The organism is Vibrio sp. 2134-1 (assembly GCF_033339495.1).
The window spans coordinates 1-115,343 of the sequence record NZ_JAWOUS010000016.1 but is presented as its reverse complement, the minus strand read 5'-3'; the positions used below and the strand labels follow the sequence as shown (position 1 = coordinate 115,343).

Here is a 115,343-nt window from a genome sequence, read left to right as displayed (position 1 = left end):
AATTTGCTTGCGAACTTCTGGGTTGCTGCAGTAGGTATAGATACTGGTATTCAGTACTTGATTTAACGGCTTTGCACCGAGTGCGCCATCGTTATAAATCATCATCATCTCTACAACATTTTTGTTGGATGAGACACGCATTATTTGCAGTGGACCGTACTCTAAAGGGAGGCCCGCTGACAAGACTCCTGCTCGGTTTGATGCCATAAGCTCAAGTTGGCGCTGATTATCATCGGTTGATGAACAGCCAGCCAGAGCACCAAATACCAAGAAAAGACACAGTAATTTTTTCATAAATTAAAACACTTTTTTGAACGGTTTCACGATTACATGATCGTAAACACCAGCCGCTACATAAGGATCGGCTTCTGCCCACGCTTTAGCATCCTCTAGAGAGGCGAATTCAGCGATGACAGTTGAGCCCGTAAATCCAGCTTCACCAGGATTGTCAGAATCTATCGCAGGCATCGGACCAGCTGTAAGAAGGCGACCTTCGTCTTGTAGCTTTTGTAAGCGATCCAAGTGTTGTGGGCGAACGCTCATGCGTTTTTCCAACGAGTTCTCAACGTCCTGTGAAAAGATGACATACCACATAGCATAGTTCCTTAATTGGTAGGGTAAAGTGTTAATTTAACGCCTTTTTTGTGTCTCTCACAAGTGAACAACAGAAAATGTGAGATCCTTTCTAACTGTTAGCGTTGTAGGTTGACTAATTCTGAACCGGACGTGGTTTACCTTCACTGTCAATGGCTACGTAGTTGAAGGTCGCATCACAAACCATGAAGCGTTCGCCAACACCGTGAGCTTTGACGGGTTTGACCCATACTTCCAAATCGACACTCATGGATGTGCGGCCGATCTTAGTGCATTCGCCGTAGCAGCATACGACATCGCCCACACCAACAGGTTTTTTGAACGTAATGCTTGATACCGAAACGGTGACAACGCGACCACAAGAGATCTCTTTTGCCAGAATCGCGCCCGCTAAGTCGAGCTGAGACATTATCCAACCGCCAAAAATATCGCCATTGGCGTTTGTATCTGCAGGCATTGCAAGGGTACGAAGCAGCATTTGACCTTTCGGAGAGCTAATTTCTTGACTCATTGTGACATCCTAAATCTTAAAGGCGCTCAAACTAAGCGCCAACATAGTAAATACCTAGAACCAAAGGTCCTTAAAAAACCGCAGATACCGGACCAGAGAAAGTTGGTTTACAGCAGCAAGAATGGTCTGAAAACGGTACGTTGTTTGAGCGGTTTACTGATACATGGAGCAAGACAGCGACCCTAAGGTCGCTGTGAAGTCGCGGATTATAGCAAAACTGAGTTTTTAATCATCAGTGGACACATCGGATGAGTTATTTTTTTGTTCTTTTGGCATGTGTTTATAAATGTAAAAGCCAGTCGCAATCATGTAGGCAAATGTCGCGATCAACATTCCAAATACTTTGAAGTTAACCCAAACATCCAACGGCAATTCGTAAGCAATATAAATATTTAGGCCAGCGAAGAATGAGAAGAAGCCAACCCAAGCCCAGTTAATCTTTGCCCAAACAGCGTCAGGTAACGTAATTTCCTTGCCTAGCATACCTTTGATGGCTGATTTTCCCAATGCGTGGCTCACTGCTAAGCCAATCGCCAGAATCGCGTAAATGATGGTGACTTTCCACTTTATAAAATTGTCGTCGTGGAAGAAAAGGGTCATGCCGCCGAAGATAGTGACGATAACAAATGTTATTAGCTGCATCTTTTCGACTTTCTTATACAGCGCGTAGGTGACGACAAGTTGAATGGCTGTTGCTACGATCAGTGCACCTGTCGCCACGTAGATGTCGTACAGCTTGTATAAAGCGAAGAAAACGATGAGTGGTATAAAGTCTAGGATCTGCTTCATGATGGCAAAATCTACCTAATTATTGAATTGAAGACAGTCTAACGGAATCTGACAAGATGTGAATACTGAGGAAGTTAAGGTAAGAATAGTAACGCTTAGTATATCGTATAGACCGCAAGATTCTTCCATGTCGAAACAGCATATGGAAGGAATAAAAATTGCCGCGATGAGGCGGCAATAAAGTTGAGAGTTTTAAACCTTAAGCAACACGTTGATATTGGGAAATAAGCGTTTTTACATCTTCTAAATAGCCTTCCCGTAGTAAGTTATCGACCGTTGCTTCTAGCTCTTCAAGAGACATCGTGAAGCAAGTGGATTTACCAGTCATCAGGCTCAGATAGTGATGATACTCTTCTTCTGTATAGTGGCCTAAGCGATCAAGTAACAGTGTTTTGATTCCATGATGAATCAGGCCGTAGTATGTATGTCGATGAAGTAACATGGCGATCTCCTTATCAAGCTCATACGCTACTCTTTTGTAGCCTGCTTGACCTTCTGGATAATTCGATTTACTCCAATAATGCACATCTAGTGCCAATTCTATATTTGCAGATTAAAAAGTGTTGGAAGGTGCAAAATTCTCGTTCTGTAACCATCTTTGGATGACGACTTGAAGTGCATTTAACGTGGTGGGCTTTTCGAGTCTGTCATCCATGAGTTTCGAAATTAGCTCCAACTCTCTAGCTCCAGACTCACCAGATAAGGCAATGATTGGAACGGAGGATGTGATTTGCTTAATCCGTTGGCTTGCGTCAAATCCATTCATTACCGGCATTTGGACATCCATAAGAACGAGATCAATCTTGTGAGAGTGGAATAGTTCTACCGCAGAGGCTCCATTATTTGCTTGTAAGCTGTTGACTCCCAGCCTTTTTAAATACATCTGTACCAAGGTGCGTTGCACCTCTTTGTCATCAACAATGAGCACTGTTGGTGCATCTTTAGATACTTGTACGTGTTGAGCTGAATGATTTTCAAAATGTGATGCAGTTGCTTTCCAGCTATCAAAGTCCGGTGCTCTTAATGTCTCTGGTTTTGGTGCGTTTGGTACGACTGGGAAATACAAGTAGAATTCTGTGAACTCGTTCAATTCAGACTGGCACTCTATTCGTCCTCCGAAGGAGCGCATAACACGTTGGCAATAGCCCAAACCTAAGCCACTGCCTCCGCTTTTTTGATACGAGAAAAAGTCATCAAATATCTTGTGTAAGATACTGCTATCTATACCTGGCCCACTATCTCGGAAGATCAGAATGTTTTCGTAAGCCCCCGTCTGGGTACGAATCTCAATTTGACTGTCGGGATAAGAATCAAAATAGTAGATAGCGTTACGAATCAAATTGAAAATGACAAAGTTAAACAGGGTCTCATTTAACTTCGCGACAAAATCGTGTGCCTGTGGCAGGTTAATTCTCTCTATTATTTGATCGTTTTCAAAACCATAACGGCTTACTGCTTGGTCGATGGCTTTATGTATGGAAGTGAGAGCTAAAGGCTCATGCTCTGGTGAACTGTCGCTAACTTCTCGTAAAATAATATCGATAAGTTGTCTACCGCGTTGTATAGCGGCTTCACCTTTATCAATTTCTCTTTTTAGCGTATCCAGTGAGGCGTTTGACTCTATATGCTGTTTTAAAGCTTCAAATTGTAATTGTACTTGAGCGAGAGGGTTACGCATTTCATGTGCAATGGAGTTAGCCAGCGCACGGCTTTGGCGTACCTTTCTATCGGCTTCAATGGTGCTCTGGATGCGAACTAATAACGTTTGCAGAGCTGAGATTTCTTCATTAGAAAACAGCTTATTATCTATTTTATGTGAAGAAATTAGTAAGTGAGTAACTGACTTTCCACGACCGAAGAGAGGCATAACGAGCGCAGTATTGCTTGAGCGCATGCGCTCGTAGAGCTTTCTCATCGACCCTTTAGAAGAGGAGGCATAATCAATTTCTTCAGACAACTCATCTAGCACGAGAACTGACTTGCTTGACGGCAGGTACTCTTCGTAAAACGTTTCTGTGTAATTGCTAGTGACTAGCTGCAGCTTGTTGTTTGGTATGTTAAGTAACGATGCCAACTGATGCATAGCATCATCTATTGAGCGTTTAAACTCTTCCTCTAACCCAAGGATTTGCTGAACGGGAGTGTGTCGTTTCCCATAAATAAAATACGAAGCGTAACGACTGACTCGCTTAAAAAGCAAGTGCCAAGTGATACCGATAAGCGCGCATAAAGGTACCGCAACAAGCCATTGGTTATCTTCAGAGATAGGAATAAATATCGCCCCTAGCGGCAGAACAAAAATGGCGCAGACTAAGAGCGCGCTTACCGTTAAGTACGTGAGATATTTAGCGCTGTAGAAGCGAGAGGTAAGTAGGGCATAGCCCACAAACAACATTTCGCTGATTGAAAGTGCTGGTGGTAACCAAGTTAGGGAGAAGTCGCCAAGGAAATACGTCATTCCAAGGTGTATCACTGCCGTAGATAACATGAATACCAAAATGCCAGCGATCATATAGTTGCTTTTTGCTAGCGTGAGCTTGCTGCTGTTCGCGCGCATGGCAATCAAGTTAAGCAGCGTTAGTACCACGAAAGCTAGCAAACTAATGAAAAAATATGAGGTATGTGGGCCAAATTCAATGACGAACTGGCTTGGACCACTAATGGTGACATTTTCGACAGTAAGATTCGGCACTAAGTTGATGTACAGTGAATACGTTGCTAGTGCGACAAAGACGACTTTTTGCCAGACTTTGACCGCTGTTTTTTTAACATCTGCGGTTAACTGGCAAGAAAAATAGAATGCAAACGCAAAGGCGAAAAAAGACGCTAAGTTCGCTAACTTAGCCATAAAAATGCCACCAACAGAGCCTAATTCTGGCAATAAATCGGTATGGAAATAGGCGTTGCTGCTTATCCAAACAATGATACAGCTGGAATAAGCGATGTAAGGCGCGTGATGCGAGCCTAAGATTGATTCACTCTTCTGTTTTAGGCGATAGCAGTAATACAGTAGCCAAGCGAATACTATTAGTACAGTCGCGTACAATGCCATTGCTTTTGGGTAAAAGAGACCGTGCAAATGAACATCAAGCATGCTCATTCACCTTTTTATCCATTCTTTTTGTTCGTACGCAATGTTTGTAGTCGCGAAATTGTATGTCTTGAAATGCTTCAACCATCATACCTAAATTCCAGAAACCGCGGTATGTTTTGGTACCGTCACCGTTAATGTCGCGGTATCCTGAGTGAAAGTAGGCACTTAAATCAATAGATTGATAGAAATTTAACATAAATACTTGCTCAATAATGGTAAAGCCGAGCTTATAGCCTGCTTTATAGAGCTCGCTCATCATAGTTTTTTGCGCCAGATACAAAAAATACAGCTTTTGTTGGATGTTGCCTCCCACCGTAAGGCGCAGCACTTCGCAAACCGCTTCAGTGTTCTTTACACGAGATTGAAACTGAGCATCAAACTCAATAAGAGTGTGCTCATGAGTTAGAGCACGACACTCCAAAATACCCAGTTGATTGAGAACACTGTACCCATGATTAGGAAAGCAAAACTGCCATTGTTCGTTACTAAACTGTGGTGAGTAACTGAGCCAGTTATTTCGTTGATGCCAGCTTTGCACTAAAGCGGAGGAGACCATGATTGGTGAAGATGACGATTTGAACAAGAGCGCAAAGTGCTGCCCTTTTTGCGAGAGTGATAAAAGAGGCAAGATTTCAAACCATTGTTCAGTTTGGACGAAAAGCTCAAGATTACTCAGTGTGACCGCTTCGGAAATCGGCATTAACGCTGCATGATTTGGCAGCATTACCTCAAGATCGCAATCTGCGATATCTTCAATTAACACGCTAGTATAGCTGTGGTCGTCAAACGGAAGCGGAGTAGGAATCGCAGCTTCGTTTGAAGGATATTTTTGCTTGATTGCTTCGATCTCGCATTGACACCAGAAAACCATCCAATGCGGGTAACAATCTGCGGCAAGTTGTTCAAGTAAACGAATCTCTTCGGAGAAACCTGTCGGATACTGTTGCACTAAATCTCGATAATCCATTAACTCAAATAGTGCAGAAAGACTTTTTGATGCGTGTTTAGGAAAGAGAGATTTAAGCAGTTTTATTCGATACAGAGCAACCTGTTGAAAAAGAGCATCTCGTTTTTGTTTCGTTAGGGTAAGAATAACTGAGTCAACCAGTGCCTGCTGCTTTGATTCGATCGGCAAATTTGTTTTGGTGAGATATTCCAAAGATTGCTCAAGACTCATGATATAACCTAGCTCTAACGTTTTGTTATATTTTGTAATGGTTTATATCATTTTGAAAAATTTATGCCATCGGTTTCTATTTGTATAGTTACGTAATGCAAGAAAAGACAAAAAAACCGCTCATTATGAGCGGTTTTTGGTCTATTCAAGAAAGAGTTAGGCTTCTTGCTTTTTAAGCTCAGCTTCTGCCGTTTCTTCTTCAATTAGCGCATCAACGATAACTGCACATGCAGCATCACCTGTGATGTTCAGTGCTGTACGAATCATATCGAAAATACGGTCAAGAGCGAATAGGAGCGGTAGACCTTCAATTGGAATACCAGCGGCAAGAAGCACGGCAACCACTAGGAAAGAAGGCCCAGGAACACCCGCTTGACCAACCGCACCCAATGTAGACGTTACGATAATTGCAATGTAAGCGCCCATGCCTAGATCGATATTGAACAGTTGAGCAAAGAAGATAGCAACCAAACCATAGTAAATCGCATTACCTGACATGTTGATCGTTGCGCCTAGAGGCAGAACAAATGATGCAGTTGAATTTTTTACGCCCAGCTCTTTTTCACAGGTGTCCATTGTGACAGGCAGTGTTGCCATAGAAGACGCTGTTGAAAGCGCAACTGCTTGCGGTTTTTTCATTGAAGACAGGAATTTCTTCGCAGATGTCTTCGTGAAAACATGCACCATTGCTGGGTAAACAACGAAACCGAAGATTAGGATGGCGGCAACGTAAACAACGAATAGTTTGAATACCACCATTAGCGCACCAAAACCAAACGTACCGACTGCTTCTGCCATCAGACCAAATACACCGATAGGTGCAATGATCATTACTTTGTTGATCATCCAAACCATTGCGTCAACGATACAGTTAACACCATTGATGATTGGTTCACGACGCTCTTTTGCTTGCTTAGAAATCGCAATACCAAAGAACATACAGAAAACGAGGATCTGTAGGATGTTTGCTTCATTTAGTGATTGGAAAACGTTGGTTGGGATCATACCAGTGATGGTTGCCCAGAAAGTAGGTAGTTCACCTTTTGAAGCGTATTCTGCTGAGAACATGCCTTCAACGCCAGAGACGTCGATACCCATGCCTGGTTGGAATACTTCACCCATAAATAGTGCAAGCGCAACGGCTAGGGCGGATGTTAAACCAAAATAACCTAGAGTGACGATGCCAACTTTACCTGCTGACTGGCTGTTCCCAAGACCAGCGGCGCCAGAAATCAAGGCTACAGCGACCAAAGGAATAACCAACATTTTGATTAAGTTGATAAAGATAGCACCTAAAGGAGCGAACACTGTCGCATCATGACCCATCATGGCACCAACGGCTGTGCCCACGATCATGGCGATTACGACTTGTACGCCAATGTTGTTTAGCAAACTCTTTTCTTTTAACACTTCCATAACCTCTGTGCTAATAAAATGTAAAATCCTAAAATTACCCACTAACCATAAATGGATTTACGGATAATTATCTCGCCTTGCTTTTTACACTTATCGTTTACAATTGGCAATATGCAGCAAGGTATTATTGATGGATTAATCGATATTTTATTGACGAACGATAAAGTTTTGTTCAATAGCAAACGTTTGCTATTGATTTTTCTTATAAGGGTCGCGCTTAGGATTGTTCAAGTTTATTTTTCTTTATTTGTTTTCTTTTTGTTAATTTTAACCGCTTTTGTATTTGCTATTGCAGTCAGAGTTTTTAGTGACTTGGGTTGATATTTATAACAATTCATCTCTTTCAAGCTCACACTTTTATTAATTTGCCTTCTGAAATGTTAATTGCTTTACATTCTTGGCTCTAATTGCGTTGTAAACATAATGTTAAATGGTAATGACTGGTGAGAATCAAATGCTGACGATCCAGTGTTAGAGATAACTTGCTTAGTTAATGCTCCTGAGCTGATTAGACGAGAAAGACAGGTAAGAGGTGAAGAGACTATGATGAATCTTGCTGCTGCGTTACAAAGAAATGCTGCGAGTAAACCAGATAAAACGGCGTTGATATGTGGCACTGAAAAGATAAATTATGCGCAGTTTGATGCGATCGCCGGCAAGATCGCAGCGTCTTTAATCAATAAAGGCGTAAAGCCAGGTGACCGCGTTGCGATTTCATGCCCAAACATTCCTTTTTTCGCGTTTGTTTATTATGCAATACAAAAAGCTGGCGCGGTTGCAGTCCCATTAAATGTGCTTTTGAAAGCGCGAGAAATTAAGTATCACTTAGAAGATTCAAAAGCGAAGTTTTATTTCTGCTTTGAAGGGACGAAAGAACTGCCAATGGCAAAAGAGGGTGTCAAAGCCTTTGAACAAGTCGATACATGCGAAGGCATAGTCGTATTGACTCAATCTCAAGATGAAAGCTATTGGAATGGTGTAATAACTCTCAATGCGTTTATAGCCGATGTCCAACCGTTGCCGGATTATATACCGCGTAATGCGGATGATACATGTGTGATTTTGTATACATCAGGGACGACAGGCTTACCAAAAGGCGCTGAACTGACTCAGCAGAACATCATAATGAACGCTCTGGTGGCACAAAACATTATGGGCAGCCAGGCCGATGATATTCACTTAGTAACTTTGCCTTTATTTCATACATTTGGTCAAACCGTCCACTTAAATGCTAGTGTTTTGGGCGGGGCAACATTGGTGTTAGTGCCTAGGTTTGAGCCTAAACATGTTCTTGAGCTGGTGGAAAAACATAGGGTGACGATATTTGCTGGTGTGCCAACGATGTACATCGGTCTGCTTCATATGCAGCATCAATTTGATACCTCGTCATTGCGTGTTGCAGTAAGCGGTGGTGCGCCATTACCAACCGAAATCTTTCGAACCTTTGAAGAAACATTTAATGTGCCGATCTTAGAAGGATACGGGTTGTCGGAGACAAGTCCTATTGCATGTTTTAATCATTTAGATCAGGAGCGAATACCAGGCTCGGTAGGTCAACCGGTTCAAGGCGTCGAAGTAAGAGTTATCGACATTGAAGGCAATGCACTACCGATAGGCGAAGAAGGTGAGATTGTTGTGCGTGGTCATAATGTTATGAAGGGATATCTTGACCGCCCAGAAGTTACTGAATCTGCGCTACAAAATGGTTGGTTCCATACTGGTGATGTGGGCCGCTTTGACAGTTCAGGTAATTTATTTATTGTCGATAGAATGAAAGATCTGATCATTCGAGGTGGATTTAATGTTTATCCCAGAGAAATTGAAGAAGTTTTCATGACTCATCCTGCCGTTTCAATGGTCGCGGTGATAGGGATTCCAAATGAAGAGTATGGCGAAGAGATAAAAGCCTACGTTGTACTTAAACCAAAAGAATACATTGACGCCGATTCATTACAAAAGTGGGGTAAAGAGCAATTAGCCTCGTTTAAATATCCTCGTTATGTCGAAATTCGTGAACACCTCCCGATGAGTGCGACAGGAAAGATTTTGAAACGTGAGTTGAAATCTGAATTGAATATAGCTTAGTCAATTCAATGGTTTTTGTGTCACAGCGCCACTTGCCTAAGTGCAAATGGTGTTGTGCTCTTGACCAATTAGATGCATAAGGTTTTTAGCTATCGTTAGACAATACTTACCGTTTGTTGAATGGATCTATTGCTCGAGTTCTTTAAAGTATTCTTCTAAGCGTTTCGGATTGGTAATGGTTACTGAGCCATAGTTTAGCTCTAGCATCCCAATACTTTCTAATCGTTTTAGTATCTTGTGTACGCTCTGACGAGTTAGCCCCATCATGTTAGCGATATGTTCTCTTGTTACCCTGACAACGCATGGTCGAGTATCGATCGCTTGATTAAGTTGGTATTCAGCAAGTAGCAGCAACCTTTTGGCGACTCGTTCTTCAATTCCTCTAATCGCGTCATCTTCGATAACAGAAATAGCAGACCACAAGCGGCGGCTAAGTAAGTCGAGTATAGTGGGGTAACTTTGAGGGTATTTGGCGAGTAATTGGCGAAATTTATCTCCAGGAAGCTCCATTACAGTCACGTCAGAATGCGCGGTCGCACCAAAAATACGAGGCATGCCGGGAGAAAAAACATTGTCTCCAAACCAGCCACCAGCTTCGAAAATCATCAGTGTGACTTCTTTGCCTTTTGAACTAATTGAGTTCACTCTTACTGCACCTTGAGCTATGACCATAAGAGAAGATTGAAGCGCACCTTTATTGCAAATCAGTGCTTTTTCGTCGAAGCAGCGAACCTTAGTCATTTGCGCTGCTTCACTAAGCCCTTTATCTGGCAGCCCTGATAGTACAGGACATTTGGCTAGCAGTGTTTTGACTTCTTCCATGTAGCAACCTTACTGCACATTGCTTTATTGAGTTAGTTAAGTTACCCAAGCTTAACACTCTTTGAGTGCTCTGCTTGAGATAGATTTGGAAAGTGCGGGCGTTGAACAAAAAATGACGTGGCATAAACGCGATAGTAAGAAAACGCCCACTAAACATAATGTTAAGCGGGCGTTGTTGTGTCATATCAAACTGAAATTATTTTTGAGTGGCGGCTTTCATTGCAGAAACGAATTCACCTAGCTTGTCGAGCATAATTTGTGGCTGATCAGCGTTCGCTTCAATGATTTTGACCACGGCTGAACCAGAAATTGCACCAGCGGCGCCAGATTCTAGTGCTTGTTTCACCTGTGCAGGCTCTGAGATGCCAAAACCAAGTAGTGCTGGTGGCGCATCAAATTGGTTCAGTCTATCCAGCATATGACCTACAGGCATGTTTGCTTTGGTTTCTGCGCCAGTAACGCCAGCACGAGATAGTAGGTAAGTGTAGCCGCCACCTAACTCTGATACTTGCTTCAGTGTTTCATCACTTGCCGTTGGTGGTGCGATGAATATTGGGTGAATACCAAACTTCTCTGCAGCAGCAACAAATTCAGCACTTTCATTAGTTGGTACGTCTGCAATCAAAACAGAATCGATGCCTGCTTTTGCACAACGCTCATAGAAGTTCTCGATACCACGAGAGTAAACAAGGTTCGCGTACATCAGAAGACCAATAGGCAACTCTGGGTATTTAGCTCGGATCTTACCGATTTGCTCGAAGCAGATATCTGGTGTTGCACCTGAATCTAACGCGCGAATGTTAGCGCCTTGGATGGTTGGGCCATCGGCTAGCGGATCTGAGAATGGAATACCAAGTTCAAGGGCATCTGCGCCAGACTCAACCAGTGTTTCCATGATTTTGTAAGACTGCTCTGCGTTTGGATCGCAAACCGTTACGAACGGTACAAATGCGCCTTGGTTCTTTTCGTTTAGGCGCGCAAACATCTTCTCATAACGGCTCATTAGATCGCTCCTTTTTCTTCTAGGATGGCATGTACAGTGAAGATATCTTTATCACCACGACCAGATAGGTTAACAACCAGCAATTGCTCTTTTTCTGGATTCTCACGTGCCATACGCAGTGCGTGTGCCACGGCGTGAGAAGATTCAAGTGCAGGGATGATGCCTTCATGGCGTGCAATCTCTTGGAATGCTTCTAGCGCTTCATCGTCTGTCACGTTGTCGTATTCAGCACGGCCAATTGCGTTTAGGTGTGCGTGCTGTGGACCAACTGAAGGGAAATCAAGACCAGCAGAGACAGAGTATGACTCTTCAACCTGACCGTTTGGATCTTGCATCAATGGCGCTTTCATACCAAAGAAAATACCCGTTTTACCATGTTTAAGTGGTGCACCGTGCTGGTCAGTATCGATACCTTTACCTGCTGGCTCAACACCAATTAGGCGAACGCTTTCTTCTTCGATGAAGTCAGCAAACATACCAATCGCGTTTGAACCACCGCCCACACATGCGATAACCGCATCAGGAAGACGACCTTCACGTGCCAAAATCTGATTCTTCGTTTCTTCACCAATCATGCGTTGGAAGTCACGCACGATCGTTGGGAATGGGTGAGGGCCTGCCGCTGTACCTAGTAGGTAGTGCGCGTCTTCATAAGTTGCAGACCAGTCGCGTAGCGCTTCGTTACATGCATCTTTAAGTGTCGCAGAGCCCGAGTGGACAGGAATAACTTCTGCGCCCATTAGCTTCATACGGAATACGTTCGGGCTTTGACGCTCAACGTCTTTTGCACCCATGTACACGCGACACTTAAGGCCAAGCAGTGCACATGCTAGTGCGGTTGCAACACCGTGTTGACCTGCGCCAGTTTCAGCGATGATTTCGTTTTTGCCCATGCGTTTCGCAAGTAGCGCTTGACCCAACACTTGGTTAGTCTTGTGGGCACCACCGTGAAGTAGGTCTTCACGTTTTAGGTACAGTTTGGTTTTCGTACCTTTGGTTAGGTTACGAGTTAGAGTTAAAGCCGTTGGGCGGCCCGCATACTCTTGAAGAAGCGTCATGAATTCGCTGCGGAATTCTGGATCTTCTTGCGCGTCGATAAACGCTTGCTCTAGTTGCTCCAGTGCTGGAACTAGAATTTGCGGAACGTACTGACCGCCGTATTCGCCAAAGTAGGCATTCAGTTTTGCCATCGTTATATTCCTTCTCGTATTTTTCGCTACGAATAGCTTTAAATTTTTTAGCTGATATCCAGCTTTAGTAGCTGCGAATAGCGGTGAATGCCGCGAGCAACTTCTGTGAATCTTTTTTGCCTGGTGCGCTTTCTACACCAGAGTTTAAGTCTAATCCCAAGCAACCTAGTGTCGCTGCTTGTTGAGCATTTTCTGGCGACAGTCCGCCCGCTAGCATAATTTGACTTGGGTCGCCGATCAGTGACCAGTCGAACACTTGACCAGTTCCGCCAGTTTGAGTGCCAACTTGCGCATCTAATAAATGGCGATCAATGTTGTCTGCTAGCAGTTCTGGCTTGGCATCAGTCACGCCGTAAGCTTTCCAAATTTCTACCGTTGCTGGCAGTTCGGCTTTGAGTTGGTTTACGTAAGCTTGGTCTTCTTGACCGTGCAGTTGCACCGCTTTTAAACCCAAAGAGGTGACGACAGAAGCAACAAAATCGATATCGTGATTTTGGAAAACGCCTACATAGTTCAGTGGAGCACCGCTCATGGTTAAGCGAGCACCTTCAAGGTCAACCGCACGCTTCGACTTCTCGACAAAAATCAGGCCACCAAATACCGCGCCAGCTTGATATGCTTTTGCTGCGTCATCTGGATGCGTTAAGCCACACACTTTGTTTTCGCCTAACGTCACTTTACGTACAGCAAGTTCTAGGTTGTCTTCCGCCATCAGTGAACTACCAATCAAGAAGCCGTCTGCGTATTCCGCTAAATCACGAACTTGTTTATGTGTATAAATGCCAGATTCTGAGATTACTGTTGCGTTAGGAGCCAGTTCGCGAATTGTCGGTGCCAGTTCTTTAGTACGATTCAAATCAGTACTTAGGTCGCGAAGGTTACGGTTATTGATGCCGATAACGCGTGCGCCAAGCTTAACGGCACGATGAAGCTCTTCTTCGTTGCTGACTTCGGTCAAGATACCCATGTTCAGGCTGTGTGCTGCTTCTTCTAGCGCTTTGTACTCTTCGTCATTCAGGACAGAAAGCATCAATAGCACAGCATCAGCACTGTAATGACGTGCTAGGTAAACTTGGTAGGTGTCTATCATGAAGTCTTTGCACAGAACGGGTTGTTTAACTTGACCACGCACTTGAGGAAGAAAGTCAAAGTTACCTTGGAAGTACTTCTCGTCTGTTAGGACTGAAATCGCATCAGCATGGTTGTTGTAAACCGATGCAATGTAATCCAAGTCGAAGTGATCACGAATCAAACCTTTAGAAGGAGATGCCTTCTTACATTCGGTGATGAATGCCGTCTTTTCGCCACTCAGAGCATTGTAGAAGCTGCGGTCCGATGGCAGCAAATCAGACTGAAATGTGCTTAGCGGTTGAGACACCTTACGGTCTGCTACCCATTGATATTTGTCGCGGACAATTTTCGCCAGTACTTCTGCCATTTCTGCTTCTTTCTTAGAAACGTGTTCAGACAGGTTGCCAGCTTGCTGAGTGTTGAAGTCAGTCATCTTCTTCAATTCCTTAAGCGTGTGCGGCAAGTTGTTGTACCAATTGGTACGCCTTGCCTGAATTCATTGCCTCAATCGCTTGTTGCGTGTTGGCTTTCAAATCTTCGTGGCCGAATAGACGCATTAGCAGAGCAACGTTCACTGCCACTGCGCCCAATTGTGCGTCTGTACCTTTACCCGTCAGAATATTGGTAATGATTGCTTTGTTTTCTTCAGGATCGCCACCTTTGATCGCTTCTAATGGGTGCGCTTCTAGACCGAAGTCTACTGGTGTTAGCGTGTACTCAGTGATCTTGCCGTCTTTGATTTCTGCAACCGTTGTTTCACCGTGAATTGCTACTTCGTCCAAACCACTACCGTGTACTACAGCGGCGCGCTTCATACCCATTTGTAGCATGGTTTCTGCGATAGGACGAACCAGTTCTTCACTGTAAACGCCCATCAATTCGATGTTAGGACGTGCAGGGTTAATCAGTGGACCAAGAATGTTAAAGATGGTGCGTGTTTTCATGGTTTGACGCACTGGCATCGCATGTCGCACACCACCGTGGTATTGAGGTGCAAATAGGAAAGCGACACCAATATCGTCTACCGCTTTGCGCGTATCTTCTGCGCTCATAGCTAGGTTGATACCAAATGAATCAAGAAGATCAGAAGAACCAGATTTGCTTGAAACGCTGCGGTTACCGTGTTTCGCTACTTTTAGACCACATGCTGCAGCAACAAACGCCGCAGTGGTTGAAATGTTGATGGTGTTGTGACCGTCACCACCAGTACCTACGATATCTGCGAAATCGTAATCTGGGCGAGGGAATGGATTTGCGTTTGCCAGCAGTGCTTTCGCCGCGCCTGCAATTTCGTCTGGCGTTTCGCCTTTGAGTTTTAGTGCAGTCAGTGCTGATGCCATTAAAATTGGGTCTAGTTCACCACGGATAATGATGTCGAATAGCTGTTGGCTCTCTTCCTGAGTAAGCGATTCTTGCTCGTACAGTTTGGTAATAATAGGGTTGATGATTGCTTCCATATTTCCTCTCCTAAATTTCTTATGTGCCAAGTGCTTTTTAAGCAGTGAGTGGGGTCGCTGAAGTTTGTTCTTCAAGTGCCCATTCAATGGCATTGGCCAACAGTGTTGCTCCGTAGGTCGTCATAATAGATTCCGGGTGGAACTGGAACCCGCAAACTTTATCTTCTTCATGTACAACAGACATTACCAAGTCATCCACTTCTGCTGTGATGGTTAGGCTCTCAGGAACCTTGGTCGCAACTAGCGAGTGGTAACGTGCAATTGCAAGTGGTGATGGTAGGTTTTGGTAAATCGCATGGTTTTGGTGCTCCATCATAGAGACCTTACCGTGAATGATTTCGCCCGCGCCAGCAACGGTGCCACCGTACGCTTCAACAATCGCTTGGTGACCAAGACAAATGCCGATCATCGGCACTTTGCCTTTCATGCGTTGGATAAGCTCAGGCATTGAGCCTGCTTCTGAAGGAGCACCAGGGCCTGGCGATAGCAGAACCACTGGGTTTTCAAGCTCGTTTACCGCTTGTTCGATGGTTTCTGCTGGGATGTTGTTTCGGTAAATCTTGACCGAGTGACCTAACGAGCGGAACTGATCCACAAGGTTGTAGGTGAACGAGTCAAAGTTATCGATAAAAATGATATTAGCCATCTCTGAACCCTATTCCTTATTGTGACTTATGCGCTGCTTGGATAGCAGAGATTACCGCTTGTGCTTTGCCGCGCGTTTCGTCTGCTTCCGCTTGCGGATCAGAGTCGAACACCACGCCAGCACCAGCTTGAACTTGAGCAATGCCGTTCTCAACGTACGCTGAGCGGATCACGATACAGGTGTCGAGTGTGCCTTCACCAGTGAGGTAGCCAACAGCGCCGCCGTAGCTACCGCGTCGTGCGCCTTCTACATCGCGAATCAACTGCATGGCACGAATCTTAGGTGCGCCGGTGAGCGTACCCATGTTCATACATGCTTGATATGCGTGCAGCGCGTCTAGGTCTTCACGCAGTTGACCAACCACACGAGACACCAAGTGCATTACGTGGCTGTAGCGGTCGACTTTTAGAAGGTCTGCTACGTGGCGAGTACCAGCTTGAGCAATACGAGCGACGTCGTTACGTGCCAAGTCAACCAACATCATGTGTTCTGCGTTTTCTTTCATGTCGGTGCGCAGTTCAAGTTCGATGCGGCTATCTAGGTCGAAATCGATCTCTCCATTCGGGCGTTTACCACGGCGACGTGTGCCTGCAATTGGGTAGATTTCAATTTGGTTGGTATCGGTTTCATACTTAAGCGCGCTTTCTGGTGATGCGCCAAACAGAGTGAACAGCTCATCTTGCATGTAGAACATGTAAGGGCTTGGGTTACTTTGTTTCAGTTCTTTGTAAGCCGCCAGTGGAGAAGGACAAGGTAGAGTGAATCTACGAGACGGTACAACTTGGAATACATCGCCTTTCACTACGAACTCTTTTAAGTTGCGAACGGTTTGGCAGAAGTCTGTATCAGATACGCTAGGTTCTATCGTTATGTCAGCGATTTGTTTTGCGCTTGGCAGTAGTTTTGGCGCTGCACACTGAGCGCTGATTTCTGCAATGCGAGTCTCTAACGCTGTTTTCTCTGAACCATCAACAAACAACGTCGCTTGAAGCTGGCAAGATTCCGTTTGATGGTCGACAACAAGTAGTGTTTCCGCGACGTAGAAAACGTAATCTGGACACTGATTTGTTACTTCGGCATTACCAAGCGGCTCAAAGTTTGCGACTAAGTCGTAGGCAAACAGACCACCAAGGAAAATTGCGTGTTTGTCTTGCTGTGAAATATCAAAACTATGCTGAACCAAACGTAGCGCATCGAAAGAAGAGGCTTCACGTAGGCGAGAGTCTTCATCTAACGTGTCGCATGGCTGGTTAAACTGCAAAGTTAGCGTTTCGCCATCGAACTTGCTCTCAACGTCACCACGGATGTTCTGGTTTAGGTGAGACAGTAGGTTTTTACCGTTATTGGTCAAGGCGTGCATGCTAACGGTATGGCCGAAGCAAACAATGCGAACCGCTGAATCTACGATCAGCAGGGATTTTAAATTTTGCTTTGAATCGATCTCAGCAGATTCCAGCAATAGGCTGTCAGTTTTGTTCTCACATAGTGTGTGGAACAAGCGAGTCGGGTCTTGAGTATAAGGGACGGAAGCCGTTAGCACTTCAAGCTGTCCAAGTTTCTTAATTTCAATGGCCTTGTTCACAAGACCTCCTTGTAGCTGTTTAAATCTTCCTACCGTACATAGTCGCATAAAGCAAACGTTCTCCCAATCTAGAGTTGGCTATATTCGATTAATGTTTAGGCAGTTGAATGTGAAATGAGCAACAAAACAAAAAAGCCCGCTTAAGTAGCGGGCTTTACAACGTTTGGTTCTATAAACTAGAAGTATACGTTTGCCCACCAAGAACTAGTCCAAGTGCGCCACCAAGCAAGATCTGATGAGTTTGCCTTATTAAGACAAACCGCAACTTTCGCTTTTTGGTTTTGGTTAAATTCTTGTAACATGGTGAACCTTAAATTACGTACTTTGTATTTGTGTACTAGTTAACTAGTGCGAGAGTAAAAAGTCAACCCCAAAACGGCATTAAAACGATAAAAATATGAGAATTGATTTACATAGTCACACCACTGCATCGGACGGTCGGTTAGAACCTAAAGATTTAGTGGAAAGGGCGCTGAGTTTTGATATCGAGGTTTTGGCGATCACTGATCACGATACGGTTGACGGTTTGGCGTTAGCTAAGCAATACGTTCAAGATAATAATTTGCCGATAAAAATCATCAATGGCATTGAGATATCGACCGTCTGGCAAAACAAAGACATTCATATTGTCGGCCTGAATATTGATCCGGAAAATGAACAATTATCTGCCCTCATAGAACAGCAGAAGCAGCATCGCATAACACGATCTGAGTTAATTGCAGAGCGACTACAAAAAGCAACTCGAGTAGGTGTGCTTGAAGAGGTAAGGCAAATCGCCGGTGATGCTCCAGTGACAAGAGCGCATTTCGCGAAATGGTTGGTAGATAATGGTTACGCAAAAACCATGCAAATGGTGTTTAAAAAATACCTAACGCGTAATAACCCAGGTTATGTACCACCGAATTGGTGTTCGATGAAGGATGCGGTTGATGCTATCCATGCGGCTGGTGGAATGGCGGTATTAGCGCATCCTGGCAGATATAAGTTGACAGCGAAGTGGATTAAGCGTCTTCTAGCAGCGTTTGTCGAAGCAGGTGGTGATGCGATGGAAGTTGCACAGCCACAGCAAGCGCAACAAGAAAGGCGCAACTTGGCTGATTATGCTATACAATACAAACTATTAGCCTCTCAAGGCAGTGATTTTCACTACCCATCACCGTGGATGGAGCTAGGAAGGAACCTATGGTTGCCTGCTGGCGTCGAACCAGTTTGGAAAGATTGGGGAATAGATCCTTCGTTGAATAATACTCAGTAATACGAAGTCGAGAACCCATAAAAATATAGAGCCGAGAGGCTCGATAATGAGGAATTACAATGAGCCAGTTTTTTTACGTTCACCCAGAAAACCCACAGGCTCGCTTGATTAATCAAGCAGTAGCAATCATTCGTAACGGCGGCGTTGTGGTTTACCCTACTGATTCAGGGTACGCACTTGGCTGTCAGTTGGAGAACAAACAAGCACTGGAACGAATCTGTCAGATTCGTCGTCTGGATGATAAGCATAACTTTACTTTACTGTGTCGTGATTTGTCGGAGCTTTCTCTCTATGCGCGAGTGGATAACTCTGCATTCCGACTGCTGAAAAATAACACACCAGGTCCTTACACCTTCATCTTCAAAGGCACAAAAGAAGTGCCGCGTCGTTTGATGAATGCAAAACGTAAGACCATCGGTATCCGTGTCCCAGACAATCAAATTGCCTTGGACTTGTTGGAAGCATTAGGTGAACCGATGATGTCTACGTCGTTGATTCTACCTGGCAGTGACGTAACAGAATCTGATCCAGAGGATATTCGCGATAAACTAGAACATGCGGTTGATGTGATTCTTAATGGCGGTTACCTAGGTGAACAACCTACGACTGTAATTGACTTTAGCGAAGGTGAACCTGTTGTAGTTCGTTTGGGAGCAGGTGACCCTGCACCATTCGAATAGTAGACGCACCACCGCCAAACAAAATAGGAGGCATCGCGCCTCCTATTTTAGTTGTCATATCGAATATCTCATTGAACTTAACTGATTGAGGTTAAGCAAAATCGAAAATGTCGATACCATTTTGTTCTGCATAGTTGATGTATGCAGAGCTCACACCGTTTAGTGTCACTTCAACATTGTATTCATCACTTGAGAATACTGCCCAGCCACATTCATTGTAAGATAAAGTCAGATCATCCGCTGAATCCAAGAACGTATCTCGAATGCCATCGTTATCAGTGTCTCGGCCCATATCAAAGACAAGTTTGTCATGGAAAATATTAAAATCGACAATGTCGGCTTTGACATCAATATCGTTGGAAGATACTGGCTGATCAGGTACACCAATAGCCAGGCGGTTTGTAAGCACGAAGGTGTCGTCTCCACAGCCACCGCTCAGTACTGATTCACCATCACCAACAACGAGGGTGTCGTTACCCCAGCCACCACTCAAGTAGTTGTTGCCTGAATAATCAAAAATTGTGTCGTCGCCACAGCCACCAAAGAGTTTGTCGTTTCCTAATCCTCCGGATAGGAAATCGTTTCCAAAGCCGCCAGAAACAAAGTCGTTACCTCGGCCACCAAGCAAGGTATCATCTCCCCAGCCACCGAAGACAATATCATTACCTCCGTATCCTACAAACTTATCATCACCACAGAAGCCGAAGAAAATATCGGTTGTTTCAGAGCCTTTTGTGCCTGTCATATCGTCATCTTGAGATGTCCCAAAAATCCAATTTAGGTCGAGATTTAGCATAGACATTGTTCTATTCCTTTTTGTCTGATTTATGCCAATCGCCGAGAGTGCAGAGCGAACCTAGAGAGTCAGAGTACACGATAGCATTAGTGTTATTTTTTGATGTGAACTAATGACTTAAAGACAATTTTTGTCTTGCTACCCACGACCTTGTTTTGCTATGAGCGCTCATTGTCTGCGGTGATTGGTATTACTTAGCAGCAAACAGGGACGGCTTATTCTTCGTTGCTTTCTAGCAATATGAACAGTAAACACACCCCAAGTGGTTATTGTTGTAACCCTGACAATTTTATCAGGTACAGCGTGGTTAAAGTGGTTCAGGAAGACCGATATTAGTGGGATTCTCGTTGAGCAATGCCTGCATTAAGTAGTAAAAAAGTTGCAGAATAGGACAAATATTTCGGTCATTTTTGAAGTGAATTTTGGTGTGGAGAATGGCGCCGATTTAGCTTACATTAACTAAGAAAGTTACGTATAATGTCCGACCGAAAAATCCCACTGAAATGGGTAAATAGCAAAATGCAGACCAATCCTGGTCTAGACGTCTGTGAAGACGACACATAGGTAGATAAATGAGCGAAAAGTTACAAAAAGTATTAGCACGTGCTGGTCACGGTTCTCGTCGTGAGATTGAATCGTTAATTAAATCTGGTCGCGTTAGCGTGAACGGTGTAGTCGCTAAGCTTGGTGAAAGACTTGAAGACGAGAGCAGCGTAGTTCGTATCGATGGTCACATTGTCTCTGCAAAGATTCAAGAAGAAGTGATTTGTCGTGTACTTGCGTACTACAAACCTGAGGGTGAACTGTGTACTCGTCACGATCCAGAAGGTCGTCGTACTGTTTTTGATCGTCTGCCAAAAATTCGTGGCTCTCGTTGGATTTCAGTTGGTCGTCTGGATGCGAACACTTCTGGTCTTCTACTTTTCACAACGGATGGTGAACTGGCGAACCGCTTAATGCACCCAAGCCGCCAAGTTGAACGTGAATACTTAGTACGTGTGTTCGGTGAAGTAACTGAACAGAAAGTTCGTAATCTAGTAAAAGGTGTTGAACTGGAAGACGGTTTAGCTCGCTTTGAAGATGTTGTTTACGCGGGTGGTGAAGGCATGAACCACACGTTTTACGTTGTTATCAATGAAGGTCGTAACCGCGAAGTTCGTCGACTATGGGAATCGCAAGAGTGTACCGTTAGCCGTCTGAAACGTGTTCGTTACGGCGACATCTTCTTAGACAAGAAACTGCCTCGTGGCGGTTGGATGGAGCTTGACCTGAAAGAAGTAAACTACTTGCGTGAGCTTGTAGAGCTTCGTCCAGAGAAAGAAACCATGCTTGATCTGAACAAAGACAACACGTCACGCAAACGTGAGCGTGCACGCAGCCAAAAAATTCGTCGCGCAGTTAAGCGCCATGAAGAGCGTGTTAACACGCCAAAAGGTCGCAGCAACAACCCTTCTCGTCGTAAGCCGAAGAAGACTGCTGGTGACCAAGGCGCACGCAACAAGCATCGTTAATCGATAGCAAAACATCAGAAAGGCTTGCCAATTCGGCAAGCCTTTTTCTTATCTGTTACATAACAAAAGGATCTAAAGCCTATATAGAGCAGGGTGCTTTGTATAAACATATATCTCAGCTAGACGAAAACAACAGATAAAAAAATACCAGCACTAGGCTGGTATCTTTGTTCATGATGAAGAAACGTTAATCGCGTTTCCAAAGCATATGGCAGAACTTATGTTCAGGGTCTCGGCTGATTAGCATACGAGCAAATACGTCATCAAGAACGTCATTTTCCTCATTTACTAGGCCGATACGAACCTCTGCATATACTTCTTTGTCGATCTCGAAGCCAACATGTTCAACCCAGTCATCACCGGTTTCAACAAGTTCTGCGGCACCACGATCTTCAAATTGCGCAGTAAACAGAATCACGTCAGCAGGCTCTAGGTTATCTGGAGCCATCTCAAGGAAAATGTCGTACGCTGCGTCGATGACGTCGTCGTAAGAAATCAAATCAGACATGCTTATGCTCGGCTCATGTATTTACGTTCAGCTGTGTTAATGATAACACGGTCACCAGTTGCAATGTACTCAGGAACCTGGATGACAAGACCTGAAGCGAAGCGTGCTGGTTTAGTACGAGCAGATGCAGAAGCACCTTTGATTGAAGGGTCAGTTTCTTCAATCACTAGCTCAACAGAAGATGGCAGTTCAATACCCACTGCAGCACCGTTAACAAGGATAATGTGGATACCTTGTGTATCTTCGTTGATGAACAGCATGTCGTCTTCAACTTCATTGTGCTTGAATGTGTATTGTGAGTAGTCTTCGTTATCCATGAAGATGTGCTCATCGCCGTCAGCGTATGAGTACACAACTGCACGTTTGTTCATTTCTACCGTTTCAACAACGTCATCAGACTTGTAACGCTCATCTACACGTGCGCCCGTGTTTAGATCTGTACAACGCATTTTGTAGATTTTAGCGCCGCCACGACCGCCAGGAGTCGTTACTTCGATGTCTTTAACGAGAAGAGTTTTACCATTAGACTCGATTGCGAAGCCTTTTTTGATTTCACTTGCCTTTGGCATTGTATATTCCTATTCATACTTATTAAGCAAAACTCGGTGATTATAGCGCTAAGTTAGCCGCCTAGCATTAAAATTCATTGCAGAAATTTGTTGTTACTCCCATGACTAAACACCTGAATGGACTTGATTCGGTGAGTCGGCTAAGAGAACATATAGCCCAACTTCTTGAACCATCTGAGAACACGTTTTAAGTCATGTCTCTGCCTGTTATCGATCCTAAACAACCATTTCAACCAGAGTTTGCGCCTTTAATTAGGGAAGTCACCGCTTGTCTCAAAGGTGGATTGGGGCAAAACTTACACAGCGTTTATGTATACGGTAGTGTTGCTCGTAAAACAGCGATCGTTGGGAGGTCGAACTTAGACCTGGTTGTCGTTACTCAATCATCCTTTGATCACAATCGCGCGACTTTGCTCAACACAATTAAGTGGCGTGCGCAGCAGAGTTACCCTCACGTTAATGGTGTATCGGTCCGTACAGCCTTAGTGAGCGAAGTAGCTAATTTAGATAGTATTTTCACTTGGGGCTTTATGCTTAAGCATTGCTGTGTCTGTGTTTATGGTGATGATCTAGCAGACTGTTTTGGTGATTACGTCCCAAGTTGGGAAATTGCTAAGCACTGGAATATGGATGTGGAAGATTGGATTACGGCTTATCGCAAAAAAATCGTACAAGCGAAGACGATAGAAGAGCAGGTGGCCGCCCAGCGCGTGATTGCTAAAAAGTTACTAAGAGCGTCATACTCTTTGGTGATGTATCGAGATAAACGTTGGTTTGATGACCCCGTAGAGTGTGGCAAGGTATTCTTAACTTATCATCCTGAAAAGCAGCTTGAGATCGAGCGGCTAGAAATTTTACTTTCTGGCCGGGGGATTCCCAAGCGTTCTGTTATCGGGCTAATTGATGCGTTTGGTGATTGGTTAGTCAAACAGTACCAGAAAACAGAGTTTCGTATCGGCTAAAACAACCCCATTTGTGGCGCTGAAAGCCTGTCAAAGTCCGTCCCAATGAAAGGGAGAATCGCATCTGCAACGGGTTTGAGTTGTTTATCAATGTAATGTTGATAATCAATCGGGCTATTGAGGTACTCATAAGGTTCAGGGCCGTTCACGGTAATAATGTATTCAATTCGTCCTTTGTTTTGATACTGTAATGGGCGGCCAAGCTTGGCATTTATCTCATCCGCTAAACGAGCTGCGCGCACTTGTGGCGGGACGTTCTTCTGATACTCATGCAGTTTTCTGCGCAGTCGCTTTTGATACACCAACTGTTCATCAAATTCACCGTTGTTAGTTTTCTCAACCATCTCTCGGACATAGTCGCTTGGATCTTCACCATGGAAAATCATGCTATAGAGTGTATTTTGAAATTTCTGAGCTAACGAGGTCCAGTCAGTACGGGCACTTTCTAACCCTTTAAATACAATCCGTTCTTGCTCTCCTTCACCGATTAAACCCGCATAGCGCTTTTTCGAGCCAGTTTCTGCGCCACGAATCGTTGGCATAAGGAATCTGCGATAATGGGTTTCATACTCGATTTCCAACATAGATGTTAGGTTGTACTCAGAACGCAGGTGTTCTTGCCACCAAGAGTTGATGTAATCAACTAATTGATTTCCAACAGCGTCAGCTTCTACTTGACTGTATGGTCGATTCAACGACACGAATGTGGAATCCGTATCGCCGTAAATCACTTGATATCCTTGCTCCTCAATCAGCACCTTAGTTTGCTTCATGATTTCATGTCCGCGCATGGTAATACTAGAAGCTAACCGAGTATCAAAGAAACGACATCCCGATGAGCCCAGTACGCCATAAAAGGAGTTCATGATGATTTTGATTGCCTGAGAAAAAGCTTTTTCATTGTTCTTCTTTGCAACATCACGTGCTGCCCAAAGCTTTTCAATCATTTCTGGTAAAAAGTGTTTCGTACGATGGAACTGCCCACCGCGAAAGCCAGGTACAGCCTGATTTTCTTCTTTTCCAATATCGAGCAATAACCCTTCAACTAAACCCATAGGATCAATCAAGAAAGAGCGAATAATCGATGGATATAGACTCTTAAAATCCAATACTAAAACAGAATCATATAGGTTAGGGATGGAGTCCATCACGTAACCGCCTGGGCTAGCAATCCAATTTTCAGGGTGTAGGTTCGGAGCAACGTAGCCTGCTCGGTGTATCTGAGGCATGTATAGGTTTGTGAATGCTGCAACCGAACCGCCGACACGATCCAGTTCGACACCAGTGAGACGAGAGCGCTCTATTGCAAAGTCAAGCAGGTGAGTGTGATTGAAAATCTTATTCACTAACACGCAGTCTTGTAAATTATATTTAGCCAGCGATGGTTTGTCGGAGCGGTACATACGATTGATCTCATCCATGCGGTCATGCACGTTGTGGATTTCTTTACCTTCCCCCAAGAGTTCTTGAGATACAGACTCTAATGACCAAGATCGAAAGTGGTAAGTAGCCGTTTTTAGCGTATCGATACCATCCATCACAACTCGCCCGGGAATGGAGATAAACCCTTGTTGGCTTTGAGATGAACTTCTAAAAAAGCTGGCTTGGTCTGCTCTGCCAAGCATTAGCTTCATGTTGTGCCATTCTGCTCGTTTGTGTAGCAGACGAAAGTCAAAATCAATGACATTCCAACCGACAATGACATCGGGGTCGAATTTTTTAAACCAATCGATGAGTGCTTCTAGAAGCGCTTTTTCATCCTTAGCCCATTGTATCGGTGTCTCCGAAGGTTCTGGTTCTCCGATCATGATAACGCGGGAATCCATGACGCTGTCTAATCCGATTGAGTAAAGAATGCCTTTCTCAGAGCATTCTAGATCTAACGAGACAACGTTTAACTTCGGCTCATATTGCCCCGCACGGCATTTTGCGCTCTGGACGCGTTGGTAGCCATTGGTGCGAGTCACATTGCCTGTAAACTCGATACTGCCTTTGATAAAACGCTCCATTAGGTAGCGATCGGCGAGGCGAATATCACTTTCATACGTAGTGATATCTTTTTGAGCGAATGTGTCTTTGAGTGCGAGAGCGTCTCTGGTTACATTGGTATAGCAGGCAGCAAGAGGCGTATGTTCAAACGTTTTGAGATCCAAAAGGCGGATGTCGACGAATATGTTTTTTTCTCGTGCGAGTGTCTTTGCTTGCTCTGAGTGTTTCTGAGCGATGAAAAATACTGGCTTCTCACCATTAATAAGTAACTGAGTAGGACCTGCTTCTGTCGAAAGCCACAGCTCGATTTGAGTTTGACCTTTGATGTCTCGTGCCTGTCGAGTTAGCAGGAAGCCTTGTTGAATATTCAAATGTGAGAAACCTTAGAAAACTTGAAGAACGTTAGTTTAACACTAAGAACTGTAAAAATAACCAGTAAAGAAAGCGTCTCAAATTTTTGCTGGAATTAGTGATTACAAGTTAGTCTTTGGTGCAAGAGGGACAGTGTCATTTTAAGTTATAGCGTGTTTCTCTGGGCAATATGAAACCTAGTTACTTGATTTATTGTACTTAATGTTGTTAATTGTCTTCTCTTAGATTTCGGTTCTGCTCATCACGCTCTAAAATAATAGAGTGGTTTATGAATAAGTTCTTGCTAAAGTTTGCGTTTCAGCACATATTCATAGAAAGCAATTTTTTGTCGATTACGTTAGTATATAGGCAGTCATACTGATATCCACATTTAACAAATAATGGTTATGTGGGTGCAGAACCAATACAAAGTGTGGAGATACAAGTTTGATAAATGTTTTCCTTGTAGATGATCACGAGCTGGTTCGCACAGGGATACGACGTATTATTGAAGACGTCCGTGGAATGAACGTAGCAGGAGAAGCTGACAGCGGTGAAGATGCAGTAAAATGGTGTCGCAGTAATCATGCTGACGTCGTTTTAATGGACATGAACATGCCAGGAATTGGCGGCTTGGAAGCCACTAAAAAAATTCTTCGCGTGAATCCTGATGTGAAAATCATCGTACTTACCGTTCATACAGAAAACCCGTTTCCAACCAAGGTGATGCAGGCAGGTGCGTCTGGTTATTTAACCAAAGGTGCTGGCCCTGACGAAATGGTGAATGCGATTCGTGTAGTTAATAGTGGGCAGCGTTACATCTCGCCAGAGATTGCGCAGCAGATGGCATTGAGTCAATTTTCTCCAGCCTCTGAGAACCCTTTTAAAGACTTATCCGAACGTGAATTGCAGATCATGCTTATGATCACCAAAGGCCAAAAGGTAACGGATATTTCTGAGCAACTTAATTTAAGTCCAAAGACAGTCAACAGCTATCGCTACCGACTCTTTAGTAAATTGGACATTAATGGTGACGTTGAGTTAACTCACTTAGCGATTCGCCACGGAATGCTGGACACCGAGACCCTTTAGCGTGAATCCTCCTTTCGATTCGGCTTCCTTTCTCAAGACAGTAACTCATCAGCCCGGCGTTTACAGAATGTACAACGCCGAAGCTGTTGTAATCTACGTAGGTAAAGCCAAAGACCTTAAAAAGCGCCTTTCAAGCTACTTTCGAAAAAAAGTAGACAGTGAGAAAACTCGCGCGCTTGTCAGTAATATCGCCAAAATAGACGTCACGGTGACTCATACTGAGACAGAAGCGCTGATCTTAGAGCATAACTACATCAAGCAGTATTTACCGAAATACAATGTGTTGCTGCGAGATGATAAGTCTTACCCTTATATCTTTATTAGCGGTCATAAGCACCCACGGCTTTCTATCCACCGTGGCGCCAAGAAGCGCAAAGGTGAATATTTTGGCCCCTACCCAGATTCTGGTGCAGTAAGAGAAACATTGCATTTGCTGCAAAAGATATTTCCTGTGCGCCAGTGTGAAGACACTGTCTATTCCAACCGAACGCGCCCATGTTTGATGTACCAAATTGGTCGTTGTGCAGGACCATGCGTTAATACCATCATTTCTGATGAAGAATATGCAGAGTTGGTTGGCTTTGTGCGCATGTTTTTGCAAGGCAAAGATCAGCAAGTACTCAAACAACTGATCGAGAAAATGGAAGTTGCCAGTCAGCAATTGCGCTTTGAAGATGCCGCTAAATTTCGCGATCAAATCCAAGCGATTAGGCGTGTTCAAGAGCAGCAGTACGTCTCAGAAGACAGCATGGATGATATGGATGTACTCGGGTTTGCTCAGGAGAATGGTATCGCGTGTATCCATACCCTGATGATACGTCAAGGCAAAGTGCTTGGTAGCCGTAGTCATTTTCCGAAAATCCCACAAAATACAAGCCAGCAGGAAGTGTTCGATAGTTTTCTGACTCAATACTATTTGAGCCATAACGAAGCACGTACAATTCCTTCTCGTATTATTTTGAATCAAGAGTTGGCAGAAGATATTGCGCCAATACAGAAAGCGTTAAGTGAAGTGGCAGGCCGTAAGGTTCATTTTCATACGTCGCCAACTGGCTCTCGAGCAAGGTATCTCAAGCTTTCGAACACGAATGCACTAACGGCGATTACCACCAAAATCAATCACAAAATGACGATTAATCAGCGTTTTCATGCGCTTCGCGAAACATTGAATTTGGAGTCTATAGCTCGAATGGAATGTTTTGATATCTCCCATACGATGGGGGAAAGCACGATTGCGTCATGTGTGGTGTTCAACAATGAAGGCCCCGTTAAGCAAGAGTATCGTCGCTACAACATTACTGGGATTACCGGTGGTGATGATTACGCAGCAATGGGACAAGCGTTGGAGCGCCGTTATTCGAAGCAATTGGACGTAGAGAAAATTCCCGACATCATCTTTATCGATGGCGGTAAAGGTCAGTTAAATCGTGCGCATGACATCATTTCGCAGTACTGGGGGGATTGGCCAAAGTGTCCTATCATGATTGGTATTGCAAAAGGCGTTACTCGCAAACCAGGTTTAGAAACGCTGATTACAGTCGATGGGGACGAGTTTCATTTACCAAGCGATGCTCCTGCGCTGCATCTTATTCAACATATTCGTGATGAAAGCCATAACCATGCTATAGCGGGGCACCGTGCTAAGCGAGGTAAAACCAGACGTACGAGTGCACTCGAAGGGATTGAGGGAATCGGCCCTAAACGACGTCAGGCGTTACTCAAGTACATGGGTGGGTTACAAGAACTTAAACGTGCAAGTGTCGAAGAAATCGCCAAAGTACCGGGAATAAGTCACTCTTTAGCAGAAATTATTTTCCAAGCATTGAAACAATAAGGAAAATCGCGCAACATTAAGCCGCAATGTGTAAGAGAATAATAAAATGCGTTTGAATATCCCGAACATTCTGTCTCTTCTTAGACTGTTCCTAATCCCTGTTTTTGTGGTTGTCTTTTATCTACCTTATTCATGGGCACCGTTTGCAGCAGCAATGGTGTTTTGGGTAGCGGGTTTTACTGACTGGCTTGACGGCATGTTGGCCCGTAAACTTGGCCAAACTTCTCGTTTTGGCGCGTTTATTGATCCTGTCGCTGATAAAGTGCTAGTGGCAACGGCATTGATTCTAATCACGGAACATTATCATTCAATTTGGGTGACCATTCCTGCGGTAACGATGATTGCGCGAGAAATCATTATCTCAGCATTGCGAGAATGGATGGCTGAAATCGGTAAGCGAGCGAGTGTTGCGGTATCTTGGGTTGGCAAAGTAAAAACTGTTTCGCAAATGTTCGCCTTATGGGTGTTGATATGGCGTTACGATGAATGGATGGTTTGGCTAGGCTTTGCGGCCTTGTATGTGGCAACTTTCTTGACATATTGGTCAATGATTCAATATTTGGCTGCTGCGAAAGACGATCTGTTGAATGAAGAGCACCATTAAATTCTGATGTTAGAAAGCAGGCTTAATAGCCTGCTTTTTTGTATCTAAGGCAATCTACAGCATTTTTTGGCTTCTCTCGCTTTTCAATGCTTGCTAACGGCCATGTTTGCAATTTTTATCTGGGGCTTTTGCTTCGATAGGGTTCTATTTGTGATCTAAGTCTTGTTTTTGTCCTTAGAGAGTCTTAGAGAGGCGAGTCTTCTGATTATTAATGCTTCAATGCACGCAACGCACGGCCAGCAGTGTAAGGCGTAGCCAAAGTTTTATGATAAACAAGTGTATTTAAGCGATTTTTAGTATTAAAACTAAGCAATCCATCGTCTTTCGCACAAATTCTAGTCAAACGATTTAAAAAAATAAAAATAGTGTTGACTCGATCGCTCGAATCCGTAGAATGCATCCCGTACCCAAGAGAGCACGGCTCGAAAGGGTGGTGAAAAAGCTTAGCTTTATTCACAAATGAGGCGCCTTGGCAGAGTGGCTATGCAGCGGATTGCAAATCCGTGGACCTCGGTTCGACTCCGGGAGGCGCCTCCATTATTCTTTTGAGAGCAAATGGCTTTCGAGAAAAATGCGACACTAGCTCAGTTGGTAGAGCGCAACCTTGCCAAGGTTGAGGTCACGAGTTCGAACCTCGTGTGTCGCTCCAAATTTTATTGATATGGCATTGGCGATATCAGATGGTGTTTTACTTTTCTGTAAAGGCATCACAAAGAATATTTGTGTGCCCTGGTGGTGGAATTGGTAGACACAAGGGATTTAAAATCCCTCGACGTTCGCGTTGTGCCGGTTCAAGTCCGGCCCGGGGCACCATCTCATATTAAATGCGACACTAGCTCAGTTGGTAGAGCGCAACCTTGCCAAGGTTGAGGTCACGAGTTCGAACCTCGTGTGTCGCTCCAGATTTAAGGCCTAACATGAAAATGTTAGGCCTTTTTCGTATTTTTTGAAAATCTCAAACTTCTTTTCTGTCACAGACTTCGTTAAGTAGCGAACCCTTTGTCTCATTGACTCAAGTGATTGTTAATTCTGCCATTGCAAAACATCTTAGCTATTCCTACTAGTCTATGTTTAAACCATCACTTGTGGTGAATAACCACTCTTACTCCAGGCAAAGCTGTGACGAGAATGCTATCTTTTTAAATGTTCCGGATATAGAAAGGAATGTTTTACGATTAAGCAGCACAACCTTAAACCTCTGTTTAGATGAGGTGATGATATCTCAAGAATATTTGTTTAAATAACAGGTGTTTGAGAGAAGCAGAAAAGCATAGATCATGAATATGAACATGCGAGTTGCGATGGGGTATGTTTTGTTGTGATTTACATCACTGTTACTAATATGAAAAATCGTTGCCAGAAGATTTTATTTTGTGATAAATTCGCGCGCAATCTCGGAGCGTAATTAACAACGTTTGATCTCTGGGGGATACGCGTAGTGACCATTCAAGCTGATTGTGACACTGCGTAGGGTAGGTATCGGCAAAGCCTTTTGTCGATAGACGGGATACTAATGCTGTAAACGCGGCATATTAATGGGAAACCCAACATTGAAACCTTTGAATAAACACACACTAATCAGCTTCATACTGCCGAAATGTCCTGTTTTACAAAACGGGTGCATTACAGAACCTTGATTAATCCCTTTTACATATAAAGTCGCGAGTATCGTGGCGGATGATCTGTATTTGTCATTTATGCACTGACAAATGCGGAGGGGTATTCACACCTCCTGTAATTTCATTCTAATGATTATTAATACAGGATACAGAATTATTATAATTCAAGGGATTATGTAGTATGAGCACTGCCTTTGAAGTCGATAGCAATATCGCAAACATTTTTTCGTCTCAGGTTCCTATCGTTGAGGGAACGTATGACTTAACGCCAGATCAAGTATTGATTGATCAGGCTGAGCATGAATCTGAAGTACGTTCTTATCCACGTCGTTTGCCGATCGCAATTAAACAAGCCTTTGGGTGCTTGGTTGAAGATACGCGTGGACAGATCTTTCTAGACTGCCTTGCGGGGGCAGGCACTCTAGCTTTGGGGTATAACCATCCTGAAATAAACCAAGCTCTGAAAGAGCAATTAGATTCAGGACTGCCATATCAGACGCTAGATATTGCAACATCAGCAAAAACGACGTTTATTCAATCTGTTAAATCTTTTCTTCCTCAAGAGTTAAGCGAGAACAGCGTTATCCAATTTTGTGGCCCGTCTGGAGCTGATGCGGTTGAAGCTGCTATCAAGCTCGCGAAACAGACTACCGGTCGCAACACTATGTTTGCCTTCCGTGGCGCATACCATGGTATGACTAATGGTACGATGGGGATGATGGGTAACTTAGGCACCAAAGCGCGTCGAACTGGTTTGATGTCGGATGTGCACTTTATGCCTTTCCCATACAACCTGCGTTGTCCTTTTGGGCTTGGCGGTGATGAAGGTGCGAAAGCAAGTATTCGCTATATCGATCGTCTTTTAAACGATGATGAGTCAGGCATTATGAAGCCTGCCGCGATTATCGTGGAGCCAGTGCAAGGTGAGGGTGGTGTTGTTCCTGCGCCAGCATTCTGGCTACGAGAGTTACGTCGTATTTGTGATGAACACGGTATCTTACTGATCTTCGATGAGATCCAGTGTGGTGTTGGTAAAACTGGCTACAATTTCGCGTTCGAAGAGTCGGGCATTGTTCCAGATATTCTGTGTTTATCAAAAGCAATTGGTGGAGGCTTACCAATGTCGCTATTGGTTATCAACAAGCAACATGATACATGGAAGCCGGGCGAGCACACAGGTACATTTCGTGGTAACCAGCTAGCTATGGTCTCTGGTGCGAAAGCATTAGAAATTATCCAGCGTGATAATCTTGTTGAGCATGCCAATATTGCGGGTCAGTACTTGCGCTACGGCCTTGAAAGTATTCAAAAGCGTGTGAACTGTATCGCAGAGGTTCGTGGCAAAGGTTTGATGCTAGGCGTGGAGATTAAAAATCCAGACGGTGAGCTCAATAAATTTGGTGAACCTCAAGCGGATAGTGAACTCACACTTTCTATTCAACGCGCAGCACTCGAGCGTGGCTTGATCGTTGAGAAAGGTGGACGCGAAGGCGCAGTAATTCGTTTCCTTCCTCCTCTTATCATCTCGTTTGAGCAAATCGACTTTGCTTTACGTGTATTTGAAGACGCGATTTTAGCCGCTGGCGGTAGTCACATCGAAACTCAGCCACAAGATGAATGGAAGAAGCATTTCATCCACACTGGAGAGATGGGCAGCAATGAATTTGCTTCGGTGATGAATCACACTACTACGGCAATGAAGTCAGTGTTTGAACAAGTGACTGCACCGTATTCAGGTATGGATCCAAAAGCATTGGAAGCAGCGATTCACGACGTTGATCTGGATAATGGAAATGCGCCTCTTAAATCCGTTATCGACGATGCTGCTGAGCTGGTCGCGAAAAACGCAATTTTTACTCAACATCCAGATTGTATTGCTCACCTACATACTCCACCGTTGATGCCAGCGATCGCGGCAGAGGCAATGATTGCGGCTTTGAACCAGTCGATGGACTCATGGGATCAAGCTTCATCAGCGACTTATGTTGAACAGAAAGTTGTGAACTGGTTATGCGATAAATATGAGTTAGGTGCAAAAGCGGACGGTATCTTCACGAGCGGCGGCACGCAAAGTAACCAAATGGGTTTGATGCTTGCGCGAGATTGGATTGCTGACAAACTCAGTGCACACTCAATTCAAAAGCTTGGCCTTCCTGAATACGCAGACAAGCTACGTATTGTATGTTCGAAAAAATCCCACTTCACGGTTCAAAAATCAGCGTCTTGGATGGGATTGGGTGAAAAAGCGGTCATGACCGTCGATGCTAATGCCGATGGAACGATGGATGTCACTAAGTTAGACGAAGTTCTCAATCAGGCCAAAGCAGAAGGTTTAATCCCATTTGCCATTGTTGGCACAGCGGGTACAACGGATCACGGTGCTATTGATGACTTAGACTTTATCGCCGATATGGCAGCGAAACATGACATGTGGATGCACGTCGACGGTGCATACGGTGGAGCTCTGATTCTAAGTAGCCAAAAAACACGTCTGAAAGGTTGTGAGCGTGCACATTCCATCAGCGTAGACTTCCATAAGCTGTTTTACCAAACCATCAGTTGTGGTGCGCTATTGGTAAACGACAAGTCTAACTTTAAATTCCTGCTTCACCATGCAGACTACTTGAACCGCGAACACGACGAACTACCGAACTTGGTGGATAAGTCTATTGCGACAACTAAGCGTTTTGATGCGCTCAAAGTGTTTATGACGATGCAAAGCGTAGGGCCAAAAGCACTAGGCGATATGTATGATCATTTGCTTGAACAGACGCTTGAAGTGGCGGACATGATTCGAGATAACAAACACTTTGAGTTGTTGGCTGAACCATCACTATCTACGGTTCTGTTCCGAGCGACACATGAATCAGCGGATCTTGATGAACTGAACAAAACGTTGCGCTTAGAAGCGTTAACACGCGGTATCGCGGTATTGGGTGAAACCATTGTCGACGATAAAACTGCATTGAAATTTACGATTTTGAACCCGTGTCTGACGACGGCGGACTTTGAATCTTTGCTCTCAAAAATCAATACGCTAGCGGCAGAGCTAGTTTAACAAAGGTAACGGAAAACTATGGCAATTCTACAGATTGGTGCAGGCGGCGTTGGCTGGGTAGTTGCACATAAAGCAGCACAAAACAACGACGTTCTGGGTGATATCACAATCGCATCACGTACCGTAGGTAAGTGTGAGAAAATCATCGAATCGATTCAGAAGAAAAACAATCTGAAAGATTCAACTAAGAAATTAGAAGCGCGAGCGGTAAACGCGGACGACGTAGATTCTTTAGTTGCTTTAATTAAAGAAGTACAACCTGACTTAGTGATCAACGCAGGTCCTCCTTGGGTGAACATGTCTATTATGGAAGCATGTTACCAAGCTAAAGTGTCATACCTTGATACATCTGTTGCGGTTGATTTGTGCTCTGAAGGCCAACAAGTACCTCAAGCTTACGATTGGCAGTGGGGTTACCGTGAGAAGTTTGAAGAAGCGGGCATTACAGGTATTCTTGGTGCTGGTTTCGATCCGGGCGTAGTATCGGTGTTTGCCGCATACGCAGTGAAGCATCTGTTCGATGAAATCGATACTATCGACGTAATGGATGTAAACGCAGGCGACCACGGTAAGAAGTTCGCAACTAACTTTGATCCAGAAACGAACATGCTTGAGATTCAAGGCGATTCGTTCTACTGGGAAAACGGCGAGTGGAAACAAGTACCTTGTCACTCACGTATGCTTGAGTTTGAATTCCCGAATTGTGGTTCACACAAAGTGTACTCAATGGCGCACGACGAAGTTCGATCTATGCAAGAGTTCATCCCGGCGAAACGCATCGAATTCTGGATGGGCTTTGGTGACCGTTACCTAAACTACTTCAATGTGATGCGCGACATCGGTCTACTCAGCCCAGATCCACTAACGCTTCACGACGGTACGGTTGTTCAACCTTTGCACGTGCTAAAAGCACTACTACCAGATCCAACATCACTCGCACCAGGCTACACTGGCCTAACGTGTATCGGTACTTGGGTTCAAGGTAAGAAAGATGGTAAAGAGCGCAGTGTATTTATTTACAACAACGCTGATCACGAAGTCGCATACGAAGATGTTGAACACCAAGCTATCTCATACACCACTGGCGTACCAGCGATCACTGCGGCTTTGCAGTTCTTCCGTGGCAAGTGGGCAGACAAAGGCGTGTTCAACATGGAACAACTAGATCCAGACCCATTCCTAGAAACCATGCCATCTATTGGTCTAGATTGGCATGTTCAAGAACTGGAGCCAGGACAACCTGTTATCCATAAATTGAAGTAAGAATTTAGCGACTCTTATTTGTACGTTTAAGCCGATGCACTTGCGTCGGCTTTGTTCGATTTTATAGTGCCTTTGCTAAGGCGAAGGGACGTAAGGTATCAAAATGCAACAAAACGAACTAAAAACGCCATACTTCATGATCAATGAAGACAAGCTGATTGAGAACCTAGAGAAAGCAAAACAGCTAAAAGACATCTCTGGTGTGAAGCTTGTATTAGCACTGAAGTGCTTCTCAACATGGGGTGTATTCGACATCATCAAGCCTTACCTAGACGGAACAACAAGTTCTGGCCCGTTTGAAGTGAAGCTTGGCTACGAAACGTTTGGTGGTGAGACACACGCATACAGCGTGGGTTACAGCGAAGATGACGTTCGCGATGTGGCGGACATCTCTGACAAGATGATCTTTAACTCTCAGTCACAGCTAGCGGCTTATCGTCATATTGTCGAAGGTAAAGCATCGATTGGCTTGCGCCTGAACCCTGGTGTGAGCTATGCAGGGCAAGACTTAGCAAACCCAGCGCGTCAATTCTCTCGTCTTGGTGTTCAGGCTGATCACATCAAACCGGAAATTTTTGATGGTATTGATGGCGTAATGTTCCACATGAACTGTGAGAACAAAGACGTGGATGCGTTTATCGGTTTACTCGATGCTATTTCAGCTCAGTTTGGCGAGTACCTAGATAAGCTGGACTGGGTAAGCATGGGTGGCGGCGTGTTCTTCACATGGCCGGGGTACGATATCGAGAAGTTGGGGTTAGCACTTAAAGCGTTCTCAGAGAAACACGGCGTACAAATGTATTTAGAGCCGGGTGAAGCGATAATTACTAAGACCACTGATCTCGTTGTAACAGTGGTTGATATTGTAGAGAACGTAAAGAAGACGGCGATTGTCGATTCGGCCACAGAAGCTCACCGCTTAGATACGTTGATCTACAATGAGCCAGCGTCAATTCTTGAAGCATCTGAAAATGGTGAACATGAGTATGTGATCGGCTCGTGCTCTTGTTTGGCTGGTGACCAGTTCTGCGTGGCGAACTTCGAACAGCCTCTAGAGATAGGACAGCGTCTGCATATTCTAGATAGTGCCGGTTACACCATGGTGAAACTGAACTGGTTTAACGGTCTACGTATGCCGTCGGTCTACTGTGAACGCTCGAATGGTGACATTCAAAAACTGAATGAATTTGACTACTCTGATTTCAAACGTTCACTGTCTCAGTGGTCAGTGAAATAAAACGTATTGAGTATTAGAACGACAAAGAGCAGCTGAATTGCTGCTCTTTTTATTGGGGAAGCGTTAAAGGTATGCAGTTAGCTTTCTACAATTACACGAGTGTCTTCACTCAGAGATTCTAACTCATTGGCTATGTCTTCAATTTCTAGCTCGCTAGGTAGTTTTATCGCCATTTTAGCGCTGAATAAGCTAGAGCTTACCCCTCCGCCTCCAGCAATGAATACACGCTGACAATCCATATCTAAAATTGAGATACCTTGATTATCGAGAACGTGAGTAATTTCATTCACAATACCCGCTCTATCGTTGGCATCTAAACGAAGTTGGAAGATAGTGTCTTCACGATATGAATGAGGTTCAGAGTCGACGAACCTAACAACAAGAGTCTGACAAGAAGAGAACGCCTGTTTAACGATGTCGGCATTTTCTCTTGGAAGCTCTACTTTGATGACACCTGCAACTTGGTCTTCGATAAAGTTTACTTTGCTGATCAGCCATTTCCCGCCGTTTTCGTGTGTGATTGCAGCGAGCTCTTTAATCGTGGCGGGTGACGCTTGTCCGACAAAATTAACAATAAATACGGTGTTCATAATGTCCCCTCCTGGAATCAAGGTTTGGACGCAGTACGAATAAACGTGCTACTTAAGTTATTGGAATAAATCCTTTTATTTAGTGTAGGTGCTAAGGGCAGGTAATGTTTGATGAAAGTCAATTTTTAACACTAATTCGTGATGCAAATAATTAAAACAATGTTCAGAGCACAAAAAAGCAGCCATCGTAAGGCTGCTTTTTACCGAGTATCAACTTAGGATTAGAAGGTTACTTTTAACTCGACACCATAAAATTGACTGTCGTAGTTTGCGCCTGCGTCCATGGCGAATTTTGCAACATCTTGATTTCCAAACCAAGGTGATGAATTGAATTGTAGTTCTGCACTACCGCCCCATGCATCAGTTACCCAATAATGAATATGTCCAACAGGGTTTAAGAAGAAGAGCGAAACATCACCTGCGGTTTCAGAGCCCATAACTTCGCCGCCGTTGGCAATAATGTCTTGCTCAGCCGTTAACATCATTTCACCAACAACAGCACCAAAGAACGGTGTGATAAAAATATCCTGCCAAGATGGTACTTCTGCGAACGCCTCTACGCCATACTCCCAAAAGAACGTCGACATAGTTGCGGAGTACAAAAACGACTGAAATTCATTATAGCCAGCGTGACGTGCTGCCGTGTAGTAAACGCCGCCAAAATATGGGTGCATGATGTAGTTGAGGACATGTTCATCACGATCCCAAACGGGGCCGTCAGAGACATTATCTTTCCACTTTTGCCCCAACTTACTCATGTCCCGGTCTTCTTCGTCCCATTTGGTGATACTTTCTGGAAGAAAAGTCATCATGCCTACGGTCGCGATACTGAGACCTAGAATGGTGTAGGTTTGACCCATCAGATAATCCCAGTCTTTATCTTGAGGGATGATGAGATGTTTAGGCTGAAGCCCTGCGTCAAGGTTTAGCGAATCATCATTATTCTGTTCATACATAACACCGCGATTTTGAGCCTCGAAGGTGTACAGAGTCGTCGTTTCGCAGTAACCTGACAAGCAATCAGGTGTGTAAGAAAACTCTGTATGACGGCTTAGGTCATAGTGACTTGCTTGCGCAAGCGCTGACGAAGCCAAGCAAAGGCCTGTTAGAGTCGTCTTGAACATGGATGATTTTGACACAAAGGTCTCCGAGTTAATGGTGTATGTTCGGGCTCGTAATTATCCCTCAAAACATCAATCATTTAAACACTTGACCCTTATTTAGTCCCAACAAACCTCGGCGAGATTTGTCCAAATAAAAAGAAAAATAAGCGCTATAACGAAAATAGGATTGTGCTTACGTTCAGGAGTCAGTTGTGAAAATAGCAATGCTTAGTACTGGTGAGGAAGTCCTCCACGGTGATATTGTTGATACTAATGCGGCATGGTTGTCTAGCCTGTTTTATCAACATGGATTTGGCTTAACAAAGCGCTCAACGGTTGGTGATAGCCTATCGAGTTTGGTTGAAGAGTTTTTAATGCTCAGCTTTAACAACGATGTGGTTATTGTTAATGGTGGTTTAGGCCCTACAACGGATGACATGAGTGCTGCCGCCGCCGCGAGAGCTGCCGATTGTAAACTGGTGCTATTCAAAGAGTGGTTGCAGCATCTAGAAAGTTTGTATGCTCGACGTGGCATCCCTATGCCGGACAGTAATTTAAAGCAAGCAATGCTGCCAGAAGCGGCAGAGATATTGGACAACCCGATAGGCACTGCTTGCGGTTTCAAAATGCTGATTAATGATGCCATTTTTTATTTCACACCGGGTGTACCAAGTGAATTTAAGCTCATGGCAGAGACGCAAATTCTTCCCGATCTGAGAAGAGTGTTTCCCGATGTTCAAGGTTCATGTTGTAGTCGAATCTACACGTTTGGTCTATCTGAATCCGGTATTTCAGATAAGCTAGATCAGCTAAAACTTCCTCAAGGCTATGAGCTAGGGTATCGCTCTTACTTGCCTTTTATTGAAGTGAAACTTTTTGGTCCTTCAGATCAGATTGAACAGCGTTTGAAACTAGTACAGATAATTAATAAACACCTTGAGAGTAATACCGTTAGTATTGACTTACCTATGGTTGAAAATGTCGGCCAGTTGTTGGTCGATAAAGGACTAACGGTGTCGACCTCCGAAAAAAGTAGCGGAGGATACTTAACGTACTGGCTAAACGGCGATGAAAACGCTGAAAAGCAACTAGGGCATGGTTGGATACTACCGAGCCTGACTCAAGCGATGGCCAACAGCGGAGATCCATTAGCAGAAACGTTTGCTCTGGCTGGTGCTACGCGAGAGAAGTGTGGGACGGATTTATCACTCGTTACTGGCCATATTGAAGAGGGTGTTTTTTCCGTCGCTTTATCGACACCGTCAGGCGAGTGGGGAGCGTTATATAAACTCTCGAAAAAGTATCAGCGCAGTGATCAAGTTAAAGTGATCAGCACGGCAGCTCTAGACTTGTTGCGTCGCTACCTAGAACGTAAACCGATGTTTGCGCATTATGCATTTTTAGAGAAAGTTAAAGAGATGCACCTCCCGAGCAGTGCTTTATAACCAAAGCTCTCTACAGTAGTCTGAGAGACAAAAAACAGAGACAAAAAAGCCAAGGTGATTACCTTGGCTTTTGCATTTTATACCGTCGAGTCAACGTTATGCGCGCTGCTTTTCTTTCATCGCGTAGTTAACGCCGCTAAGTGACAAATCTGATTTTGCTTTACAGATACAAGGTAATATTTCATCACTTTGTGTGTAAGCCATGGCAAAACCAACATACTCCACTTCACCAGACTCCAATTTGCAGCGACAGGCGCCGCAGTGCCCATCACGGCAGTTGTATTCTGGTAATAGGCCAGCTTGCTCCATTGTTTCCAAAATCGTATTGGAAGGGTTGGATTCAATGCTGATCAGTTTGTTGATTTTGAGTGTTGCCATTACAGCTCGAATCCTTCGAAGTCATCTGCGCGAACTTCATTGTCAATTTGACCCACAAGGTAAGAAGAGATTTCTGCTTCTTGAGGCGCAACTTGAACGTTATCTGAAGACAACCAAGCGTTAATCCATGGAATTGGGTTGGTTGTTGCTTCTGGATACGCTGCTGGTAGACCTACCGCTTGCATACGAATATTTGTGATGTATTCAACGTATTGGCTTAGGATGTCTTTGTTTAGACCGATCATAGAGCCATCTTTGAATAGATACTCTGCCCACTCTTTTTCTTGCTCAGCCGCTTCTTTGAATAGGTCAAAACAGTCCTGTTTTGCCTCTTCTGCGATTTGCATGAAAGTGAAGTCATCTTGACCGTTACGTAGCAGGTTGATCATGTGCTGCGTGCCGTTTAAGTGAAGTGCTTCGTCACGAGCGATCAGCTTGATGATTTTCGCGTTACCTTCCATTAGTTCGCGTTCTGCGAAAGCGAAAGAACATGCGAAACTGACGTAAAAACGAATAGCTTCTAATGCGTTAACAGACATCAGACAGATGTACAGCTTCTTCTTAAGATCGTACAGACTAACCTTAACCGTTTCACCGTTAAGGACATGCTCACCTTCACCGTAGCGATGGTAATCATTCGTCGCTTGAATCAAATCGTCGTAGTAGTGCGCGATGTCTTTTGCACGCTTCAGAATGTGCTCGTTCTCAACGATATCATCAAACACCACCGCAGGGTCGTTCACGATGTTACGAATAATGTGTGTGTAAGAACGAGAGTGAATCGTTTCAGAGAAAGACCAAGTCTCAATCCAAGTCTCTAGTTCTGGCAGAGACACAAGCGGCAGCAGTGCCACGTTAGGGCTGCGGCCTTGGATAGAGTCAAGAAGCGTTTGGTACTTCAAGTTAGAGATGAAGATGTGCTTCTCGTGATCTGGCAGTTTGTTGTAATCGATACGGTCGCTAGATACGTCTACTTCTTCTGGACGCCAGAAGAAAGAAAGTTGTTTCTCGATAAGTTTTTCGAAAATCTCAAACTTTTGTTGGTCGTAACGTGCAACGTTTACTGATTGACCTAGGAACATTGGTTCCTTCAATTGGTCATTCTTTTTTTGGTTAAAAGTACTGTAAGCCATAATGCCTCAATTCCTTTTAAACCTCCCCGTAAGGGGGAGGTTATCGATAGTCTGTCTTTACGGGTTCGCTAGGTACGGGAAGATTAAATCTTACAACCGCCGCCAGCACAATCGTCATCTTGTGGTTGAACAGCGTCTTTCTGTTCATCTTTCGCGCCATCACGAGTGTTGTGGTAGTAAAGCGTTTTCACACCAAACTTATACGCTGTTAGCAGGTCTTGAAGTAGTTTCTTCATTGGAACTTTGCCAGTCTCGTAACGTGACGGGTCGTAGTTAGTATTAGCAGAGATAGCTTGGTCAACAAACTTCTGCATAATACCCACAAGGTGTAGATAACCGTCGTTCGAACCGATATTCCAAAGCAGTTCATAGCTGTCTTTAAGTTCTGTGAACTCTGGTACAACTTGCTTCAGGATACCGTCTTTCGAAGCTTTTACTGAAACGTAACCACGTGGTGGCTCAATACCGTTAGTTGCGTTTGAAATCTGAGAAGAAGTCTCAGAAGGCATTAGCGCAGTCAGTGTTGAGTTACGTAGGCCGTGCTCCATAATTTCTTTACGTAGGCTGTCCCAGTCGTAGTGCAGCGCTTCGTCACAAATTAGGTCGATATCTTTCTTATACGTATCAATCGGCAGTAAGCCTTTCGCGTAGTTCGTCTCGTCGAATGAAGGACACTTACCTTGTTCTTTCGCCAGTGCTACAGATGCTTTCAATAGGTAGTACTGCATTGCTTCGAACGTACGGTGAGTTAGGCCGTTCGCGCTACCGTCAGAGTATTTCACGCCATTCTTCGCTAAGTAGTAAGCAAAGTTAATCACACCAACACCTAGCGTACGACGGTTCATAGTCGATTTGTATGCCGCTGGTAGAGGGTAATCTTGGTAATCAAGCAGTGCATCTAACGCACGAACAACAAGATCGGATAGCTCTTCGAAATCATCTAGAGACTTGATAGCACCTAAGTTGAATGCAGAAAGCGTACACAGTGCGATCTCGCCTGAGTCATCTTCAACGTTAGTTAATGGTTTCGTTGGCAGTGCGATTTCTAAACATAGGTTCGACTGACGAACTGGAGCGACTTCAGAATCAAATGGGCTGTGAGTATTACAATGGTCCACGTTCTGGATGTAGATACGACCCGTTGATGCACGCTCTTGCATTAGCAGAGTGAACATTTCAATCGCTTTAACCGTTTCTTTCTTGATTGAAGGATCGTTCTCGTACTTCACGTATAGACGCTCAAACTCTTCTTGGTTTTCGAAGAATGCGTCGTACAGACCAGGTACATCAGATGGTGAGAATAGCGTAATATTGCCGCCTTCAACTAAACGTTGGTACATCAGTTTGTTTAACTGAACACCGTAGTCCATGTGACGAACACGGTTTTCTTCAACACCACGGTTGTTCTTAAGTACCATTAGTGAGCGTGCTTCACCGTGCCACATTGGGTAGAACACAGTAGCTGCGCCACCACGTACACCACCTTGTGAACAACATTTTACTGCTGTTTGGAAGTACTTGTAGAACGGAATACAACCAGTGTGGAATGCTTCACCACCGCGAATCTCTGAGCCTAATGCACGGATACGACCTGCGTTGATACCAATACCAGCGCGCTGAGATACGTAACGAACAATTGAGCTTGCTGTTGCGTTAATAGAATCAAGACTGTCTCCACACTCGATCAGAACACATGAGCTGAACTGGCGAGTAGGGGTACGCACGCCAGACATAATTGGCGTAGGTAGAGAAATCTTAAATGTCGATGTCGCATCGTAGAAACGTTTGATGTAATCAAGACGTGTCGCTTTTGGATATTTCGCAAATAAGCACGCTGCTACAAGGATGTATAAGAACTGAGCACTTTCGTAAATTTGGCCCGTAACACGGTTCTGTACGAAGTACTTACCCTCTAGCTGCTTAACTGCCGCGTATGAGAAATTTAGGTCGCGTTTATGGTCGAGGTACGCATCAAGTTCGTCGAGTTCTGCTTTTGTGTAGTCTTCTAGAATATGTTGATCGTACTTACCCATATCGACGAGGCGAGACACGTGATCATAAAGCGTTGGTGGCTCGTATTGGCCATACGCTTTTTTACGCAGATGGAATACCGCTAGGCGAGCAGCTAGGTATTGGTAATCCGGAGTCTCTTCAGAGATCAGGTCTGCCGCAGACTTGATGATTGTCTCGTGAATATCTGTCGTTGTGATGCCGTCGTAAAACTGGATGTGAGCGCGAAGTTCTACTTGAGAAACCGAAACATTATCTAGACCTTCTGCAGCCCAAGTGATAACGCGGTGGATTTTATCCAGATCGATACTTTCTTTACGGCCATCACGCTTGGTGACGGTAAGTTGTTGGTTCATTCTGCTTTATTTCCCTAAGAAAACTGATAAAAGCCGTATTTTTGTTTGTTTATGTGCAATATGAGTAAAGCTTGCGGCGGCTTTGTGATCAAAGTCTATCTATATATTGTCGCTTAAACACAACATATAGGGGTTCATTTGTTTGCGGGTTACAAGATAGTGCTATTACACTGATTTATCAAGGTACAGATCGGGGATGACTTGTGGATAACTGACAAAATGAAAAAAAACAGTAAGTGAACACTAACCGATGAGAAAAGGGCTGACTTGAATGGTTAAAAGTACGGTTTCGAGATCGGTTTAGAAATAACCGCATGCAAAAATATTTTCCTTGATCTTTGGCCGTTTTTATCTACGAAAAATGGCTTGGTCAAAATGGAATCTAGAGCACGAATTTTAGCCATAAAAAGACAAAAAAAGCGGCAACTTTGTGCTACCGCTTCCGATTCATTTTCTTTAAAAAATGTCAATCACAAAACTCATTTTTTAACTTAATAGTGTTCAGTATTTTTTAGTATGAACGATGTAGTTTACATCTACATTACGACCGAGTTTGTAGCTGTCATTTAGAGGGTTGTAATGAAGCCCAGTAATGCCCATTTCCGTCAGGTCAGTTTGGTCTATCATCTTCATCATTTCGGCTGGCTTGATAAACTTATCGTGCTCATGAGTGCCTTCAGGAACAATCTTAAGAAGCTTCTCAGCACCGACAATAGCAAATAAGTACGACTTAATGTTTCGGTTCAAAGTTGAGAAAAACACGTGACCACCGGGTTTGACTAGCGCAGCACAAGAGCGGATAACGGAGAGAGGATCTGGAACGTGTTCAAGCATCTCCATACAAGTCACGACATCGTAAGTTCCTGCGTTTTCTATAGCGTGGTCTTCTATTGTGCTCTGAATGTAGGTCAGTTGAGTGCCTGTTTCTAATGCATGTAGTCGCGCGACTTCTAATGGTTCTTTACCCATATCAAGCCCAGTCACAATAGCGCCTTCTTTTGCCATGCTTTCAGCAAGAATGCCACCACCACAGCCGACATCAAGTGCGCGCTTGCCAAACAAGCCATTTGCTTTTTCAAGTACATAGTTCAAACGAAGTGGGTTAATTTGATGAAGCGGCTTAAACTCGCCTTCTAAATCCCACCATCGAGAAGCCATGTCCTCGAATTTCTTAATTTCACTTGGGTCGACGTTTTGTGCTTTAGTCATAATTGGTTTTATTGCATTCAATCTGAGTCCTTTAGAGGGCGCCAGTATACTCCAACGTTTTACACCCAAACAACCTCGATGTGCTTAGTTAAGGGACAATGACAGAGTTCACTGGCGCGGCAATCGAGACAGGTGCCTGTAATTTGTAAAGCGCTAACTATTGTTTTTGCTTCATCCTTGAACTGGTGCCAGTGACAATAACTCTAAAACCTGCATTTTCGCGTTGTGTGGTTAAAGGAATTTACCTCGCTTTTCCGCGTAAAGGGTCCGATTTTGCTCAATATTGATCGAAATATAACCACTAATCAGAAAGATATGGGATGAGTGTGCAAATTCTCGACATTTGATTCATAACCAAGCTCACAACCTGATAAAAGGAGAGGGAAAGTGATGCCGAAGTGATGAATTGTGTGTTATATTTTTGCACCTTACACGTATCGTAATTACGATCAGATAATAGAGGGATAATGGCTCTATGAGCGATTTAGCTAAAGAGATCACGCCCGTAAACATTGAAGATGAGCTTAGAGGTTCATACCTAGACTATGCGATGTCAGTCATCGTGGGTCGTGCTCTTCCAGATGTGCGTGATGGCCTAAAACCAGTACACCGCCGCGTTTTATTCGCGATGAACGTACTAGGCAACGATTGGAACAAACCATATAAAAAATCAGCCCGTGTTGTCGGCGACGTAATCGGTAAATATCACCCACACGGTGATAGTGCTGTGTACGACACAATCGTACGTATGGCTCAGCCGTTCTCGCTTCGTTACATGCTGGTCGATGGTCAAGGTAACTTTGGCTCGATCGATGGCGACTCTGCTGCGGCAATGCGTTACACCGAAGTTCGAATGGCAAAAATTGCCCATGAACTATTGGCTGACCTAGACAAAGAAACCGTAGACTACGTACCAAACTACGACGGTACTGAGCAGATCCCAGCGGTTCTTCCAACTAAAATTCCAAACCTATTGGTTAACGGTGCTTCTGGTATCGCAGTAGGTATGGCAACCAACATCCCGCCTCATAACCTTGGCGAAGTGATTGATGGCTGTCTTGCATACATCAATAATGAAGAAATCACTATTGATGAACTAATGGATTACATTCCTGGTCCTGATTTCCCAACGGCGGCGCTTATCAGCGGTCGTAAAGGCATTGTAGACGCGTACAAAACAGGTCGCGGCAAAATCTACATGCGTTCGAAAGCGGACATCGAAGTGGAGAAGAATGGTAAAGAGACCATTATCGTCACTGAAATTCCTTACCAGGTGAACAAAGCTCGCTTGATCGAAAAGATCGCTGAGCTAGTTAAAGATAAGAAAGTAGAAGGCATCAGTGCACTGCGCGACGAGTCAGATAAAGACGGTATGCGCATTGTTATTGAGTGTAAGCGCGATGCTGTGGGCGAAGTAGTTCTAAACAACCTTTACGCTCAGACTCAGCTGCAAACCACTTTCGGTATCAACATGGTGGCCCTAAACAATGGCCAGCCACAGCTATTCAACCTAAAAGATATGCTGAAGTGCTTCGTTGATCACCGTCGTGAAGTTGTGACACGTCGTACTATCTTCGAACTGCGTAAAGCGCGTGAACGTGCTCATATCCTTGAAGGTTTAGCTCTAGCGCTTGCTAACATTGATGAAATCATTGAGCTTATCCGTAAGGCACCTACACCGGCTGAAGCAAAAGCGGGTCTTATCGCTCGTGGTTGGGATTTAGGCAACGTTTCAGCAATGCTAGAGCGTGCTGGTACAGATGCTGCGCGCCCTGAATGGCTAGAGCCTGAATATGGTATTCGTGATGGTCAGTACTTCCTGACTGAGCAACAAGCACAAGCTATCCTAGATCTACGTTTACATAAACTAACAGGTCTAGAACACGAGAAGATTCTTGGCGAATACAAAACACTTCTAGAAGAAATCGCTGAACTCATGCATATCCTTGCGAGCACTGAGCGTTTGATGGAAGTGATCCGTGAAGAACTTGAAGCGGTTCGTGACGGCTTTGGTGACGCTCGTCGTACAGAAATCACAGCTGCGAGCCATGATATTGACATGGAAGAGCTGATCGCACGTGAAGACGTTGTGGTTACTCTATCTCACGGTGGTTACGTTAAGTACCAAGTACTGAGCGACTACGAGTCACAGCGCCGTGGTGGTAAAGGTAAGAGTGCGACTAAGATGAAAGATGAAGACCATATCGAGCGTCTTCTAGTGGCGAATACCCACGATAACATCTTGTGTTTCTCTACTCGTGGTAAGACATACCGCCTGAAAGTTTACCAATTGCCTCTAGCGAGCCGTACTGCGCGTGGTAAGCCAATTGTGAACATCCTTCCATTAGAAGAAGGTGAGCGCATTACCGCGATTCTACGTGTTGATGAATTCTCTGAAGACAAATTCATCTTCATGGCAACAGGTGACGGTACGGTTAAGAAAACGCCGTTGAACCAGTTTGCAAACGTACGTTCAAACGGCCTAATCGCTGTGAACCTACGTGAAGACGATTCGTTAATCGGTGTGGATATCACTAACGGCGAAAACGAAATCATGCTGTTCTCTAAAGCGGGTAAAGTGGTTCGCTTTAAAGAAGCAGAAGAGATTCCAGTACTTGATGAAAATGGTAAACCAGTTCTTGATGAGAATGGTCAGCCAGAGATTAAGTTTAAAGGTGTTCGTCCTATGGGTCGTACCGCCTCTGGTGTTCGTGGTATGAAATTGGCTGAAAATGACCAAGTTGTATCACTTATTGTTCCTTCGCACGAAGGCGACATCCTAACGGTTACAGAAAACGGTTATGGTAAACGAACAGCACTTAGCGAGTACCCGACAAAAGGTCGTGGCACTCAAGGTGTAGTTTCTATCAAAGTTTCTGAGCGAAATGGCCCGGTAGTTGGTGCTATCCAGGTTGTTGAAGGTGATGAAATGATGATGATCACCGACGCTGGCACGTTAGTACGTACTCGTGTGGGTGAAGTTAGCCAGGTTGGTCGTAACACACAAGGCGTAACGCTTATCCGTACTGCGGAAGATGAATCAGTTGTTGGTTTGCAACGTATTGAAGAAGTTGATGATGAAGAGCTGCCTGCTGATGAAGATGCAGAAGCGTTAGAGTCAACAGGCGAAAGTACGCAGCAAGACGCTTCAGAAGCTCCAGCTGCTGATGATGCAGAGGAAGGTAACGAAGAGTAATCTTACATCGTTATCCTGATATGAAAAGCCGAGCCTCAGTTGCTCGGCTTTTTTGTATCTGTGTCAACGCATTTAAAGTAAGAAATGCGTACACTGACGTTATCTTTGTTTACAGGACGTGTTATGTCTGTTTGGTTTTTCGCTGCCATCACTCTGATGGGGTTGTTCATCGTACTCTTATCACTGAGTGCATCAAAAGCTAAACCTGCCCAATGGTTTGGTTTTTGCCTGTTAGTACTTGTCGTGACGAGTGCCAGTTTCTTATTGCTGCATCAAACACCGCCTAAACCAATACAAGCGGAAATGTCACGTATGATGACTGCTCGTGACATCATGCAAGAGATTCAGGACCAGCTACGAGAGGATCCAAACAACGCTGAATTGTGGTTCCAACTCGGGCAGGGCTACCTGCTAGAGGGGGAATTTGACGGAGCGTTGATTTGTTTTGATTACGCGATCCAACTGACTGAACCTGTCAGTGCCACGCAACTTGCCGCAAAGGCGACCACTTTATACTACATCCACCAACAATCTATGACGCAAGAAGTCAGCCTGCTTCTGGAGCAAGCTTTGCAGATAGAACCGCACAATGAAGCCGCTTTGTCTTTGATCGCAAATGATCATTTTCTGTCATTCCGATTTCAGGAAGCGATTGATGCCTGGGTACTATTATTAGATTCTAATGATCCAAATTTAGATAGGGTGCAAATCATTAACTCTATTAACAAAGCAAAAGAGCTGTTGTAAGCGTACAATTTAACAAGCAATAGAGGGAAAGGTGGGCAACGAATGAAAAATAAAGCACTAAGCATATTGGTTTTGCTGTGCGGCTCTGTGCTGGCGGGTTGTAGCTCTTCCGATCATTCTGGCTCTTCCTCTACGGTTTATTATTCATCGGGTTACTACGACCCGTGGTGGTGCGATCATGACGACTACTGGATTTATTACTATCCGGGCTGTTGCGATAACGACGATGAATACAAAGAGAAACTGGAAGAGTGGTGGAATGGTTTAGATGAAGACCAACAGCAATCCATCAAAGACAAAGTCGAAGATTGGAAAGACGACGATATGTCCGCCAATATCGATAACATGAAACGCCAACTTGACGATCATTGGCAATCACTGCCTGACGAGCAAAAGCAAGAGATTCGAACCCAATGGGAGAATCGTCCGGAGCATATTGAACCAGCGACTTTACAAGGCAAGGCGGTGAAAGAAAAGGTTCAACAAAGAAAAGCACTGCCGGAAACGAAGATCCAGCGTCCAGTTGCTCGTCCAAATGTGCAGATACCTAAAGCACGTCCAAATATTCAACCTAGACCTAGGCTTCCTCGTCGCTAGTACATTCGATTTTTGTCTCTCGATAGAATCAGGATGAAGAGATAAAGATAATAAAGAAAGAAAAGGGGCGTTCAGTACGCCCCTTGTTGTATCTATAAGTTAACCGTTGCCAGTTAGACTAATACGTGGCTTCGCGTTCAGCTGCTGCTTTATCCCACTCTGGCGCTACTGTTTCTAGGAAGTGTTTCTTGTCTGCGTTCATCTTATCCATATCCATGCCTAGTGCTTGTTGTGCTTTCGCTTTGGTCGAGATATCTGGAATTTGAACAGGGTCAGTAATGCCTTTGGTTGCCAGTAAACGAACCAATTTGGTACGGGCGTCAGCAGCGCGGTCAACTGCAGTACCTAGTACTTCAAGTGCTACCTCAGGAGCATGCATGTGAACACCGTGAGAAGCAATCGCGTAGTCCCAACGCCATTGTGCATGGCGAATATCTTGTAGGATAGGTTCCATCTCTGCTTCTGTTGCACCTGCTTTCCACGCTGCGCCTGCTTCAAAGTGTGCCGCTACGATTTGCTTCTCGGCGGTTAGCTTCATGTTCAGTACTTGCGCTTTGCGAGTCGAGACGATGCCTTGTAGCTGCTCTTTAGTTTGGGTATGGCATTGCGCACAGGTGTCTTCAAAACGATCAAATGGGTTACCCACTTTGTGGTCTGTGTACACCGTACCGTCTTCTTTGGTCACTTTAGGCATGTGGCAGTCCACACACACCACTTTGTTTTTACCATGAATACCCGCTCTCCAAGTTTCGAAACCTGGATGTTGCGCTTTTAGCATCGGCGCTTTAGATACGGCATGCGTCCAATCTTTGAAATTCAACGCGTCGTAGTATTTCTCCATGTCATTAACGGTGGTGCCCATATCCCATGGGAATTTAACCGCTTTAGTTGGGCCGGTGAAGTAGTATTCAACGTGACATTGAGCGCAGACCGATGCTTGCTTATCTAGGCGAGACTGTTCATCAAAGTTTTTACCAATAGTATCAAAAGCACGCTCGACGTATGGGCGAGTCAGTGCTAGCGCAGGTTCGCCTTTCTTGAAGGCTTCAGAGCCTGTGTTGTGGCAATCGGAACAACCGATAGGGTTGACGATTTCTGAGCCTAAGCGTGCCCATTTACCTTCGAAATAACCGTCTTCACCACGTTCATCAATCACGCGAGCAACGTCAGGGCTTTTACAGCTCCAACAGGCCATTGGCATAGGCCCGGACTTCTCGTCGGTTGGTGCGCCGGTACGTAAGGTTTGACGAACATCATCAAGTGCGTAAAAGTGACCGCGCGCTTTGTTGTAGTCTTTTGCGAAGCCGTAGCCAGCCCATAAGATCACCATGTTTGGGTCTTCACTTAGAGCATCTTCAATGTGCTCACTTTCGGATGTTGCTTTCCAAGAGTGGTATTGGTCGGGATGGTTCTGTTCAAAGGCGTCATTTCGAGGATCGATGAGGCCTTTTTCTTCTGCCGCCAACGGAGCGCCGACCAAAAATAATTGGCTGGCGAATAAGGTCGCAACCGCGATAGGTGCGCTCATCCAGTGTTTTATGCTCACGGTGTTATCTCCATATTCGTTTTTATTAGCAGCGTTGTGAGAAGCTATTCCAAATAAGAACTGGAGATCTACGATTAATAATATTGCTTAATTGGATAGATGAAATAGTGAGTGAATCTTGTCTTGTTTTAGATCAATTTACACCAGTGATCTCAGTCATGTTTGAATTTATATACCTCTAAAGTGGTAGTTATTAAGTCATTGTTCTGCAATGCTTTGGGGTTTTAACCTTTTTAAAAATAGGGTGATTTAGTTCGCTTTTTGAGCAGGCGTTTCTACCCCTTATGAATAATAGAGGTATTATAAATATAGGTTTAGCGTTGTGGCTTTCCGAAATAAGAATTGATGTCATTTGAAGATCTAAAAAATATCTTCAGAGGAAATTAATTTTCGCTCAAATAAATAATTGAGAATAGTTATCAATTATTATCGAGCTAAGGAAAGAACAATATGGGCAATATAAAATTGACCATAGAGGCAATGCTGAAACTTCTCTTCGTCTTTGCCATCTATGGTTTCTCCATCGCCGCCCATGCGACTTCTTCAGAGCCGATTGAAGGTGCTCAAGCTGAGCGTCATCAAGTCGAGTTGATCCGTGACCGAGACTACAAGTGTCTTCAATGTCATAAGGACGCCAAAGAGACTCTGAATCTATCGCATGATTCGCAAGCGTTATTGAGTCAAGGTAAGCAACTCAATTGCACTAACTGCCATAGCAACATCGGCCCTGATCACCGTGAAGGCTCGCCTGATGTGATTAAGTTTTCTGCCGCGCAATCGAAAGAGGTACACGACAAAGTGTTCCTTGATCCAAGCATGATTCTTAAAGCCAACAGCCGATGTGTGGATTGCCATGCACCGACACAACTGAGAGAAAGCCACTGGACGCACGATGTGCACGCCAAAAACCTCACTTGTTCAAATTGCCACGATGTACACGCAGCGAAAACCAAAGCGTTGTCGTACGACAGAAAACAACTGATCAAGCAGTGTGTGGATTGTCACTCTGAATTTGCCGTCGAACCTGAACTTGCCAAAGAAGAGGAGAGATAGCATGAAATGTTCGAGAAGAAACTTTTTAGCCGGCAGCGGCGCGTTGATTTTAACTACAGGCGTTGCAGGCACTTCCGTTGTTAGCTCCTCTCTTTATGCCAGCAACCGTGAACAAGCGAAACGCATGGGTATGGTTCATGATGAAAATGCCTGCATTGGCTGTACCGCTTGTACCGATGCTTGTCGCGAAGTAAATAAAGTCCCTGAAGGCGTAACGCGACTTAAAATTCATCGCAGTGAACCGATTGGCGAATTTCCAGATGTGGAATACCAGTTTACTCGCGAATCCTGTCAGCACTGTGATAACCCACCATGTGTGTACGTTTGTCCAACAGGCGCTGCATACAAAGATGAAGCGACCGGCATCGTGGATGTGCACAAAGAGAAATGTGTCGGATGTGGTTATTGCCTTGCCGCTTGCCCTTACCAAGTGCGCTTCTTTAATCCAGTCGATCACTCTGCGGATAAATGTAACTTCTGCCGTGATACCAACCTAGCGCAAGGTAAGCAGCCAGCTTGCGTGGAATCTTGCCCAACAAAAGCACTCATCTTTGGTGATTTGAATGACCCAACTAGCGAGGTGAGCAAAGCTATCGAAAGCCATGTTGTCTATCGCGATAAATCGCATTTAGGTACGCAACCTAAACTGTACAAAATTCCGCATAGCAAAGGGGAGGTGTCATCATGAACGGCTTCGAAAGTGCATTCCACTTTGACTCGTTAGTCTGGGATTGGATCATCGCGATTTACTTATTCCTTGCTGGGATGTCAGCGGGTGCGGTGATGATTTCAATCTATTTAAAACGCAAAGTGATTGAAGGTGATCCTGCAAACAACGGCATCATGAAAGCGATGGCTTGGCTCGCACCATTTGGCATCATTGCTGGGTTGGTAATTTTGATTTTCCATTTAACCAAGCCTTTAGAGTTTTGGAAGATCATGATCTACTACAACCCAACGTCGGTAATGTCGATGGGCGTGATCTTGTTCCAAGTGTACATGATCGTGTTGTTTGTTTGGATTGGCGTTATCTTCCGCCATCAAATCATCAGCTTCTGTGAAGGGAAGTTACCAAGCAAACTGCTGGATTTTGCCGATGGCATTTTGATTAAGGCGGGGAAAGCCAACAACGCCATTGAATTGTTCTTGGGCTTCTTAGCCATCGTACTTGCAGCGTACACTGGCTTTCTATTGTCTGCGTTGAAGACTTATCCAATGCTAAACAATCCAGTACTGCCAATCTTGTTCCTGTTCTCTAGTTTGTCCTCGGGCGCAGCGGCATGCTTGATGTTCGGCATCTTGGTGTTTAAAGAGTCGACCAGCAGCCCAAGTGTATCTTGGGTGCACGGATTTGAACGCCCAGTAGTGTTGTTTGAGTTGTTTGTCTTAGTGACCTTCTTTACTGGACTGATCTTCAGCGGTGGTCAGAACGAAGTCGCGGCTTGGAATGCAATTTCGAGTGGATTCTGGGCTCAATGGTTCTGGGTTGGGGTAGTGTTCATCGGCATGATAACGCCTTTGACTCTCAATTGGTTGACGCCTTCTGAAGTGCGCCACAAAGGCAGTTACGTTTTTGTGGTCACGACGTTGAGCTTGGTCGGCGTACTTATGCTGCGTACTTTCATTCTCTATGCCGGTCAAATGACCATAGTGTAAGGGGGAAAAATGGAGGCTGAGCTAGGGTTCTTCTTACTGATATTGGTGGCTGTAACGTCGACTTGTGCATCTTGGCTGCATTGGCTACGTCGTGCTATGGGTAAGAAGGCGACATTGCCGCATCAAGTCGCGATGTCCCAAATCATTAGCTTAGCTTCCATCATTTGTTTAGCACTTCTGATCGTCTGCTTCGTGCAAGACAACTTCGCGTTGGAATATGTTGTTACGCATTCCAACAGTCAACTTCCCGTGGCGTTCAAAATTGCTGCCGCTTGGGGTGGGCACCAAGGCTCTATGTTGTTTTGGGTCGTCACCTTGAGTTTATGGGCGTCGTTTATTGCATTTAAGTCACCGCTCAATGCCCAATATACTTGCGACTGTTTAGGAATCATGAACGTTCTGATTGGGACGTTTGCATGGTTCACGTTAATGACCTCTAACCCGTTCGAATATGCCCAAGTATTGGCGTCGGAAGGGCGAGATCTAAATCCAATGTTGCAAGATGTTGGGCTTATCATTCATCCACCATTGCTTTATCTCGGTTATGTTGGTTACGCAGCAATATTAGCTTTTGCATTAGCGGCGCTATTGGGTAAACAACCGATGAGCGATTGGTATGTGGTCGCTCGAAGCGCAGCGTTTTTTGCATGGGGAACGCTCACGTTGGGTATCTTGGTCGGATCATGGTGGGCGTACAATGAGTTAGGGTGGGGCGGATGGTGGTTTTGGGACCCTGTGGAGAACGCTTCTTTACTCCCTTGGCTTACGGGTACTGCTTTGTTGCACAGCGGTGTTGTCGCAACACGTAACAGAGGCGCAATTTGGAGCACCTATGCACTGGCGTTTGCTACGTTCAGCCTAAGCATTTTAGGGACATTCGTGGTGCGCTCTGGCGTGCTGACTTCAGTGCATGCTTTTGCGGTGGACCCAACTAAGGGTTTAGTGCTGCTTGGTGTATTGAGCTCGCTTATCATCATCACTTTTGGCGTATTGATTTTGCAAGGAGAACAACTCCCTCGCTTCAAACTTCAATCTCTAGCGAGCCGAGCTTACGCTGCTTATATCGCCAAAGGACTATTGGTTATTGCGACTGCCATCGTTTTTCTTGGCACTTTTTATCCGATGGTTTATCAATTGTTCGGCTTAGGGAATATTTCAGTTGGCGCACCTTACTTTAATAGTCTGATCTTCCCATTAAGCATACTGGCTCTGATTGCCTTAGCTTTGATGCCGGTGCTGAAGTGGACAAAAGGCACAGTTCCGAGTGGAAGCACTGATATCGCGATTAGTATTGCGTTATCTCTAGTCTCTGGGATCGGGTTTATGTTCTCAGTGAACGTACTGCATTTCGAAGTATTGCTAACCATAATATTGGCTACTTGGGTGATTGTGGCGCATCTCGTTATGCTGTTTCGTTGTTCCAATAAGCGCAAACTCATGCCAATCGTGATGGCACATATCGGTTTTGCGCTGGCGGTGAGTGGAGCTGTATTCAACAGTCACTACTCATATGAACATAATTTACGTGTCGAACCCGGCAGTTCTCAACAAAGGGCGGGGATCACTATCGATTATCATGGTATCGAATGGCTGGTGGGGCCAAACTACACCGCGGAACAAGGACAGATCACCTTGCACTTGGAAGATGGCCGCATGCTCAATTTCAACCCGCAAAAGCGTCATTACCCTGTGCGAGTGATGAATATGACCGAGCCTGCGATTCGTTCACTATGGCATGGCGATTATTACGTGACATTGGGTGACAAAGTCGATACTCATGCTTATGCGATTAAAGTTCAGTACCGCGCAGGTATTTGGTGGATATGGTCTGGCGGGCTACTAGCTGTGTTTGGTGCGCTATTAACCGGCCTAAAGAAAAGGAGAGAGGCTATCAATGCGATCGAGAAATACGCTTAAACTCGCAGGTCTGTTTGTGGCTGTTGCCGTGTTTGCTGTAGTAACTGCGGTGGCTTTGTCTGAGCGACCACATGTTGAATTGTCCCCACAACGAAATTTAGATGCACCTAATTTTCGCTCTACTTCTCTGATCTCTGATGACATGGTTTCTGAGCAGTTGTTCAAAAGCGACGGATATAAATTATTGAATGTTTGGGCATCTTGGTGCGGAGTATGCAAACGAGAGCATGAAGAATTATTGCAGTTAGCAGAACTCGGTGTGCCTATTATTGGGCTGAATTATAGAGATCAAAAACAAGCCGCTCGTGAATATTTGAGCTCTAAACGAAATCCATATATTGAAGTAATTAGTGACCCTAATGGAAAGCTCGCTGTGGAGCTAGGTGTTATCGGAACGCCGGAAACTTACTTGATTGATCCAAATGGTCGTATATTGATCAAATATCGTGGAGAGCTAACGGCAGATAAATGGAACGATATATTTTCAGGATACTTGAATGTTTCGATTTAATAATCTTCTCCTCACTTTAATCCTATTTATACTATTTTCTCCTTTCACGAGAAGTGCGGATATAGAACAGAATGTTGATCTGTTTGAATTTCATTCCGTTGAAGTGCAACAGCGTGCAACCTCGTTAGCCAAGGCATTACGCTGCCCGCAGTGTCAAAACCAAAACCTTGTCGAGTCTAATGCACAAGCGGCTAAAGACCTGAGGTTGAAAGTGTATACGATGGCCAATGAAGGCAGCTCAGATCAAGAAATAAAGGACTATCTAGTTGCTCGTTATGGGAATATTGTTCTGTACCAACCACCATTAAATTATTCCACGGCGCTGTTGTGGATCTTTCCTGTGCTATTTTTGATCTTTTTTGTCTTATATTCGATCCGAATGGTGAAGCGTAATTAATGTGACCGTTATTCCACTATTAAAAATAAATTGTGCACTTAACAAGCAGAATGTTATCATTTTTCCGAATTTATGAAGTTTCCAGTATAAAGAAAATAAAAATTTTGAGCTGGATAAGTAATAAAAGAACGAAATAGGTGCACGCAGTGGATTCAGTTATATTACAACTTAAAAAAGACTTCTATTCGCAGATTCGTGCATTGCAATCACCGAACCTGCCTCAAGTTACTTCAACGCTCGCCGTGTTGACCGACGAGGAAATCCAAGAACTCGAAGCAGTTTGGATTGAACTCGCCGTTTGGAAGCGCAGTCAGACCCATTAAAAGATAGACCAAACGACCTTCTTGAAACCCCAGACAAAATTTGTCTGGGGTTTTTTATTGTAGTTTTTTTAAATTGTTATAATATAACAATTGTTCAGTTGGAGAGTGTTTCTCTTTTGCTGTCTTGAGTGGATAACTGCCCTCAATTGTGATCTCTATATTGCAAAATGCGGTATCAGTCCCCATAGTTGAAGAGCAACGAGTAAATCCCATGAATGCAATAACGAAAACGCATCAAGCGCATCAAGCAATAAATCGAGTGAGTATAGATATGGCGGAAGTACGTGCCAGAGTAGATTTTAAAGTCGGGGCAAAAAGTAACATTGATGCCGAAATTCTGTCTTTCCATGGTCTGAAGACAGACAAAGAGCATGTTGCTATTATCTTTAAACAAGCGGACCAAACTCAGGACATGCCTTTAGTTCGTATGCACTCTGAGTGTTTGACAGGCGATGTGTTTCACTCTTCACGCTGTGACTGTGGTGAGCAACTAGAAGAGACGATCAATCGCATGGGCGAGTCCGGTGGTATCATCTTGTATCTCCGTCAGGAAGGTCGTGGTATTGGTTTGTACAATAAGATCGATGCATACCGCTTACAAAGCCAGGGCATGAACACGTACGAAGCTAACAACCATTTGGGCTTTGATGATGACCTGCGTGATTTCACAGAAGCAGCACAAATGCTAGAAGCTTTAGGCGTGAATAAGATCCGCCTCGTGACGAACAACCCTAAGAAAATTCGTGAGTTATCTGAGTACGGAATTGAAATTGGCGAGGTTGTCAATACCTCTGCACATATCAAAGATGGCAACGAAAATTATCTGAAGGCAAAAGTCTCTCACGGAAAACATGACCTAAAGGTTTAATCCTAAAGATAAAACTGACAATAAAGTCTGTGAAAAACCTCATTTTTATGAGGTTTTTTTGTATCTGGAGTTGCAAATAAATTGTAAATTTGTATTATCTCGAGACTAAAGTGCAAATAAGAATAATTAGCACTACCAATACGATAATTGAAAAGCTCAACAAGGATGCTTCAGATGAATGCAAAAAAAGTTTTAGTCCAATCTATTGCTGCATCACTCCTCATTGCCAGTGGTTCTACCGTTGCTGCCACAGTAACTAAACAACAAGTAGTCGAACATTACGCGGACGTTGCCCATGCTGTATTTGCTGATTCAGTAACAACAGCGAAAGCGCTTGATGTGAAAATCGACGAATTTCTACAATCACCATCAGCGAAAAAGCTTGAAGAAGTAAAACAAGCTTGGCTAGATTCTCGCGTGCCTTACCAACAGTCTGAAGTTTTCCGTTTTGGTAACGCGATTGTTGATGATTGGGAAGGTCAGCTGAACGCATGGCCACTTGATGAAGGTTTGATTGACTACGTAGCGGCTGATTACCAATACGAATTGGGTAACGAGGGCGCTGCTGCCAACATCATCGCGAACACAAGTCTGCAGATTGGTGCTTCTAAACTGGACGTTTCAAAAATCACTCCAGAATTGCTAGCGGATCTAAACGAAGTAGGCGGTTCTGAGGCAAACGTCGCGTCAGGTTACCACGCGATTGAATTCTTGCTTTGGGGTCAAGACCTAAACGGTACTAACGCGGGTGCAGGTCAACGTGCTTACACTGATTTCGTCGTTGGCTCTGAGTGTACGAATGGTCATTGTGATCGTCGTGGTGAGTACCTAAAAGCGGCCGCTGATCTACTGGTTCAAGACCTAGAGTGGATGGAAAAGCAGTGGTCTGCAGAAGTGAAAGGCAACTACCGTGAAGAGCTATTGAACGAATCTGCTGACAATGGTCTTCGTAAGATGCTATTCGGCATGGGTTCTCTTTCTCTAGGTGAGCTAGCGGGTGAGCGCATGAAGGTGGCACTAGAGGCAAACTCGACTGAAGACGAACACGATTGTTTCTCAGACAACACGCACAACTCTCACTACTACAATGAGCAAGGCATCTACAACGTTTACACAGGTACATACAAAGGTGTAAACGGCAAAGAGCTATCTGGTCCAAGTATCGCTGACCTTGTTGCTCAAAAAGACAAGAAAGCAGCGACCGAAATTCAAAAGCAGTTTGATACAACACGTAGCCAAGTTGGTGAGCTAGTGACTTCTGCAGAGAAGAACAACCAGCACTTTGACCAACTTATTGCAGCGGGTAACGCACAAGGCAACGCGCTAGTAAACGACACCATCATGTCGTTGGTAGCACAAACCGGAGCGATTGAGCGCGCGGCAAGCATTGTCGGCATCGACAGCCTAAGCCCTGATACTGCTGACCACGAGTTTTAATAAGAAAACCATAATAAATAAGGGCTCTTTGTGAGCCCTTTTGACGTTTGAGCTCGTTGTTATCACCCTTGTTGTCTATGTAGAGCAATGATATGAAGCCATACCTAATTTCTGCGCTAGCCGCGATCCTTTCTTCTTCTGCCATGGCTTATGATGTTAAGTCTGGTGGCAAAACCAGTGTTAAAAAAGACGGCGCGAATGCCTATTCTCTTCCTGCTGCTAACTTGCCAATGAGCAAACGCCTCGATTTTAGCGTCGGTAACAGCTTTTTCCGCAACCCTTGGGTACAAGCGCCAGCGTCAACAGACGCTCGTGATGGCTTAGGCCCGCTTTTTAACACCAATGGTTGTCAGAATTGTCACATCAAAGACGGTCGTGGTCATCCGCCAGAGAAAGATGATTTACATGCCGTGTCTATGTTAGTGCGCTTAAGCATTCCTGCGATGACGCCAGAACAAAAGAAAGCTTACATCAAAGATGGCGGCATACCTGAGCCGACTTATGGTGGCCAGCTTCAAGATTTCGCCCTGCAAGATCAAACGCCAGAAGGCAAAATCGAAATCACTTACACCGATGTCCCAGTGAAATTTAAAGACGGTACGACGGTGACGCTAAGAAAACCTCATTTGAACATTACCGATCTGGGTTACGGCGATATGCACCCTGATACCGAGTTCTCAGCACGCGTGGCACCGCCAATGATCGGCCTTGGTTTGTTAGAGAGTATTCCCGACGAAACGCTACTTGCTTGGGCTGATGAACAAGATGCCGACAAAGACGGTATCTCAGGCAAAGTCAATAAGGTGTGGGATATTGAGAAGGACGACTTCTCGATTGGTCGCTTTGGCTGGAAAGCAGGACAACCGACGCTAATGCAGCAAAATGCAGCAGCATTTAATGGTGATGTGGGTCTTACGAGCCATTTATTCCCAAATGAAAACTGTACCTCGAAACAAAGCATTTGTGACGACATGCCAAATGGCGGCAAACCTGAAGTGAGTGAAAATATTCTCGACTTCGTAGAGTTTTACAGCCAGCACTTAGCCGTACCTATTCGCCGTAACGTCAATGATCCTAACGTGAAACTTGGTCAGCAAATCTTTGCTGCGTCTGGCTGTGAAAGCTGCCACAAGACCAGTGTTAAAACGGCGAAACGACCAGAGTTACCAGCGCTTTCTGAGCAGCTTATCCACCCATACACAGACATGCTTTTGCATGACATGGGTAAAGGCTTAGCCGATAACCGTCCGGAATACTTAGCAAACGGCCGTGAATGGCGAACGGCACCGCTATGGGGCATTGGTTATACTGAAGAAGTAAACGGACACACTTACTTTCTACATGATGGCCGCGCTCGTAACCTGATGGAAGCAGTGTTGTGGCACGGCGGCGAAGCGGAGACAGCGAAACAAAACGTCTTAGCACTGAACAAAAAAGAACGTGACGCATTGATTGCGTTTCTGAACTCTCTATAAGGAAGCAACCATGAAAAAAACACTGTTAGTGAGTGCGATTGCCGCAACGTTAAGTTTGGTTGGTTGCCAATCGACCGTCGGTTCGAGCTCAGCCAAGCCTGAGAGTACAAGTCATATTTCTCAAAGCGTGTACGAGGTTGAGTTTCAATCAGCTCAGACGTTTTTAGCGCAAACCACAGAACTTGAACAGCGCTTCGCGGATTACTGCGCATCAGAGTCGAAAGATGATGCACCAGTAAAACAGCAATGGCATCAAACTATGCTTGCGTGGATGGCATTACAAGGTCAAGAACGTGGCCCTGCTACGGCGTTGGAGCAAAGCTGGAATGTTCAGTTTTGGCCAGATAAAAAGAACACCACTGGTCGTAAAATGTCTGTACTGACGAAATCTGATCAAGCTTGGAGTGCAGAAGATATCTCCACCCAAAGTGTCACCGTGCAAGGTTTAGGTGCATTGGAATGGCTGCTTTACGATAAAGCGTCGACCTTATCTAGCAACAGCAATACCTGTGCGACAGGCGTTTCGATTGCAGAAAACCTCGATAACAAAGCGCAGATCATTGCGGATTCTTGGGCAGAGAACCCTTGGAAATCGCTAGAGGTGACAGAATGGGAATCTGAGTACATTTCACTGCTTTCGAATCAGCTTGAATATAGCATGAAAAAGTTGAGCCGACCGCTAGCGAAGATTGGTAAGCCTCGCCCGTATTTCTCAGAATCGTGGCGTTCAGAGACCTCGCTTTCAAACCTAAAAGCCAACCTTCAAGGGATGGAAGCGTTGTACTTTGCTAACGGAAATGGTCTAGATGCGCTACTTAGAGAGCAAGGCCATGCAGATCTCGCAGACCGTGTTGTTCATCAATTTGAAATGGCGTTAGAAACTTGGCCAGAAGATAAGAGCTTGTTTGCTGCACTACAAACAAAAGAAGGCTATCGCATGGTGCTCGCTCAGTACAATAAGCTAGAGCAATTGAAGTACCTGATTCACGAAGAAGTGGCGATCGAGCTTGGCGTGGTTATAGGATTTAATGCAACCGATGGTGACTGATCAAACCCGCCGAAACTTACTGAAAGCCGCTCTATTCGGGGCGGCTACACCTATGATGCCATTTGGTTGTGCTTCAACAAGCTCACGTGAGCCTGCGTTGATCGGCTGCTCTATCATTGGCCGAGATAAATACGCCGCGGTGGTGGCAGATGAGCATGGTATACCGCTATCTTCATTGCCGATTCCTGAGCGTGGTCACGGTGTGGCAACCAACCAACAAGGCCACGCCGTAGTCTTTGGTCGTCGGCCAGGTACTTTCTTCATGGTGTTTGATTATCGTTCAGAGCAGATGATCAAACTGCAGCTAGCAAAACCAAACCGCCATTTCTATGGGCATGGAGTTTACTCCCATGATGGCACATTGCTATTTGCCACAGAAGGGGAGAGGGGGACAAGTCGCGGGATCATTGGTGTTTATGATGTGCAGAAGCAATATCAAAAAATCGATGAGTTAACAGGTTTTGGCCTTGGCCCGCATGAAGTGATCATGATGCCTGACGGCGCACTAGCGATTGGCGTCGGTGGCGTACACACCAACGGCCGTGAACCACTGAACCTTGAAACGATGAAACCGAGCTTAAGTTATCTTTCACAAGATGGTGCGTTGCTGGATCAGGTTTCTTTACCGGATCACAAGTTGAGTATTCGCCACTTAGCCCATGATGGTGCGGAAACCGTGCTTTGTGGGCAGCAATATCGTGGTGAGCCGGATGAGTATCCAGCCTTGATCGCCATGCACACACGTGGTGGTGAAATGCAAGATCTTCAAGCTGAACCTGAAGAGTGGGCGCGTTTCAATCACTACGTTGCGAGTATTGCAGCAACCGATGAATGGATCTTAGCCACTTCGCCTCCGGGCAGTTGTTATGGTATATGGTCTAAATCTACTGGCAAATTGGTAGAGCTAAGTGCGTTACCAGACGCCTCTGGTGTTGTGGTCTATGGCGATGAGTTCCGAGTCAGCTCTGGGGCGGGAAAAGTGGTAGAGCAAAGACCAGAGGAGTCAAAAAGTACCTTCGCAAGCGGAGTGCAATGGGACAACCATTGGTCGAGAATTATCTAGAAAGATCATTGAGTAATTACTTATAGAGAGTTTTGTTGTCGTTTTCGGCATCAGATTCTTAATTTTAAACCTGCAAGCTGTGAGATATTTGCCATACTTTTTATTATGGCAAGTAGCGCAAGGATCATTTCAGTGTTTGCTAGGGTTTTAATCATGACGGCACTTCTGGTGCCGTTTTGCAGCTTTTCCACCGTCGTTTCTCTCGAAGCTTCAGCGCAAGTCGAGCAAGAGGGAGCGGTACAAAAGCTGTCTGTAGAAAAAATGATCCATTATCCAGAGGTGATTGATCAACTGTATCAAAGCACCAATTACCGTTTGAACTGGGAAAATGAAAGTGATATTGAGCAGTTTCTTTTTCAAGTAAACCTGGTTGCTCTTGCGGATGTCACCGACGAATTCGAAAATCAACTTCACCGGATAAACCAAGTAAGGTGGCAGGGAGATAATCTCGACTTCGATTTAGTGATGACAGACTCACTCTTGATGTACCTTAGTTATCTTGAGCAACTCCCCGAAGAAGGGATTAATTGGCTATTTACAGACAAAGCCCATGTTACGTTACCCACTCCTAGCATCGATACTTTATCGATTTTGAGTAATGAGATTACGGTTGGCAAACTTGGTCAGTTTTTGGCAAGTCTCCGGTCTCCATTACAAACAGATGATGCTTTCTACTCCGCCTATTCTTCGCTATCGGAACATTCTCAGTACCAATATCCTGCCTATCAACAAACTGGGCTAGCACGTGTTGGCGATATATTAGAAAACAGACCCCTATTGATTGAGCGAATGGAGATCGTAGGCGTAGATGTTTCTTACTTGGATTTAGTCACTGAAGAATATGACGAACAATTAGAGCTTGCGATAAAAGAGTTCCAGCGTATTCATGGTTTGAAAGAAGATGGCGTTATCGGCCCGAATACCATTCGATGGATCAACTTTTCTCCTCAAGAGCGATTGCATCTGTTGGCGTTGAATTCTGAGCGTTCAAGAATTTGGTCGAAAGAAAGGGATAATGTTGTCTTTGTTAACGTGCCTGGATACGAAGTCACGTATTGGCATGACGGTCAACCCTTGTTTGAGTCTAAAGTCGTGGTAGGGAGAGCATCAAGAAAAACGCCCATCATGTCGGTAGCACTGGATTCAGTTATTCTCAACCCAACTTGGAACGTGCCTTGGACTATCATGGTTAAAGACATTATTCCTAAAGTAAAACGTAATCCGATGTATTTGATTAACCATAACATTCAAATCATTCGGTCTTGGACTTCGAACGAAATTATTGACCCTACAACCATCAATTGGGCAACGGTGAATCCGAGAACATTTCCTTATCGTATGCGACAGGCGTCGGGCTTACAAAATGCACTGGGATTGTACAAGTTCAATATGCCTAACCCACAAGCTATTTATTTGCATGACACGCCAAGTAAGAACTTGTTTGAACAGGACAGACGCGCATTCAGCTCAGGATGTGTTCGTGTAGAACATGCAGACCAGTTAGCAGAACTTCTGTTCAAAACTCAGGGGTTGGAAGAACGTTTAGCGAAAAAGCGAGAAAGTTCTCGTCGGTCTAACACGTCAGTTCCTTTGGGAGAGCGCATTCAAGTACACATCATTTATCAAACAGCATGGTTGGAAGAGGGAACGCTTTACTACCGTGATGATATCTATAAGTACGATCACCGCAGTTGAAATTTTTAAGGAAAATTTACAAAACGAAGAATTCTCTTTTCGTTCAATAATTAAGCAATAATTACTGCATCTGAAAATCAAGATGGAGCGTTTTATGCATTTGACGTGACAAATGTGTTTGGTTAATGTCCACGACTTGTCTAGTTGTTGAGCACTGTATTTTGAAATGGTAAGTCGTAACTTTTCTCGCCGAGATTTCCTTAAAATGACCGCTGGTGGTGTGGTGTTGGCGTCTGCCCTGCCATCATTTTCTTGGGCTTCACTCCCTGACGAGCCACGTGCGCTGGCGATGAACAATCTTAATACTGGAGAGATCCTCGAAACATGCTATTTCGATGGAAAACGATACATTAATGATGAACTTCAAAGGCTGAATGAGTTTTGTCGAGACCATCGACGAAATGAGGTTCATCCCATGGATAGACGCTTGTTCGATCAAATAAGTCAAATTCAAAAGTTAATTGGTACAGAAGCAGAGGTGATCGTCATTTCAGGTTACCGTTCTCCTGCCACTAACGCCTCGCTGCGCAACGGGTCTTCTCGTGTAGCGAAAAAGAGCATGCACATGGAAGGGAAGGCCATTGATTTTCGTTTAGACGGCGTGAAGCTTTCAACGGTTCGTGATGCTGCATTAAGCCTAAAAGCCGGTGGCGTGGGTTATTATCCAGGTAGTAACTTTGTTCATATCGATACGGGAGCTGTTCGTTCCTGGTAGTGCTAGTTGAGACAAGGTTTCTAGTCTCAGAACGTCGTCGATTACCCACAGTTCAAAGCTTGAAGTCGCTAGGCCTTAGTGTCATAGTTGCGGCAGTTTTCACGCAAATTTATTCGGTATAGGTTATCTATGGCTCTGAAATACCAAGTTGTTCCAGTAACATCTTTCTCTCAAAACTGTTCTATTGTCTGGTGTGACGAAACCATGAAAGGTATTGTGGTTGACCCAGGCGGCGATGAAAAGCAGCTCGCTATGCTTATCAAAGAGCTAGGTGTTGACGTGGTAAACCTAGTGCTAACACACGGTCACTTGGACCACGTAGGTGGCACGGAGCCGCTGTCTGCACTGCTTGGCGGTACAGAGATTGTTGGCCCTCACAAGGCAGATAACTTCTGGTTGCAAGGTTTGGAAGGTCAGAGCCAAATGTTTGGTTTCCCGCTGACAGAAGCGTTTGAACCGCACCAATGGCTAAATGAGGGTGACACTGTCACTTTCGGTAATCAAGTGCTGAATGTATTCCACACACCTGGTCATACACCTGGTCACGTTGTGCTTTACAGTGAAGAAGCGCGTTTAGCGTTTGTGGGTGACGTTTTGTTTAACGGTAGCATTGGTCGAACTGACTTCCCACAAGGTGATTTCAATACGTTGATTAGTTCTATCAAAGAGAAATTGTGGCCTTTAGGCAGTGATGTCACGTTTGTCCCTGGTCACGGCCCTCAATCGACTTTCGGTCATGAGCGTAAAACTAACCCGTTCGTTGCTGACGAGATGCCGCTTTACTAAAAGTGCGTGTACTAAGCATTATTCTGGCTCGGCGGCAGCTAAGTATCGCCGAGTCAGTCCCACAAAATCCTCAGCCTCACGATCTAGATCACTTGCTGATATAAATAGATCGTAGCCATAAAAGCCTCTCTGATACTTCATCCGGTTGGCGAGCATCGCTAACAAACCTTTGTACTCAATCCCATCTCTGTTTATATACGGTTTAGGGTCAAGCACCATATCCTCAAACTTATCTTCACACTGATTTTGTTTCGCGCCTAAGTAAAGCAGTGCTCGCTGACTGAGGAGAATTTCAGTCGCTATACGAGGGCAGATTGAATTTAAGTAGGGTGAGTAGTGTTTTAGACGAATACCGATCCAAGGTAGCGGTTGGTGCCACCCTTCCTGTTGGTAGCTACAAATACCGATTGACTCAATATTTCGCCACCTGACGACCCAACCTCCTTTAAAAAGGTGTTGCTGAAAGTGAGAAGCTGTCAGCGTAAAAGTGACTTGGCTTTTCTTAATCATCAAGATGGCGAAACCAACGATTGCAGACATCAAAATGACCGACAACATGGCTTGCTTCCATCCCGGAGAAATGGCAACCAAAAACAAAGTGATGAGTGCAACGAGCAACAAAAGTATTCTGTTGATAGGGGAGTCGGGTTTGAAATGTGAATTTGTTAGGTGCAGCGTTTCCATGCTTATAACCTCATCGAATACTTGTCCAAAAATAAGTGGGTAGCTTTATGTGCATTGATTTGCATTCAAAATAAAACAAACCTCTGTTTTTATACCCAGTATTCAATAAATCCGTTCATAAAATATCTGATTAAATAGTAGACGTTCTATGCTTTGAGCGCATTTTTCATCGCGTTTCGCCGCTAAAACCTACAAATTGCTTGTGAATTTTGGTATAAAACGCGCTTCAAATTTTCATCCCTGCTGAGATGCAGTGAACTGGAGAAATATTCAATGAGACTTGCTCATAAGCGTAAAGTGCAGATGAAACTGCAAAAACGCATTAAAGCGACAGTAGCAAACTTAGCTGCAGCACCTAAAGCAGTGAAGCCTGTTGCGGAAAAAGCAGTAGCACCTTCTGTTGCTGAAAAAGCTGTTGCGGAGAAAGTAGTAGCTGATAAAAAAGTAGCTGCAGTGAAAACAGTTGATGTTGCCCTTACTCCTAAGCAACAACAAGTATTAGACATCGTTATGGCGAATGCTGAAGGTATTAACCCTAAAGGCATCGGTCTAGCTGCAGGTCAAGAAGATACTAAAGCGGCATCATGGGCTACTGGCGCACTAAAGAAGCTTCTTGAAGAAAACCTAGTTCAAAAAGAGCAGTTAGCAGGTAACAAAGTTATCTACAAAGCAGTTTAATTACCGCTACCGTTCTAGATTGAATACCTCGGCCGATGCCGAGGTATTTTTTTATCTTGGTATTGGAAATAATGCATTAAGTACTGACTTTAACACTACCAATAAGTGGTTTGTCACATTTTCTTAAATACTATGTAAATTTTTTGGCAGAAAAATACGTACGTATTGTCTTTTATTTTTATTCATAGATAAAAATATAATTTATTGATTTTGCTATTAACAGTCTTTTGTCATGACGATTATCCTACGTACTTGTACGTAATACCTTAGGCTAATGCCTTATTGATGAATTACTCGCTTCCGTGTTCATGCCCATTTCGCATTAGACAACATTGTTACATCTTTTATACCGAATACAGCCAATCCTAATGAAATGGATGACAACAATAACCTTGGTGATAAAGGACGTGAACGATGAGTCTAATCCAAAAATCTTTAAAACGAGTGCTCAAAACAACCGCTGTCGCTGCCGCGATGGCACTCGCAGCGACTTCTGTAAACGCTGCTGAAAAAGTCTATCGTTTAAAGCTTGCTGAAACTTGGGGGCCTAATTTCCCAATTTTTGGTGATACCACAAAAAACATGGCCAAAATGGCGGAAGAGATGTCCAACGGACGTTTGCAAATCCGCATTGATTCCGCAAACAAGCATAAAGCGCCTTTTGGGGTGTTTGATATGGTTAAGTCGGGGCAGTATGACATGGGTCACTCAGCGTCTTATTACTGGAAGGGTAAGGTTCCAAACACACTTTACTTCACTTCTATGCCCTTCGGTATGCTGCCAACTGAGCAGTATGCATGGTTTTACTACGGCGGTGGTATGGAGCTGATGGAAAAAGTGTACTCTCCACATAACTTGATGTCTTTCCCTGGCGGTAATACCGATACTCAGATGGGCGGGTGGTTCCAAAAAGAGATCAAGTCCGTCGAGGACTTACAGGGTTTGAAAATGCGTATCCCAGGGTTTGCTGGTGAGATTTTGGCTGAGTTAGGTGCCAAGCCAACGAATATCGCCCCTGGTGAGCTATATACTTCTCTAGAGCGTCGCACAATTGATGCCTTGGAATGGGTTGGTCCATCGCTGGATCTACGTATGGGCTTCCACAAAATCGCGCCTTACTACTACACAGGTTGGCATGAGCCAGCGACTGAGCTTCAGTTCCTCGTTAACAAGCGTACCTGGAATCGTCTACCTGATGATCTAAAAGCGATTTTGCAAGTAGCCATGAAAACGGCCGCTTACGATATGTACACGCAATCGAAACACGAAAGCGGCAAAAACTGGGCATCTATTAAGTCTGAATACCCAAATGTTGAAGTAAAAGATTTCCCACCTGAAGTCGTAGCTGCGTTGCGAGAAGCAAACGATCGTTTGTTGAAAGAACATGCAGAAAAAGATGCTTTGGCGAAAGAGATTCAAGAGTCGCAAGCGAACTATATGAATCAAGTTCGACCATGGTCAGATATTTCGCACCGAGCGTACTTAAACAGTCAAGCTCAACAATAACGTTATGAAGCAGGCGATGCCAAGAGGTTTAGCCTGCTATCGAAGCCCAAGAAAACTTCATAATGAATGCTCCGCACCATAGCGGAGCGCATCTAAACGTTCCACGGAGTTCGGAATGAGAAGTCTTATTTATATTGAGCGATTATTTAACCGCTTTAGCGATTTTCTCGGATGGTTATCCAGCATCCTGTTTATTTTGTTGTTAGCAAACGTTGTGTACGACGTTGTCATGCGTTACGTGTTTAATGATGTGTCTATCGCATTCCAAGAAATGGAATGGCATCTATTCTCTGCCGTGTTCTTGCTTGGTGTGCCTTACGCAATTAAGTCCGGTGGCCATGTCCGAGTCGACATTTTTTATGAACGCTTATCTTACAAAGCACAATCCATCATCGACATCATAGGCACACTATTTTTCTTATTCCCTTTTTGCCTACTGGTAGCTTGGTTTGGTATTGATTTCGCCAAGGAGAGTTACGCGTTAGGCGAGACGTCTGGTGACCCAGGTGGCTTACCATATCGTTGGATTATCAAAGCGATGATTCCGCTGTCATTTTTCTTTATGGCGGTGAGTGGTATTGGATTGTTACTTCATTCAATCAACAAAATTGTCAACCCTCATCTCATCTATGCCGGTAATAACGGTAAGTCGTAAAAGGAAGTCATTATGATCGGTATAGTGATGTTTTTTGTTGCGCTCTTTGCGCTTCTATTGGGATTTCCCGTTGCCTTTACTTTTGGTGGTATCGCGCTGATTTTTGGTGTTTGGGCTGAAGGCATCGAGATGTTTGCTTTTATGCCATATCGAATTCAGTCCATTATGGAAAATACGGTGCTAATGGCCGTACCGCTGTTCGTTTTTATGGGGCTAGTGCTACAGAAAACGAAGCTTGCTGAACAGCTACTAGAATCAATGGGGCGTTTGTTCGGTGGCGTTCGCGGTGGTATCGCTATTTCTACCGTGTTAGTTGGCGCATTGCTTGCAGCTTCAACGGGTGTGGTAGGCGCATCAGTTGTTGCGATGGGCTTAATATCTCTTCCTGTGATGCTCAAGTACAATTACGACAAAGGTTTAGCGTGTGGGACTATTTGTGCGTCTGGCACGTTGGGCCAAATTATCCCACCGTCTATCGTGTTGATCTTGTTGGGTGATGTACTTGGCGTACCGGTAGGGGACCTATTTCAAGCTGCGATCTGGCCCGGTATTACACTTGTTGGCGCCTATGTGATCTACATTCTCATCTACGCGAAGTTGAACCCTCAAGCCGCACAGGCGATAGAGCGCGATGAGTCGATCAGTCGTAAACAAGAAGTGCTCACCGCACTGAAAGCTGTATTGCCACCTTTAGCATTGATCATCGTGGTATTGGGCTCCATCTTTGCAGGGATTGCAACACCAACAGAGTCAGCGGCACTGGGTGGTGCAGGTGCGATTATTTTATCGCTATTGTATAAGCAGTTTAGTTGGTCGATGATTTATGATGCATCAAAAGAGACAGTTAAAGTAACCGCAATGGTCTTTGCGATCTTACTTGGTGCGACCGCCTTCTCAATGGCATTTACCTACACTGGTGGTGATTATTTAGTTGAAGAGTGGATGTTAGAACTGCCGGGTGAAAAGTGGGGATTCCTTATTATTACCATGGTGGTGATTCTGATTTTAGGTTTCTTTATCGACTTCGTTGAAATCTGTTTTATCATCGTGCCAATTATTGCGCCAGTCGCTGAATTGATGGGCATTAATATGACGTGGTTTGCGATTCTTATTGCGATGAACTTGCAGACGTCGTTCCTCACACCGCCATTTGGCTTTAGTTTGTTCTATCTAAAAGGTGTCGCGCCAGCAGGGGTTACTACGCGAGATATCTACAAAGGTGTGATGCCATTCATCGCGATTCAGATTGTTGTGTTGGCGTCTTTGCTGTTTTTCCCAGGTTTTTACGGTATGAGTTAATCACTCGATAAGAAAGAGATTTTGTGAACTGAGAGTTTTTACCTTTTGAGACAAGTTGTTAAGCTGTTAATTATGTCTATGCAGACACAATCGATTCGTTTGTACTGCTAAGATAGTAAGCTGTAAAGGCAGCGTTTCATGGAGGGAAGGGATGCCTCTCAAAGCAAAGTTAATTCTGCTGACACTGATACCCGTGGTATTGGTGTCAGCGAGTATCAGCTGGATCTCTATCTATCAAACCAAGACCCTTGGCAAAAGGGAGGTGGAGATCTTTCATCAAAACCTGATCCAATCAAAAGAAGCGGCGCTGAAAGATACGGTCGACGTCGCTTTTGACTCCATTTCTTACATCTACAACGATCCGACTTTAGAAGAGAGTGTTGCCAAAACGCGTGTGAAAGCGATTTTAAATCGTTTGAGTTATGGGTCGGACGGCTATTTTTTTGCTTATGATAAATATGGTACCAACCTTGTACACCCAGTTCTTCCGGAGCTTGTCGGGGAAAACTTACTCTATCTTGAAGACGAAAATGGCGATCGCTTAATCGAAGCTTTATTGTATCAAGCGCAATCAGGTGGTGGATTTCATCAGTACCTGTGGCAAAAGCCATCTACGGGTGAAGTCGTCCCTAAGCTTAGTTACGCTGCATGGCTCGATAAGTGGGAGTGGATGATAGGGACTGGGCTGTATATTGAGGATGTCAGCCGAGAAGTCGCCAATATGCGCGCGGCAGTGAACAAAAATATCGAAACGACATTTTTCTCAGTCGTCGTGATCTTAGCGGTGACCGTTGCTGTAATCATTGTTCTCACTCTGGCGATCAATCTGCACGAGCATCGCCTCGCTGATAAGAACCTGAAAGAATTGGCACATAAAACCGTGATGTTCCAAGAAGATGAGAAAAAGCATTTAGCGCGAGAACTGCACGATGGAATCAATCAGTTGTTAGTCTCCAGTAAATGTCATTTAGACTTAATGAGTCATAGACTGGAAGACGAAAAACTCAAATCCCACTTAGATAAATCACAACGATCGCTCGTCACCGCGATAAATGAGGTGCGGCATATTTCTCATCAGCTCCGTCCAAGCGCCCTCGATGATATCGGTTTAGAAGCAGCACTGACGACCTTGCTACAGGATTTTCGTTCCCATTCCGGGATTGATATCGAGAGCAATTTCGATACTCAGCAGCACAAACTGACTTCGGAAGTCGCAACGACGCTATATCGCGTCGCTCAGGAGTCTTTGAATAACATTGAAAAACATGCGCGAGCGAAAAAAGTAACGGTTACTTTGCAAAAAATGGGCAATATGCTGCAATTACTCATACGTGACGATGGGGTTGGATTTGTGGTTAACCATGCAGTGCACCAACAAGGGATTGGGTTAAGGAACATGCAAGAGCGTGTAGAGTTCATCGGTGGTGAATTTGAGCTAATGAGTGAGCTTGGCTTGGGAACAGAGATTACTGTGCTGCTTAATTTGGATGAAATAGTTTATGGATAAACCGATTAGTGTAGTGATTGTCGATGATCATCAAGTGGTATTGGATGGCTTCATGGCTCGTTTGGAGTTAGAGCCTGACATCGAAGTGGTGGGTACAGCAAGTAATGGCTTGGAAGCGATAGAGGTCGCAAAGCACTTGCAACCGGACGTCATATTGATGGATATCAGCATGCCAATAATGAACGGTATTGAAGCGACTGGTGTAATTAAAGAAGCTCGCCCAGAGAGCAAAATACTTATGTTGACCATGCACGATAATCGCGAGTACATCATGAAGGTCATGCAAGCTGGTGCCGTAGGATATATGCTCAAGGAAATCTCGGCCGAGAAAATGGTGCAAGCAATAAAAACGGTTAACCAAGGCTCGACGTATTTCTGTGAATCCGTCACACAAACACTCTTTACCCAAGAAGTGGTGCCTGCCACGCAAAAAACGAATCCTCTCAGCCGCAGGGAAGAAGCGGTACTTAAATTAGTTGCTCAAGGAAACAGCAGCAAGAAAATCGCCACTTTACTCAATATTAGTTATCGAACGGTAGAGACGCATCGCCATAACATTAAGCACAAGTTGGACTTACATTCGACGGCGGAGTTAGCAAAATATGCGTTTGAAACTGGGTTGACTGAGTAGGAGAGTAGTGCCCGCAAAAAGCGAGCACGTGGGAGCGAAACTAATCGGCTTTGGTAATGCTACCAAGCTCTAGCATTGGAGCAACATCGATGTCCTCTGCATTCATCATCGTCGAGATGCGTTGAACGGAAGATAGTAGAAGGGATTGCTCCCATTCTTCCAATTTTTGGAATCGATTAATGAAGTGCTCTTGCAGCGGCGTTGGTGCTTGTTTTAAGGCTTCTTGGCCCTTGCTCGTAAGTACAGCATGCACTTTACGCTTGTCTTGAACACTGCGCTGACGCTCAACAAACTGGCCTCGTTCTAGTCTATCTAGAATGGTCGTTGCGGTCGCTTGGCTCATGTTAGTGTGGCTAGACAACTGTTTAATCGTCACGTTATCTAAGTCATTGATAGCGCGCATCAAAATCAACTGTGGAGCAGTCAATCCAGACTCTTTGCTCAGCTTTTTAGAATGTAAATCAATAGCGCGGATGATCTGACGAATCGAGACCAATACTTCTTCGTACTTTTCCAATTTATTCATCCAGTCTGTAGGGAACATTTATCGAGGCGACACTAACTTAAATGCGCCCTTATTTAAAGGGGGGAAATCAAAAATTACCCCTACAATTTTACGCCGTGTCCTCAATACCATTTTGTCGCGCCTTTTCGACAAAATAAGAAGAGCTAAAATTATTATAGCAATAAATGTTTGTGGTCTAACTATTGTAGTAGTGATTTGTTCTATCAAAGGCCGTAACCACACAGTGAAAAGTAAGTTATTGGATTTTTTAATAGCAAAAAGATAGACAAAAACGTGTCAAATGATAGGATCTTGCGCCTTCACGGAATGCAAAACGTATCGTGTTCGAAAGATTTTTTTGTTTGGTACGTAAAAACACTACAAAAATAGAGAGGAACGATGACAAAGGGTATAGATAAGTACAGTATCGATAGTACCGACTATACGGTAGGTCAGGACAACGTTCAAAAATGGGGTTTTGATGTTCATAACCCAGTTTTTGGTATTAGTGCAGGTTTAATTGCGCTGTTTCTTGTCGCTGCATTAGTTCTAGATGCACATACCGCAAAGACGGCACTTGATGGGCTGAAGTGGAAAATTATTGGTTCATTCGATTGGTTGTTCATTATTGCAGGTAACATTTTCGTTATTTTCTGTTTGGCGCTTATCGTCTCACCAATGGGTAAGATTCGACTAGGTGGTAAAGACGCTGTCGCCGATTACTCGTTTATGTCATGGCTTGCAATGCTATTTGCAGCTGGTATGGGTATCGGTTTAATGTTCTGGAGTGTTGCAGAACCTGTCGCTTACTTCACCGGTTGGTATGAAACGCCACTTGGTGTTGAGGCAAATACACCAGAAGCCGCGAGATTGGCACTGGGTGCAACGATGTTCCACTGGGGCCTTCACCCATGGGCAATTTACGGTGTTGTAGCACTTTCTTTAGCATTCTTTGCCTACAACAAAGGTTTACCGCTATCTATGCGTTCGATCTTCTACCCACTTCTGGGTGATCGTGCATGGGGTTGGGCTGGCCACATTGTGGACATTCTGGCTGTGCTTGCGACTTTATTTGGTCTTGCTACATCCCTAGGTCTAGGTGCGCAGCAAGCAGCAAGTGGTATTCATCACGTATTTGGTGTTGAGCCAGGCCTGGGCCTACAAATCGTCGTTATTACCGTGGTGACTTTACTTGCTGTTGTTTCAGTCGTACGCGGCATCGATGGTGGTGTTAAAGTCATTAGTAACATCAACATGGTTGTGGCGTTCTTGCTACTGATTCTTGTTGGTCTTATCGGTTGGGCGGCGAGTTTAGGTTCGATTCCAACCACACTTATGGCATATGTAGAGAATATCATCCCACTAAGTAACCCGTTTGGTCGTACGGACGAAGCTTGGTTCCAAGGCTGGACAGTGTTCTACTGGGCTTGGTGGATTTCATGGTCGCCATTCGTAGGCATGTTCATCGCGCGTGTTTCTCGTGGCCGTACCGTTCGCGAGTTCATCACAGCAGTTCTACTGGTTCCAACTGCGGTTACCGTTGTTTGGATGTCTGTATTTGGTGGCCTGGCGATCGAGCAAGTTGTTGATAAAGTAGGTGAGCTGGGCACAAATGGCTTGACTGACGTATCACTTGCTATGTTCCAAATGTTTGATGTTCTTCCATTTGGTAGCATGCTTTCTATCATCGCTGTTGTGCTGGTACTTGTGTTCTTCATTACGTCTTCTGACTCTGGTTCACTTGTTATCGACAGTATCACGGCAGGTGGTAAAGTCGATGCACCTGTACTTCAACGTGTCTTCTGGGCATTCATGGAAGGTGCAATTGCGGTTGCTCTGCTATGGATTGGTGGCTCCGAGGCGGTTCAAGCTCTTCAGGCCGGTGCCATTTCTACAGCACTGCCATTTACCTTCATTCTGCTTGCAATGTGTGTGAGCTTATTGATGGGTATGCGAACTGAGCGTCAGTAATTCGGCATTTTATAAAACCGTCTGACTAACAATTAATCAAAAGGCCAGCAATTTGCTGGCTTTTTTTGTGCGGTTTTTATGACGCTCGAGACAAAAAAATGACACATGAAAGTTCATATTTTACAAAGAGTTAATGTGCTATTTTGTTTTTTAAAAATTAGTGAATAGTCGTAAAAAAGTGTGTAATATTCATGCACCTTAACTGTTCTCCCAACTCAAAAAACTATAAATATGAAATTATCATTAAAACAAAAGCTTATAGGCGCAAGCCTTTCTGCTGTTGTTGTGATGGCAACAGCACTTACTTGGTTGTCGGCTGGTCAATTATTTGATCAGACTCGTTCAGGTGTCTATTCACGTGCGCAAAGTCTTAGTACTACTGCGTCAGAGGGAATTTCTGATTGGGTCAATATCCGTAAAGATATTGCCACTGCGTTCAACGACTACTCGACCGAGCAAGACGTTGTTCCTTTCCTACAACAAGCTCGCAAGGCTGGTGGCTTCGATGACATCTTCCTTGGTACACCAAACGGTGATATGTACCGCTCTCATCCGGAGCGTAACCGTGCTGATTATGACCCTCGCACACGTCCTTGGTACAAGGATGCTGATGCCGCGGGTAAGCAAATCATCACAGCCGCATATCAAGACGCAATCACGAATGCACTACTTGTGACCATTGCTGAGCCAGTAATGAAAAATGGTCAGTTTGTTGGTGTTGTTGGTGCGGACGTACTGATCGATCAGCTTATCAGCGATGTGATTAACTTAGATGCAGGTGAAAACGCGCATGCGATGCTAATCGACATGAATGAAGGCACCTTCTTAGCGCATCCAGATAAAAGCTTGACGCTTAAGCCTATCACCAGTGTTCTAAAAGATTTTTCAGAAGAGGCAATTGAGCGCGCCGCCGATGAAGGTCGTATCGAAGATACGGTAATCAAAGGAAAAGAGAAGCTTTACTACTTCAATAAAGTTCCTGGTACGCATTGGATGTTTGCGATTGAAATGGATCGCGCAACAGAAGAAGCAGGTCATGCGGTATTGCTACGAGATCTATTGTTTACTGCTGTGGCGATCACGATTGTGGTTATTCTTGCAGTTTCTTGGCTAGTTGGTTTCTTGTTCCGTGACTTGAACCGCGTATCAAATGCACTGGAAGAAATTGCATCTGGCGAAGGTGACTTAACGCAACGCCTAGAACCACGCAGTGATGATGAAGTAGGTAAACTGGCGGAAAACTTCAACCGTTTTGTTGGCAACATGCACACAATGGTTACTAAGCTTAGCCACGTATCTTCTGCGCTTTCAGAGCAAGCACGCACGACAGCACAGCAAGCTGAGGAGCGTAGTCAGCGTATCTCTTACCAGCAAGATGAAATCAACATGGTGGCGACGGCCGTGAACGAAATGGCAGCAGCGACACAAGAAATTGCAGGTAATGCTGATAGCACGGCAAGTAACTCAGAAGAAGCGGTTCAAGCTTGTTCACACGGTTCAAGCCAAGTAACTCAAACGCAAGGCTCTATTCAGAACTTAGCGCAAGAAGTTCAAGTTGCTACTGATGTGATTCAAGAGCTAGAAGCACACGGAAATAGCATCAATACGATTCTATCAACGATTCAAGGCATTGCAGAGCAAACGAACCTACTTGCACTTAACGCGGCGATCGAAGCGGCACGTGCAGGTGAGCAAGGCCGTGGTTTTGCTGTGGTTGCAGATGAAGTCCGCGTATTGAGCCAACGTACTCATGCTTCAACGCAAGAGATTCAAGAAACTATCGAGATGCTACAAGGCACAACAGCCAAAGCGGTCGGTATTATGGGTGACAGTCGTCGTCTAGCTGATACCAGTGTTGATGATGCCAATGCGGCTGCAGCGAGCTTGACGCAAATCCACACTGCTGTTGAGCGTATCAGTGATATGGCAACGCAGATTGCTTCAGCAGCAGAAGAGCAAGCATCGGTAACCACTGAGATCACTCGTAACACTGAAGGTATTCGTGACGTGTCTAACGAGTTGTCAGTCGAAGCTCATCAAGCAGCAGAACAAGCTGCTCACCTGTCTGAGCTATCACACGAACTTGAACAAGAGATTCAACGCTTTAAGCTGTAATCTTGTCTCAACCTAAGTAAAAAAGGAGCCATCTGGCTCCTTTTTTGATCGCTATTAAGCGTGAAGTATACTACAGCCAGAACTCACTGATGGGTTGCTCTTCACTGTAATGATGGGCGATTTGCGCTTGCAGTAGCTCTGCGGTAGCAATTGCATCGGTTAATGCATGGTGAGGCGTATAGTCTGGCAGCCCATAACGGCGTCGAGATTGCGCTAGCCGAACCGATTCTGGTTTTTTCCCTTTTAAACGCTCCCAGAGAGAGCCGGAACGTTTCTGTTGAATCGTTTCTTCGAGGTGCAGCGTATCTAAAACAGGAAACTCAATACCTTCCCCTAAACGGCTTTTGAGCGCTTTATCCAGAAACTCTCTCTCGATACGACGGTAATGAACAACAATGATTTTCCCGCTTAAGGATGGTAGCAGCTCGCTTAAGATATCGCCTAAGTCAGGTGCATCGATCAATTCGCTGTGAGTAATACCGTGTATAATGACTGAATCTTCATCGAGTGCACGCTGTGGACGTACCTTCCAATGACGCGAGTTACGTAGGAAAATTCGCTTCAGGTTAAACGGCACCAAACCAATAGTAATGATGTCATGTTTTTCAGGATTCAAACCCGTCGTTTCGAAATCTAACGCCACGAACTCCACCTCAGATAACGGTGTTTCTGGAGCAGGCGGCTTGTTGCTATAAAACGCAATTAAATTCTCATCCTTCGCCATCTCCAGCTTTTGTTCAAACTTCGTTGGCCACTGAATGGTTGGCTTCTGAAAGAGCTTTTTAATCATGCTAAACCTCACTTAAAGCTCTTGTTCGCTTGGTAGCGGAACTTAAGGAAATTTTGACCATTGCTTAGGATCTGGAATGCATCCTTTAGGTTGCGACGTTCAAACTCAGAGAGGTTTTCCGGTTCGATATTGTTATCAGGCTCAATGCCTAGTTCCACATCCGTCGCTTGGTGACGAATACGTACCATGGAAATAAATTCTAACGCGTCTTTTAAGTCTTGTGCTCGACCTTTTGGCAAAATGCCAGCATCAATAATGTCGTCAAGACGCTCAAACGAGTTCTGTGCACGTGAACCAACCGCCAGAGAGTGAACGCGAATTAAGTCGACCAGAGGAGCAGTACCGCGACGTTTGAGGTTGATGGAGTTGTTGTGTCTGCCATCTTTTTCCATCACGAAGTCTTTAAAGAAGCCCAGAGGTGGTGTTCTGTTTAGTGCGTTACGAGCCAAACACGCTAAGAAGCGGTTGTTCTTTCGAGCGCGACGAACAATAAAGCTAGTTAACTGTTCTGCCCATTTTAAGCGGCCATAGACGCCATCCAAGTCGAAAAAGATGGAGGCGTTGAGTAGTGCTTTCGGGTTCGGGTTATCAATCCAGTCAGCAAAACACTCTTCCCACTCTGAACGAGTCATGCGCCACAGTGGGTTGGTTGCCATAATATCGCCTGTGCAATATTTGTAGCCGCAGGCATCTAACCCATCGCTGACGTATTTTGCTAGGGCTTCGAAGTATTTACCATGTTTCTCTTCTTGATAGGTCTCATCTAGAATGATGGCGTTATCTTGGTCAGTCACCAACAGTTGCTCATCTCGCCCCATTGAGCCAAGTGCAAGGAAACAATAAGGAATTGGCGGTGGGCCAAGCTCTTCTTCTGCCATTTCTAGCAGACGCTGTTTGAAGCTTCGGCCAATGACCGACATCGCGCTACCCACCATGTGAGAGTTGGCATCTTCATTGACCAGACGCACGAAGCTGCTTTTCACTTCTTCGGCAACAACTGCTAAATCTTCGATAGTCTGTTGTTGGAAAATACTACTCACCAGCAACAACGAATTCTGAGATTCATAACGAACAATGTCGGTTGTTTCGATAATACCGATTGGTAATTGGTTTTTTACCACTGGTAGGTGATGTACGTTGTAACGCAGCATCGTTAACATTGCTTCATAGATGTAAGCGTTGTGGTCAAGAGACATGACCTCCGTGGTCATCACACTAGACACATCGTCCTGTGGGGACAAACCTTCAGCTAACACACGGGTACACAAATCACGGTCAGTAATGATACCAAGTACTGGGGACTGTGGATCGTCTTCGTCACGAACGAAATCTGGGTCGACGATAAGTAAAGCCGATACGTTGTCATTCGCCATTTGCTGCGCGGCTTGCTGGATTGTCTGACCACGATCAATCGTATGAGCATCGCCAGTCAGCAAGGTTTTCACTTTCGACGTCGTCAGGTCATTGGCGTCTTTGTTTTCTGAAATGGCTTGGCGTAAACGAGCGCTATTTTCAACTTCAACAAAATCCGCAAAGGAATCAAAGTTATCGTAAATTTCTTGGAAAATGTCACCAGGAATACAGTAGAGCAGGGTATCCTCAATGGCTTTTACCGGAAAGCGGACTTTGTTATTGGTGAGCATGCCCATCTGGCCAAATAGGTCACCTTCGTCAAGGCGATTATACAGCTCACCTTTGCGTCGATAAACTTCAACAACACCGCTTCGCACCACGTATAAATCTTGGATATAGTCTCCAAAATGGATGATGGGGGTATCTTCTCGGTAGTACGAGATTTCGACACTCTCTGTCACCTTGTTTAGTGTTTCTTCAGGGAGTTCATTGAACGGGGGATACTTGGCGAGAAAGTTGTAAATCTCGAGAAGTTCTGCATCCATCGAAGGCGCCTTTTAGTTCGCAAATAATAAAGTAATCTTAACTTAGTTTTAAAACAGAGTCTTATCTGAACCGCGATTTTCGTGCTCAGTCATAAGATTCTGACATATCGCACGATAAGGGAGCTTCATTTTTACTACTATATGGTCACCTCAATTGAAAAAGACGTCGTCGATGTGTTTTCTTCGTGATGACTGATGAGATCTTTGGCTGTTTCAGATCGTTATCACGTCTTTAGATAAGCTATTCTTCTTGAGCCAAGTAGCTCAGGCGATGGAATACAGTGTTTAGATAATTCTCATGAAAGGAAGTCGAATGGTGAGAAATTTATTGCTTGTTTCTTTAGCTGCTTTGCCGGCGATATCAAGCGCAGCGGTCATGGACCAAGCAGAAAAATTTGGGTACGAACACATTCATTTGGATGTTGGTGCCGGAACGACAAACGAAGAATGGTTAGATAACTCTAATGCGACCACAGTTGGACTCGGTGGTAACTATTTGTTTATTGAGAACTGGTTGTTTAATGTTGATTACTCAGCGCAGTTTTTCCATCCGGATGATTTTACTCTTCGCATTGACCGCCTTTTGTTTGGTGGTGGTTACCGTTACGGAGTTACAGAGCAATTCGATATCTACGGGATATATGGAATAGGCGCAATCAAAGCGAAAGCGACGGACGACAAAACGGATAATACGTTGTCTTCCGATAGCGAATTGATTCAAGCTGTAACTGTTGGGGTGAATTACTTGCTCAGTGAAAAGCTTATTGCGACAGCTGAAGTGGAGTTGAACCGTAGTGATATCGTTGATGAGAACAATTTTAAGATCGGTTTTAATTACCAATGGCATAAAGTCATCGGCACTGGTCTTTTTTATCAGTTTAGAGATACTGATTACAGCGGTGAAAGTTCAGATTACGTCAATGAAGTAGGGCTGAGTTTGAAGTTTGTCTACTAGATCGGACGGGTTCGTTTTTGGCGTTAAGTTAAAACAAAAAAGGTCAGCTTATGCTGACCTTTCCTTTTAATAAAGTATGCGACAGTCGATTATAAAACCGCTGCAATGCCTTTACACAGAGGGCCCATATTTGACTTCGTCATACCAGCAACACTGATTCGGCCAGAACCGACAATGTAAATACCGAACTCTTCTTTAAGGCGGTTAACTTGCTCTTTAGAAAGACCAGAGAAAGAGAACATACCATTTTGACGTTCGATGAAACTAAAGTCTGCGTCCACACCCTCTGCTTTTAGTGTCGCTACAAATAGTTCACGCATTTCTTGAATACGGTCACGCATTTCTGCTACTTCAGCTTCCCATTCCGCACGCATTTCGGCGTTGCCAAGAATGTGAGTCACGACAGCGCTGCCGTGTGCAGGTGGGTTAGAGTAGATAGAGCGAATAATGGCTTTAACTTGAGAAAATGCGGTTGTTGCGACTTCTTCTGACTCAGCTACTAACGTGAAGGCACCTACGCGTTCATTGTATAGGCCAAAGTTTTTCGAGAAAGAGCTCGCGACTAGGATTTCTTTGTTGTACTTAGCAAAAGTACGAAGACCTGCAGCATCTTCTTCCACACCTTTAGCAAAGCCTTGGTAGGCGAAGTCGAACAGAGGAAGCAATTTCTTCTCTGCGACTAGTTTCGCCAATGTTTCCCATTCTTCAGCTGTAGGATCGATCCCTGTAGGGTTGTGACAGCAGCCGTGTAGAAGCACGATGTCGCCTTCAGATGCAGATTGCAGATCATTTAGCATCGCATCGAAGTCTTTGTCTTTTGTTTCAGCATTGTAGTAGCTGTATTGTGCCGTTTCGATACCAGCAGCAGTAAATACGCCGTTGTGGTTTGCCCATGTAGGGTTGCTGATCCAGATCTTTACATCGCCTAGTTGACGTTTAATAAACTCGCCGGCAACACGTAGTGCACCAGTACCACCCGGAGCTTGAGCTGTTTTAGCGCGTTTTTCGTTTACAATTTCTGCATCAGAGCCGAAAAGCAGTTTTTGCACTGCAATGCCGTACTCTGCTGTGCCTTCGATGGTTAGGTAAGATTTGGTTTTTTCAGTTTCAACAAGTGCTGCTTCAGCTTTCTTTACTGTCGCAAGAACGGGAGTTTCGCCTTGCTCGTTTTTGTAAATACCTACGCCAAGGTTAATTTTGTCTGCGCGAGCATCTTTTTTAAACTCTTCAGTAAGGCCAAGAATAGGGTCAGCCGGAGCGGCAACTACTTTTTCAAACATAATCTTCATCCATGTTAATCGAAGGGGTGTGCTAACATTTATACCTTTCAGCAATATTGGTTACAACCGTTACTGAAAAGAAAACCTAAAAAAGTTGCGATTTGAAACAGAATTCTAACATAACTAAAGTTTTTGCCATGAAAACGTTTGGTAGGCACAGAGTTTGAAGGGCATTTATGCCATGGTTGGAGAAGTTTTGCACACATCCCAATCGTTTCAATTCAGTGCTTTGCGTTAACGCGTTTATAATTGTCTAGTGAGGATTTGTTGAGACAAAAACGCCCCACCAAAGGTGGAGCGTTTACTGTTAGAAGTATGGATATCGGTTGGGGTTATTTCTTCAGATTGATTTCCGACTCAACCGCATTGGTTTCGATGTCAGGGTTAGAAGAAAGTTTTTCAGTCGCCCAGTCGTTCATATGCTTTAAGATCGCTTTTAATGCGTGCTTTTCGGTTGGTACTTCTGTCTTTTCAACTTCAAGTTTTTGCTTCGGATGCGTACCCGTCGCATCTTCCGCAACGTGTAGCCAATCTGGGTGCCAGTAATAAGGTTGGCCGGAAGGAGAGCTCCAAGAATGTACGCCGTTGGATTCACCTTTGTATTTAATATCTTCTTCGTTGTATTTCGCCATTATTGTTTTCTCTCATAATCCATGAGTTGAGGTGTGCATCACCATTACTATTTAAATGTAACAGATGTAATGAAAATTAATGTGATAACAATCGACTTATTTTGCCCTTTGAACGCTATAGAAGATGCGTACTTCTCATTCAGGAGAATTTACTATTTGGCAGGTTTTAGCTTTATTTGTGTTTAAAGCATACGACGATGGATTCGCCTACCTAATGCTATTCTTGAACGGTGATAGAGCCTAAACTACTCGTCATTCAAGTGTTTGAGAATCGCCGCTTTTGCATGCTCTTCTGTCGCTGTTTCTCCATCAGGGACTTCAAGGTCAGCCTTTTTGTGTTCACCCAAAGCATCTTCAGCGATATGCAGCCAATCAGGATGCCAATAATAAGGGGTGGTACTGCCAGGATGGTCCCAACTATGTACACCTTTATGTTTTCCGCGATACGAGAGATCGTCCATTGTAAAAACTTTCATCGCTTCCTCCTGATTTAAAGACCGTAGCTCGAAGTGAGTTTAACGAACTCAGTCCAACGTAAAACCTTGGCTTTTAGATATTGCAAAGATGTGAGGCAATATGTGTGTAACAGTCAAAGTATGGGATATAAACTCTCACTTCGTGGCTGAAATATCTATTGATAAGCTTGATAAATTACGTTGCTAAATTGAATACTCCCATATCAGAATGCTGGCGCGAAGTATGCTATGGTGCGGCTGTAAGTGAAATGAGGGAAACATGAACCGATACCGTCAACTGGCTGAGCTGTTCAAAACGCAGATTCAGCAAAATACATGGAGAGCAGGGGAAAAGCTGCCATCAGTGCGTGTAACAAGCCGAAACCATTCTGTCAGCGCAGGTACGGTATTACAAGCTTATCAGCTGCTCGAAGCACAAGGTTGGGTCGCAGCGAAACCTCAGTCTGGATACTTTGTGACTGCGGAGTTGGACCGCTTCGAACCGAGTTCTCCAGCCACTTCCGTTTATCGCTCCAGCATCAACGATGAACTTTACGACTACCTCAAAAATCAGGCCTCACCGAATGCGGTGAAGTTTGGCTCCGCGTTTCCAGACCCTGCATTGTTCCCATTAGAAGCGCTAAACCGCAACCTAGCCAGCTCAGGCAGGAAGATGGGGGCAGAGACGTTATTGGATAACTTGCCGCCGGGCTGTGAGTCTCTACGCCGTTTGATTGCTCAACGGTACATCCAACAAGGTATGGTGTTTACCCATGATGATATTGTCGTTACTTCTGGCGCATTAGAAGCGTTGAATTTGAGCCTTCAGGCCGTGACCCAGCCTGGAGATACTGTTGTAGTTGAATCACCGACGTTTTATGGCGCACTTCAAGCGATTGAACGTTTAGGTCTAAAGGCGATAGAAATAACGGTGGATCCGTTAACTGGACATTCAGTGGATCAAATTGAAGCGACTTTTGCCGGCAATGATGTTCGCGCATGTTGGTTAATGACTAACTTTCACAATCCAACAGGAACTTTATTAAGTGACGGGCAGAAGCAACGTATCGTCGAACTGGCTGACAAATACGATGTGTACTTGATCGAAGATGATGTGTATTCAGAGCTTTATTTTTCTGAAAAAAAGCCAAGCTCACTTAAAGCTTTTGATACACAAGAGCGCGTGTTGCATTGTGGATCATTTTCAAAAAGCCTTTGCCCTGGCTATAGGCTGGGCTGGGTGGTAAACAAACGCTTCAATGAGCAACTTCAAAAGCTGCAACTTATCTCGACGTTGTCAGGCAGTGCACCAATCCAGCAGGGTATCGCGCATTACTTGCAAAACGATAGTTATGATAGCCATCTTAGAAAACTGCGAAAGAATCTTGAGCAGCGGCAATTGGCGTTTATTGAACTGGTTGATAAGTACTTTCCCCAATCGATTCGTTACACGCAACCGGAAGGCGGCTATTTTCTTTGGATAGAACTGCCGAAAACAAAGTGCGGAAAAGCGATTTATCAGAAGTTATTGGAAGCGAACATCACTGTAGCATTTGGTCAGTTGTTTTCTGTCGCTCCAAATTATGAGAACTACCTGAGGCTTAATACATCGTTACCTGTAAATGATGAATTAGAACAAGCCGTGAAGACGGTCGGAGAATTACTTCATTAGCCAACTGTTTACCTGTTTTTTGCTCAAACTGTATCAGTGGACGATACCGAAGCTGTGTTTCAATCATGGGCAGACAACCATTTAGGTTAGGAGCCGTAATGAAAAAGCAGTTGGTAAAGCATGAACTTAGGTTGATGGGTGTTGCTATTTTTAGCGCATTTTTGTTGGTTTTTGCACACTTGATATTGGCGAAATCTTTTTCTCATATGGTTTGGACGGAATACACTGCTGCCGTTATCCCATTTGTGATGTTTGGCTTGTGTGTGGTTGGAGTAAAATACGCAGCGCGAGCAGATGAGGATGACGACGAAAATAACAACTAGAGTGCATACACCGGTTGCTAGAAAATCATTCGTACAAAATAAAAGACCTCCACATGGGAGGTCTTTTTAATTCGATATCACTAAAAAGTGATTAGAAGTTCGCAGAGCGAGGAGTACGTGGGAATGGGATCACGTCACGAACGTTGCCCATACCAGTTACGTAAGATACTAGGCGCTCGAAGCCTAGACCGAAGCCTGCGTGTGGCACTGTACCGTATTTACGTAGGTCGCGGTACCAGCTCATATGTTCAGGATCGATACCCACTTCACGCATACGTGCATCTAGAATGTCTAGGCGCTCTTCACGCTGAGAACCACCGATGATTTCGCCGATGCCCGGTGCTAGAACGTCCATCGCTGCAACTGTTTTACCGTCATCGTTAGCACGCATGTAGAATGCTTTAATGTCTTTCGGGTAGTTCTTAACGATTACAGGTGCTTTAAAGTGTTCTTCAGCAAGGAAACGCTCGTGCTCAGAAGACATATCGATACCCCATTCAACTGGGAATTCGAACTCACGACCTGAATCAAGAAGGATCTGGATTGCGTCAGTGTAGTCAACCTGCGCGAAGTCAGAAGAAACGAACTGCTCTAGACGAGTGATTGCTTCTTTGTCGATGCGTTGAGCGAAGAACTCAAGGTCATCACGACACTCTGCAAGCACCGCTTTAAACACGTACTTGAGCATGTCTTCAGCCAGTTTCGCTACATCATCCAGTTCTGCGAACGCAACTTCAGGCTCAACCATCCAGAATTCTGCTAGGTGGCGGCTTGTGTTTGAGTTTTCAGCACGGAAAGTAGGGCCGAAAGTGTAAACTTTGCTTAGCGCACAAGCGTAAGCTTCTGCGTTTAGCTGACCAGATACGGTTAGGAACGTCTCTTTACCGAAGAAGTCTTCGTTGTAGTCCACTTTACCAGCGTCAGTGCGAGGAAGGTTTTCCATGTCTAGCGTAGATACGCGGAACATTTCACCAGCGCCTTCAGCATCTGAAGCCGTGATCAACGGCGCAGATACCCAGAAGTAACCTTGCTCGTGGTAGAAGCGGTGGATTGCTTGAGATAGGCAGTTACGTACACGTGCTACTGCACCGATTACGTTTGTGCGCGGACGTAGGTGCGCAACTTCACGTAGGTACTCGATTGAGTGACGAGTTTTTGCCATTGGGTAAGTTTCAGCATCTTCAACCCAACCAACCACTTTAACGTCAGTGGCAGCAAGTTCGAAGTCTTGACCCTTTGCAGGAGATTCAACAATCTTACCAGTTACTTCAACAGAGCAGCCAGTCGTTAGCTTTAATACTTCGTCTTCGTAATTATTAAGATTATTTGGGACCACGGCCTGAATCGGGTCGAAACAAGAGCCGTCATATATGGCAAGGAAAGAGATTCCAGCTTTGGAATCACGACGTGAACGGATCCAGCCACGAACAGTCACTTCGCTGTCTACTGCTAGCTGACCTTTCAATACGTCTGATACAGGCGCGTAAGTCATGTTTTCAATATTCTCCATTGAGGTAAAAATTCAACTCAACGCTTACTTAAAGTACTTGTCTAATAACATTTTTGTTCAAAAAACAAGCTAAGCGCTGAGTTGGGTAGCATTTTACAGATTCAACGAGACATATTACCTGTCAATTCGCTCGCATCAACCTTTATATTCGTTTTGATGGGGAGAATCTCTCTATTTATTCACTCTTTTGTGCTCTGAAAGTGTGAACTGGTTTAGTAATTGCTCTAAACGTTCGGATAGATGCTCTAAATCAACACTAATATCACGCGTGTGCGATGCTGATTGCGATGTGTCGTTAGCATGCAGTGTGATCACATCTATTTTAGATTGAATATGCTGACTTACATCAGATGTGGTTTGCGTCTGGTTTTGGATATCTTCTGCATGCCTGAGAACTTGGCGCATCTCGTCAACAACGTTATGCATTGTGGCTGATAGTGCCTCGACATCGACAGAGCGTTGATGAGCAAACTGGCAGACGGTATCAACAGAAGTTAATGACTCTTCACTTCCTTGCTGGAATTGAGAAATGATATGTTCAATATTACCAGTGGCTTCAGCCGTCCTAGAAGCCAGGTTACGCACTTCTTCCGCGACGACCGCAAAACCGCGTCCTTGCTCTCCGGCACGGGCGGCTTCAATAGCAGCATTCAACGCGAGCAGGTTGGTTTGTTCTGCAATACCCTTAATAACCACAAGAATGGACGACACTTCTTCGGTTCTTTGGTTTAGAGAGCTGATTTTTTCCCGTACGGTATCAATGTTACTTACTAGTTGTTTGATGTCTTCACTTACATTGTGTGCTTGGCTTGCACTATGAGTGGCGACATCAACGGTGTGATTGACCAAAACAGTAGCATTATTAGTCGAGTCCTCAACCGCAGTTTGTTGCTGCAACATATCGGTGATATTAATTTGTACTTCGTTGGTCTCTAGCTGTTGGTTATTGGCCGCTTTATCTGTGGACTGCGCGACAGCAGTTAGTTTACTCGCGGAGTCGGCAAGTGAGTGAGAGGTGTCTTGCACACGTTCTAAGCTTTCGGAGACCGTATCCATGAATGAATTGATGGCAGTAGAAAGTTGGCCCACTTCATCCTGTTGGTGATGCATAAGTCGTTGAGATAGATCTTTGCTATGGCTCACATTCGACATGAATTTCGACGTTCTTTGAATTGGTCGTACAATGATTTTCTGAATCAAACTCATCGTTATGATGAAGCCCACAAATGCGATTACGGCCATTATTCCCATCGCAAACATTGCCTGTTTACTGATCATTGAATTGACATGATTCATGTTGTATTCCAAGCGAATCGCGCCCAACACTTCTCCTGCTGGTGCAACGTGGCAAGAAACGCAGTTGGTGCCACGGTAATTTTCGCTCGATTTCATTGGTAGCGCGACTACTAACCCTTTGCCCCAATCGGCTGAGATTGGTTCAATCACCAGTTCACCATTCAACGCTCGTTGATCAATATCATCGACAGGCTGCTGGTTTTGTTGCCCAGGTCCGTAAAGTTTGGTCACAGTATCAGCTCGCAACACGCGAACTGCTTCAATGCCTTCTTGGGCCAGGGATTTTTGACGTAAGGTCTCTTTTTGCGACATGGTGCCCGTAAGCATCATCATATTTAGGCTATCGAAATAATTACTAGCCTTATCATGGAGTTGTTCACTAAGAACATCATTGATTAAGGTTTTTTGTTGATGGTATTGGTAAGCCGTAGAGGCAGCTAGAACGCAGCTGAAGACAGCAATTAACGCCAGTAAGAGCTTAAAAGTGATAGTTGAGCGCATAAATTTATAAGTGTAATTGGAACGAACTGCACAATACTAATGTGCACAAATGCGCACTGCGAACAACGAAATGAATGATTGTGACCCCACACATGTTGGGGATATGTAATTGTGATGTGAGTGCTGTGTAATCAAATGTTTGGCGCGTGACAGAAATACGGCGCTTTGGTGTGAGTGATAGCAAAGAGGCCAGGAACCAGCGGAAGTTTTTGCTACGCTTGTATGGGGTAACGCTTGTCTCTTGGCAGCGAATTCCTTAGTATTGCCTGTCTTTTTAAAGCCTGAGAATCAAGATGAAAACAGAATTATACAAAGAGTTTATGTTCGAAGCAGCACACCATTTGCCACACGTACCAGAAGGTCACAAGTGTGGTCGTTTGCACGGACACTCTTTCCTTGTTCGTCTTTATGTAGAAGGTGAAGTTGATCCACATACAGGTTGGGTAGTGGATTTTGCAGAGATCAAAGCTGCATTTAAACCAATTTACAATCGCTTAGACCATTACTACCTAAACGACATTGAAGGGTTAGAGAACCCGACTAGCGAAGTGTTAGCAAAATGGATTTGGCAGCAGCTTAAGCCAAGCTTACCACTGCTAAGTAAAGTAGAAATCAAAGAAACGTGCACAGCGGGTTGTATTTACAAAGGCGAATAAGTCACTTTCTATTGAGCATTAAACAAAGGCAAGCGAGAAGCTTGCCTTTGTTGTATCTGAATGGCCCAATTTTGATTATGCTTCACCAGCTAGCTTAATGGGTGTCGTAGAATCCATTCTTTTTCATTATCACCCAATGTTGTTTCCTCTGTATTAATGAATCCGCACGCATCAAGAAAACTTATAGCGTATTGCTGACTTTGTGGGACAGTGGCGCAAAGAGAGGTGCTTTTAGGGTTAATGGTATACGCATAAAGGAACAGTTTACGCAATGCCTCACTCCCAACCCCTTGACGTTGGAAACGTTGATCAATCATCAAGTATTTAAGCTCCAGTTCGTATCGTTTAGCAAACGGCGCATGTTGGGAGAAACCTTTATCGATAACAAGATAGCCTACTAATAGGTCATCAGAATAAATCGTAAAGAACACCTCTGACATACTACGTTTTTGATAAGCCATTTCAAACGGTGTAAAAAATCCTTTTTGCTCTTCTTGCACATCCAATTGCATCAAACTTGAAAAATCTTTCAGTTTGGTGGGTTTAATCGCAATCATCGCTCAATCACAAATTGGCGGCATACCTTTATGCCACCACGAGTTTTTATAGAGTATTAGATCTATTTTAAGTAACTAACCGAGTGAAGAAAAGCTAGCAATGAAGAGGGTAATAATAACCTTGGTGAATATAGGCGCCCAATGTTGTGAGTAAGTGAGCACTGTCTGCCGTTTCTACGCCTTCAACAATGACCGTGCAGCGATACGTATTGCCCATAGCAATTAACTGACGCAAGGTTTCTATCTTTTTATCATCAGATTTTAGGCCAATAACAAATTCTCGGTCGATTTTGAGGTAGTCCGGATTCAGCTTGCTGATAAGCGCCACGTTATTATTGCCGGTGCCAAAGTCATCAATACTGATTTTACAATCCAGAGCTTTTAGTTTTGCGACATTGCCATAAATCTCAGAGGTATAGTACATCGATGCATTTTCTGTGATTTCGATTGTCAGCAAACGGCAATCCCGATTAGATAGCTCTCTATATAGGATTGAAAAGTTACGCCCTCGCAGCAAAGAAGGACAAACGTTAATGCTGATAGGGATGGGCAACGCTTTTTGTTTGGTGTAGATGGAATCAATCACCAGTAAGGTATGAGTTAGCAGCAATCCATTGCGGATCAGTGTTTCAATAAACCGTTGCGTATTTTTTACCTTAAACCGGGAGAGGGCTTCGTAGTGCACAATCTTTTGTGCCGAAGTGTTATAAATCGGCTCCAGTTTTATTTTGAATTGTCGAATTGCGCACAAGTAAGCCATAAAGGCTTGTAGGGAGCGGTGACGCAGTATAATGAGAAAAAGTAAGCTCAGTAGAATGATACTTTGAAACGGTCCAGAGATGTAATACACCTCTTTATAGCCACTATTCTTTACGTGATAATTGAAAAAGCGTTCATTGGTGTTACCAATCTCTAACGACGTTCCGGTATTCGTTGATAGCTTCATACCGGAAAGAAAAAAACGTGAAATATGATTTTCAACATTGTCGGATAAGTTAATGTTTTTAACACGAACCAAAACAGTTGCGTTATTTAAGTCAAATGATTGGGTCGTGTAATTGTTATTGTTACTCCACTCTTCAAAGGCTTTTTTGCTGACAGGGACAACGGTTTCTGGAGTGACTAAGCATCGAATATTGAAACGATCTAGCATCATGCTCGATTCCACCAACTTCACATTATCAAATAGCGACTTCAGTTCGCTTTCATTAGCAAAGCAACTCCTGCGGGAAAGATTCTCTGCAGTTTCGAAGGCGTTATCCAGATAATTATGTTTAACGATGCTGTTTATAGCGTAGTAACAGATAGCAAAGAAAATGATCGCAGTGATCAACACAACCCACATCGCTTCTGAATAGATCTTTTTATTACGCAGGCAAATACGAAGTGCTTTGCGAAGACTATTGGTTGTGTATTGATTGATCTTCTGTTGATGCTCGATGCCATTCTGGTGGTTGTTTTGCATAGTAAAAGGGATGAAGTATCCGGTCCGGTGAATGTTTTCGATAATGTTTTTGTTAGTGGTTAAGTGTTCTTCCGTGAGCTTGCGAAATTTCTTTCTTAGAGCGGCCACCGCGTTTTTAAAGCCATTTTCAGGCAGTGTCATTTTGTATTGTTGAGTGATTTTGCTTTCTATTAACCGCTGACTAATCGGCGTATTTAAACTGCCGTATTTGGCGATAGTTGACAGAATGGCGTACTCATTTGGGTTGACAGGAATGGAGTGGTGGAGTGACTGATTGAGCTCTAAAGATATTTCGTTTTCGGACAAGCAAACGCAGATTTGGTTTCCAATTTCAAACCTAATCATGTGTTGATGTGCTCCAAGTTTAATTTTTGGCTACGTTATCAATAAAGCTAGGGAAGAGATGTGATTTTTTACTGAGATATCCATAATATTTGGATATATTCAACGTTTTAGGTTTTTTTTACTTGTCCTGATAACGCATTTTCCTGGATTTTTTAGGTATAAAAAAACCCGAGCATAAACTCGGGTTTTGATTGGTATTCAGAAAGGCGTGTTAGCAAATCACTTTGATTGCTAGACCACCTTGAGATGTTTCGCGGTATTTCGCGTTCATGTCTTTACCTGTTTCTAGCATGGTTTCGATAACCTTATCTAGAGAAACAGTTGGAGCTGAAGAGCGACGTAGTGCCATGCGAGTAGAGTTGATTGCTTTTACTGCCGCAATACCGTTACGCTCAATACATGGAACCTGAACCTGACCTGCAACTGGGTCACACGTTAGACCTAAGTTGTGCTCCATCGCGATTTCTGCTGCCATACATACTTGCTCTGGGCTACCACCCATAAGCTCAGCAAGGCCTGCTGCTGCCATAGAACATGCCACGCCAACTTCACCCTGACAGCCAACCTCTGCACCAGAGATAGACGCGTTACGCTTGTAAAGACCTCCGATTGCGCCAGAAGCTGCAAAGTAACGGATGTAATCTTTTTCAGTCACAGTTTGGATGAACTTATCGTAGTAAGCCAGTACCGCAGGGATGATGCCACACGCACCGTTAGTTGGTGCTGTAACAACGCGGCCACCTGCTGCGTTCTCTTCGTTTACTGCGAAAGCAAACATGTTTACCCAATCAACAACAGACATTGGGTCGTTTGTTGTCTTTTCTGAAGTAAGTAGCTGCTGGCGAAGTGCTGCTGCACGGCGAGGCACACGCAGTGGACCAGGCAAAATACCTTCTTCATTCATACCGCGATCCATACACTCGCGCATTGTGCGCCAGATGTTCGCGAAATAAGTACGAGTTTCTTCATCTGAATGAAGCGCATGCTCATTCTTCATGGTTAGTGCGCTGATGGACAATCCACTTTCGTGGCATTGGTTAACCAGTTCCTCTGCCGTTGTAAACGGGTAAGGTACTTTTACTGGGTTCTCAGCTTCTTTACCGAAATTTTCTTCATCAACGATGAAACCACCGCCGATAGAGTAGTAAGTTTTTGAGTACGCTTTTTCGTCATCAATCCAAGCGTGGATCTGCATGCCGTTTTCGTGTAGCTCTAGGTTTGTTTTGTGGAAGTTCATTCCACCTTCACGTGGGAACGATACTGTGTGACAGTGCATGCCAACAGGAAGGCGTTCAGTTTCTTCTACACGAGCGATAAAGCCCGGGATAGAATCGATATCAACTTTCTCAGGAGTGTTGCCTGCAAGACCCATGATGATAGCAATATCTGTGTGGTGACCTTTCCCTGTCAGTGATAGTGATCCATAAACGTCAACGGTGATTTTAGTGATGTCGCGCAGTTTTCCCATTGCACGAAGATCATCAATAAACTCTTTACCCGCTTTCATTGGGCCTACAGTGTGTGAGCTTGAAGGTCCAACACCGATTTTATAGATATCAAAAACACTAATCATATCGATTACCTCAGAAGAAAGCCTCCCAAGGGGAGTTGGGAGGCTTAATTTTATCGTTATATTTTTGGATTAATCATACTGCACTGGGCAGAGATGATTAAAGAGCGCCGTAGATTACAGAACTAATTGCAGCAAGACCACAGATTGCTGTGAAAATTTGCACAGGTGCTGAAGTTTTGTACTTAGCCATCGCAGGAACTTTTTGCATTGCGAAGATTGGCATCAAGAATAGGATTGCCGCAATCATCGGTGCACCCATTGTTTCAATCATACCTAGGATGCTTGGGTTAACGATAGCAACGATCCAAGTTGTGATTACAATGAAGATTAGAGACATCTTCTCGATCTTGCTTACTGGTGATTTTGAACGAGATTTCACTAGACCAACTAGACCTTCGTGCGCGCCTAAGAAGTGGCCAAAGTAGCTAGAGGTGATCGCTGCGAAAGCAACCAACGGACCCATGTAAGAGATCAGTGGAGATTCATGCACGTTTGCTAGGTAAGAAAGAACAGAGATGTTTTGCTCTTGCGCTGTTGCTAGTTGCTCTGGAGACAGAGAAAGTACAACAGAGAAAACGAAGAACATAACAAAGCCCATCAGCATCATTGCTGCGCCACCAGTGATAGCGTCAGTTTTCTTAACTGCGTCATCACCATATACACGACGTTGCTCTTTAGAGAACTGAGAAATGATTGGGCTGTGGTTGAAAGAGAACACAATAACAGGGATTGCTAGCCAAACGATAGCTGGCATTGCACCCCAGTCAGGTGACACTTCCATCATTGAAGTGTTCCAACCAGGAATTAGGTATACAGACAGTGCTAGTAGGATGAACACGAGAGGGTAAACCATTGCTGAAGTTGCTTTCAGCATAAGCTCTTTACCGAATACTACGCCTGCTGTCATTGCAGCAATAAGTGCACCAGAAAGTAGCCAGCGAGGAATAGATTCCATGCCCATTTGGTTAACTAGGAAAGAGTCAACTGTGTTTGTGATACCAACACCGTAGATAAGTACGATTGGGTAGATAGCGAAGAAGTAAGCGAACGTAATAAGGTTTGCGCCAGTCTTACCAAAGTGCTCTTCTACTGTGTCGGTGATGTCCGCTTCAGGGTTTTTCGCAGAAAGAACGAAACGAGCTAAAGATTTGTGTGCGAACCAAGTCATTGGTGCTGCGATTAGGGCTAGGATTACTAATGGCCAAAAGCCACCTGCACCTGCTTTAATAGGAAGGAACAGTACACCTGCACCTACTGCCGTACCAAAAAGGGACAGACACCAGGTAAAGTCTTTGTAAGAAAACTTACTAGACGATTGTGCGGTAGAAACCGCAGAAGTAGTTGTATTCATTTTTTAGTTACTCATTTTGGGAACAGGAAATAAGTCGGGAGTAATTTTGCAAGATTTTACACTAGGAAAATTAGATCTAAATCATTTATTGCTTACGCTTATTGAATGATATGTCAAAAACCTGCTTTTTATCACGAAAATGATGTGCTACTCGTGATTTCTGCTAATGAGTAAAATTAGAAAAACTTATCAATAGGGCTGTTTGTATAAATTTATTTCACCGCAAGCGTTTGCGGTGAAAATGGAAAATTAATCTAATGTGAATGAATGTTTATGAAGCAACGTTTTATTAATATTGATGCGCATAATGATCGCGCCTATAAAAGCACCGATATCAACAACTGTTTAATGTGAAATAATATGTTTTTGCATTGATTCGATAATTTGTGCCGTCATGCCCCAGATGAAATGCTGTCTATATGGGATAGCAAATACACGATGACTGCTTCTTTTTAGGTCAAATTTGGTGCTATACAATTTTTTGGGGTTCAGAATATGGTTGGCAGGAACCTCAAAAACTGACTCTACTTCATTTGGGTCAATATGCGTTTTATATTCCGGAGAAACAAAAGCCAAAAAAGGTGTCACATTAAATTGACTAATCGTTGGTAGTGTAGGCAGTTGACCAAACACATGAATATGCTCATCTTCTATCCCAACTTCTTCTTTGGTTTCCCTTAAAGCGGTATTCACGAGCTGAATATCTTCCTGCTCATATTTGCCACCGGGAAAGCTGATTTGTCCCGGATGATGGCGTAAGTGGGCTGCACGCTTAGTCAGAATGACTTGTAACCCGTCATCGCGTTCCACAAAACCGATTAAGACTGCCGCATCTCTCAGGGACTTTTCTTTCATCCATTTTAGTCGTGCAAGGGACTCTTTGTGGTAGCCCGTTGGAAGCCGAAATTGAAAGTTCTGTAGTAAATGAGTTTTGTCGATAACCAAACTGAGTCCTTATTTATCGTGCCTAACCATTATTTATTATACTCAAAGACGGCAAAGCGTATGGCGTTATCGTTACTGGTTGCCAAATAAAGCATTCACATTAAAACACTCGCCAGCACTTTCCCTCTTTGTGTTGTGTGTCTCACTCTGCTTGAACATATTAATTTGAAACTTATAAGGTTATACACCATTCTTTATTTTAGGACGTCACTATAGGGCAAGTATTGGCCAATGAAAGGGATTATTTTCACCGAGTTCATGGAGTTAGTAGAAGAGAAATTCGGTCTTGATGTGTTAGACCAAGTTCTCGACCTTTCTAACGATGAAGGTGTTTACACCGCTGTTGGTAGTTACGATCACAAAGACTTGGTTAAGTTGATCGTGAATCTCAGTAAAGTATCTGGTGTTCCCCCCGAGCAACTGCAAGAAGTGTTTGGAGAGTGCGTCTTTTTGAATTTACTTCGCTCCATTCCTAGTCACGCCAGTTTGCAACAGTGTGAAACGACGTTTCAATTTGTTCGCCATGTTGAAGACTTTATTCATGTCGAAGTTAAGAAGCTCTATCCTGATGCTAACCCTCCGCAATTTGATTTCATTAGTGAAAACCAATCCCAATTGGTATTTGACTACCACAGCGCAAGATGTATGTCTCACGTATGCTTAGGATTGATAAAAGGCTGTGCTGCGCATTTTGGTGAGGTAGTTCATATCAAACATCAAAACCAGTCAGAGGATGGCAGCAAAGTACGTTTTTGGTTAGAGGCTCAATAAGAACGATATGACGGGAAGTTCCTCATTAGAAAGGAAACTCAAACGAGAAGTTGCATCAAGAAAAGCAGCTGAGCAGCTGTTGGAACAGAAAAGCTTAGAGTTATATGAATCCAACCAGCAACTCAGTGTTGCATTGAAAAAGCTGGAGCTGAAATCTAAAAAGGATCTTCGTAAGTTTGAGTTTGAAGAGCAAATTGATGCCACGTTGATTAAGTTCGGTCGTACTTTTTTATCGAGCACGTTCGATGAAGCAATGATAGCGAGCTTTATTGAGCAGCTCACTTCTAACTCGATCATTTCTGCGGCTTACTTGTTTCTTGACGCTACAAAGCTGAGCTCATTGCGTCGTCATCACTTTGGTCACTTACAGCTTCGTCATAACAACGAGATTTTAACCTCTCCTAATTGGCAGGGAGAGAATTTGCATTTGCCAGTTATCATTGATGGGGAAACGGTTGGGGAGTTGATTTTCTCTGTGTTGCAAGATCAAATCGATCAGTCTTTTATTTCCAAACAGATGGAGCTCGTGTCTGACTTAGTTCATGGTGTTATTGGTCGACACTTAAGTTTAGAGCGAGAGGTCGAGCTGAGAAAGCGGGCTGAGGAATCAGAAAAAGCGACGAAGGAGTTTGTCGCCATGATTAACCATGAGCTGCGAACTCCTCTCAATGGCGTATTGGGTAGTGCGGAGTTATTGAGTCGAACCCAATTAGAAGAAGAGCAGCGTCAATACTTGAGCAATCTGACTCAATCAGGGGACTTATTGAGAGTTATCATTAATGATCTTCTTGATTTCAGTAAGATGAATGCCGGTATGATGGAAATCATACATAAAGTCTTTGCCTGGGAGGAACTTGAAAAAGCCATCATGGGTGTATTTGCAGCTAAGGCTGCGGAAAAACGTATCCATTTCTCTATCGACAAAAAGCTGGGGATCCCGGAATTTTTAGTCGGTGACTTAGAGCGCATTACACAAATTTTGGTTAACTTGGTGGGAAACGCGATTAAGTTTACTCACTTGGGTGGCGTCGTGTTACGGGTGGAATGGCTTAACGGCACGGCTTATTTTGAGGTTGAAGACACTGGTATTGGCATCCCAATAAAAGCACAGCCGTCACTATTTGATCCATTTGTCCAAGTTGATCGCTCGGCGAAACGCAGCTTTGAAGGCTCAGGTTTAGGTCTCGCGATTTGTAAAAACCTTGTGGATTTGATGCAAGGTCAAATTAGCTTTGAAAGTGAAGAGCGCAAAGGGACAACTTTTAAAGTTGCTATTCCTCTTGAGGAAGGGCAAGCACAAGGTACAGCAGAGGGGGAATTGGTCACCATAGAGCGAAGCGATTTAGCAGGACGCTCAATATTAGTGGTTGATGACATCAGAATGAATCAAGTCATTGTTACTCAAATGCTGAAAAAACTCGACATCACACCTGATTTAAAAGCCAACGGCAAAGAAGCATTAGAAGCGGTGAAAAGTAAAGACTACGAACTGATATTCATGGACTGCCGAATGCCAGAAATGGATGGCTATGAGGCGACGATGTATCTGAGAGAGCGTGGCTTTACTCATCCTATTATTGCATTAACCGCTGGCACTACCATCGAAGAGCGTCAAAAGTGTATTGATTCAGGCATGGACGACATCCTCACTAAGCCGTACACCGCAACCGATATTGAACAGATTATGTGTAAGTGGCTTGAGCAGTAGACGCTGCCTTTTAAAAAAGAATTTTTGTTGGCCAACGGCTAAAAGCTAAAGTACATGCAAATAAAGCACACAAAAAACGCACCACGCTGGATAATGCCGATCATTTAACGATGTTTTTTGGGTCATTCTAGCGAGCCTTGGCGATACTGAGAATCTAGTAGCAGCACGATGAGCGGGTAATGAAACAAATTTGACCACAAAGTGCTTGAATAGAAGAACCTGTATCACGCTCTTTCGTCGCTGTGCAGGGTGATGAGATACAGAAATATGCCACTCGCTGTTAAACGAGCGGCATTGTCCGCTTTTGAAACCTACGATTGCAGCGCTGGCAAAATCTTTGAAAGCTTGTCCAACGTTTCTTGATACTCAGAGGCGCAATCGCTATCTGCCACGACGCCGCCGCCAGCCCAAGCGTAAAGTTTGTTTTGTTCCGCTACAAGAGTTCGGATAGTAATGCTGGTGTCCATACGACCATGGCGTGAAATGTAGCCAATACTGCCGCAATACGCGCTGCGTCGATGCGGCTCCAGTTCTTCAATGATCTGCATTGCGCGAACTTTAGGTGCGCCCGTAATTGAACCGCCTGGAAAACACGCTCGCAGCAAATCCGCAGGAGCGTATTGTTCATCCAAATTTGCACGAATGGTGCTCACCAAATGATGCACGGCAGGGAAGCTTTCAATATCGAACAGCTTTGGAACGTGAACGCTACCCGGTGATGCAACTCGACCAATATCATTACGCAGCAAATCGACAATCATCAGGTTTTCTGCCTGATCTTTTTCCGCTGTCTGCAAGTCATGGGCATTAGCGTTATCTTTCGTTGGATCTTCGCTGCGTGGGCGAGTACCTTTGATTGGTTTTGTTTCAATGACGCGATCTTTGAGCTCTAAAAAGCGCTCTGGAGAGATACTCAAAATCGAAGACTCAGGCATACGGATAAACGCTGAGAATGGCGCTTGGTTGGCGGACTCCAATTTCAGATACGCTTGCCACTCACTGCCTTGATACGGTGCGTTAAAGCGCTGCGCCAAATTGATCTGATAACAGTCACCGCTCAACAAGTATTCTTGCACCTGGTCAAAGCGAGTAGCGTAGCTCTCTTTCGTCATGTTTGACTGCCAATCACCAGACAGAGCGAAGTCTACGCTTTGCTCTGCTTCTTGCTCGTCTAACCATTGCCAAGCTTGCTCGATATTCTGACCGACTAGGCAGGCTTTTTTAAGCTTGTGGTCAACAACGACGGCCCATTCATACAGACCTACCGCCATATCCGGCGCGTTGAGGTCCTTTTCGGCCAGTTCTGGCATCGTTTCTACGCGTCGACCTAAATCGTAACTGAAGTAACCGAGCGCTCCGCCGACAAAAGGCAAATCCAATTCTTTATTTAACTCAACGTGAGGAAGCCACTGTTCCTGCAACTGATGAAGCAGCGCGAATGGGTCATCTTGAGTTGAATAGGCATTCGATGGTGTTTCAACTTGTGTGCTTTCGGCAGTGGTTTCTAACGTTGCAATTGGGTTGGCAACCAACACATCGAAGCGACTATCGATATGCGTTTCTGATGCAGAACGCAGCAACATCGCCCAAGGCTGGTGTTGAATGCGAGAAAAGAGGTGAAGAGCAAACTCTGGTGCGTATTCCAGCGTTTTAAAATCAATGAATTGATTGTCCATGTTGTTCATTTGTGTAATTTGTGACAAAGAGATCGTTCACTGCATGGCATGTCATGGGCAGCAAGAGTATCATATTCCTCTGTATAGCCAAACTCCCTCTATTCATAGGGTTTTGAGATGGTTTACAAGTAGGCGACTTCAGCGTTTCGTGTGTCGATATCAGCCGTTCGACAATTGTTTATAAAAAAACGAAGCTCAAAAGAGCAATAAGCTCAACAAACACGATTGAAGCCAAGCCAATAATGGAAGCATAACTATAACGAGGCATGTAATGACGGTAATACGCAAGCAGGATGTGATCAGCAGTGTCGCTGATGCGCTACAGTATATTTCTTACTACCACCCGCTAGACTTTGTTCAAGCTCTTGAAAAAGCCTACCACCGCGAAGAGAGCCAAGCCGCTAAAGACGCGATGGCTCAGATCCTAATTAACTCCCGAATGTCCGCAGAAGGTCACCGACCAATTTGTCAGGATACTGGTATCGTGACGTGTTTCGTCAACATCGGTATGGGCGTGCAATGGGACTCAACCGACATGACGGTTCAGCAGATGGTAGATGAAGGTGTTCGACAAGCGTATACGAACCCAGACAACCCGTTGCGTGCGTCAGTACTTATGGACCCTGCTGGTAAACGTATTAATACCAAAGACAACACGCCTGCCGTCGTACATATCAACATGGTTCCGGGCGATAAAGTTGAAATTCAGATCGCTGCGAAGGGCGGCGGTAGCGAAAACAAAACTAAGATGGTGATGCTAAACCCATCTGACGATATTGCTGAGTGGGTAGAAAAAACGCTACCAACAATGGGGGCGGGCTGGTGTCCTCCTGGCATGCTTGGTATTGGTATCGGCGGTACGGCTGAAAAAGCAGCGGTATTGGCAAAAGAATCTCTAATGGAACACATCGATATTCAAGAGCTTATTGACCGTGGCCCACAAAACGCAGAAGAAGAGCTTCGTTTGGATATCTTTAATCGCGTGAACAAACTTGGTATCGGCGCGCAAGGCCTCGGCGGTTTGACGACTGTTGTCGACGTCAAAATCAAAACGGCGCCAACGCACGCGGCTTCTAAGCCTGTTTGTTTGATCCCGAACTGTGCGGCGACTCGTCATGTACACTTCACACTTGATGGCAGCGGCCCAGCAGAGCTAACACCACCTAAACTAGAAGATTGGCCAGATATCACTTGGGAAGCGGGCGAAAATACGCGTCGCGTAAACTTAGACACAATTACTAAAGAAGAAGTACAAGAGTGGAAGACAGGCGAAACGGTTCTTCTATCAGGTAAAATTCTGACTGGTCGTGATGCTGCGCATAAACGTATTCAAGGCATGCTAGATAATGGCGAAGGTCTACCTGAAGGCGTAGATCTAAACGGCAAGTTCATTTACTACGTAGGCCCTGTCGATGCAGTTGGTGATGAAGTCGTTGGTCCTGCTGGCCCAACAACATCAACGCGTATGGATAAATTCACCGACATGATGCTAGAAAAGACCGGCATCATGGGCATGATCGGTAAAGCTGAGCGTGGCCCTGCAACGGTTGAATCTATCAAGAATCACAAAGCGGTTTACCTAATGGCTGTCGGTGGCGCTGCGTACTTGGTGGCGAAAGCGATCAAGAAAGCTCGCGTTGTCGCATTTGAAGATTTAGGTATGGAAGCGATTTACGAATTTGAAGTTGAAGATATGCCAGTAACAGTGGCCGTCGACTCAAATGGTGTTAACGCGCACCAAATTGGTCCAGACACTTGGAAAGTGAAAATTCAAGAGATGGAAGCATAAGGCAAAGGGCAATCTTGCTGCGTCTCAGTAGAGAGAATGTGACAAGGTGCTGATTTACCTAGCAAACAATTGACAAAAGTGCAGCGAAACCTGCACTTTTTGTCTATATAATTAAGGATATAAACCTTTAGGCATAGCAATCAAACGTTATGCGAACAATAATTAGGAGACGGCATGCCTCGTTTTATTCAGATTCTACAAATTATTCTTGCTGTAGTGATAGGTGGCTTTGTTGGCTATGACTTGATTCTTCACGGTATCAGCATCTTTGATGAAAAGTACGTGACCATCACATGTGTGTTGTGGCTGATTTTAGAAATCGCTCTATTTGTTATCTATAAGTTGATCGAAGACGACTAGGCTTAAAGAAAGCGGGTTCCTGTTTAACATAGTAATCAGCGCATATAGAGTTACTAATGCTGTAAATTAAGTAAGCCTCTGAACCACTCAGGGGCTTTTCTTTTTTTAATACAGCATCAAGCCGGATGTTTTGTTCATCTTTTATTAAGGTATATAAAGTTAAACTCATAGAATTCGGGATAGAACAGTATTCGTAGCTCGAAATTCGAAGTCGCTGACAACGTTGTTTTAAAGTGGAGTAAGATAAAGAAGCGTAATGAAGAGAATAAAGAAAGAAGTTAATGACTTTATCAACAGAGGTATGGACTCTAATGTTCGAATTGCTGTCACCGGACTTTCTCGTGCCGGTAAGACGGCATTCATCACGTCATTAGTGAATCAGCTTCTTCATACTGCAACCCATGACAATTTGCCTCTTTTGACTGCGGCTAGAGATAAGCGCCTTATTGGGGCGAAACGTGAGCCTCAATCGAATATGATGGTGCCACGCTTTGCTTACGATGAGGCGATGAGCCAAATTCATGCGACTCCACCTCAGTGGCCAGTACCGACACGTGATGTGAGTGAGATTCGCTTAGCGCTCAAGTACAAACCAAATAAAACCACGAAAAAGCTGTTGAGTAAAACCGCAATTTTAAATGTTGATATTATCGACTATCCAGGAGAGTGGTTGCTCGACCTGCCTTTATTGGACATGGACTTTGCAACGTGGTCGCAAACTCAGTTTGATGCACTTAAAGGCCAGCGTGGCGATTTAGCCAAAGCTTGGCTTTCTGAACTGGAGAAAGTGGATCTCTTTACAGAAGTGAATGAGAAACTACTTGAGAAAGTTGCACACACATACACAGAGTACCTTCATTCTTGTAAAGACTCTGGCCTTCATTGGGTTCAGCCTGGCCGCTTTGTATTACCTGGTGAGCTAGCAGGCGCGCCGGTGCTACAGTTTTTTCCGTGTCGTGCTGATTCGGAAAGCAAAGCGCCCAAGGGCAGTAACTTAGCGATGCTAGAAGCCCGTTTTCAGGAATACCAACAAAAAGTAGTGAAAGCGTTTTATAAGCATCATTTTGCGACCTTCGATCGCCAGATTGTACTGGTGGATTGTTTGCAGCCTCTCAATGCTGGTGATGAAGCGTTTTACGACATGCGCCAAGCGCTAGAACAGATCATGCATAGCTTCCGTTATGGTCGTAGTAGCTTTTTGCGTCGTTTGTTCTCACCAAAAATCGACAAAGTGTTGTTTGCTGCTACAAAAGCGGATCATATCACGCCCGATCAGCACCCAAATTTGGTGTCTCTGCTCCAACAAATGGTGCATCCAGCATGGCAAACGGCAGCCTACGAGAATATTGAGATGAGCTGCATGAGTATCGCTTCCATCCAAGCAACCACGACGGGGTTTATTTCCTCTGGAGATAAGACCATCCCGGCGTTACAAGGAACAACATTGGGTGGTGAGCCGATGACTATGTTTCCCGGAGAGGTGCCGAAAAAGCTACCAAATGCAGCTTATTGGCAAAACAACGGGTTTGATTTTACGTCGTTTCGTCCGATGCCCTCACCGAATGATGAGCCAGTGAAGCACATACGCTTAGACAAAGCACTGGATTACCTGATTGGAGATAAATTGAAATGAGTGAGTTGAAGCAAAAACAAGTTTTCTCTGAAAAGGTAATGGAAAAAGATCAGCAATCGAATCAACCGGAGTTGACGGCGCAGCAAACATTCGGCGAAAAAGAAACATTTGTACCTGTTGAAGTTAAAGAAGCGCACCAGGAGACCGAACAGGAATTGCAACTCGAGCATGTCATTCGTCCAAAATCGGGCAGAAAATGGCTCGCGACTGGCGCATTTGCAACTTTTGCTGGTTTGGTTGGCTGGCAAGCGGTGGACTCGGTTATAACCGCAATTCAGGCTTCTGATTGGCTAGCCTTAAGCTGGACGGGGTTTATTGCTGCGATCGCTTCGCTTGGTTTAGGAGCTATGGGTAAAGAGCTTTGGAAACTGCGAAAACTACGAAATCATTTTAGTGTTCAAGAAGAAGCAGAAGCACTTGTTAATAGTGAGAGCGTTGGGAAAGGGAAAGCCTTTTGCGAAACCGTAGCAGAACAAAGTGGTGTGATGGCAGAGAATCCGGGCTTTGATCGTTGGCAGAACAGTATTAACCCTGCTCATAGTGACGCTGAAATTCTTGATATGTATGACTCGATGGTGGTGAGCCAACAAGACAAGTTGGCAACGAAAATCGTATCACAGCACGCAACCGAGTGTGCGGCCCTAGTCGCCGTGAGCCCTCTGGCTGCCGCTGATATGTTGCTGGTGGCTTGGCGAAATTTCAAAATGATCGACAACCTCTCCAAGGTATATGGGGTAGAGCTAGGTTATGCCTCTCGCATCAAGTTACTAAGAGCGGTATTTGTCAATATGGCGGCGGCTGGTGCCAGTGAGCTCGCTATTGATGCCAGTATGGATTTGATGTCGATGGATCTTGCTGGCAAAGTTTCTGCTCGTGCGGGGCAGGGACTAGGTGTTGGTATTCTAACGGCACGTTTGGGCTTGAAAGCGATGACCTTATTGCGTCCACTACCCTGGTATCCTGACCGTCAGGTTAAGTTGGGCACCATACGCAAGGCAGTGGCGGCGAAAGTTGCATCAATTACGATGAAACCGTAACGAATATCAACTTTGATGGATAGGATTGCTTGACGCCATTCCAAGCATGATAGAAACTACTGTCAACTTTTCCTGACAGTTGTGAATTGGGATATTTTAAGTGCGTCTTGAAGTCTTATGTGAAGATCGACTCGGCTTGACCCGAGAACTGCTCGATATTTTAGCGTCTAAAAGCATCGACTTGCGTGGTATCGAAATCGATATTAGCGGTATTATCTATTTGAATTGCCCGGATATTGATTTTGATACGTTTAGTGAGCTGATGGCTGAAATCCGCCGTATTCCGGGGGTGAAAGACGTACGTAAAATCCAGTTTATGCCGATGGAGCGCCACAATACGGAGCTGCTCTCGTTAGTTGATAACTTGCCCGATCCGGTTTTTGCCATTGATCTTAAAGGTGCCGTAGACATGGCAAACATGTCTGCACTTTCATTGCTTGGCCTTCACAAGCAAGAAGTGATTGGTACTCAAATCGGTGCTTTGTTACCAAGTGTTCGTTTCTCTCGTTGGTCTGAAGGTGTTAATGGTCGAACGCGGGAAAACCTTGTGATTGATGGCTTGGACTATGTTCTAGAGTTGATGCCCGTTTATATCCGAGACGAAGCGCAAAACTCGACTCTAGCGAGTACTCTAATGACGATTCGCTCTAGTCAGCAAGTTGCCAGAATTGAAGAAGCACTACCGCTGCATAATCCTCTGGGTTTTGAGCACTTTGTTGGTATATCGAACCGTCATAAAGCACTAATGAACCAAGCTAAGAAGCTGTCTGTGCTTGACCAACCATTGTTGATTGAGGGCGAAACGGGGACCGGTAAAGAAATGCTTGCTAAAGCTTGCCACAGTCGTTCTAGCCGTGCGAGCAAGCCATTCCTAGTTTTGAGTTGTGCTTCGATGCCTGACGATGTAGCAGAAACCGAACTTTTTGGTCATGCGCCGGGTTCATTTAATCATGAACAAGGCCACAAAGGCATCTTTGAGCAAGCAAATGGCGGGACGGTATTTCTTGATGAAATCGGTGAAATGAGTTCGCACCTTCAAATCAAGCTGTTACGTTTTCTACAAGATGGTAATTTCCGTCGTGTCGGTGCAGAAGATGAGATGCATGTCGATGTTCGTATCATCGCTTCAACAAAACATAACCTTGCCGAGCTTTCTGAAGCAGGAATGTTCCGTGAAGATTTGTATTATCGCCTCAACGTACTTACGCTCAGCATTCCTCCGTTACGTAAGCGCTCAAACGACGTTGCACCATTGCTTGAGTTGTTTGTGGCGAAACATGCTCAACAGCTTGGGATTGATAAGCCAGAGTTTGATGATGGTCTAGTTGATGCCCTTGCAAATTATCAGTGGCCAGGAAACATGCGCCAGCTGGATAACATGGTTCTTCGAGCGCTCACGGAAATGGATGGTGGTATACTAAACGCGGATCACTTCAATTTACCTCAGCCTCAGTCAGTCGGCGCTGGTAGTACAACGCTTAACATCGACGGTTCATTGGATGAGATCATGCGTGATTATGAATCTCAAGTTCTGGAACGTTTGTATCAGTCATTCCCATCAAGCCGCAAGCTTGCTAAGCGCTTAAATGTATCGCATACCTCAATCGCTAATAAACTGCGTGATTACGGTATACGTAAGAATTAATCGAATTGAACGAAAAGACGGAATTAATCATTTGTAATGGAAGATAACAGCTCATCTATCGCCGTTCATAAGTTGGACGGTGACTTGCTTCTTCGTACCGCTGAAATCGGTGACGCAGATATGATTGCCGACTATTTTCAAGCGAACCGAGAATACCTGAAACCGTTTGAACCGAAACGTGAAGAGGCTTTTTTCTCAGTTAACGGTTGGTTGCAAAAGCTTATCAAGCTCAATGAGCTGCATCGAATGGGATTGGGGTATTATTGCCTTTTAGTCAGAGCCTCTTCGGGTGAAATGCTAGGTACGATATCCTTTAGTAGTTTGAGTCGTTTTCCTTTTTATTCTTGTAACGTCGGATATTCTCTCGCTGAAAAAGCGCAAGGGCATGGTTATATGCGTCGTGGATTAACCATGGCTTGCGACTACATGTTTAACGTTCAGAAACTGCATCGTATTCAAGCTGGCTACATGCCTCACAATAAACGCAGTGAAGCTGTGCTAGAGCATGTAGGTTTCAACCGAGAAGGGTATGCAAAAGATTACCTTTTGATTAATGGTGAGTGGCAAGACCACGTTCTAACGTCGCTTATTAATCCGAATTGGCAGCCAGAAGGGCGATAGTATGGAACGATTGGAAAAGCAGTTAGCACTTGTAATCGAGCTCGATAAACTCAAAAGCATTTTGCGCCGAACTCGAGTTAAAAGTGCTGAAGGGCGCCTCGAAAATAGTGGTGAGCATAGTTGGCATGTCGCACTGATGGCAATATTGATGGAAGAGCATGCGAATGCACCTGTTGATATTTGCCGAGTGATGAAAATGTTATTGATACATGACGTAGTAGAGATCGACGCGGGCGATACCTTTGTTTATGATACTGCTGCGTCTCAAGAGCAAGCAAAAAAAGAAATTAGAGCCGCAGAGCGCTTGTTTGGTATGTTACCCAGCGATCAGGAGCAAGAGCTATTGGCGCTTTGGCATGAATTTGAAGCCGCGCAGACCGATGATGCTAAGTATGCAAAAGCACTCGATCGGTTAATTCCAATGCTCTTGAACTACCATAATAATGGTCAGAGTTGGAAGGAACATGGTGTCTCACGCGAACAAGCACTTACCATTAATAAACGAATTGAATTTGGCTCTGTTACCTTATGGGACAAAGCGAAAGAGTTGATTGAAGAAGCCACAGAGAAAGGTTGGCTGAAATCGTAATAAAGGAGACTGAATGTCTTATTTGCCTTTGGACGAATACCAAAGAAAATGGATTTTTACGCATCAGTCGATGCCTGTGCCAGAAGAAGATTTGGCTTTTATTAAGCCGATGAGCCAAGCCCGCTCAGCACAATTTTGGAAAGAAAATATCAGTGCTCAAAGCCCTGATATGGATAGACTAAGTTCCCAAGACTGGCCAATGAACGAGGCGAATTGGTCTGAAACTGTGGATTGGATGGCTGCGTGGGAGTCGGATGATCCTGACATGCCAGCGGAAGCTGAGGCACATATCGATTGGCAAGACGATGTAACCGTTTACTTTTGCTACGAGAAGTACAATGTCATCGAAACGAAATGGTCTATTTTTAAAAAGCACTGGAAGAACTTTCTCTTTTATGACGATGGTCCGATACTAATAGGACGTCGCCGTTCGCAAGCACTTTGGTTTGATTCAAAAGGCAATGTGAAACTCGGTGTTCGTCAATAACGAGTTATAAAGCAAAGCCACCTTTCGAGGTGGCTTTGTTTTTCTAAAGGCTGGATAATGGACTCAACACGCCACCAGCCCCGCGCTCGATAACGTGAGTATAGATTTGCGTGGTTTTTACATCAGTATGCCCTAATTGTTCCTGAACAGTTCTAATGTCTGCGCCAGATTCCAATAAGTGCGTGGCAAAACTGTGTCTTAGTGTGTGGCAAGTTACAGTTTTCTCAATGCTTGCGTCGCTTGCCGCGCGCTTTACTGCTCTTTGTATTGCGCTTTCATTGATATGATGCCTTCTCAATTCACCAGTGTCTCGATCTGCGCTTAACTTTGTTGATGGAAACAAAAAGTGCCAGTTAAAATCTAGCTCCGCTTTTGGGTATTTACGTCGTAAACCTTCAGAGATGTATACGCCCGCATAACCAGGCATGTGCCTATCTTTAAAGTAATAGTTTCTTGCTAAATTAACTTGAGCTTTGAGTGGTTCATGCAGTTCTTTGGCTAATGTGACTGTACGATTTTTACCTCCTTTTCCTTGCCACACGCGAACTGCACCATAATCATAATCGATATCTTGAACTCTTAAGCGTAAACATTCCATAACTCGAAGCCCGGAGCCGTAAAGCAGCTGAATATGGAGTCTATACCTCGGGTCGATATGCTGAACGAATCTTCGGATCTCCTCCCTGGTTAACACAACGGGAAGTTTCTTTTCGGTCAAGGATTTCTGAAATCTCATATCAAGTGATAGTGGGGTTTTGAAATAATCACGATATAAAAATGATATTGAGTTCAGCGCCAAAGCTTGCGTTTTTACCGCAACTTTTTCTTCTACCGCTAAGTAACTCAGAAATTGAATGACATCATCTTCTGCTAGTGTTGATGGGTGAGCAAGCTGGTGAAAAGTGATAAAGCGTTTTATCCAAAATAGATAACTTTCGATAGTTTTATTCGCATAATGACGAGTAAGCATGTGCTCTTTTACACTAAGTAAAAACTGACTTTTCATGATAAATTAACCTGTTTATTTATACAGCTCCCTTAATGTATCACCACTTTTGAAATTAGCGTGCTGTGCGCCGCCTAATTGCGCGCGCTACCACACATATTCATACTGTTTTTCTATTTGTTTCATATATATAAGTGCTACGATTGATAGCGCTTTTGATAAGAAAGAAGGCGGTAGCCTGCCAGAAAAACGGCAAATCGCCGTATAGAAAGCGTTAGGCGACATGGGACAAACGATAGACTAGTGGATAGTATCTTGGTGTGAATCTAGCTTCAGTTAACAGAAAAGGAGTGGATTAATGAATGGTAAAGCATTTGATAATTGGCAAAAATCGCGAAAGAAAGGATGTTTAAATTGGCTTTTTAGAACAACTTTCGTCACAGCCATTTTGTACATGATTTTTAATGTTATTTTCCTTTACCCATCTTCTGAAGCGGCAAGCATTACGATTTTCTTATCGGATAATGCTCTTAATTACTCAATTTACACGATCGGGATGTTTTTCGCATTTTGGGCTATCTGGCTATACAGCGAATCTTCGTATGAGAAAGAAGTTAAACGTAGAAATGTCGCCTAACAAACTGTTCAAGAGGGATTCGCAACGTGTGGCATTTTCACTATGCGTTGGTTTTAGTGTTTAAGGTGGTATGCGGCGGCTTTGGTATTGCGTTGCTCACCCCTTAACAGGGCGTTAGGTACTTTATCGCTTACAAATGAATATTGTGGAGGTGCGGGGTGCAACAAGGGAAACTCATCTGGCATGTAGCATGTGACGAATCTGGTGTCGGAGGGCAAAAATATTACGGATTTGGTTCTTTGTGGATGAAGTATCAAAGACGTGGTGATTTTGCTCAAAAGGTTAGAGAGCTTCGTGACAAGCATAGATACCACGATGAAATTAAGTGGCAAAAAGCCCATAAAAAACACTATGCTGAATTTTATTCAGATTTGATAGATATGTTTTTTAAACATCAATGGTTAGCGTTTCACTGTATTGTTATCAGAAAGGGTATGGTGAACAAGCAATATCATGGTGGTGATTATGACCTTGCTATGCGAAAGCACTTTACTAAGTTAATCACGACGAAAATTTCAGCCGTTAAAAAAGCTCATCCGAATCGACAGTGTGAATTTAGAATTGAAGTTGACCCGATAGCTTCTCGATATGATAAAGCAGATGAAGCTTTTCATATTATAGCTAACCGAACTCTTCGCCGTAGCTTTAATGGAGAAAACCCTATTAAGTCCGTTGTCGAAAAAGACTCAAAGAAATCAGAAAATATTCAAATTTCCGACTTTCTGTTAGGTGCCGTTATGAGTGCTTTTCAAGGTGCTGCAACATCACCCGCTAAGCTAAAAGTCGCTGAAAAAGTCGCACAATATTTAGGGTGGGATTCTTTGGGGTACGATACCAAACCGCATGAAAGGAAGTTCAATATTTGGTATTTTCATGACCGTACTCAAGGGGTAAGAGAGGTTGAAACTAAGCCTGTTGAGCTAAAGTATGCGCTTCCTAAACGTACCTAACAAAGCATTTAAGAGTGATTCGCAACGCTTGGCAGTTTCGCTTCGCTCAAGTATAGCCAAGCGCCGCTCACACCTTAATGCGGCGTTATGTTTATCCTCACACTTATGATGTTTATTATGAGTGCTCAGGCTGCTGTTCTATATAATGGTAGCTTTATTTCAGTCGGATTTAATCATCATGAAAAAACTCTCTATTATTGCTTTAGTGCTTCTGTCGTGCAGTGTTTCAGCTAACAATTTAAAAGATACTGTTCCTGAAGCTAAAACTAAATTAGAGCAATTCAGCGCTAAAACAGGTGTCGTTCTCGTTCGTGGTTTCCAAAAAATCGGAACAGCAAATGGCTTGTACAACACCCTTGTTAACGTAGAAAGTAAAGAATTTACTAATGTTACTAGTGGTCAGAAAGAGTACGGTATTACTATCGAAGCTTTCAAAGAAGATGGCCGTTACGATAAAAAGCATACAACTTATATCGACTTCGATGAAATTGATTCTTTGATAGCTGGTATTGATTACATTTCAAAAATCAAACCAGATGTAACAAAGTTTGAAGATTTCCAAGCTGACTACTCGACTAAAGGTGATCTGAAAATTTCCACATTTAGTTCTGGTGGCAAAGTAATGGCGGCAGTTTCAAGCGGTAAAATCGGTGGCGTAGCTGCTTATTATAACCTTGAAGACTTGGCAAAAATTAAAGCTCTAATTGTTAAAGCTAAAGCTAAAATCCAAGAAGTAAAATAAACATAACAAAGCATTTAAGAGTGATTCCCAACGCTTGGCATTTTTCATTCCATCGTTGGGTTTTGTGTTTACGGTGGTACGGTTAGGGTTAGTGGTAGCGTTGCTCACACCTTAATGCGGCGTTAGGCTCTTTAGAGGAAAATAATGAACGAAAGTATAATTACGCTAATTGGTGCCTCAGTTAGTTTAGTGATTGCTCTGCTCTTTGCATTTTGGCAGATTTTGACTGTTTTGGTGGATGTAATTAAGTCTAAGAATGATCGTAAGCTAAAAGAAGACATTGCTAATGCACTTAAAAATGGTGTGCCAACCTGGGAACATATCAAAGTAATCGAATCATGTTACTCTTTGCTGTCTCCCAACTCCTTAAAGCGAAGTTTAAATAACCTAATAAAGCAAGAGGTTGTAAACGGAGTTACAGAAGATAGTAAATCCTTAGCCTTACTTGAGGAGTGGGCAAACAAGCTTAAGTCAGATGAACCATTTGAGGGAATACCACCAGAATTAAAGCTACCATTAGAACGAATAAGGCAAGAAGCTCCAGAACATCAACATATGATAGAGTTACTTGTTTCCCAACTTCAAGAATATACAGATCAAGCTAGAGGAGAGAAAAAACGAAACTCCGTAATTTCTATTATTGGTCTTCTAGTCGGTATTGGTGGTTTTGCTATTGGAGCGTATCAAATCTATGTTTCAGCTGACTCTGAGCATACTAGCCCACAACAAGAGGCAGTATTGACCACAGAGCCTAACAAATTGCTTAAGAGTGATTCGTAACGCGTGGCATTTTTACTATGCGGCGGCTAATGGTGGTTAAGGCGCGGTGCGGTAACTTTTGTATTGCGTTACTCACACCTTAGCAAGGCGTTAGTTTGCAAGAGGAAAAACGCAGCTATATCGCAAGATCTAGTGGTAAAAGCTCAAAGTTTAAGTTGTCGTATTAGCTTTCAATTTTGGTGTTAACTAGCGTGGTGAAAATTCAAAATTGGCATCGTTTCTACGATTGATTTGTTTTTTGGTGCGGCGACTTTTAGGTTACCTGAGTCGAACTTTTTTGCTGAAACTCTGCTTGTAGAGTTTGTTGGTACAAAAGCCGATTTACTCGCTGAAATGGCGTTTTCTCTGGTGTGGTAAGTTCATGTGGTTTTAGTGGCTTTGTTGAAAGTCCGCATTGTGAGATTGGTTTTCCAAAAGCGCTTTTTGGTGTTGTTAGTTCGTTTTCTGCGGCGTTGTTTGTTCCACGTGGTTTCATTGAGTAGCCGCTTTGAGACTACGCCTGACTTAAGCGCATCAAAACACATAAAGTTTATTGTTTGCAAAGTTTAAAATAACGTAAAATCAACGCTTTGGGTTTGCAAACTAACAAACTGCTCAAGAGGGATTCGCAACGCGTGGCATTTTTACTATGCGTTGAATTTAGTGATTAAGGTGGTATGCGGCGGCTTTGGTATTGCGTTGCTCACCCCTTAGCAGGGCGTTAGTTTGCAAGAGGAAAAACGCAGCTATATCGCAAGAACTAGTGGTAAAAGCTCAAAGTTTAAGTTGTCGTATTGACTCTCAATTTTAGTGTTAACTAGCGTGGTGAAAATCCAAAATTGGCATCGTTTCAACGGTTGATTTGTTCTTTGGTGCGGTGACTTTGGGGTTAACTGAGTCGAACTTTTTTGCTGAAACTCTGCTCGTTGAGTTTGTTGGTACAAAAGCAGATTTACTTGCTGAAAGGACGTTTTCTCTGGTGTGGTAAGTTCACGTGGTTTTAGTGACTTTGTTGAAAGACTGCATTGTGAGATTGGTTTTCCAAAAGCGCTTTTTGGTGTTGTGAGTTCGTTTTCTACGGCGTTGTTTGTCCCAAGTGGTTTCATTGAGTAGCCGCTTTGAGACTACGCCTGACTTAATTGCATCAAAGCACATAAAGTTTTGTTCGCAAAGTTTAAAATAACGTAAAATCAACCTTTTGGGTCTGCAAACTAACAAACTGCTCAAGAGGGATTCGCAACGCGTGGCATTTTTACTATGCGTTGCATTAAGTGGTTAAGGTGGTTTGCGGCGGCTTTTGTATTGCGTTGCTCACCCCTTAGCAGGGCGTTATGTGTTTGTAAAAGTTTAAATTTATGGAGTTATAATTTGTCTTCAAATAATGAATTACAGCCTTGGTTTTTAAAGTTTATGCTTGATTGGCTGTTAAAGGCTTTGATGGTCACTGTAGTGGCTGGGTTAGGTTTTGTCGTTGTCGGAGTAATTCATCAATTCGGTGGTGCTCACCCTTTAACTGTCTTTTCAATCGGGGCTCTTATATGTCTCGTTTTCCTTGTTATCGATAGGTTTAATAGTGAAACAACTTCTAAGTTGCAATGGGTATCTCTTGGAGTGAATGTGTCGTTATTGGCATACTCGTTTCTATTACTCCCTACAAACGAAGCTATTGAGATACTGAATAAAGCAAATGTACCTCAGAGCTTTTTAGATTTACTCCGCCATTGGTATAACACATAACAAACTGTTTAAGAGTGATTCGCAACGCGTGGCGTTTTTACCATGCGTTGCGTTCAGTGTTTAAGGTGGTATGCGGGAGCTTCGGTATTGCGTTGCTCACACCTTAACAGGGCGTTATGTGAATAGGGAAAATCATGACATTACGAGTAGTTCCAGAATTGTATTGTTTCGATATAAATGTAAGTAAGGCTTTTTTCACAGATATTCTTGGTTTTTCCATCAAATACGAAAGGCCAGAAGAACAGTTTGTATATTTAACACTCGACGGTGTAGATTTAATGTTAGAAGGTTTATCCAGTCAAAGCCGTAAGTGGATCACTGGTAATCCAGAATTCCCGTTGGGTTGTGGTGTGAACTTTCAGTGGGACGTTAATGATATTGAACGCTTATATTGTGAAGTTTGCTCGAAATCTAATGAGTCAATTTATCTAGCGCTCGAATATAAATCGTATGAATGTGGTAATAAGTCCGTCGTTCAAAAGCAGTTTATCGTGCAATCACCAGACGGGTACTTGTTTAGGTTCTGTCAGGACGTCTGTTGACAAAATTCACATAACAAAGCATTTAAGAGGGATTCACAACGCTTGGCAGTTTTGGTTCAAAGTTCAGCTTAAGTGTTTATGGCACATTGGTTTAATTTGGGTGGTTTGCGTTGTTCACCCCTTAATGCGGCGTTAGCCGTCATGGAGCTTGCTATACTCAAAGTGATAGAATAGTATCACTTTAGTATTCCTTTGGAGCAGCTCTCATGAAAGTAGAACTAGTTACATCACTCAAACGTCAAGCAACTAAGATCCTCGCCGATCTCCACGACACCAAAGAACCAGTGTTAATTACTGAGCATGGTAAGCCATCCGCGTATCTCGTTGATGTTGATGACTACGAGTTTATGCAAAATCGTTTAGCTATTCTTGAGGGTATTGCACGAGGTGAGCGTGCACTAGCTGACGGTAAAGTGGTAAGTCATGATGAAGCCAAGGACAAAATGTCAAAATGGCTGAAATAATCTGGACTGAGCCAGCGTTATCTGACCTCAACGATATCGCTGAATACATCGCACTTGAAAGTATCGTAGCTGCAAAGCAGTTAGTGCAAACGATCTTCTCCAAAGTCGAACGCCTACAAGCTTTCCCAGAGTCAGGTCGTATTCCACCCGAGCTAGAACATTTAAGTTATCGTGAAGTTGTCGTTAATCCATGTCGTGTTTTCTATAAACAAGACGGTGACAAAGTGTTTATTCTGTTTGTTATGCGTGCAGAGAGAGATTTGCGTAAGTTCCTGTTGAGTAAGCAGTAACCTTTGGGAATGAGCGGCTAACAAACTGTTTAAGAGTGATTCGCAACGCGTGGCATTTTTACTATGCGTTGATTTTAGTGTTTAAGGCGGTATGCGGCGGCATCAGTAATGCGTTGCTCACACCTTAACAGGGCGTTAGCTTAAATCATTAACAAGGATGTGTAATGAGAAGTAAAAAATGGATAT

General features: G+C 44.1%; 103 protein-coding genes, 4 tRNA genes and 1 other annotated feature (1 of these 108 running past the window's edge). Of the genes, 64 read left to right on the top strand and 43 right to left on the bottom strand.

The genetic code is table 11. The features are described from left to right. The 8 genes from R7R78_RS17535 to R7R78_RS17500 form a co-directional block, all read right to left on the bottom strand. Window positions 1-294 carry the 5' portion of a GspS/AspS pilotin family protein gene (locus tag R7R78_RS17535; RefSeq protein ID WP_005386726.1) on the bottom strand. 99 nt of this gene lie to the left of the window's left edge, so only the first 294 of its 393 coding nucleotides appear in the window; it begins with the start codon at window positions 292-294; the stop codon falls past the left edge of the window. 3 nt (window positions 295-297) lie between these two features. Then, complete coding sequence (locus tag R7R78_RS17530) at window positions 298-594, bottom strand: YciI family protein (protein ID WP_005386727.1); 297 nt, start codon at window positions 592-594, stop codon at window positions 298-300. A gap of 115 nt (window positions 595-709) precedes the next feature. Beyond that, window positions 710-1,105 (bottom strand): acyl-CoA thioester hydrolase YciA, encoded by a 396-nt coding sequence (gene yciA / locus R7R78_RS17525; protein WP_005376768.1) that lies wholly within the window; start codon window positions 1,103-1,105, stop codon window positions 710-712. 225 nt (window positions 1,106-1,330) lie between these two features. Then, the gene (locus tag R7R78_RS17520) at window positions 1,331-1,894 is read right to left on the bottom strand and encodes a septation protein A (protein ID WP_005376769.1); all 564 of its coding nucleotides are present in this window, start codon (window positions 1,892-1,894) and stop codon (window positions 1,331-1,333) included. Between the two features lie 199 nt (window positions 1,895-2,093). Continuing rightward, window positions 2,094-2,336 carry a hypothetical protein gene (locus tag R7R78_RS17515; protein ID WP_169644167.1) on the bottom strand — a complete coding sequence of 81 codons (243 nt, stop codon included), beginning with the start codon at window positions 2,334-2,336 and terminating at the stop codon, window positions 2,094-2,096. Between the two features lie 111 nt (window positions 2,337-2,447). After that, window positions 2,448-4,988, bottom strand: a complete 2,541-nt coding sequence (locus tag R7R78_RS17510; protein WP_225474059.1) for a hybrid sensor histidine kinase/response regulator — start codon at window positions 4,986-4,988, stop codon at window positions 2,448-2,450. Next, window positions 4,981-6,165: an acyl-homoserine-lactone synthase gene (locus tag R7R78_RS17505; protein WP_225474058.1), complete on the bottom strand. Its 1,185-nt coding sequence runs from the start codon at window positions 6,163-6,165 to the stop codon at window positions 4,981-4,983. Before R7R78_RS17505 ends, R7R78_RS17510 begins: the two co-directional genes overlap by 8 nt. Before the next feature lie 156 nt (window positions 6,166-6,321). Beyond that, window positions 6,322-7,581: a dicarboxylate/amino acid:cation symporter gene (locus R7R78_RS17500; RefSeq protein WP_005376774.1), complete on the bottom strand. Its 1,260-nt coding sequence runs from the start codon at window positions 7,579-7,581 to the stop codon at window positions 6,322-6,324. A gap of 543 nt (window positions 7,582-8,124) precedes the next feature. On the opposite strand from R7R78_RS17500, the gene R7R78_RS17495 reads away from it, so the two are divergent. Further along, a complete protein-coding gene (locus R7R78_RS17495) occupies window positions 8,125-9,666 on the top strand; it encodes a long-chain-fatty-acid--CoA ligase (protein WP_154205177.1) in 1,542 nt (513 codons plus the stop codon). A 126-nt stretch (window positions 9,667-9,792) separates the two neighbouring features. Here the strand turns inward: R7R78_RS17495 and R7R78_RS17490 are convergent, their stop codons facing one another. From R7R78_RS17490 to R7R78_RS17455, 8 genes are all read right to left on the bottom strand, one after another. Then, a complete protein-coding gene (locus R7R78_RS17490) occupies window positions 9,793-10,488 on the bottom strand; it encodes a Crp/Fnr family transcriptional regulator (protein ID WP_005376777.1) in 696 nt (231 codons plus the stop codon). Window positions 10,489-10,684: 196 nt separating this feature from the next. Further along, the gene (gene trpA / locus R7R78_RS17485) at window positions 10,685-11,491 is read right to left on the bottom strand and encodes a tryptophan synthase subunit alpha (protein WP_225474057.1); all 807 of its coding nucleotides are present in this window, start codon (window positions 11,489-11,491) and stop codon (window positions 10,685-10,687) included. Beyond that, on the bottom strand, window positions 11,491-12,681 hold the full coding sequence (gene trpB / locus R7R78_RS17480; RefSeq protein WP_005376781.1) for a tryptophan synthase subunit beta: 1,191 nt from the start codon (window positions 12,679-12,681) through the stop codon (window positions 11,491-11,493). The genes trpA and trpB overlap by 1 nt, the downstream gene beginning before the upstream one ends. A gap of 64 nt (window positions 12,682-12,745) precedes the next feature. Then, a complete protein-coding gene (gene trpCF / locus R7R78_RS17475) occupies window positions 12,746-14,185 on the bottom strand; it encodes a bifunctional indole-3-glycerol-phosphate synthase TrpC/phosphoribosylanthranilate isomerase TrpF (protein WP_225474056.1) in 1,440 nt (479 codons plus the stop codon). 13 nt (window positions 14,186-14,198) lie between these two features. Further along, window positions 14,199-15,209: an anthranilate phosphoribosyltransferase gene (gene trpD, locus R7R78_RS17470; RefSeq protein WP_225474055.1), complete on the bottom strand. Its 1,011-nt coding sequence runs from the start codon at window positions 15,207-15,209 to the stop codon at window positions 14,199-14,201. 37 nt (window positions 15,210-15,246) lie between these two features. Continuing rightward, window positions 15,247-15,855, bottom strand: a complete 609-nt coding sequence (locus R7R78_RS17465) for an aminodeoxychorismate/anthranilate synthase component II (RefSeq protein ID WP_054577042.1) — start codon at window positions 15,853-15,855, stop codon at window positions 15,247-15,249. Window positions 15,856-15,871: 16 nt separating this feature from the next. After that, window positions 15,872-17,437 (bottom strand): anthranilate synthase component 1, encoded by a 1,566-nt coding sequence (locus R7R78_RS17460; RefSeq protein ID WP_225474054.1) that lies wholly within the window; start codon window positions 17,435-17,437, stop codon window positions 15,872-15,874. Window positions 17,438-17,563: 126 nt separating this feature from the next. Next, window positions 17,564-17,667 (bottom strand) — a sequence feature (Trp leader region). Further along, entirely contained in the window at window positions 17,614-17,739 is a 126-nt protein-coding gene (locus tag R7R78_RS17455) for a trp operon leader peptide (RefSeq protein ID WP_005376787.1), read from the bottom strand. It overlaps the preceding feature by 54 nt. 95 nt (window positions 17,740-17,834) lie before the next feature. Here R7R78_RS17455 and rnm point away from each other — a divergent pair, with 95 nt between their 5' ends. Both rnm and R7R78_RS17445 read left to right on the top strand, forming a co-directional pair. After that, the gene (rnm, locus tag R7R78_RS17450) at window positions 17,835-18,692 is read left to right on the top strand and encodes an RNase RNM (protein ID WP_005386777.1); all 858 of its coding nucleotides are present in this window, start codon (window positions 17,835-17,837) and stop codon (window positions 18,690-18,692) included. 59 nt (window positions 18,693-18,751) lie between these two features. Further along, complete coding sequence (locus R7R78_RS17445) at window positions 18,752-19,372, top strand: L-threonylcarbamoyladenylate synthase (protein ID WP_225474053.1); 621 nt, start codon at window positions 18,752-18,754, stop codon at window positions 19,370-19,372. Window positions 19,373-19,463: 91 nt separating this feature from the next. On the opposite strand, the gene R7R78_RS17440 is transcribed toward R7R78_RS17445, so the two are convergent. Beyond that, a complete protein-coding gene (locus R7R78_RS17440; RefSeq protein WP_005376796.1) occupies window positions 19,464-20,174 on the bottom strand; it encodes a calcium-binding protein in 711 nt (236 codons plus the stop codon). Window positions 20,175-20,740: 566 nt separating this feature from the next. Between R7R78_RS17440 and rluB the strand changes: the two genes are divergently transcribed. Then, a complete protein-coding gene (gene rluB, locus R7R78_RS17435) occupies window positions 20,741-21,679 on the top strand; it encodes a 23S rRNA pseudouridine(2605) synthase RluB (RefSeq protein ID WP_005376798.1) in 939 nt (312 codons plus the stop codon). Between the two features lie 187 nt (window positions 21,680-21,866). Here rluB and R7R78_RS17430 read toward each other — a convergent pair whose 3' ends face one another. Next, window positions 21,867-22,187 (bottom strand): HI1450 family dsDNA-mimic protein, encoded by a 321-nt coding sequence (locus R7R78_RS17430; RefSeq protein WP_005376800.1) that lies wholly within the window; start codon window positions 22,185-22,187, stop codon window positions 21,867-21,869. A 2-nt stretch (window positions 22,188-22,189) separates the two neighbouring features. Next, a complete protein-coding gene (gene yeiP, locus R7R78_RS17425; RefSeq protein WP_005376801.1) occupies window positions 22,190-22,756 on the bottom strand; it encodes an elongation factor P-like protein YeiP in 567 nt (188 codons plus the stop codon). A 194-nt stretch (window positions 22,757-22,950) separates the two neighbouring features. Between yeiP and R7R78_RS17420 the strand changes: the two genes are divergently transcribed. Then, window positions 22,951-23,718: a nucleotidyltransferase domain-containing protein gene (locus tag R7R78_RS17420; RefSeq protein ID WP_150919069.1), complete on the top strand. Its 768-nt coding sequence runs from the start codon at window positions 22,951-22,953 to the stop codon at window positions 23,716-23,718. Here R7R78_RS17420 and R7R78_RS17415 read toward each other — a convergent pair. Beyond that, window positions 23,715-26,078, bottom strand: a complete 2,364-nt coding sequence (locus R7R78_RS17415; RefSeq protein ID WP_150919067.1) for a DNA polymerase II — start codon at window positions 26,076-26,078, stop codon at window positions 23,715-23,717. The genes R7R78_RS17420 and R7R78_RS17415 overlap by 4 nt on opposite strands. A gap of 427 nt (window positions 26,079-26,505) precedes the next feature. Here R7R78_RS17415 and uvrY point away from each other — a divergent pair, with 427 nt between their 5' ends. From uvrY to nspC, 10 genes are all read left to right on the top strand, one after another. Beyond that, window positions 26,506-27,150 carry a UvrY/SirA/GacA family response regulator transcription factor gene (uvrY, locus tag R7R78_RS17410; RefSeq protein ID WP_005386783.1) on the top strand — a complete coding sequence of 215 codons (645 nt, stop codon included), beginning with the start codon at window positions 26,506-26,508 and terminating at the stop codon, window positions 27,148-27,150. A gap of 1 nt (window position 27,151) precedes the next feature. After that, window positions 27,152-28,984 (top strand): excinuclease ABC subunit UvrC, encoded by a 1,833-nt coding sequence (gene uvrC, locus R7R78_RS17405; RefSeq protein WP_225474052.1) that lies wholly within the window; start codon window positions 27,152-27,154, stop codon window positions 28,982-28,984. A 46-nt stretch (window positions 28,985-29,030) separates the two neighbouring features. Next, window positions 29,031-29,588 carry a CDP-diacylglycerol--glycerol-3-phosphate 3-phosphatidyltransferase gene (pgsA, locus tag R7R78_RS17400; protein ID WP_005394805.1) on the top strand — a complete coding sequence of 186 codons (558 nt, stop codon included), beginning with the start codon at window positions 29,031-29,033 and terminating at the stop codon, window positions 29,586-29,588. 463 nt (window positions 29,589-30,051) lie between these two features. Continuing rightward, a tRNA-Cys gene (locus tag R7R78_RS17395) sits at window positions 30,052-30,125 on the top strand. A gap of 36 nt (window positions 30,126-30,161) precedes the next feature. Continuing rightward, a tRNA-Gly gene (locus tag R7R78_RS17390) sits at window positions 30,162-30,237 on the top strand. 77 nt (window positions 30,238-30,314) lie between these two features. Then, a tRNA-Leu gene (locus R7R78_RS17385) sits at window positions 30,315-30,401 on the top strand. Window positions 30,402-30,414: 13 nt separating this feature from the next. Continuing rightward, a tRNA-Gly gene (locus R7R78_RS17380) sits at window positions 30,415-30,490 on the top strand. 898 nt (window positions 30,491-31,388) lie between these two features. Continuing rightward, on the top strand, window positions 31,389-34,265 hold the full coding sequence (locus R7R78_RS17375) for a pyridoxal phosphate-dependent class III aminotransferase (protein WP_047103278.1): 2,877 nt from the start codon (window positions 31,389-31,391) through the stop codon (window positions 34,263-34,265). 18 nt (window positions 34,266-34,283) lie between these two features. Further along, a complete protein-coding gene (locus R7R78_RS17370) occupies window positions 34,284-35,528 on the top strand; it encodes a carboxynorspermidine synthase (protein ID WP_012841628.1) in 1,245 nt (414 codons plus the stop codon). 103 nt (window positions 35,529-35,631) lie between these two features. Beyond that, window positions 35,632-36,765: a carboxynorspermidine decarboxylase gene (gene nspC, locus R7R78_RS17365; protein WP_213906759.1), complete on the top strand. Its 1,134-nt coding sequence runs from the start codon at window positions 35,632-35,634 to the stop codon at window positions 36,763-36,765. A gap of 77 nt (window positions 36,766-36,842) precedes the next feature. Here the strand turns inward: nspC and R7R78_RS17360 are convergent, their stop codons facing one another. Next, the gene (locus tag R7R78_RS17360; RefSeq protein ID WP_005376814.1) at window positions 36,843-37,355 is read right to left on the bottom strand and encodes a glycine cleavage system protein R; all 513 of its coding nucleotides are present in this window, start codon (window positions 37,353-37,355) and stop codon (window positions 36,843-36,845) included. Between the two features lie 221 nt (window positions 37,356-37,576). Further along, complete coding sequence (locus R7R78_RS17355) at window positions 37,577-38,479, bottom strand: DUF3943 domain-containing protein (RefSeq protein ID WP_033905662.1); 903 nt, start codon at window positions 38,477-38,479, stop codon at window positions 37,577-37,579. A 191-nt stretch (window positions 38,480-38,670) separates the two neighbouring features. Here R7R78_RS17355 and R7R78_RS17350 point away from each other — a divergent pair, with 191 nt between their 5' ends. Continuing rightward, on the top strand, window positions 38,671-39,903 hold the full coding sequence (locus tag R7R78_RS17350; RefSeq protein WP_225474051.1) for a CinA family nicotinamide mononucleotide deamidase-related protein: 1,233 nt from the start codon (window positions 38,671-38,673) through the stop codon (window positions 39,901-39,903). 96 nt (window positions 39,904-39,999) lie between these two features. On the opposite strand, the gene yfaE is transcribed toward R7R78_RS17350, so the two are convergent. The 4 genes from yfaE to ubiG form a co-directional block, all read right to left on the bottom strand. Continuing rightward, window positions 40,000-40,281, bottom strand: a complete 282-nt coding sequence (yfaE, locus tag R7R78_RS17345) for a class I ribonucleotide reductase maintenance protein YfaE (protein WP_005376817.1) — start codon at window positions 40,279-40,281, stop codon at window positions 40,000-40,002. After that, entirely contained in the window at window positions 40,281-41,414 is a 1,134-nt protein-coding gene (nrdB, locus tag R7R78_RS17340) for a class Ia ribonucleoside-diphosphate reductase subunit beta (RefSeq protein ID WP_005376818.1), read from the bottom strand. Before nrdB ends, yfaE begins: the two co-directional genes overlap by 1 nt. A gap of 83 nt (window positions 41,415-41,497) precedes the next feature. Further along, window positions 41,498-43,780 (bottom strand): class 1a ribonucleoside-diphosphate reductase subunit alpha, encoded by a 2,283-nt coding sequence (gene nrdA, locus R7R78_RS17335; protein WP_005376819.1) that lies wholly within the window; start codon window positions 43,778-43,780, stop codon window positions 41,498-41,500. A 501-nt stretch (window positions 43,781-44,281) separates the two neighbouring features. Next, window positions 44,282-44,989 (bottom strand): bifunctional 2-polyprenyl-6-hydroxyphenol methylase/3-demethylubiquinol 3-O-methyltransferase UbiG, encoded by a 708-nt coding sequence (ubiG, locus tag R7R78_RS17330; protein WP_005376820.1) that lies wholly within the window; start codon window positions 44,987-44,989, stop codon window positions 44,282-44,284. A gap of 475 nt (window positions 44,990-45,464) precedes the next feature. On the opposite strand from ubiG, the gene gyrA reads away from it, so the two are divergent. From gyrA to R7R78_RS17315, 3 genes are all read left to right on the top strand, one after another. Beyond that, the gene (gyrA, locus tag R7R78_RS17325) at window positions 45,465-48,185 is read left to right on the top strand and encodes a DNA topoisomerase (ATP-hydrolyzing) subunit A (protein ID WP_225474050.1); all 2,721 of its coding nucleotides are present in this window, start codon (window positions 45,465-45,467) and stop codon (window positions 48,183-48,185) included. 123 nt (window positions 48,186-48,308) lie between these two features. Next, the gene (locus tag R7R78_RS17320; RefSeq protein WP_225474049.1) at window positions 48,309-48,932 is read left to right on the top strand and encodes a tetratricopeptide repeat protein; all 624 of its coding nucleotides are present in this window, start codon (window positions 48,309-48,311) and stop codon (window positions 48,930-48,932) included. Window positions 48,933-48,974: 42 nt separating this feature from the next. Next, window positions 48,975-49,529 carry a hypothetical protein gene (locus R7R78_RS17315; protein WP_225474048.1) on the top strand — a complete coding sequence of 185 codons (555 nt, stop codon included), beginning with the start codon at window positions 48,975-48,977 and terminating at the stop codon, window positions 49,527-49,529. A 118-nt stretch (window positions 49,530-49,647) separates the two neighbouring features. On the opposite strand, the gene nrfA is transcribed toward R7R78_RS17315, so the two are convergent. Then, a complete protein-coding gene (gene nrfA, locus R7R78_RS17310; protein WP_213874770.1) occupies window positions 49,648-51,075 on the bottom strand; it encodes an ammonia-forming nitrite reductase cytochrome c552 subunit in 1,428 nt (475 codons plus the stop codon). Between the two features lie 450 nt (window positions 51,076-51,525). Here nrfA and nrfB point away from each other — a divergent pair, with 450 nt between their 5' ends. From nrfB to R7R78_RS17235, 15 genes are all read left to right on the top strand, one after another. Next, window positions 51,526-52,128: a cytochrome c nitrite reductase pentaheme subunit gene (gene nrfB, locus R7R78_RS17305; RefSeq protein ID WP_225474047.1), complete on the top strand. Its 603-nt coding sequence runs from the start codon at window positions 51,526-51,528 to the stop codon at window positions 52,126-52,128. A gap of 1 nt (window position 52,129) precedes the next feature. After that, window positions 52,130-52,816: a cytochrome c nitrite reductase Fe-S protein gene (nrfC, locus tag R7R78_RS17300; RefSeq protein WP_086046905.1), complete on the top strand. Its 687-nt coding sequence runs from the start codon at window positions 52,130-52,132 to the stop codon at window positions 52,814-52,816. Then, window positions 52,813-53,784 carry a cytochrome c nitrite reductase subunit NrfD gene (nrfD, locus tag R7R78_RS17295; RefSeq protein WP_213969741.1) on the top strand — a complete coding sequence of 324 codons (972 nt, stop codon included), beginning with the start codon at window positions 52,813-52,815 and terminating at the stop codon, window positions 53,782-53,784. The genes nrfC and nrfD overlap by 4 nt, the downstream gene beginning before the upstream one ends. Before the next feature lie 9 nt (window positions 53,785-53,793). Then, on the top strand, window positions 53,794-55,701 hold the full coding sequence (locus R7R78_RS17290) for a heme lyase CcmF/NrfE family subunit (RefSeq protein ID WP_225474046.1): 1,908 nt from the start codon (window positions 53,794-53,796) through the stop codon (window positions 55,699-55,701). Next, a complete protein-coding gene (locus tag R7R78_RS17285; RefSeq protein ID WP_005376839.1) occupies window positions 55,679-56,212 on the top strand; it encodes a DsbE family thiol:disulfide interchange protein in 534 nt (177 codons plus the stop codon). The genes R7R78_RS17290 and R7R78_RS17285 overlap by 23 nt, the downstream gene beginning before the upstream one ends. Further along, window positions 56,199-56,609 (top strand): heme lyase NrfEFG subunit NrfF, encoded by a 411-nt coding sequence (gene nrfF, locus R7R78_RS17280; protein ID WP_053306573.1) that lies wholly within the window; start codon window positions 56,199-56,201, stop codon window positions 56,607-56,609. The genes R7R78_RS17285 and nrfF overlap by 14 nt, the downstream gene beginning before the upstream one ends. Before the next feature lie 146 nt (window positions 56,610-56,755). Then, a complete protein-coding gene (locus R7R78_RS17275) occupies window positions 56,756-56,932 on the top strand; it encodes a hypothetical protein (protein ID WP_020480909.1) in 177 nt (58 codons plus the stop codon). 271 nt (window positions 56,933-57,203) lie between these two features. Further along, window positions 57,204-57,800 carry a GTP cyclohydrolase II gene (locus R7R78_RS17270; protein ID WP_025767283.1) on the top strand — a complete coding sequence of 199 codons (597 nt, stop codon included), beginning with the start codon at window positions 57,204-57,206 and terminating at the stop codon, window positions 57,798-57,800. Window positions 57,801-57,974: 174 nt separating this feature from the next. Continuing rightward, a complete protein-coding gene (locus tag R7R78_RS17265; protein ID WP_053304295.1) occupies window positions 57,975-59,237 on the top strand; it encodes an imelysin family protein in 1,263 nt (420 codons plus the stop codon). A gap of 92 nt (window positions 59,238-59,329) precedes the next feature. Further along, on the top strand, window positions 59,330-60,712 hold the full coding sequence (locus R7R78_RS17260; RefSeq protein WP_005376848.1) for a di-heme oxidoredictase family protein: 1,383 nt from the start codon (window positions 59,330-59,332) through the stop codon (window positions 60,710-60,712). Between the two features lie 10 nt (window positions 60,713-60,722). Continuing rightward, complete coding sequence (locus R7R78_RS17255) at window positions 60,723-61,760, top strand: imelysin family protein (protein ID WP_225474045.1); 1,038 nt, start codon at window positions 60,723-60,725, stop codon at window positions 61,758-61,760. Then, window positions 61,741-62,823, top strand: coding sequence for a DUF1513 domain-containing protein (locus tag R7R78_RS17250; RefSeq protein ID WP_225474044.1), 1,083 nt, complete (start codon window positions 61,741-61,743; stop codon window positions 62,821-62,823). Before R7R78_RS17255 ends, R7R78_RS17250 begins: the two co-directional genes overlap by 20 nt. 153 nt (window positions 62,824-62,976) lie before the next feature. Further along, complete coding sequence (locus R7R78_RS17245) at window positions 62,977-64,518, top strand: murein L,D-transpeptidase (protein WP_225474043.1); 1,542 nt, start codon at window positions 62,977-62,979, stop codon at window positions 64,516-64,518. A 166-nt stretch (window positions 64,519-64,684) separates the two neighbouring features. Then, window positions 64,685-65,233 carry a DUF882 domain-containing protein gene (locus R7R78_RS17240; RefSeq protein WP_031778936.1) on the top strand — a complete coding sequence of 183 codons (549 nt, stop codon included), beginning with the start codon at window positions 64,685-64,687 and terminating at the stop codon, window positions 65,231-65,233. A 129-nt stretch (window positions 65,234-65,362) separates the two neighbouring features. Then, a complete protein-coding gene (locus R7R78_RS17235) occupies window positions 65,363-66,019 on the top strand; it encodes an MBL fold metallo-hydrolase (protein WP_115386146.1) in 657 nt (218 codons plus the stop codon). 18 nt (window positions 66,020-66,037) lie between these two features. On the opposite strand, the gene R7R78_RS17230 is transcribed toward R7R78_RS17235, so the two are convergent. Then, window positions 66,038-66,703 (bottom strand): DUF2982 domain-containing protein, encoded by a 666-nt coding sequence (locus tag R7R78_RS17230; RefSeq protein WP_005376857.1) that lies wholly within the window; start codon window positions 66,701-66,703, stop codon window positions 66,038-66,040. A gap of 273 nt (window positions 66,704-66,976) precedes the next feature. Here R7R78_RS17230 and R7R78_RS17225 point away from each other — a divergent pair, with 273 nt between their 5' ends. From R7R78_RS17225 to R7R78_RS17200, 6 genes are all read left to right on the top strand, one after another. After that, a complete protein-coding gene (locus R7R78_RS17225; RefSeq protein ID WP_005376863.1) occupies window positions 66,977-67,381 on the top strand; it encodes a hypothetical protein in 405 nt (134 codons plus the stop codon). Between the two features lie 414 nt (window positions 67,382-67,795). Beyond that, window positions 67,796-68,887: a TRAP transporter substrate-binding protein gene (locus R7R78_RS17220; RefSeq protein ID WP_017636112.1), complete on the top strand. Its 1,092-nt coding sequence runs from the start codon at window positions 67,796-67,798 to the stop codon at window positions 68,885-68,887. A 115-nt stretch (window positions 68,888-69,002) separates the two neighbouring features. Beyond that, window positions 69,003-69,542, top strand: coding sequence for a TRAP transporter small permease subunit (locus R7R78_RS17215; RefSeq protein WP_005376869.1), 540 nt, complete (start codon window positions 69,003-69,005; stop codon window positions 69,540-69,542). Window positions 69,543-69,554: 12 nt separating this feature from the next. After that, complete coding sequence (locus R7R78_RS17210) at window positions 69,555-70,841, top strand: TRAP transporter large permease (protein ID WP_005376871.1); 1,287 nt, start codon at window positions 69,555-69,557, stop codon at window positions 70,839-70,841. A 151-nt stretch (window positions 70,842-70,992) separates the two neighbouring features. Then, the gene (locus tag R7R78_RS17205; RefSeq protein WP_225474042.1) at window positions 70,993-72,348 is read left to right on the top strand and encodes a cache domain-containing protein; all 1,356 of its coding nucleotides are present in this window, start codon (window positions 70,993-70,995) and stop codon (window positions 72,346-72,348) included. Continuing rightward, complete coding sequence (locus R7R78_RS17200; protein ID WP_005376875.1) at window positions 72,341-72,979, top strand: response regulator; 639 nt, start codon at window positions 72,341-72,343, stop codon at window positions 72,977-72,979. Before R7R78_RS17205 ends, R7R78_RS17200 begins: the two co-directional genes overlap by 8 nt. Window positions 72,980-73,019: 40 nt before the next feature. On the opposite strand, the gene R7R78_RS17195 is transcribed toward R7R78_RS17200, so the two are convergent. Further along, window positions 73,020-73,496, bottom strand: coding sequence for a MarR family winged helix-turn-helix transcriptional regulator (locus R7R78_RS17195; RefSeq protein WP_005376877.1), 477 nt, complete (start codon window positions 73,494-73,496; stop codon window positions 73,020-73,022). A gap of 387 nt (window positions 73,497-73,883) precedes the next feature. On the opposite strand from R7R78_RS17195, the gene R7R78_RS17190 reads away from it, so the two are divergent. Further along, window positions 73,884-75,455, top strand: a complete 1,572-nt coding sequence (locus tag R7R78_RS17190) for a BCCT family transporter (protein WP_005394723.1) — start codon at window positions 73,884-73,886, stop codon at window positions 75,453-75,455. Between the two features lie 231 nt (window positions 75,456-75,686). Then, a complete protein-coding gene (locus tag R7R78_RS17185; protein WP_005376880.1) occupies window positions 75,687-77,570 on the top strand; it encodes a methyl-accepting chemotaxis protein in 1,884 nt (627 codons plus the stop codon). Between the two features lie 70 nt (window positions 77,571-77,640). On the opposite strand, the gene R7R78_RS17180 is transcribed toward R7R78_RS17185, so the two are convergent. Further along, entirely contained in the window at window positions 77,641-78,360 is a 720-nt protein-coding gene (locus R7R78_RS17180; protein WP_081107483.1) for a 3'-5' exonuclease, read from the bottom strand. Window positions 78,361-78,368: 8 nt separating this feature from the next. Further along, complete coding sequence (locus R7R78_RS17175) at window positions 78,369-80,258, bottom strand: DUF294 nucleotidyltransferase-like domain-containing protein (RefSeq protein WP_033905640.1); 1,890 nt, start codon at window positions 80,256-80,258, stop codon at window positions 78,369-78,371. A gap of 313 nt (window positions 80,259-80,571) precedes the next feature. On the opposite strand from R7R78_RS17175, the gene R7R78_RS17170 reads away from it, so the two are divergent. Beyond that, complete coding sequence (locus tag R7R78_RS17170; protein ID WP_151514961.1) at window positions 80,572-81,213, top strand: outer membrane beta-barrel protein; 642 nt, start codon at window positions 80,572-80,574, stop codon at window positions 81,211-81,213. Window positions 81,214-81,302: 89 nt separating this feature from the next. Here the strand turns inward: R7R78_RS17170 and R7R78_RS17165 are convergent, their stop codons facing one another. From R7R78_RS17165 to R7R78_RS17155, 3 genes are all read right to left on the bottom strand, one after another. Continuing rightward, entirely contained in the window at window positions 81,303-82,493 is a 1,191-nt protein-coding gene (locus R7R78_RS17165) for an amino acid aminotransferase (RefSeq protein ID WP_017636105.1), read from the bottom strand. Window positions 82,494-82,825: 332 nt separating this feature from the next. Continuing rightward, window positions 82,826-83,125 carry a hypothetical protein gene (locus tag R7R78_RS17160; protein ID WP_005376885.1) on the bottom strand — a complete coding sequence of 100 codons (300 nt, stop codon included), beginning with the start codon at window positions 83,123-83,125 and terminating at the stop codon, window positions 82,826-82,828. A 245-nt stretch (window positions 83,126-83,370) separates the two neighbouring features. Next, entirely contained in the window at window positions 83,371-83,601 is a 231-nt protein-coding gene (locus tag R7R78_RS17155; protein WP_017636104.1) for a hypothetical protein, read from the bottom strand. Window positions 83,602-83,860: 259 nt separating this feature from the next. Here R7R78_RS17155 and R7R78_RS17150 point away from each other — a divergent pair, with 259 nt between their 5' ends. Next, on the top strand, window positions 83,861-85,252 hold the full coding sequence (locus R7R78_RS17150) for a PLP-dependent aminotransferase family protein (protein ID WP_171344301.1): 1,392 nt from the start codon (window positions 83,861-83,863) through the stop codon (window positions 85,250-85,252). A gap of 98 nt (window positions 85,253-85,350) precedes the next feature. Continuing rightward, the gene (locus R7R78_RS17145; protein WP_017636102.1) at window positions 85,351-85,575 is read left to right on the top strand and encodes a hypothetical protein; all 225 of its coding nucleotides are present in this window, start codon (window positions 85,351-85,353) and stop codon (window positions 85,573-85,575) included. Between the two features lie 91 nt (window positions 85,576-85,666). Here R7R78_RS17145 and asnS read toward each other — a convergent pair whose 3' ends face one another. Together asnS and R7R78_RS17135 are read right to left on the bottom strand one after the other, a co-directional pair. Next, window positions 85,667-87,067: an asparagine--tRNA ligase gene (gene asnS, locus R7R78_RS17140; protein WP_017636101.1), complete on the bottom strand. Its 1,401-nt coding sequence runs from the start codon at window positions 87,065-87,067 to the stop codon at window positions 85,667-85,669. Window positions 87,068-87,256: 189 nt separating this feature from the next. Beyond that, the gene (locus R7R78_RS17135) at window positions 87,257-88,882 is read right to left on the bottom strand and encodes a methyl-accepting chemotaxis protein (protein WP_225474041.1); all 1,626 of its coding nucleotides are present in this window, start codon (window positions 88,880-88,882) and stop codon (window positions 87,257-87,259) included. 293 nt (window positions 88,883-89,175) lie between these two features. Between R7R78_RS17135 and queD the strand changes: the two genes are divergently transcribed. Continuing rightward, complete coding sequence (queD, locus tag R7R78_RS17130) at window positions 89,176-89,538, top strand: 6-carboxytetrahydropterin synthase QueD (RefSeq protein ID WP_005376896.1); 363 nt, start codon at window positions 89,176-89,178, stop codon at window positions 89,536-89,538. An 89-nt stretch (window positions 89,539-89,627) separates the two neighbouring features. Here the strand turns inward: queD and R7R78_RS17125 are convergent, their stop codons facing one another. The 5 genes from R7R78_RS17125 to R7R78_RS17105 all read right to left on the bottom strand — a co-directional run bounded on the left by R7R78_RS17125 (window position 89,628) and on the right by R7R78_RS17105 (window position 95,774). Further along, entirely contained in the window at window positions 89,628-90,095 is a 468-nt protein-coding gene (locus R7R78_RS17125) for a GNAT family N-acetyltransferase (RefSeq protein WP_053306561.1), read from the bottom strand. 94 nt (window positions 90,096-90,189) lie between these two features. Next, a complete protein-coding gene (locus tag R7R78_RS17120) occupies window positions 90,190-91,905 on the bottom strand; it encodes an EAL domain-containing protein (protein ID WP_213876430.1) in 1,716 nt (571 codons plus the stop codon). Between the two features lie 211 nt (window positions 91,906-92,116). Next, window positions 92,117-93,478: an L-serine ammonia-lyase gene (locus tag R7R78_RS17115; RefSeq protein ID WP_005376899.1), complete on the bottom strand. Its 1,362-nt coding sequence runs from the start codon at window positions 93,476-93,478 to the stop codon at window positions 92,117-92,119. A gap of 97 nt (window positions 93,479-93,575) precedes the next feature. Continuing rightward, window positions 93,576-94,829 carry an aromatic amino acid transport family protein gene (locus tag R7R78_RS17110; RefSeq protein ID WP_005388284.1) on the bottom strand — a complete coding sequence of 418 codons (1,254 nt, stop codon included), beginning with the start codon at window positions 94,827-94,829 and terminating at the stop codon, window positions 93,576-93,578. 345 nt (window positions 94,830-95,174) lie between these two features. Continuing rightward, window positions 95,175-95,774 (bottom strand): CoA pyrophosphatase, encoded by a 600-nt coding sequence (locus tag R7R78_RS17105; protein WP_005376901.1) that lies wholly within the window; start codon window positions 95,772-95,774, stop codon window positions 95,175-95,177. Window positions 95,775-96,005: 231 nt separating this feature from the next. On the opposite strand from R7R78_RS17105, the gene R7R78_RS17100 reads away from it, so the two are divergent. Both R7R78_RS17100 and R7R78_RS17095 read left to right on the top strand, forming a co-directional pair. Further along, the gene (locus tag R7R78_RS17100) at window positions 96,006-96,545 is read left to right on the top strand and encodes a heme NO-binding domain-containing protein (protein ID WP_005388282.1); all 540 of its coding nucleotides are present in this window, start codon (window positions 96,006-96,008) and stop codon (window positions 96,543-96,545) included. A 7-nt stretch (window positions 96,546-96,552) separates the two neighbouring features. Beyond that, window positions 96,553-98,253, top strand: coding sequence for an ATP-binding protein (locus R7R78_RS17095; RefSeq protein ID WP_005388280.1), 1,701 nt, complete (start codon window positions 96,553-96,555; stop codon window positions 98,251-98,253). A gap of 311 nt (window positions 98,254-98,564) precedes the next feature. Here the strand turns inward: R7R78_RS17095 and pabB are convergent, their stop codons facing one another. Continuing rightward, complete coding sequence (pabB, locus tag R7R78_RS17090) at window positions 98,565-99,929, bottom strand: aminodeoxychorismate synthase component 1 (protein ID WP_225474040.1); 1,365 nt, start codon at window positions 99,927-99,929, stop codon at window positions 98,565-98,567. A gap of 271 nt (window positions 99,930-100,200) precedes the next feature. Here pabB and R7R78_RS17085 point away from each other — a divergent pair, with 271 nt between their 5' ends. From R7R78_RS17085 to R7R78_RS17050, 8 genes are all read left to right on the top strand, one after another. Then, window positions 100,201-101,718, top strand: a complete 1,518-nt coding sequence (locus R7R78_RS17085) for a fumarate hydratase (RefSeq protein ID WP_005396913.1) — start codon at window positions 100,201-100,203, stop codon at window positions 101,716-101,718. A gap of 174 nt (window positions 101,719-101,892) precedes the next feature. After that, window positions 101,893-102,078: a hypothetical protein gene (locus tag R7R78_RS17080; protein WP_005376906.1), complete on the top strand. Its 186-nt coding sequence runs from the start codon at window positions 101,893-101,895 to the stop codon at window positions 102,076-102,078. A 256-nt stretch (window positions 102,079-102,334) separates the two neighbouring features. Continuing rightward, the gene (locus R7R78_RS17075) at window positions 102,335-103,711 is read left to right on the top strand and encodes a YcjX family protein (protein WP_047103200.1); all 1,377 of its coding nucleotides are present in this window, start codon (window positions 102,335-102,337) and stop codon (window positions 103,709-103,711) included. Then, complete coding sequence (locus R7R78_RS17070) at window positions 103,708-104,748, top strand: YcjF family protein (protein ID WP_017636096.1); 1,041 nt, start codon at window positions 103,708-103,710, stop codon at window positions 104,746-104,748. The genes R7R78_RS17075 and R7R78_RS17070 overlap by 4 nt, the downstream gene beginning before the upstream one ends. A 100-nt stretch (window positions 104,749-104,848) precedes the next feature. Then, window positions 104,849-106,393 (top strand): transcriptional regulator TyrR, encoded by a 1,545-nt coding sequence (tyrR, locus tag R7R78_RS17065; RefSeq protein ID WP_005388272.1) that lies wholly within the window; start codon window positions 104,849-104,851, stop codon window positions 106,391-106,393. Between the two features lie 36 nt (window positions 106,394-106,429). Continuing rightward, window positions 106,430-107,014: a ribosomal protein S5-alanine N-acetyltransferase gene (gene rimJ / locus R7R78_RS17060; protein WP_225474039.1), complete on the top strand. Its 585-nt coding sequence runs from the start codon at window positions 106,430-106,432 to the stop codon at window positions 107,012-107,014. Window position 107,015: 1 nt separating this feature from the next. Continuing rightward, the gene (locus tag R7R78_RS17055) at window positions 107,016-107,603 is read left to right on the top strand and encodes an HD domain-containing protein (RefSeq protein WP_130545081.1); all 588 of its coding nucleotides are present in this window, start codon (window positions 107,016-107,018) and stop codon (window positions 107,601-107,603) included. A gap of 13 nt (window positions 107,604-107,616) precedes the next feature. Continuing rightward, on the top strand, window positions 107,617-108,090 hold the full coding sequence (locus tag R7R78_RS17050; RefSeq protein ID WP_017636094.1) for a DUF2947 domain-containing protein: 474 nt from the start codon (window positions 107,617-107,619) through the stop codon (window positions 108,088-108,090). Window positions 108,091-108,133: 43 nt separating this feature from the next. Here the strand turns inward: R7R78_RS17050 and R7R78_RS17045 are convergent, their stop codons facing one another. Further along, a complete protein-coding gene (locus R7R78_RS17045) occupies window positions 108,134-109,096 on the bottom strand; it encodes an integron integrase (RefSeq protein WP_017636093.1) in 963 nt (320 codons plus the stop codon). A 298-nt stretch (window positions 109,097-109,394) separates the two neighbouring features. Here R7R78_RS17045 and R7R78_RS17040 point away from each other — a divergent pair, with 298 nt between their 5' ends. From R7R78_RS17040 to R7R78_RS17005, 8 genes are all read left to right on the top strand, one after another. Continuing rightward, the gene (locus R7R78_RS17040) at window positions 109,395-109,673 is read left to right on the top strand and encodes a hypothetical protein (protein ID WP_205461626.1); all 279 of its coding nucleotides are present in this window, start codon (window positions 109,395-109,397) and stop codon (window positions 109,671-109,673) included. A 158-nt stretch (window positions 109,674-109,831) separates the two neighbouring features. Continuing rightward, window positions 109,832-110,623, top strand: a complete 792-nt coding sequence (locus tag R7R78_RS17035; RefSeq protein WP_140167826.1) for a DUF3800 domain-containing protein — start codon at window positions 109,832-109,834, stop codon at window positions 110,621-110,623. Between the two features lie 178 nt (window positions 110,624-110,801). Continuing rightward, on the top strand, window positions 110,802-111,365 hold the full coding sequence (locus R7R78_RS17030; protein WP_205461653.1) for a hypothetical protein: 564 nt from the start codon (window positions 110,802-110,804) through the stop codon (window positions 111,363-111,365). Between the two features lie 144 nt (window positions 111,366-111,509). Continuing rightward, a complete protein-coding gene (locus tag R7R78_RS17025; protein ID WP_140099246.1) occupies window positions 111,510-112,145 on the top strand; it encodes a hypothetical protein in 636 nt (211 codons plus the stop codon). 1,347 nt (window positions 112,146-113,492) lie between these two features. After that, window positions 113,493-113,861, top strand: a complete 369-nt coding sequence (locus R7R78_RS17020) for a hypothetical protein (RefSeq protein WP_225474038.1) — start codon at window positions 113,493-113,495, stop codon at window positions 113,859-113,861. 134 nt (window positions 113,862-113,995) lie between these two features. Next, window positions 113,996-114,403: a bleomycin resistance protein gene (locus R7R78_RS17015; protein ID WP_225474036.1), complete on the top strand. Its 408-nt coding sequence runs from the start codon at window positions 113,996-113,998 to the stop codon at window positions 114,401-114,403. Window positions 114,404-114,609: 206 nt separating this feature from the next. After that, the gene (locus R7R78_RS17010) at window positions 114,610-114,867 is read left to right on the top strand and encodes a type II toxin-antitoxin system Phd/YefM family antitoxin (protein WP_005448240.1); all 258 of its coding nucleotides are present in this window, start codon (window positions 114,610-114,612) and stop codon (window positions 114,865-114,867) included. After that, window positions 114,855-115,157 carry a type II toxin-antitoxin system RelE/ParE family toxin gene (locus R7R78_RS17005; protein ID WP_054868422.1) on the top strand — a complete coding sequence of 101 codons (303 nt, stop codon included), beginning with the start codon at window positions 114,855-114,857 and terminating at the stop codon, window positions 115,155-115,157. Before R7R78_RS17010 ends, R7R78_RS17005 begins: the two co-directional genes overlap by 13 nt. The last annotated feature ends 186 nt before the right edge of the window (window positions 115,158-115,343 follow it).

Bases quoted from the DNA above. Each gene is read 5' to 3' on its own strand.
- rluB (WP_005376798.1), top strand. From the start codon at position 20,741: ATGAGCGAAAAGTTACAAAAAGTATTAGCACGTGCTGGTCACGGTTCT.
- R7R78_RS17360 (WP_005376814.1), bottom strand. From the start codon at position 37,355: ATGAACACCGTATTTATTGTTAATTTTGTCGGACAAGCGTCACCCGCC.
- R7R78_RS17190 (WP_005394723.1), top strand. From the start codon at position 73,884: ATGACAAAGGGTATAGATAAGTACAGTATCGATAGTACCGACTATACG.
- ubiG (WP_005376820.1), bottom strand. From the start codon at position 44,989: ATGACTAAAGCACAAAACGTCGACCCAAGTGAAATTAAGAAATTCGAG.
- R7R78_RS17120 (WP_213876430.1), bottom strand. From the start codon at position 91,905: ATGATTAGGTTTGAAATTGGAAACCAAATCTGCGTTTGCTTGTCCGAA.
- nrdB (WP_005376818.1), bottom strand. From the start codon at position 41,414: ATGGCTTACAGTACTTTTAACCAAAAAAAGAATGACCAATTGAAGGAA.
- R7R78_RS17495 (WP_154205177.1), top strand. From the start codon at position 8,125: ATGATGAATCTTGCTGCTGCGTTACAAAGAAATGCTGCGAGTAAACCA.
- R7R78_RS17110 (WP_005388284.1), bottom strand. From the start codon at position 94,829: ATGAATACAACTACTTCTGCGGTTTCTACCGCACAATCGTCTAGTAAG.
- R7R78_RS17510 (WP_225474059.1), bottom strand. From the start codon at position 4,988: ATGCTTGATGTTCATTTGCACGGTCTCTTTTACCCAAAAGCAATGGCA.
- yfaE (WP_005376817.1), bottom strand. From the start codon at position 40,281: ATGGCAACACTCAAAATCAACAAACTGATCAGCATTGAATCCAACCCT.
- R7R78_RS17500 (WP_005376774.1), bottom strand. From the start codon at position 7,581: ATGGAAGTGTTAAAAGAAAAGAGTTTGCTAAACAACATTGGCGTACAA.
- R7R78_RS17235 (WP_115386146.1), top strand. From the start codon at position 65,363: ATGGCTCTGAAATACCAAGTTGTTCCAGTAACATCTTTCTCTCAAAAC.
- R7R78_RS17465 (WP_054577042.1), bottom strand. From the start codon at position 15,855: ATGGCTAATATCATTTTTATCGATAACTTTGACTCGTTCACCTACAAC.
- R7R78_RS17200 (WP_005376875.1), top strand. From the start codon at position 72,341: ATGGATAAACCGATTAGTGTAGTGATTGTCGATGATCATCAAGTGGTA.
- R7R78_RS17270 (WP_025767283.1), top strand. From the start codon at position 57,204: ATGGCGGAAGTACGTGCCAGAGTAGATTTTAAAGTCGGGGCAAAAAGT.
- R7R78_RS17215 (WP_005376869.1), top strand. From the start codon at position 69,003: ATGAGAAGTCTTATTTATATTGAGCGATTATTTAACCGCTTTAGCGAT.
- R7R78_RS17125 (WP_053306561.1), bottom strand. From the start codon at position 90,095: ATGATTGCGATTAAACCCACCAAACTGAAAGATTTTTCAAGTTTGATG.
- R7R78_RS17070 (WP_017636096.1), top strand. From the start codon at position 103,708: ATGAGTGAGTTGAAGCAAAAACAAGTTTTCTCTGAAAAGGTAATGGAA.
- R7R78_RS17290 (WP_225474046.1), top strand. From the start codon at position 53,794: ATGGAGGCTGAGCTAGGGTTCTTCTTACTGATATTGGTGGCTGTAACG.
- R7R78_RS17255 (WP_225474045.1), top strand. From the start codon at position 60,723: ATGAAAAAAACACTGTTAGTGAGTGCGATTGCCGCAACGTTAAGTTTG.
- R7R78_RS17455 (WP_005376787.1), bottom strand. From the start codon at position 17,739: ATGTTACAAGAATTTAACCAAAACCAAAAAGCGAAAGTTGCGGTTTGT.
- R7R78_RS17520 (WP_005376769.1), bottom strand. From the start codon at position 1,894: ATGAAGCAGATCCTAGACTTTATACCACTCATCGTTTTCTTCGCTTTA.
- R7R78_RS17315 (WP_225474048.1), top strand. From the start codon at position 48,975: ATGAAAAATAAAGCACTAAGCATATTGGTTTTGCTGTGCGGCTCTGTG.
- pgsA (WP_005394805.1), top strand. From the start codon at position 29,031: ATGCGTTTGAATATCCCGAACATTCTGTCTCTTCTTAGACTGTTCCTA.
- trpD (WP_225474055.1), bottom strand. From the start codon at position 15,209: ATGGAAGCAATCATCAACCCTATTATTACCAAACTGTACGAGCAAGAA.
- nrfC (WP_086046905.1), top strand. From the start codon at position 52,130: ATGAAATGTTCGAGAAGAAACTTTTTAGCCGGCAGCGGCGCGTTGATT.
- R7R78_RS17085 (WP_005396913.1), top strand. From the start codon at position 100,201: ATGACGGTAATACGCAAGCAGGATGTGATCAGCAGTGTCGCTGATGCG.
- nrfF (WP_053306573.1), top strand. From the start codon at position 56,199: ATGTTTCGATTTAATAATCTTCTCCTCACTTTAATCCTATTTATACTA.
- R7R78_RS17355 (WP_033905662.1), bottom strand. From the start codon at position 38,479: ATGTTCAAGACGACTCTAACAGGCCTTTGCTTGGCTTCGTCAGCGCTT.
- R7R78_RS17220 (WP_017636112.1), top strand. From the start codon at position 67,796: ATGAGTCTAATCCAAAAATCTTTAAAACGAGTGCTCAAAACAACCGCT.
- R7R78_RS17135 (WP_225474041.1), bottom strand. From the start codon at position 88,882: ATGCGCTCAACTATCACTTTTAAGCTCTTACTGGCGTTAATTGCTGTC.
- R7R78_RS17185 (WP_005376880.1), top strand. From the start codon at position 75,687: ATGAAATTATCATTAAAACAAAAGCTTATAGGCGCAAGCCTTTCTGCT.
- R7R78_RS17150 (WP_171344301.1), top strand. From the start codon at position 83,861: ATGAACCGATACCGTCAACTGGCTGAGCTGTTCAAAACGCAGATTCAG.
- R7R78_RS17170 (WP_151514961.1), top strand. From the start codon at position 80,572: ATGGTGAGAAATTTATTGCTTGTTTCTTTAGCTGCTTTGCCGGCGATA.
- R7R78_RS17180 (WP_081107483.1), bottom strand. From the start codon at position 78,360: ATGATTAAAAAGCTCTTTCAGAAGCCAACCATTCAGTGGCCAACGAAG.
- R7R78_RS17075 (WP_047103200.1), top strand. From the start codon at position 102,335: ATGAAGAGAATAAAGAAAGAAGTTAATGACTTTATCAACAGAGGTATG.
- R7R78_RS17240 (WP_031778936.1), top strand. From the start codon at position 64,685: ATGGTAAGTCGTAACTTTTCTCGCCGAGATTTCCTTAAAATGACCGCT.
- nrfB (WP_225474047.1), top strand. From the start codon at position 51,526: ATGGGCAATATAAAATTGACCATAGAGGCAATGCTGAAACTTCTCTTC.
- R7R78_RS17420 (WP_150919069.1), top strand. From the start codon at position 22,951: ATGTCTCTGCCTGTTATCGATCCTAAACAACCATTTCAACCAGAGTTT.
- trpB (WP_005376781.1), bottom strand. From the start codon at position 12,681: ATGGCAAAACTGAATGCCTACTTTGGCGAATACGGCGGTCAGTACGTT.
- R7R78_RS17225 (WP_005376863.1), top strand. From the start codon at position 66,977: ATGAGACTTGCTCATAAGCGTAAAGTGCAGATGAAACTGCAAAAACGC.
- nrdA (WP_005376819.1), bottom strand. From the start codon at position 43,780: ATGAACCAACAACTTACCGTCACCAAGCGTGATGGCCGTAAAGAAAGT.
- R7R78_RS17205 (WP_225474042.1), top strand. From the start codon at position 70,993: ATGCCTCTCAAAGCAAAGTTAATTCTGCTGACACTGATACCCGTGGTA.
- R7R78_RS17490 (WP_005376777.1), bottom strand. From the start codon at position 10,488: ATGGAAGAAGTCAAAACACTGCTAGCCAAATGTCCTGTACTATCAGGG.
- R7R78_RS17080 (WP_005376906.1), top strand. From the start codon at position 101,893: ATGCCTCGTTTTATTCAGATTCTACAAATTATTCTTGCTGTAGTGATA.
- gyrA (WP_225474050.1), top strand. From the start codon at position 45,465: ATGAGCGATTTAGCTAAAGAGATCACGCCCGTAAACATTGAAGATGAG.
- R7R78_RS17230 (WP_005376857.1), bottom strand. From the start codon at position 66,703: ATGGAAACGCTGCACCTAACAAATTCACATTTCAAACCCGACTCCCCT.
- trpCF (WP_225474056.1), bottom strand. From the start codon at position 14,185: ATGACTGACTTCAACACTCAGCAAGCTGGCAACCTGTCTGAACACGTT.
- R7R78_RS17045 (WP_017636093.1), bottom strand. From the start codon at position 109,096: ATGAAAAGTCAGTTTTTACTTAGTGTAAAAGAGCACATGCTTACTCGT.
- R7R78_RS17250 (WP_225474044.1), top strand. From the start codon at position 61,741: ATGCAACCGATGGTGACTGATCAAACCCGCCGAAACTTACTGAAAGCC.
- R7R78_RS17160 (WP_005376885.1), bottom strand. From the start codon at position 83,125: ATGGCGAAATACAACGAAGAAGATATTAAATACAAAGGTGAATCCAAC.
- R7R78_RS17040 (WP_205461626.1), top strand. From the start codon at position 109,395: ATGAATGGTAAAGCATTTGATAATTGGCAAAAATCGCGAAAGAAAGGA.
- R7R78_RS17265 (WP_053304295.1), top strand. From the start codon at position 57,975: ATGAATGCAAAAAAAGTTTTAGTCCAATCTATTGCTGCATCACTCCTC.
- R7R78_RS17210 (WP_005376871.1), top strand. From the start codon at position 69,555: ATGATCGGTATAGTGATGTTTTTTGTTGCGCTCTTTGCGCTTCTATTG.
- R7R78_RS17050 (WP_017636094.1), top strand. From the start codon at position 107,617: ATGTCTTATTTGCCTTTGGACGAATACCAAAGAAAATGGATTTTTACG.
- nrfD (WP_213969741.1), top strand. From the start codon at position 52,813: ATGAACGGCTTCGAAAGTGCATTCCACTTTGACTCGTTAGTCTGGGAT.
- pabB (WP_225474040.1), bottom strand. From the start codon at position 99,929: ATGGACAATCAATTCATTGATTTTAAAACGCTGGAATACGCACCAGAG.
- R7R78_RS17100 (WP_005388282.1), top strand. From the start codon at position 96,006: ATGAAAGGGATTATTTTCACCGAGTTCATGGAGTTAGTAGAAGAGAAA.
- R7R78_RS17165 (WP_017636105.1), bottom strand. From the start codon at position 82,493: ATGTTTGAAAAAGTAGTTGCCGCTCCGGCTGACCCTATTCTTGGCCTT.
- R7R78_RS17370 (WP_012841628.1), top strand. From the start codon at position 34,284: ATGGCAATTCTACAGATTGGTGCAGGCGGCGTTGGCTGGGTAGTTGCA.
- R7R78_RS17530 (WP_005386727.1), bottom strand. From the start codon at position 594: ATGTGGTATGTCATCTTTTCACAGGACGTTGAGAACTCGTTGGAAAAA.
- R7R78_RS17115 (WP_005376899.1), bottom strand. From the start codon at position 93,478: ATGATTAGTGTTTTTGATATCTATAAAATCGGTGTTGGACCTTCAAGC.
- R7R78_RS17155 (WP_017636104.1), bottom strand. From the start codon at position 83,601: ATGAAAGTTTTTACAATGGACGATCTCTCGTATCGCGGAAAACATAAA.
- R7R78_RS17015 (WP_225474036.1), top strand. From the start codon at position 113,996: ATGACATTACGAGTAGTTCCAGAATTGTATTGTTTCGATATAAATGTA.
- rnm (WP_005386777.1), top strand. From the start codon at position 17,835: ATGAGAATTGATTTACATAGTCACACCACTGCATCGGACGGTCGGTTA.
- yeiP (WP_005376801.1), bottom strand. From the start codon at position 22,756: ATGCCAAAGGCAAGTGAAATCAAAAAAGGCTTCGCAATCGAGTCTAAT.
- yciA (WP_005376768.1), bottom strand. From the start codon at position 1,105: ATGAGTCAAGAAATTAGCTCTCCGAAAGGTCAAATGCTGCTTCGTACC.
- R7R78_RS17095 (WP_005388280.1), top strand. From the start codon at position 96,553: ATGACGGGAAGTTCCTCATTAGAAAGGAAACTCAAACGAGAAGTTGCA.
- asnS (WP_017636101.1), bottom strand. From the start codon at position 87,067: ATGACTTACGCGCCTGTATCAGACGTATTGAAAGGTCAGCTAGCAGTA.
- R7R78_RS17515 (WP_169644167.1), bottom strand. From the start codon at position 2,336: ATGTTACTTCATCGACATACATACTACGGCCTGATTCATCATGGAATC.
- R7R78_RS17025 (WP_140099246.1), top strand. From the start codon at position 111,510: ATGAACGAAAGTATAATTACGCTAATTGGTGCCTCAGTTAGTTTAGTG.
- R7R78_RS17375 (WP_047103278.1), top strand. From the start codon at position 31,389: ATGAGCACTGCCTTTGAAGTCGATAGCAATATCGCAAACATTTTTTCG.
- R7R78_RS17440 (WP_005376796.1), bottom strand. From the start codon at position 20,174: ATGTCTATGCTAAATCTCGACCTAAATTGGATTTTTGGGACATCTCAA.
- rimJ (WP_225474039.1), top strand. From the start codon at position 106,430: ATGGAAGATAACAGCTCATCTATCGCCGTTCATAAGTTGGACGGTGAC.
- R7R78_RS17285 (WP_005376839.1), top strand. From the start codon at position 55,679: ATGCGATCGAGAAATACGCTTAAACTCGCAGGTCTGTTTGTGGCTGTT.
- queD (WP_005376896.1), top strand. From the start codon at position 89,176: ATGAAAACAGAATTATACAAAGAGTTTATGTTCGAAGCAGCACACCAT.
- trpA (WP_225474057.1), bottom strand. From the start codon at position 11,491: ATGAGCCGTTATGAGAAGATGTTTGCGCGCCTAAACGAAAAGAACCAA.
- R7R78_RS17320 (WP_225474049.1), top strand. From the start codon at position 48,309: ATGTCTGTTTGGTTTTTCGCTGCCATCACTCTGATGGGGTTGTTCATC.
- R7R78_RS17260 (WP_005376848.1), top strand. From the start codon at position 59,330: ATGAAGCCATACCTAATTTCTGCGCTAGCCGCGATCCTTTCTTCTTCT.
- R7R78_RS17430 (WP_005376800.1), bottom strand. From the start codon at position 22,187: ATGTCTGATTTGATTTCTTACGACGACGTCATCGACGCAGCGTACGAC.
- R7R78_RS17145 (WP_017636102.1), top strand. From the start codon at position 85,351: ATGAAAAAGCAGTTGGTAAAGCATGAACTTAGGTTGATGGGTGTTGCT.
- R7R78_RS17005 (WP_054868422.1), top strand. From the start codon at position 114,855: ATGGCTGAAATAATCTGGACTGAGCCAGCGTTATCTGACCTCAACGAT.
- R7R78_RS17030 (WP_205461653.1), top strand. From the start codon at position 110,802: ATGAAAAAACTCTCTATTATTGCTTTAGTGCTTCTGTCGTGCAGTGTT.
- R7R78_RS17505 (WP_225474058.1), bottom strand. From the start codon at position 6,165: ATGAGTCTTGAGCAATCTTTGGAATATCTCACCAAAACAAATTTGCCG.
- R7R78_RS17175 (WP_033905640.1), bottom strand. From the start codon at position 80,258: ATGGATGCAGAACTTCTCGAGATTTACAACTTTCTCGCCAAGTATCCC.
- nspC (WP_213906759.1), top strand. From the start codon at position 35,632: ATGCAACAAAACGAACTAAAAACGCCATACTTCATGATCAATGAAGAC.
- R7R78_RS17010 (WP_005448240.1), top strand. From the start codon at position 114,610: ATGAAAGTAGAACTAGTTACATCACTCAAACGTCAAGCAACTAAGATC.
- R7R78_RS17445 (WP_225474053.1), top strand. From the start codon at position 18,752: ATGAGCCAGTTTTTTTACGTTCACCCAGAAAACCCACAGGCTCGCTTG.
- R7R78_RS17055 (WP_130545081.1), top strand. From the start codon at position 107,016: ATGGAACGATTGGAAAAGCAGTTAGCACTTGTAATCGAGCTCGATAAA.
- R7R78_RS17245 (WP_225474043.1), top strand. From the start codon at position 62,977: ATGACGGCACTTCTGGTGCCGTTTTGCAGCTTTTCCACCGTCGTTTCT.